Raw genomic sequence first — 115,343 nt, forward strand, 5'->3', positions numbered from 1 at the left:
CCGAGCGTCAGGTCCAGGACGGTCACAGCATCCGGCCCTTCCTCCGCCCCCACGGGCACCAGCGCTTTGGGGAGCGTATCGGTGTAGGGGCGCAGACGCCGTCCGGCGCCGGCCGCAAGTACGAGGCCTATCATCGCGGTTGTCTCCTTACGTTCCCCGGATTCCATGGAGTCGGGGATGGTGCTGTCTCTCGGCGACAGAACTGGTGTGGTCCTGCCCGTTGCGGACAGGACCACAGCGTAGACGGGGACTTTCAGCTGCCTTCGGCCACGGCCGAGTGGAGCTTCTGGGCCGCCGTCACGGTCTTCTTCGCCGTCGCCTTGGCCGCGGCCGTCTTGGCGGTCTTCGCCGCCTTCTTGGCTGTCGCCTTCTTGGCCGTCGCCTTCTTGGCGACCGTCTTCTTGGCCGCGGTCTTCTTGGTGGCGGCCTTCTTCGCCGTCGCCTTCTTGGCCGTCTTACGGGCCGTCTTCTTGGCCGGAGCGGCCTCCTCGACGCCCTCCTGCGCGGCCGGGGCCTGCGCCTCGGCGGCGGGCACGGCAGCGGCCTCACCCGCCGGGACGACCAGGACGGCCGCCTCGTCGGACGCGCTGGGCGCGGTGGCCTTGCGCACGGCACGGCGGCGCGGACGGGCCGGGGCGGCGCTCTCGGCGACCGGCTCGGCGGCAGCTTCCCCGGCCGGGGTCTCCGCGACCGGTTCGGGCGTTGCGGCAACCGTCTCGGCGACCGTCACGACGGTGGCCTCGGCCCCCGCGGGCGACCCGGCGGGCGCGGACACCTTGCGGGTGGCGCGACGCCGTGTACGGCCCTTGGGCGCGGCCTCCTCGGCGGCCGGGGCCTCGGTCTGCACGACCGCGTCCTCGACCGCCGTCGGCTCGGCCTTGGCCGCCGCGGCCGGCTCCGGCCGGACCGGACGTTCGATCTCCTCGGCGACGGTCACGTCCTGAGCGGTGGGCACCGCCTCGGCCTTCTTCGGTGCGCCCGCCGGAGCCGACACCCGACGGCCCCCGCGGCGCCGCGAACGACCACCGCGCGCGGCGGCCTCCGCCTCGGCGACGCTGCTGTACAGCTCCTCGTCGGGCGCGAACGCCGGCTCGGGCAGCGCGGCGGGCTCGGCGGCCTCGGCCGCGACCTCGGCCTCGGTCTCCGCCTCCTCCTCGGCCGTCTCGGCCGGCTCGGTGGCGACGGACGCCTCGTGGACGTGCTCGGGACCGGCACCGGCACGCGCGCGCTTCTTGCGCTTGCCGCCGCCACCGCCGGCGGACGCCGGCTGCTCCATGTGCACGATGACGCCGCGGCCGTTGCAGTGGACGCAGGTCTCGGAGAAGGACTCCAGCAGGCCCTGGCCGACCCGCTTGCGGGTCATCTGCACCAGGCCGAGCGAGGTCACCTCGGCGACCTGGTGCTTGGTCCGGTCCCGGCCCAGGCACTCCAGCAGGCGCCGCAGCACCAGGTCCCGGTTGGACTCCAGCACCATGTCGATGAAGTCGATGACGATGATGCCGCCGAGGTCGCGCAGCCGCAGCTGGCGGACGATCTCCTCGGCCGCCTCCAGGTTGTTCCTGGTGACGGTCTCCTCGAGGTTGCCGCCCTGGCCGGTGAACTTGCCGGTGTTGACGTCGACGACGACCATCGCCTCGGTCCGGTCGATCACCAGCGAACCGCCGCTGGGCAGCCAGACCTTGCGGTCCAGCGCCTTGGCGAGCTGCTCGTCGATCCGGTACGTGGCGAAGACGTCGACCTCGGAGGTCCACTTCGAGAGCCGCTCGGCCAGGTCCGGGGCGACGTGCGAGACGTACCCGTGGATCGTCGACCAGGCGTCGTCACCGCTGACGACGACCTTGGAGAAGTCCTCGTTGAAGATGTCGCGGACGACCCGGACGGTCATGTCCGGCTCGCCGTACAGCAGCGTCGGGGCGTTGCCGTTCTTGGCCTTCTTCTGGATCTCTTCCCACTGCGCCTGGAGGCGCTCGACGTCGCGGCGCAGCTCGTCCTCGCTGGCGCCCTCGGCGGCGGTGCGCACGATGACGCCCGCGTCCTCGGGGACGATCTTCTTGAGGATCGTCTTCAGCCGGGCCCGCTCGGTGTCGGGCAGCTTGCGGCTGATGCCGGTCATCGAGCCCTCGGGGACGTACACGAGGTAGCGGCCCGGCAGGGAGACCTGGCTGGTCAGACGGGCGCCCTTGTGGCCGATCGGGTCCTTCGTCACCTGGACGAGGACCGACTGGCCGGACTTCAGGGCGGACTCGATACGGCGCGGGCCGTTGGCCATGCCCAGCGCCTCGAAGTTGACCTCACCGGCGTAGAGCACGGCGTTGCGGCCCTTGCCGATGTCGATGAAGGCGGCCTCCATCGACGGCAGCACGTTCTGGACCTTGCCCAGGTAGACGTTGCCGACGTACGAGGTCGACTGCTCCTTGTTGACGTAGTGCTCGACGAGCACGTTGTCCTCGAGGACGCCGATCTGCGTGCGGTCGCCGTGCTGGCGGACCACCATGACGCGCTCGACGGCCTCACGACGGGCCAGGAACTCGGCCTCGGTGATGATCGGCACCCGGCGGCGGCCCTGCTCACGGCCTTCGCGGCGGCGCTGCTTCTTGGCCTCCAGGCGGGTGGAGCCCTTGATGGACTGCACCTCGTCGGACGGCTCGGCCTTCGGGCGGGGCTCGCGGACCTTGACGACGGTGCGCTCGGGGTCGCCGTCGCCGGGCTCGCTGTCCACGGAGGAGTCACCGGCGCGACGCCGACGGCGCCGACGGCGACGGCTGGAGGAACTGGACCCGGAGCCGTCGTCGGCGCGGCCGTCCTCGGCGTCCTCTTCCTCCTGCTCGGCGGTGTCCTCGGCGTCCTGCTCGGCCTGCGCCGCGGCGGCCTCGTCGGTGTCGTCGCCCTCGGCGTCCGAGTCAGACGTCTCGCCGCGACGACGGCGCCGGCCGCCACGCCGGCGACGGCGACGGGACCCGGTCTCCTCGGTCTCCTCACCGTCGGCGATGTCCTCGGCGCCCTCTTCGGCTTCCTCGGTCTCGTTCTCGGCGGTGGTCTCGGCGACCTGGGTCTCGGTCTCCTCGGCGACTCCGCCGCTGCGGCGCCGGCGACGGCGCCTGGACGCGCCGGCCTGCTCCTCCGGGGACTCCTCGGCGTCCTCGGTCTCCGCCTCCGCGGCGGCGGCCTGGGCGGCGGCGCGCTCGGGCGTCTGGAACTGGGGCTCGGTGAACACGGGCGCCTGGAACACGGCCACGGAGGGCCGCGCCGGGCGCGGTGCGTCCTCGGTGTCCTGCTCGGACTGCTCGGCCTTCGCCGCGGCGGCCCTTGCGGGCTCGGCGAACCCGGTGGCGGCGCCACGGACGACCCGGCGACGGCGCCGGGGCCCGGTCTGCTCACCGGTCTCGGCGGGAGCCTCCGCGGCAGCGGTCTCGGCGACCTCGGGGGTCTCCGCCGTCACCGGCTTCTCGGTGGACTCGGGCGTCTCGACGGGGGCCTCCTCGGTCACGCGCCGGGTGGCACGGCGACGCGTGCGACGCGGGGCGGCCTCCTCGGCGGCCTCCACGGGCTCGGCGGTCTCGACAGCGGCGGGGGTCTCGGGCACCTCCGTCTCGACGGCGGCCTCGGCAGCGTCCGGAGCACCGGCGGGCGCGGACACCCGACGCGTGGCACGGCGACGCGTGCGACGCGGAGCGGCCTCCTCGGCCACCTCCGCGGGCTCGGCGGTCTCGACGGCGGCGGGCGCCTCGACAGCGGCGGTGGTCTCAGCGGCAGCGGGCTCGGCCGCCTCGACGGGCGCAGGGGCGCCGGCGGGTGCCGACGCGCGGCGCACGGCACGGCGACGCGTACGGGGCGCGGGCGCCTCGGCGCTCTCCGCGGCGGCGGCCGGGGTCGCTTCCTCGGTGACCGGCGCGGCGGGCGTCACGGGAACGACGGTCTCGGCGGCTTCGACGGCCTCGGGCGCCCCGGCGGGCGCGGAGGCACGGCGCACGGCCCGGCGACGCGGACGACCGGTGGATGCGGCCTGCGTCGTCTCCTCGGACTGCTCGGTCTCTTCGTCCTCGGTGGCCTCGGGAGTCACCTCGGCCTCGACGGCCTCGATGTTCTCCTCGGGCTTCTCGGGCTTCTCGGGCTTCTCGGCCTCTTCGGTCACGGCCGCGACATCGGCGGCATCCGCGACCGGTATGGCCGGCTCCACAACCTCCGCGGGCTGCGCCTCGGTGGCGGCCACGGGCGGTCCCGCCGGGCGGGACGCCGCACGACGCCGACGGCGCGGCGGCAGGGTGTCGCTGGGAGTGTTCAGTTCGGAACCCTCGGTGGGTTCGGTCGGTTCGAGCATGCGGGCGTTTCTCCCGTCAGGCTCCCGGGCGCCGCGCCTGGTCCGGCGGCATGCCGGTGACGTCCGCGGCTCGCGCGGTGCGCGACTGCCGCCGTCCGGGGCGCGGGCGCCGCACGGGAGCTCTCTGTGTCCTGTCTCGCCGGTTCCGTACACCTCATGCGTACGGCCTGGCGAAAGTCTTCTGGTCGGTGCGCTGCCCGACCCAGGTGGCTCCCGAGTACGAGGGCTGCGCTTCGACGTACGTCCCTGCGCGGAACCTTCCTTACGCCGGCGCCGTCGCGGCGGCAGCGGGCTCGGCCTTGGCTGGGGCCGTCGCTGCCTCGCGGTCGGGCGCGAGCGGGTCGGTCACCGTGCCGGTCTCTTCATCGAACAGCCCCTGCGCCAGCCTGGTCACCGCTGCGGGGACCGGCGGCGCCAGGTCGGCCACGGCGCGGAGACCGGACAGGACGTCGTCGGGTCGTACGGCAGGCGTCACGTGCCGAACAACCAGCCGCAGTATCGCACAGGGCTGGTCGGTCGGCCTATCAGCCTGGGAACTGTGCGTTTCTGTTGTGTCCGATGCGCCTGACGCGGCTGTCGCGGCTGTCGCGGCTGTCGCGGCTGTCGCGTCGGAGCTTGTCAGTTCGACGACCGCGGGGCGGGCGTCGAAGGTGCGCACGCCGTTCTTGGTCATGCGCTGGACCTCGACGGACTCGGCGGCGTCGAAGGCGGCTACCGCTCGCGCGGCGCCGGCCGGGTCCACACCGTCGAGCCGCAGCTCCCAGACGGACGCCGTGAGGCGGTCGGCGAGCCCGGAGACCCGGGCCTCGACCGCGTCCACGATGTCGAGCCCGGTGGGCAGCGACTCGTCGAGGAGCGCTCTCAGCTGCTCCGGATCACGCGCCTCGGTGAGGGCGATCTCCAGATACTCCGCCTCACTGCCCGTGCCGGTGGGTGCGGCATTGGCGTACGACACCTTCGGATGCGGCGTGAACCCCGCCGAGTACGCCATCGGCACCTCGGCACGGCGCAGCGCACGCTCGAAGGCGCGCTGGAAGTCACGGTGGCTGGTGAACCGGAGGCGGCCGCGCTTGGTGTAGCGCAGTCGGATGCGCTGCACCGCGGGTGCGGGCGGCGGGCCTTCGGGCTGTCGCTTGCCCAGTGTCGTTCAGTCCTTCGTGAGAGCGGTCGTACTCCTACCAAGAGTACGTGTCTCGCGGCCCCGCGGTTCCCGCACGGGCACGGCTTCACGCTCCCGGGACTCCCCGAACAGCATGCGACGGAAGTCGGCGCGCGCCTGTCGTACGGACTCCCGGGCGGAGGCGAGGGCCTGCCGGGTGGCCCGGCCCACGCTGCGCGCCGCCTCGGCGACGGGCCGCAGCACCGCGTCCCGCACGACGTGCCCGACGGGCGTGAGGACCGAGCGGTACACCCAGCGCACCGGCTCGACGAAGGCCCACCGCAGGACGCTCGCGAGGAACCGGCCGACGGCGAGCGAGATGTGGCCGGCGATCCGCCAGGCGTGCCCGAGGGCGTCCCGGATCTCCCTGCCGACGACGGTGAGCACCCGGCCGGCGGGGGTGAGGACCCACCGGTACAGGGCCAGCGCGGGCAGTACGAGCAGCACGCGCGCGATCCAGTACAGCGCGATGCCGATGCCGGTGGCGACGGTGCTCACGAGCCACGCGACGCCCTTCGCGCACCAGGCGAGGGCATGGCCGACCGGTGTGAGGACCCACTCGTACAGCCACAGGGCGGGTACGACGAGGAGGTACCGCGCCAGCCGGGCGACCGCGCCGAACACCCCGAGCCCGATGGCGGCGAGCACCGCGCCGAGCCCCTTGAGGACCCACAGCACGGCGTGCCCGAGGGGCGTGAGCACGCGCGCGTACAGCCATGTCAGCGCCGCGCCGGTCCCGCGCGCGACCCACGCGCACGCGTGCCCGACCGGAGTCAGCACGTACCGGTACAGCCACACCAGGGGTATGACGAGGAGCACGTTCCCGAGCCAGGCGAGGCCCTTGGCGACCGGCACCACGGCGTACCGCCACAGCGCCACGAACGGCCACACGAACACGGCCCGGCCGAGCCACAGCAGCGCCCGGCCCACCGGCCGGAGCACGGTGTCGTTCAGGAAGCGCCCGGCGACGACGAGGGCGTCCCACGCCATCCGCACCGGCACGACCAGCACGAGCACGACGATCCGCACGGGCACCCGGATCGCGACGGCAAGACACCCCTCGGGCGCCTGGTGCTGCTGCCGAGCCGGTGGCTTCTCAAGGTCCATGTCCGTGTAGACGCCGGAGTGGCCCTTCCGGATCCAATTGCACTCCACAACTATTTGGGCCTCCGGCGCCCCCGGCGCAACACCCGGTCCGGGGCCGGGCGTTCGCATTGCGCGATGTGCGCAGGAGGTGAACAGTGGACGGGAGAGGACCGGGGCCGGCCAACAGTTGATGCGGTACCGCGCAGAGCGCATCGGGAACCATCATGGCCAGAACCACTCGGCGACATGCCTTCCACAGGGTTCACGCATCCGTCCTGGCCGCGGCACTCGCGTTGCCCGCGGGTGTGACGACGGCGATGGCGGCGCAACAGACGCCCGGAGCGGCCGGGCCGGACGCGCCCGCCCGGGCGACGTCACCCGCGCCGTCCACCCCTTCACCTCCTTCACCGACGCCTACGCCGCCCGGCCCGACCACGGGCACTCCCACTCCTACGCCGCCGACCGCCACGCCCACCGAGCCCACGACCGGGACAACGAGTTCGGGTGACACGACGCACAGCGAAGAGTCGTCAGGTACCGAAACCGGGGACGAGGAGACGACCGAACCCCCTGCCGAACAGAAGCAAGCGGTCGCCGATGTGACGGCGACTCTCATGGAGAGGCGCGCGGACGTACCCGGGGAACTCACGTCGTCCGTCGACTCGCTGACCGCCACGCTCCAGGAGGTTGTCGACCCGGATACGACACCCCAGGACCGGGAAGCGGTCACCGAAAGCGCGCAGGCGCTGGCCTCGGCCCTGGCGGTCATCACCGATGACAGCACACCGGGCGGGTTGAGGGATCGGCTTACCGGGCTCGTGAAACAGGTGACGGCCACGCTGGAGGTGGGCCTGGAGCCGGACGTGCCGGCCGAGGACCGGTCGAGGGTCTTCCTCGTCGCGGACCGGACGACCGTCGTCCTGAAGGGTTTCGGCGGTCCCAAGGCGCCCGCGACCCTGGGGCCGCAGCAACTGAAGGACATCGTGAACGTGAACTACACGGCGGCGCAGAGTCGCGGCGGGGGAAATACGGGCCGTGGCTCGCAGGGGATGAGTCTGGCCGTGAGCGATTTCCACAACCTGCCCATGTCCAGCGAGCGGCGGGTGGCGTTCGCGGCTGCGATAACGCAGGCCGGCCGCCAGATGAGGGCGGCGAGCGACCCTGAGTCCTCACCTCAGGAGCGGGCCGAGGCCCGGCACGAGATGAGCAAGCAGATCGCCCGCATGGAGGATGAGCAGAAGAAAGTCGCCTCGTCCCAGGAACAGCCGGAGGCCTCTCTCGGAAAGGCCGCCGAAGTATGCACCAACGCCATATTCAACAACGTTCCCGAGGGCGAGATTTCGGACGGACTGAAGGACGTGACTCCGCGGAGCTGGGAGACCGCGGGTGTCAAGGATTTCTGGAAGGCCAGCGATGAGGGAAATGACGTGCTCGATGTCCGCGCCCAGTTGAGCAACGACGAGCACGCCCACGCTCCCTTCCAGGTCGCCAGGCTCATCGTCGGCCTCGCCGACGTCCTGCCGGCGAACGACCTGCCCACGACCGTCGGAGGAGAGCCCGCGGCCCACTGCAAGCGGACGGCCACCTATCTGGACGAGCAGGGCATCTCGGCCGGGGACTGGGTCGCGCCCGACGACTGGTAGGGCGCGAGGGCCGTCGTCACAGACCGGCGGCTCTCAGCAGTTCCGCGACGGAAATCTCCGCGTCGGCCCGAATGCTCGCAGCGCCGTACCGGTCCAGCTCCCTTCTCACTTCCCTCAGCGAACCCGTCCTGTCCCAGCGCGAGAGCGACGACACAGAGGTGACGGGCGCGCTCCCCGGCGCCCAGGTCGCCCACACGAAGCGCGGCTTGCGCGTCACGTTGATGAGGTTGTTGTTGTGACGAACACGCCCGCTGTAGACGAGCTGTTGCCCGCATCTCTCCCATGGACAGTAGAAGCCCTCCTCGCTCTCGTGCCACGTGTAGTGAGGATTCTTGAACTCGTCCACATCCAGCTTCCCGCGGTCCTTCCGCATATAGGAGACCTGCATGGTCACGGCGACGGTCCCGTAGACCGCGTCCTCGGGAATTTGAAACACGTGCTCGACGGAGTACTGCTGCCCGACTTCGAGCCATTTGCCGGGCCCGTAGACATGACTGCTGCTGATGACGGTTCTCCTGAGGTCGCCGGCGTACCGTTCCACGTCCCCGAGCGCACTCCCCTTTCCCGCGCTCTCCCGCCATTCCCGCAACACGTCCTCGCTTCCGGTGAATTCGAAGTACTTGGCACCTCTGCCACGGACCGTGTAGATGTCATTGGTGACGTAGACCGGAATCTTTCCGGTGTTCTGCACGTGGAGCGACAGCGGAACATGGACGAACGGCGCTTCCCGATCCGCCCGCGCCGCCCCGAACCTCGCCTTCAAGGACAGGTGCATGGGGGCCGCCGTCGGCTGGTACATCGTCGAGTACGCCAGGCTCACTCCGGTCAGGAGTGCGGTGACGACCACGCCGGCCGCGAACCTCTTCGGTCGCGGCACTCCCTTCCAGCAGTCCTCCCGCACCAGGACCACGAGCGCCCACACGGCCCAGCACCACAGCGGCAGGAACAGCAGCAGGTACGGCGTGTACTCCGTCTCCTCCAGCCACATGAAGAGCAGCAGGCTGTCCGTGGCCAGCGCGATGAGCACCCCGAGCAGGACGACCGCCCCGGACATCCTGAACTGCCGTCTCCCCCAGTAGTCGAGCGCCAGCGCCGCGGCCACGCCCTGCACCAGGCCCGTCAGCACGAAGAGGCCCCCGGTCATGCGCTGGGCGAAGGTGAGCGCCCCTGCGGCGTCCGGCCAGCCGACCATCGCGCTGAGCACCATGGAGGCCAGCAGTCCGACCGTCATCACGACGAGGGTCGCGCGTCTTCGCCACGGGCGGTCGGGCCACGTACGGCTGTCGCCTCCGCGCCAGCAGATGGAGGCCGGGTCGTCCAGGTCGACGTCGTCCGGGAAGTCGAGCCGCCGCAGTATGCGGCGCAGGGCGCCCGGCGACCAGGCGCTGCCCACCGTCTCGCTGCCCCTGGTCACCCGGCGAAGCCCGCGGCTGTCCGGCGCCTCGACGACGACCCAGGGGCGAATGCTCATGGCACCAGGCTCGAACGCACCCCACCCGTGCGCACCCGGTGCTCCCCCGTTCGGCAGCCCGAGAACGTCACGTCGCTGGGCGTCATGACGCTCTCCGCCCTGAGGGTGAAGCGGGGGAACCCCTTTCCCGGCCGGCTGTGGGGACGGCCGGTGGCATTGCCGCGGGGCGGACGGAGAAGGGCCAGGTGGCGATGGGCGACGACAGGGCCGCACGGACAGCGGACCGCATCGAGCACCTGCGGGTCGAACCCGGCACGAGGGTGCGCCTGGGGCCTGTTGCGAAAGTGGCGCCTGCCGCGCGACGCCGGCACCCCCTCTCGCCGCACCGCCACCGGCAGACCCGCCGAACTGCGGTCGTGCGTGCTCAGGAGCCGCTGCGGCTCTGGGCCTCCGCCTGAGCGATGGCTTCGGCCTCGCTCTCGGCCATCGCCAGCGTCACACCGAACGCCTCGGCGATGTGACCCGCGGCCGACATCACGCGCGCGGTCCCCACGACGGGGGCGATCGCGACGAGCAGGTCCTGCAGGTTCTCGACGGTGAACTCGGCCCTGATCGCGGGGTTGATGTGGGCCATGTAGGAGATCGTGGGTGCGTCCATGGCCACGAGCGCGGCGATGCGGGAGAGGATGAGCGTGCGCTCGTCCATGTTGCAGTGCTCAAGGGAATCGATCGTCATCGCGGCGATCGTGTCGAGCACGGGAGTCTCGGATGCAGTGGCCATGACGGAGCCCGCCTTCCGGTGCTGTAGGGAGTGGAACCGCACCCACCCGCTCCACGTGGGAATCGCCCCTGGGTGTCCGGCGGTTGCCACTCCAGCGTAGGCGTCGTCCCGCTGCCGCGCGCGTCGAGCCGGACGGGCCCTTGGCCGCGTGGAGAAGGGCCGGGTCGTGACCATGTGGAGCGTGGCTACGTAGAGCCTGGCCGGGTCGTGGCTACGTGGAGCCTGGCCCGGTCGTGGCTACGTAGAGCCTGGCCCGGTCGTGGCTACGTAGAGCCTGGCCCGGTCGTGGCTACGGGGAGCGTGGCTGGGTCGTGGCTACGGGGAGCGTGGCTGGGTCGTCGGGATCCGCGACGTGAAGAACATCGCCAGGGCGCAGGCGAACGCGAGGACCGCGAGCGCGGCGCGCAGACCGTCGAGCCGGGCGTCGGCGTTGGCATCCAGAGCGGCCTGAGCCACCTCGTCGTCGACGCCCGCCTCGTCGAGAGCCGACTTCAGCTGAGCGTCCGACAGGAACGTCACACCGTCCTGGATCTCGACGGCCGCCCGGTTCTCGACCTCGGCGGGGATCGCCGGATTCTGTTCGAGGCTGGCCAGGAAGGAGGAGGCGAGCACGGCGATCAGGATCGACCCGGCGAGTGCCGTACCGATCGAGGAACCGAGGTTGGTGACGGCGTTCTGGATGCCGCCGACCTCCGCGCTGCGCTCGTCCGGCACCGCCGAGACGGTCACCGACCCCAGCTGCGACGCCAGCGCGCCCGTGCCCAGCCCGACCAGCAGGAACGGGATCGTCACGATCTCCGCGCCGGCGTCCGCGTCCAGCGCGGCCATCAGGACCACCGCGCCGGCGAGCAACGCGAGGATCCCGAGCCTGACCACCCGCCTCGGCGAGACGTCCGGCAGGAAACGGGGGATCAGGGTCGCGGCCGCCAGCAGGGTCAGGGAGAGCGGCAGCAGGCGGGCACCGGTCTCCAGCGCGGACAGGCCCAGCGCGATCGACAGATACAGGGGTACGACGAAGAACACGCCCATCAGAACCAGGTACTGGAAGAAGAACATGGTCAGACCGCCGGTGAACTGCCTGTTGCGCAGCAGCGCCGGGTCGATGAGCGGATCCCTGTGCCGCTCCATCATCCGGGCCTCCCAGGCGAGGAAGAGCCATACCAGCAGCACGCCCGCCAGCATCAGCCACACGACCGGCGAGATGCCGAGCCAGGCGGGCGCGTCGGGCTTCGGCCGGAACCAGCCCCACTCGTCCGAGCGCAGGACGCCGTAGACGAAGGACCCGAGCCCGAGGGCGCACAGTACGGCGCCGACGAGGTCGATGCGCGGGCGCTCGCCGCCCACGACGTCGGAGATGCGGCGGGCGAGCACCAGAATGCCGAGCACCACCAGGACCTCACCGGCGAAGACCCAGCGCCACGACAGATACGTCGTGGCCAGACCCCCGATGAGCGGCCCGAGCGCGATGGCCACGGCGCCCGCCGCCGCGACGAGTCCGTAGGCGGCCGGACGTCGCTCGGCCGGGAAGTTGCCGGCGACGAGCGCCACGATCGCGGGCAGGATCAGTGCCGCCCCGATACCCTCCAGAAAGGACCAGCCGAGCAGCAGCACCGGCAGGTTCGGCGCGAGCGACGTGGTGAGGGAGCCGCAGCCGTAGATGCAGCAGCCGATCGTGAAGGCGTGTCTGCGGCCGATCAGCGCCCCGACCTTGCCGCCCGGGATCATGAACATCGCCATCACCAGCGTGTACGCCGTGATGGCGCCCTGGATCCCGGTCACCGTCGTGCCCACGTCGTCGGCCACCGCCGCGATGGAGACGTTCATGACGGAGCTGTCGAGCGCCATCAGGAACTGACCGGCCGCGAGCGTCCACAGGACGAGCCGGGTCCCCGCCGATCCCTCGGCCGTGCCTGTCCCGGTGGTCATCGCCCGTCAGCTCGCAACCCGGGTCACGTCCGTCACCTTGCACGTCACCTTCTGCGCGACCCGGTCCGCGCCTCCGACCTCGGTCCGCACGGTCTGCCCCGGCGCCACGGTCGAGGACAGAGTGCCGCCCTCCGACACCCGTGTCCCGTTCGCGGCGACGAACTCGACGCTCACGCCGTACATCGACGCCTTCGAACTGTGGTTGTGGATCTCCACCCTCGCCGTCGCCTGCCGCGTCGCCGAGTCGACCGTGCACGACGTGATCCTGACGTCGTCCGACGGCGGATGGTCGGTGTCGTCATTCGCTGCGACCACGACGAGGACGACCACGATCACGACGATGACGACCACGGCCGCCAGAGCCCCGACGCACCCCCAGATACATCCACGACTCCGCTGCTTCCCCTGCGGCGGACCGGCAGGCGGCCGCGCCCACCCTCCCGGTGGCGGCGGCCCCTCGGGGGGACGCTCCCACCGAGGCCCACTCGGCGGCTCCCCCGCGGGCGGCTCACTCGGCGTCATCCGCGCCTCCTTCGTACGCCTCACCGCCACGCTAGAAAGCCGACGGCCACCCCACCAGCCGGACAAGGCCAGCCGGGCGAGGAGCACCTTGGGGGCGCTCAGCGGGAGGTCAGGGAGGTCTCGGACTCGACGCGGGTGAGTTTTTCGGGGTTGCGGACGTAGTAGAGGCCGGTGACGCGGGCGTTCTCCACGCGGAAGGCCAGCACGCCGTCGATCATGCCGTCCAGGCGCAGGAGGAGGCCGGGGTTGCCGTTGACCGTCGTGGGCTCGCCGGTGAGGACGCCGCCGGCCTTGTCGGCGCTGCCGGCCATGTAGCGCAGCACCTTGTCCGCGCCGACGACCGGTTGCAGGGCGGCCAGCTTGAACCCGCCGCCGTCGCTGACGAAGACGACGTCCGGGGCGAGGACGTCGAGCAGTCCTTGCAGGTCCCCCGTCGCGAGCGCGCGCTGGAACGATTCCAGCGCCGCCCGGGCCTCATCCGGGGAGGCCGGGGTGCGCGGCCGGCGGGCGTCGACGTGCCGGCGGGCACGGTGGGCGATCTGGCGTGCGGCGGCGGCGCTCTTGCCGATCGCGGCCGCGATGTCGTCGTAGCCGAAGTCGAAGACCTCGCGCAGCACGAAGACGGCGCGTTCGGTCGGTGAGAGCGTCTCGAGGATGAACATCAGCGCCAGCGACAGGTTCTCGGACAGCTCGACGTCCTCGGCCACGTCCGGCGCGGTGAGCAACGGCTCGGGCAGCCACGGCCCCACGTAGGCCTCCTTGCGCCGCTTGAGGCTCCGCAGCCGGTTGAGGGCCTGCCGGGTCGTGGTCCGCACCAGGTAGGCGCGCTGGTCCTGCACTTGCGCCAGGTCGACCTTGACCCATCTCAGCCAGGTCTCCTGAAGCACGTCCTCGGCGTCGGCGGCCGATCCGAGCATCTCGTAGGCGACGGTGAACAGCAGGTTGCGGTGGGCGACGAACGCCTCGGTCGCGGGGTCGCCGACGTGGTCGTTCATGTGGTGCGTTTCGCTCTCTCGTGGTGGGCCGCGGGTGCGAGGGACGGGCCGTGGACATGTACCCGGCCGGGTACGGCTCCGGCCGGTCCCTCATTCGGCCGTACCCGTCGTTCGGTCCGGCCGGATGAGGGGCGTCACCAACCTCTCCGGACAGCACACCTAGGCCGCGGGGCGGGTGCCGGACGGTGTCGTGGGGCGGGTGCCGGACGGTGTCGTGGGGCGGGTGCCGGACGGTGTCGTGGGGTGGTCCGGCCGACCCGGCTCCGGGCTGTCGGCGCCGCCCTGCGACGTACGGGCGCCGGCCTTGCGTGCCCCGGACGCCAGCTGCTTGAGAGTGAACCGGCAGGCGAACTCCTTGACGCCTGCGCCGAGCCGCCCGCTGATGTGGAGCGCGTTCACCCTGTCGTCCGGGTAGGAGAACTGGGTGACGCCCGCGTCCCGGCCGAGGCTCAGACACTGCCCGCCGAACAGCAGCCGCACCGGACCGGGTGTCCTGCCCGCGATCCGGCGCAGGATCGTGCCGGCGGCTCCCGCGCCCAGCTGCACGGCGGCCTGGCAGCTCATCCGGAACGGCCGGTCCGTCATCACGGCCGCGTCCCCGGCGGCGACGATGCGCACGTCGTCCACGCTGGTCAGCGTCGCGTCGGTCAGCAGCCGGCCTTCGGTGTCGGTACGCAGCCCGCTGCGGGCGGCCAGGTCCGGGACGCGGAACCCCGCGGTCCAGATCGTCACCGCGCTGGACACCTCACGGCCGTCGTCGAGGCGTACGGCATCGCGCGTCACCTCCGTCACGCGCGCCTGGGAACCTTCGATGACGGTCACACCCAGCTCGGCGAGCCGGCGGGCGACCGGGCGGCGGACCCGGGCATGCAGGGAGGGGCCTAGCACGTCGCCGCAGACCAGACTGACCTTACGGCCGCCTTCCGCCAGCTCGGCAGCGGTCTCCAGGCCGGTCGGACCGGCCCCGACCACGGTCACCGGATCCGTCGCGGGCGCAGCGGCCAGCGCGGACCGCAGCCGCTGCGCCCCCTCCAGGTCCGACACCGAATACGCGAACTCCGCCGCTCCGAGGACACCGGGATCGGCTGCGCCGCTGCCCACCGCGTAGATGAGGTAGTCGTACGTGAGCGTGCCACCGCCCGCCAGCGACACCCGCCGCTCGGCGGCGTCGATCCGGGTCGCGGCATCGACCACCAGCCGGACGTTCCCGCCCAGCACCTCACCGAAGCCCTCGACCGCGTCGTCGGAGCCGGTCACCATCTGGTGCAGCCGGATCCGCTCGACGAAGTCGGCACGCCGATTGACCAGGGTCACCGACACGCCGTCACGCCGCGCCAGACGATTGGCCGCCGTCACGCCCCCGTACCCACCGCCGACCACGACCACCTCGACGTTCTTGCTCATGATGTCTCCCTCGCCGTTTTGAACTCGGCATGGAGACACCGGCCCCGCGCACGGTGTGACAACCCGCGGGTGAGACGTGGAGCACAGCGGCAGCTCAGTAGCCGGTGCCGCGCTTGACCTTGCCCCGCTCGTTGCCGTGGGTCGTCCCCTTGTCGTCCAGGGTGCGGCACGCGTCGACGATGTCCTGGGTCAGGCGGTCGATCTGCTCACGGCTCAGAGTCTCCTTGACCAGCGCCCGCATGATCTTCACCCGCTCCGCGTTGGGCGGGAGCGTGTACGCCGGCACCATCCAGCCGCGCTCGGCCGAGAGCTGCCACGCGACATCGGACTCGTCGTAGGCGTGGTCCCCGGCGAGCCGGAAAGCGACCAGCGGCAGCTGCTCGAGGTCGCTCCCGATCACTTCGAAACGGCTGCTGGCGTGCAGGTTGTCCGCCAGCTTGCGGGCGTTCTCCTGCATCGTCCTCATGACGTACGTGTAGCCCTGGCGACCGAGCCGGACGAAGTTGTAGTACTGCGCGAGCACCATCGACGCGCCGGTGGAGAAGTTCAGCGTGAAGGTCGAGTCGGTCTTCCCCAGATAGTTCTCGTAGAAGACGAGGTCCCCGGCCAGGTCGGATTCCTCGCGGAAGACCAGCCAGCCAATGCCGGGGTAGACCAGGCCGTATTTGTGTCCCGAGACATTGATCGAACGCACCTGCTCCAGCCGGAAGTCCCATTTCGAGTCCGGGTACAGGAACGGCCACACGAATGCCCCGCTGGCACCGTCCACGTGGATCGGAATGTCGAGGTCCCGCTCCTTGCGGATGTCCCGCAGCAGTTTGTCGATCCCGACGACGTCGTCCTTGTGGCCGGTGAACGTGGTGCCGAGGACGGCCACGACACCGATCGTGTTCTCGTCGACGTGGGGCTCCACGTCCTCCGGGCCGATCGTGTACTTGCCCTCGGCGAGCGGCACGATCCGCGGCTCGACGTCGAAGTAGCGGCAGAACTTCTCCCACACGACATGGACGTCCCCGCCGAAGACCAGGTTGGGCCGGTCGGCCGGGAGACTGGCCGCCTGCCGGCGCTGCCGCCACTTCCACTTCAGCGACAGCGCCCCGAGCATGATCGCCTCGGACGAACCCTGGGTCCGACATCCGGCGGTCCTGCCCGGAGCGTTGAAGAGATCGGCGAGCATACGCACGCAACGCTGCTCGATCTCAGCGGAAATGGGGTACTCCGCGTGGTCGATGAAATTCCGATGGAGATTCTCAGCGATGATCCGCTGCGCCTCCGGCTCCATCCAGGTGGTCACGAATGTGGCGAGGTTCCGCTGCGGATCGCCCTCCATGGCGAGATCCACAGCCACCAGCCTCATCGCATCCGTCGCGGACATGCCTTCCTCGGGGAATGCCTCCGAGGGGGCCGGCATGGTCAGAAATCGATTACCGAAAAGATCCGCGTCGCCACGCTTGGTCATATGACAATTCAAACAGCGCTCCCTCGCTCCCACCGAGGGACACGCCGACCCAGAACCTCCTGCTGAGCGTCGCAACACGGCCGTCCCGAGCCGGAGCATTCTCTCCACCTTCCCTCCACCCACCTACGCCCTTCGCATCGCCGCCCGGTCGAGCCCGTGTGGTGATTGCCCGGGGAGTGGTGATTGCCCAGGGAGACGAATCGAACTGCGGACAGCCGGTCAGGTGCCTTCCGCAGGCGCGGAGCCGGGCACCGACAGCAGCGGGTCGGCCGCGCTGCGGACGCTGATGGAGGACAGCGATGGCGAGGCGACCGGCCGCTTCGGCACCGGCTGCGGAAGGGCGGAGCGGCGTCCTGGCGATCGTCGCCGCATTGGCCGTGGCGCTCGCCGCACAGGCATTGCCGGCCCTGCGCCTGGTCAGTGCGCAGCAGCTGCCCGTGCCACGGAACATACCCTTCGGCGTGACCGGTCCGCCCGGTCCGGAGCGTCTGCCGAGGACCGCCGACGTTCATCCGGACCAAGACGGCAGCTGAGGCGATCCTCGGTTCCCTCGCTCAGTCCTGCCGGCGGATCTCCGGCGCGGGACGCTGGGCGCAGACCTGCCGTCGCCCCCGGCCGCGACGTCCTCGGCCGTGGTTCCGAGAGGCAGGATCTCCGTGTGACGACCGTCGGCCCACAGGACACCGGCGGTGTCAGTGCGAGTGCCCACCGGACGCCGGCGCCGCGTTCTTCACCACCAACGGCAGCAGCTTCTTGCCCGTGGGGCCGATCTGGATGTGGGTGTCCATCTGCGGACAGCCAGCACCCCGCACCTGCGCCAGGCACTTTCCGCAGCGCTGGAGAGTTCACTCCGACCTCGCCGGTGATTTCTGCTCGCCAGAGGATCGTGCGCGGCGTCAGGAGTCGATGTCGGCAGCCGAGAACGGGCGGGGGAGGTCGGTGCTCCGCTCGGCAGTAACGGCGGGGAAGAGGCGCTGCACGGCTGTCACGATGGCCGCTCGCCGCGCGGACAAGAAGCGGGTGCGTTCGGCCTCGTCGCCGGGCACCAGGTCGGTCTGCCCCGCCCAGGACATGGCCAGCTGGTTGACGAACATGAGGATGTCGGCGGGGTCCCATTCCGGGTCCAGGTGCCCGGCAGTCTGTGCCTTCCGCAGTTGCTCGGTCTTGTGGCGCACGGTGGTCCGGATCGGGTCGTCCGGCGCCGCCGGCTTTCCGTCGCCCAGTTCGAGGCGTCCCCAGTTCATCAGGCGCAGGCGCTCGGGGTGGGCCGTGAAGTAGTCGTGGACCCGTCCGGCGTACCCGGGGAGGTCTGTGGGGTCCAGGCGGGTGGCCTCGGCGACTGCGGTCAGCTCGTGGGCGGCGACGGTCGCGTACAGGTCTTCCTTGCTGCGGAAGTAGGCGTAGAGGCGTTCCTTGCTGGTCCGTGCCGACTTGGCGATGCGCTCGATCCGGGCTCCGGCGATCCCGTGCCGGGAGAACTCGGCCGTGGCCGCCGTGACGATGCGGTCACGGGCGGAGTCTGCTCCGGTCGAGGGGGTCATGCATTCAATCTACCTGGCCGAACCGTTTGGTTTGCCCGGGGCGCGACCTGGACGTACGGTAAAACCGAACAGTTTGGTTTGGAACGAGGGAGCATCTTGTGGAGACCAGGACACTGGGCACCCAGGGCCTGACCGCGTCGGCGATCGGCTACGGCGCCATGGGCACCGCGGTCGGCTACGGCCCGACGGACGACACCGAGTCGATCGCCGCGATCCGCCGCGCGCACGAACTCGGCGTGACCCACTTCGACACCGCCGAGATGTACGGGTGGGGCGAGGGCGAGAAGCTGCTCGGCAACGCCCTCGCGCCGATCCGCAACGGGGTCACCATCGCGACGAAGTTCGGCCTCACCCCCACCTACGGGCAGGACTCACGGCCCGAGCACATTCGCGAGGTCGTCGACAACAGCCTCCGCAATCTGGGCGTGGACGTCATCGACGTGCTCTACCAGCACTTCCCCGACCCGAACGTCCCGATCGAGGACGTGGTGGGCGTGATGAAGGAGTACGTCGACGCAGGCAAGGTGAAGTACCTCGGCCTGTCCAACGCCGGCGAAGACGTCATTCGCCGCGCACACGCCGTGCACCCGATCTCCGTTCTGCAGAGCGAGTACTCGCTCTTCGCCCGGGAGGTGGGGTCGCTCCTGCCCGTTCTGGAAGAACTCGGCATCGGGTTCGTCGCCTACTCGCCACTCGCCCGCGGTTTCCTCAGCGGAGCCGTCCAGTCCCGCGAGCACTACGCCGCCGACGACTTCCGCCAGCGCATCGCCTGGTGGAACCCGGAGAACTTCGACGCCAACGTCGCCATGACCAGCGAGCTGACCAAGTTCGCCGAGAGCAAGGGGGCCACCCTCTCGCAGTTGGCGCTGGCGTGGCTGCTCACGCAGAAGGACTACATCGTCCCGATCCCGGGCTCTCGTAACCCCGTCCGCGTCGCTCAGAACATCGCCGCAGCGAACCTCACACTCAACGCCGACGACCTCGCCCACATCGCCGACATCGCCCCCCACGGCGGCAAGGGTGGGCGCCTGAGCTGACGCCCGATCGGCGATGTCTCGGCCACACAGTCAACCAGGGCCATGGCCGCAGGCATCAGCGAACGGCGATGAGCCCCCTTCCATTCAAGGAAGGGGGCTCATCCTGTCCGTGCGGCGTCTCGGCGAGGTCTGAGCGCTCAGACCCACTCCACCTCTGAGTGGATACCCGAGGGTTCTGCGGAGCCCGGCAGAGGTGTGGCCACAGAAGGCCCACCCCGGGCCGACGACCGTCGAAGACCTGAAGCCCCGACGGCAGCCAGCACAGCGACCACCTCTTCGTCGCTTGCCTCAGCCAGGACCGCAATCACCCGATCGAGTGTCTCGCCCACCTCAGTGGGAATGACCGCTCGGCGCCGGCGCAGCGTTCTTGACCGCAAGAGGCAGCAGCTTCTTACCGGTCGGGCCGATTTGTATGGCCGTATCCATCTGCGGGCGTATGGACACACGAGTAAAACCAGCTCTACGGTCTTTGACATGGGAACACGTACACGGAAGCGCACGGCAACTGACCAGAAGCACTACTCAGTTGAGGCCGAGTGGACTGATGCAGATCTCGCGCTCCTGGAGGAGCTGAAGGCAGCTGAGGCCCTACTCCCCGAGGACGCTCCTCGGGCTCTCTTATCCATCCGCCTGTCTGTGCTGACAGACGAAACCACGTCGCCAGTGCGGCAGGAGCTTGACCTCCGCATCCTGGCAAGGGAGCGGGGCAGTCGAGTCGTCGGCGTCGCTTCAGACCTGAACGTGTCGGCAACGAAGGTTCCGCCCTGGAAGAGGAAGGAACTCGGGGACTGGCTGAACAACCGCACCCCCGAGTTCGATGAGCTCTTGTTCTGGAAGCTTGACCGTTTCGTACGTCGCCTCTCTGATCTCTCGACGATGATCGAGTGGAGCCTGAAGCGCGGGAAGAACCTGGTCTCGAAGAACGACAGCCTTGACCTCACGACGACCGCCGGGAAGATCATGGTCACGATCATCGGCGGTATCGCCGAGATCGAAGCGGCCAATACCTCAACCCGAGTCACGAGCCTCTGGGACTACGCGAAGACCCAGGAAGAGTGGATCATCGGCAAGCCGACGTACGGCTACGTCACGGCTGAGGACGAGTCGGGCAAGCTCGTTCTCGTCATCGATCCCGAAGCTCACAGGGCCTTGCACTGGGCTCGACGCATGGCACTTCGAGGACGCTCCGCCCGGTTCATGGTGCGCTGCCTGCAGAGGTCCGGGCTCATGAGTCATGGGCTCACCGTGGCAACACTCCACCGCCGACTCCGTAACCCTGCGCTCCTCGGCTACCGAGTAGAGGAGGATAAACAAGGAGGACAACGGCGCTCGAAACCGATCCTCGGCAAGGACGGCAAGCCGATCAAGGTTGCTCCCCCGATCTTCACCGATGAGGAGTTCGAGACTCTCGGCGCTGCTCTCGACAAGCGCAAGAAGAACCAGCCTCCGCGCCGCGTCGGAGGAGCGACTCAGTTCCTCGGCGTCCTCTTGTGCTCCAGCTGCAAGACGAACATGACCGTAAAGATCACGAACAACGAGTTCGGCACCTACCACTACCTACGGTGCCGCAACTGCAAGAGCGGCGGACTCGGCGCACCCAACCCCGAGGTGGTTTACGAGCGCCTGGTGGAAGACGTACTCAAGGTTCTCGGTGACTTCCCGGTCCAAGTTCGCCAGTACGCCGAAGGCGCCGAAGTACGTCGGGAGATCAAGCGCCTCCAAGAGTCCATCGCTCTCTACATGAAGGAGCTCGAACCCGGAGGTCGGTACACGAAGACCCGGTTCACGAAGGAGCAGGCAGAGGCGACGCTCGACAAGCTCATCGGGGAGTTGGAGGCCATCGACCCCGAGACGGCGAAGGACCGATGGGTCAATGTCCACGGTGGTAAGACCTTCCGCGAGCACTGGCAGGAAGGCGGCATGGAAGCCATGGCCGCAGATCTGTACCGAGTCGGCATCCGGTGCGAGGTCACCCGCACGAAGGTCCCGAAGGTGCGAGCCCCGAAGGTACACCTACGTCTCCTGATCCCGAAGGACGTACGCGAACGGCTCGTGATCCGAGAGGACGACTTCGCGGAAGTCCTCTGACACAACCCAACCGACACAGGCGCTGAGCCGCCTTCCCGAGGCACACGGGGAGGCGGCTCTGCGTCTCACTCGAACCACGATGCGGGATCGAACGGTGTTTCCGTACCGTCGTCGTCCACGATCACAATCTCGCTTTCGATCAGGCTCGTGCCTCCCTCGTCCGAGTAGCGAGGCGGGGCCGGCCGCAGAGGTTGCTGAGGTTCAGGGTCAGGAAGAGCGGTTATCGGCCCCACCCCCTTCCTGACGCGCCTCTGCTCGGAGCCGCCGGGACTCTGCAAGGTCCTCCGCGATTCCGGCCGCGATGAGTGCTGCGCCGGGAGTGTGGCCGGAGCCGACGTAGCGCCACTGCCGTTCGGTCACCGCGTTGGGCATGTAGACATGGCGCATGCGATCGGCGCGTTCGGCGCGGAGTGCTGCGTAAGTCGTGGAGTAGGCACGTGACTTGGTGAGGATGTGGCCCCGGTAGCCGAGGGTGTGCGCCCAGGCGCGGAGGCGCAGGGGTGCGTACTCGGGGAGGCCGCCGAGGCGCCAACAGGTGCGCATGAGGTTCCGAACGTGTTCGGTCACGGGTGCCGACCCGATGCCATCCCAGGTGGTGAGCGGGTGGTCGATGCCGGCGCCTGTCTCACTCGCTCCCTTCGTGACGTACTTGGCCACGTACGCGGCCACGGCGTCATCGTCGGGCCCGTCGCCGTCCGCACGCAGGGACCGAGCGTCCACCTGGGTACCCCAACGCAAGGCCAACTCCCCCAGGGCCGAGCTGTAGGGCGTGCGGACCAAGACCCGATGGGCGGAGGCGCGCACGGCGTCGATGAGCAGTTCAGTAGTGCCCCAAGCGGGGGGTTCGTTGTCGGGCCCGTCCGGGCCGTCGAGGCGGACGATGGCGTGCACGTGGACGGCCGCCCGCTTCTGGTACTCGGCGACGCGGGCGAAGGACAGCCGCGCGTGCTGGGCGAAGCGAGACTGTACGAGGCCGACCGAGGAAGCAAGGCGCCGCCGCACGTCGATGACGAACCGGTCCCACAGCTTGGCTGCGTGTGCGTGCCACAGCACGTGGGCGGTGTAGTCGTAACAGTCGGCGCACAGCGGTTGGCCGACGACTGGAGCGTCCGGGGCGTGAACGGCGCCGCAGCCGAGGGGGCGCCCATGCTCACAGGTTCCGCCGTCGCGGCGGGGGCGGCAAAGCTCCCCGGCACGGTGGACCGGGCCGAACGACGGGGCGGTCAGGGTGACGAAGAGCCGGGGGCGATGGCGGACGGCGCCGGGGACGTTCTTGCCGCCGAGCAGGCCCGCGCGGACCAGGTGGAAGGTGTCGCCAGCGTGGAGCCGGGAGCAGGCCGGGCAGACGGTGGCACGCCGGTTGCGGCAGCGGACGAGGAGGCGTTCGCCGGGCTCGTTGCGGGTGTCGTAGTGGTGGAGGATCTCGCCGGTTGTGCCGTCCAGGGTGATGGTTGAGCCGGAGAGGTGGACGGGGTGGGAGCAGCCGCCGGTTGCGGTGATCTGCTCCAGCCAGCGCGGGAATTTGGGGGCCTGGGCGATGCGGATTGCGTCGCGGTCTGCTTCGGGGAGCTGACGCAGGCGCGCCGCGCGGTCGAGGACGGCGCGCCTGTCAGCCGGGGTGTACTCCGGGGTGATGGTGGTGACCTTCCGGGGTGGGCCGCCGAGGCGGCACGGTGGGTGAGTGGTGGCGCGTTGTCGGTCATGGGGATCACCTTCCTTGCGTGCGTCGGGTGGTGGGGTTCAGCGGATGGTTCCGGTGCCCCGGCAGAGGCGGCAGCGCCGCCGCCGTCCGGTCCAGGTCCTACGGGCTCCGTCGCCCTTGCAGTGGGGGCACCTCACGCGGGGCATGGGCATGGCCGTGTGTCCTTTCTGCTCAGGTGTGGGAGAAGCCGTTGATCATCCAGGTGACGAGTTCGTGGGCGGTGAGGCCCACGGGGGTCTGGCCGAGGTAGAGGCCGAAGAGGCCGACGCAGACCGCTTCCCAGGCGCGCACGTCGCGAGAGCGGACGAGAAGAACGGTGATGATCCCGAAGATCACCGCGAACGTGAACGCCGTACCTTCGCTGATCACTTGTCGTCTCCTTCCAGCACCGCGAGGGCGCGGCCTATGGCGGGCAGTTCCGGGGTCATGGCTGCGTGCTTCCGGGCCGTCGACACGGCCTCTTCGGTCGGCGTGAGGTGGGAGCGGGCTCGGCTCCAGCCGCCGTCCGGGCCGGTGTAGACGGCCACGCCGCGTTCCTCCGCCGTGATCGACTGGGCGACTGCCACGGCGTCCTTGTTCAGGTCGCCCAAGGTCATCTCCGCTGTGCCGGGATCGTTTACGCGGTGGCAGATACGGCCGCCGAGCTGCGCCCGCAGGGCGGTGACGCCAGGTCCGAGGTCGGAACCGACCCGCTGTCCGGCAACGACCAAGTGCAGCCCGAGCGCCGCCCCAAGCTGAGCCAGACGGAGGAGGAGCGTGGAGCACTGCTCCGCCTCTGCCTTGCTCTCGCGGGTGCCGTCCGAGAGGTACAGTTCCGCGATCTCGTCGACGATCACGACGACCGGCACCGGCCGGAGCTTGTCGGGCAGTTCCCAGATCGATCGGACGCCGGCCGACCGGCACGCGCTCATCCGGTCCTGCATGTCGACCACCAGGGCGGAGAGCACGGCGACCGCTTCGCGGCGGCAGGTCGCCAGCGCACTCAACCGTCCGGCGAACAGGCCGAGTTCCATGCCGCCCTTGCAGTCGATGCCGACCAGGGCGACGGGCTGCCCGGCGAGTTGGGTGATCAGCCGGGCCAGCAGAGTCGACTTGCCGGACCGGGTGGCCCCGGCAATGAGCCAGTGCGGCACGAGCCGCAGATTCATGACCCAGGCGCCGCCGCTCTCCAGGACGCCGATGAGGGCGCAGAGGAGTTCGGCCGGAGCCGTGACGAGGCCGGGCCGCTCCAGCGGATCCGTGGCCGTCGCCGTCAGGAGCACGAGCCCGCGTTCCGGGGAGGTGACGCGGACCGCGTGGACCTTCCACGCGTGCACTAAGGCGTCAGCCGCCTTCATGTACGTCGCCGGGGTTTGCCCCGCGTGCAAGCGCACGGTCACCGTCAGGCCCATGCGCGTGGCGTGCGGGAACGAGAACCGGGGAGTCACCGGCCGCAGCGGATCGCCCTTGACCACCAGGTCCCCGAGCAGCCCGCGCGGAGGACGCCGGGATACAGCGAGGTCGTTGAGCATGGCGACCTTGCGCCAGGTTGCCAGGACCCGGCACGCGGTGACCGGGTAGCCGACGAGGTACCAGTGCCAGACCGGACGATGCCGGCGCACGAGGTCGCCGACGACGAGAAGCCAGGCCAGTACAGCGAGGCCGAGGGCGAGCAGGATCGGTCCCATCAGGCGTCACCGCCCTTGCTCTGCGCCGGGGTTCCGTGAGCAGGCGTGATCGTGTCGGCACGGAAGCTGACGCCGTTGCGGTCGCCCATCGACCAGACGAACGCCGTCAGTCCGGTGACCTTGACGACCTGGCCGGGTTCGATGCCCTTCGGCTCGCCGCTGACTGCGATCTCGATCACGGAGATACGGCGCCCGTCCGGCCGTACGGTGACAGCCACGGCGTAGACCGGATTGCCGTCCCGGTCCTTCTTCACCTCCTTTGTCTCGGAGTTGCTGAACTTCAGTTCAGGCGCGTTGGCGCACCGCAGTACGCCGAGCCGCGCCGTGTCCACGGGAATGGACTGCATTGCTTTGGCCTCCTTGGCCAGTCGGAGACGCCAGTTCTCATACTGACGTCACTTGTCCTAACGAGTTACGACTATGAAGTCCTGTACGGCGAGAGTGCAACTACTTATGCTGACGAGTGATGTCGCGCGTGCGACGTGACTACGACCTCAACCCGGAGATGCCGAGATGTCAGAGATCCAGCGCCCCGGAGCCCTCTACCAACAGGTGGCCGCCGCGATCCGAGAAGCGATCCTGTCCGGCGAGTTCGCGCCCGACTCCCTGTTGCCGTCCGAAGCCCAGCTCATGGCCCGCTACGGCGTCTCCCGCCCCACCGTCCGCAACGCCATCGCCGCCCTGCGCGCGGAAGGCCTGATCGACGTCCGCCACGGCAAGGGCAGCTTCGTACGCTCCAGCGGACAGCCAGTCCTCACCATCGAGCGCCGCATCAGCCGCACCGCCGAGGGTCAGTTCGTCATGCCCAACGGCGACATCTGGCAGGAGGCCGAAGAGCCGAGCACCTACCGCACCCACACCACAAGGGACACCGGCCGACTCCTCCAACTCGACGAAGAGGAAGCCTTGTTCGGGTGCGACCGATTGCTCACCGACCCAGGCACCGGCACACGCGCGATGCATCGCACGCTGATCCCCTTCGACGTCGCGGACGGCATCCCGATGCTTGCCGAGGAGCCCTGCAAGCGCCCAGCAGCGATCTACCGATGGCTCACAGAGAACGGCCACAAACTGACGTGGACCGAGACGGTACGCGCCCACATGCCCCTGCCCGACGAGCGGACCACGCTCAAGCTCCCGGACGCGACCCCGATCCTGCACGTCGCCCGCGTCACACACGACACCGACGACCGCCCGCTGTTCCTCGAAGAACTTCGCTTCGGCGCGGACCGTGCCGAAATCGCCTACCGGATGACCGCCGACAAGCAGCCCGCGCGACGCGCCCGCGCCTGAGCGCCAACCGGGATCGGTCGAAACAGCCTTCACTTCCTCAAGGGCGCGCCTACGGCGCGCCGGAGCGCCCGGCCGCCCCGGCCGGGCGTGCGGCGTGGCCGCCGATCCCGTCCGGTCGCCAGACGCCCCCACCCGCAGCACGCCCGAGAAGTCGAGGCGTCGACCAGCCGTCGCAGGCCGTGGCCCACAGGGCTGGGGGTCGACGGCCTCCGAGACTTTAGGCAGCCACCATGGGGCGAGCCTCGAAGAACAGGGGGCCGATCGGGCTATTGCGGGCAGGTCCAAAGACTGCCCGATCCGCTGGCGAGCGTAAGGCCCCCTGTTCACTCGCCCCATGGCAGCTCCAGCCCAAAGTCTCTCCAGCCGGCGACGTGCCCACGCGCACCGCTCACCAGCGAAAAGCCGCGTCACGCTGCACCACCGTCGCCATCCGCGTGCGACTCCAAGAGCCGAGCAAGCCGATCCACGGCGCCCGGCCAGCCCGCCAGCCGCACCACACCGCGCCCGTCCTCGTTCGTCGACGCGACGGCCCTTACAGCGGACAGCTCGAAGCCCGCGCCCAGGAGCGCCCGGTTCAAACGATCGGCGGCCTCACGCGCCTCACGCCAACCCGCGATGTAGTCGACGCCAGACACCCAGAGACCGGAGTCCACGCCCGGCACGTCGAGACCGTCACTCAGCCAACCCTCACCCGAGCCAGTCACCTTGCCCACCTCTGCCCTGATCTAGGTAACGGATCATCAACTTCCTGTGACCGGGGGCGAAATGCAGCACGACGGCCCCGGTACCATCAGGCACCGGGAACCGTCGCGTTCCCAGCCGGGCCACCCTTCGCTTTCCAGGGCTGATGGGGTGGCCCGGTCTCGGTATTGGGTTATGAAGCGCGGCCCCTCACTCGGGAGGGGAGACTCCGGATGTCGGAGAGGCCGCGCCCCTTTGGCCGAAGTGGTCAGACTCCGGCCGGTGACCGGGTCGCCGCCCGCTCCCGATCGCGTGGGAGCAGACCGGGGCGGAGACCCGGCGTCTGTCAGGCCGAGTTCTCGGCCCAGAGTCGATCGAGGTCCAAGCGAGCCCAGACCGTTTTGCCGCTGCCCTTGAGCCCCGGCGACCACCAGACCGCATCAGCCAGGCGCTGAACGATCAGCAGACCTCGCCCCCGGTCCGGCAACAGCGCCTCAACGAAGTCACCCGCCAGCCCTGGCGAGATGAACTCCCCCGCCGGAAGGTCGGGCGGAGTCGAGTCCTCGTCCAGGACGCCGATCCCCAGCAGCCCAGGCCAGTTCATGAGCCACACGTCGATACGCCGCCCGGCACCAGGCATCGCCAGGCAGTCATCCGGAATCGCGTGATGGACGACGTTTCCGACCAGCTCTGACACGATCAGCCGCGCGTCATCAACCGCGTACTCCAGCCCCCAGGTTTGGAGGTAGGAGCCGACCATGTCCCGCGCGGCCTTCACACAGTCCCGGTCCTCCGCGTAGAGCGTCAGCGCCCGGAAGTGGCCGGCGGCCGGGTCGTGCACCGAGCGGCGCGGAGCGCCCGTCGTCGAGGCGTTCGCTTTGTGTTTGCTCCGCTGCACTTCCACCGCGTTCCCTCCCGAGCACTGGCGAGCCCTTTAGCCCGCCGATCTGTGACGACCAGTGAACGGCGCAGGCGGCCCAGGCGGGAGCGTTCACTGGGGGGTTCATGTGAACACGGGCAAAAGCAAAGGGGGTTCACCAATGAACCCCCTAGCACGAGACTGCTGTGACACGATGAATACTCGCCGTCATCTCGGGTTGGCAGGGGAGCATGAGCCGAGAGCCAAACGCGCAGTTGATCGCTGTCATGGACGAGGCCAAGGTCTCGAACAAGGGCCTCGCGAAACGCATGACGGACGAGGCCGCCCAGCGCGGCATGGACCTGGGAACAACGCACGTAGCAGTGAAGCGATGGCGCGAAGGCGCCGGCATCCGGCCGCAGACAGCCGCGCTCATGGCAGACGTGCTCTCCGCCAAACTCGGACGCCGCATCACGCCAGGCGATCTCGGCTTCTTCGACCACACCAAGTCGACGGCACCCGAGCCGATCGGCTACCCGAGCACCGTTCCCGACCTCTTGTCCATGCTCGACGGAGTCACCCAAGAACGCGCCGACGCCCCCGCGCCGGACCAACTGATCATCGCGGACGGGGACCTCAACTCCGCCGTCCTCTCATGGATGATCGCCCGCCCCGATGGCATCCAGGCCGACAGGCCCGCTCACCAACGAGTGGGCATGCGTGACGTACGCGCGATCAGGGACGCCGCCGGGATGTTCATGCAGCTCGACTTCAAGTACGGCGGAGGCCACGGCCACAAAGCCCTGCGCCACTACTTCCGGCACGAAGTGCTGCCCCTGCTGGACGCGAGCTACAGCGAGAAGGTCGGGACCGCGTTATTCGGCGCCTCCGCCGAGATCTCCCAGCTACTCGCGTGGACCGCATACGACGTCGGCAACCACCGCCTGGCCCACCGCTACCTGACCTCCACGCTGCGCCTGTCCCAGGTCTTCGATGACCGCATGTTCGGCGCCCGCATCCTCGGCAACCTCAGCCACCAGGCCAACTACCTCGGCAACCACGCCCAAGCCATCCAACTGGCCCGCGCCGCCGTCGAGGGCGCCAAGGGCCGAGCCACCCCGCGTGCGTTGTCGAACTACTCAGCCATGGAGGCCCGCGCCCTGTCCAACGCAGGCGACGGTATCGCGGCGGCCCGCGCGATGAAGGAGGCAGAGCGCCACTTCGAGCGCGCCGACACAGGCGAAGACCCCGCATGGCTGAGCTACTTCGACGAAGCGGAACTCATGGGCGAACTCTGCCACTGCTTCCGCGACCTCAAGATGCGCCGCGAAGCCGTCGCACAGGCCCAACGAGCCGTCGACAGCACCGACCCGAAGTACGCCCGCACCCTCGGCTTCTGCCGCATGGTGCTCGCCCAGAGCCAGCTACTCAACGGCGAGTTGGAAGCCGCCGTCACCACCGCGAGCCTCGCAGTCGACGGCGGCGACTCCCTCCAGTCCACCCGCTTCCAGCGCTACGTGACCGACTTCCAGAGCGAAGTCAGCGTGCACGCGGCGAACCCCACCGTGGCCGCCTTCAACGAGAAGGTGCACGACGCGCTCACTCGCCTGGACGAGGACGACGAGTAGCAGCTACCAGGGCCGCCAGTTCCGAGGCGCATCATCGTCCCGGAGACCGGCGATGCGCCGGCGGTACTCGGCCGCGGTCTCCTGGTCCTCCTGAACGTTCTGCATGAGCCACGTCGTCATGCCGAACTCTTGGATGCCCCGCAGCGTCTCGTAGCCGGGCCAGTCGTACAGGTCGCGCCCGTACGCGGCCACGAAGTCGGCGTACTGTTCGCCGGTCTGCCACCCAAGGCTGTGGTGCTCAACGGCTGTGACCATGAGATCCCACTCAGGATGGTCGTAACAGAAGGCTTCGAAGTCGATCAGGATGACGCGCCCGTGATCGTCCACCATGAGGTTCTGCACGTGAGCGTCCCCGTGCACCGGCCCCTTGGGCGTCTCGAACCGCAGCTCCGTGTACTTGTCTCGCAGCTCATGCCACCGCTTCCGCAGGAAGACCTTGTCATCGTTCGGGATGACCGCGCGGTCGACTCGAAGGTCTTGCTTGTCGAAGGGACTGAACGACGGCAGCGAAAGCCCGTCCGGCACGGTCATCGAGTGCAGATCCCGCAGGACGCCGCCCAGCTCTCCGTACGTCGCCTTACGATCACCCTCGACGATCAGATGCCAGAAGGTCACCGGGTGGCCATCGATCAAGAACGGCTGCTCCAGGTCCTCAACGATTCGAGCAGCCGGAAACCCTTCCTCTCCCAGCCACCGCGACACGTCCACCTCTACGCGGGCTTTGGGCAGCCACTCTTCCCCCCGCGCCACACGCACGATCACGGGCACGGTTGCCAGCCGGAACAGCGCGTTCTCCCCGAGACGGATCAGCTCTGCACCTCTGTCGTCGAGCCCCGCAGCCCGGCAGGCGGCAGCCATCACCCGCGCAGCCCCCGCCGACGTAAACCCCTCTTGCGTTCGAGCAGCGTCAACCGCCATGCCCGTACCAGCTCCCCTAGTCGCGCGCGATCAACCGGCGCACACCCACGGGTGACCAACCCGAGGTGCACCGGACACGACTTCGACCGTATCGGGGGAAGAGCTACGAAACGAGGGCGGGTGCGAGTGCTACGCGCCCGGAGGCTGGTCAAGGACGGCGCGTACTGCCTCGGCGTAGGCAGTGATCACCTCATCAAGCCAGGACTGCCGTTCCGCGAGATCCTGACATAGCTGGGATACATCAGCGCCGTTCCGGCGTCTGTCGAGGATGTCCATCGACACGTTCGCGACCTCACATGAGGTGTCCCGGAGTTCCTCGGCTGCTCTCGCGACTGCTTCCGGTCCCTCCACGATCACCATCGACAGGGTACGGATCACCGTGTCCACCTGCTCGTTCAGTTCGTCTATGCCACGGCTCACCTGTTCGATACGCGATGACTCCACGCCGACCTGGTGGCTGTGCTCCCTGACCTGTTCGACGGCGGTGAGGAAGGCAGCATACGTTTCCCTCTGCCCTTGCTTGCGCCAACGGGCGTGCTCACCCGCCTGTTGCGTCTGGACTTGTCGTCGGCCTGCCCAACCAGTCAGCGCCGACGCTGCGGTTGTGCCGACTACCCCGATGGCCTGCCCCGGTCGGATGGTCGGGGCAGGTTGCTGGGTTTGCTGTATCTGGTTGCTGCAGAACACTTCCCTTCGCATACTCGCGCTACGGCTCGCACCACCCCAGTCGGGGCCGGCGACATGCGCTCGCTGGCACCGTCACTCGCTGCTCGCATCCGCACCATGAGTTACCGGTGTCGGGACGTCCGCGGTCCGCGATCCGTTCTGCAGCTCACGCGTGGGTTCGACCTGGGCCAGGCCATCCGCGGCATCCGGATCTGCTGTTGGGAGGTCTGCGAGCTTTACCCCGTCATTCGGCTCACGCGGCGATTCCATCTGGGAGAGCTGATCCGCCAAGGAAGCCGCCAGGTCGGCCAGGTCGCCTTGGCCATCCGGGGGCGCCACGGCATGGTCGTGTCCGACGGCAACAACCTCGGGCTCCTCCTGAAGCTCTTGGGCAATCTCCTCGACCCGGTTGTAGAGCGGCGAGCGGGACGGTACGTCCACCGCCTTTCCGCCCACGACGATCAGTCCGCCGCTGCCGCCGTCCGTGAGGGGGCTTGCCAGCCGCCGCGTCACGCCGACTCTCGCTGTGCGAGCGACAGGGTCGATGTCGAGCACTCTGACCCGTACCAGCGCGCTCGCGGGATTGTTGGGGTCTCCGCGGAGGAACTCGTCACCCTTCTGCAGATCCCGCCTTCCTCCGGTCGCGGTCGCGGTGAGCAGATACGATCTGTTGAACTTGAACTCGTGCACCAACACCGCAGGCGCGGGAATCAGTGCGTCCCAGCGCTCTTTGAGGCGGAGTTCGATGAAGTATGTGCCCACGCGAGCGCAGAGGTAGCCGGTGAGGTCGCTGCTGTGGAGCGGCCGCAGGGTGACGACGGTGTCGGTCTCGCTGTCCTTCGCCTGCCAGACACGCGACGCCTGGAGCCAGCCGGCTCCCCACATGTTGGCAGCGTTGAGGCCTGGACCGATTCTCCATATCGCTCGCCCTTGGCTGTCGACTTCCGTGAACACGGGATGTGGGGCCATGTAGGGCGTACGCGTGCTCATGGTGTCCCAGTAATCCCCGTACTCGACACTTCCGGCCCAGGAGTGGTCCAAGCCATATACATGGCCCATCTCCTGCCCCATGAGGCTGGGGGACAGCGACGTCATTCCGTTCCCGTCTCTGCCGTCGCCGGTGACGGCGCCGTCCGGGCCGCCAAACAGGTCCGTGGGGGGATGCGTGACGACACAAATTCGATTCCCGTACGGTGTCAGATTCACGCCTGCGTTTGCCGCTGCCTGGCGCGCCCAGGTTATGAGGTCTTTCCGGCCCTGCGGATTCCCTCCTGAACCGGTGTATTCAGTTGACTTCTTCGTCAGGGCGTACCAGCCGAAGACCTTGGAAGTCGAGAGGTCGAGATTTCCGTGGCTCATGTCCCTGAAGAAGTCGACCATGCCGAGCTTGCCCGTGCCCGCGTTCACGAATAGCTCTTCGAAGCGTTTGCGAGGAAAGGCCGGCGGCGCGGTGGCGTCGCTGAATTGACACAGCAGGACTGCCCACGGGGACGGCTTTCCCGACGAACCCACGAAGGTGATGTCCTTCCAGTCCGTCGCGGCGGTCCCTGCCGGGTAGGAGGCGAGATCCTTGAGGCCGTTGCCAGGAGTGATGGCACCGATGGCCACGCGCCCGGAGCTCTTGGCGTAGTACAGAATCCGGTCCCCGCTGACTCCAGTGATCGAGGTCCAGTCGGTCGCTGCAGAGCCCGCGGGATAGGACGCGAGGTCCTTGAGGCCATTGCTGGGGGTGATGGCACCGATGGCCACGCGCCCGGTGCCCCCGGCGTAGTACAGGATGCGGTCCCCGCTCAGCGCGGTGATCTGCGTCCAGTCCGTCGCAGCAGAGCCCGCCGGGTAGGACGCGAGATCCTTGAGGCCGTTGCCAGGAGTGATGGCACCGATGGCCACGCGCCCGGAGCTCTTGGCGTAGTACAGGATGCGGTCCCCGCTGAGCGCGGTGATCTGCGTCCAGTCCGTCGCGGCAGCACCTGCCGGGTACGAGGCCAGGTCCTGGAGACCGTTGTTGGCGTCGACGGTGCCGATAGCCATGCGCCCGGAGCTCTTGGCGTAGTACAGGATGCGGTCCCCGCTGAGCGCGGTGATCTGCGTCCAGTCCGTCGCGGCAGCACCTGCCGGGTACGAGGCCAGGTCCTGGAGACCGTTGTTGGCGGTAATAGCACCGACAGCTATGCGCCCATTGGTGCCGAAGTACAGGATGCGGTCTGACATCACGTCGCCTTTCTGGACCGGGTCCGAAGACGAAGGGATATGAAGCGTTGGAAATGCAGGAGACTCCTGCATTCAGAAGGGGAAGCAAATACCGCCTGCGGGCCGACGGCCGGATGCCTGCCCCCATTGCAGCCCGCTCATGCCAATCCTCGCAGGCAGGGCCCTGGGATGCATCTTTTCCGTTGGGGGAATGGTTCGAGTTACCACATTCTGGCCACTAAGAAGTTGATTAAGGAATCACCGCGCGGAGAGTACATGCTGGTGACGTGACGGAAATGAAAAAACATTCCCTATAACGGAACGCTTCTCATCATGCGGTTCGCGGGTGATGACGGTTGATGGTCGGGGGCGTAACGCAGCAGGGTTCCTGGTAGACCTTCTCCCAGGTGCCGTCGGCGGCCCACTTGCGCAGACGGTTGTGGACGCCTTTCCAGGAGCCGAAGCGCTCGGGCAGATCCATCCACGGGCAGGCGGTCCGGTACTTGAACGCGATCGCATCGATCACCTGCCGGTGATCCCGCCACCGCCCGCCCCGCTTCGGTGCCCGGTCGGGTAACAGACGTGCGATCCGCGCCCACTGGGCATCAGTCAACGACACACCCAGACCAACGATCAGATGATCCGAATGAAACGGCCTAACGACAACCGCCACAGCCCAGTCGCACAGCCGAACCTCGCGAGGAGCTCCGCATGGACCATCAGGACGTGGACACTGCCGTGGCAGAGATGCTGCGGGTGCTCAGCCCCCATACCGCCGAGGACTGGACAGTGCCGGCGGGTCCGCTCGAATGGAGCTGCTGGCGAACGGCAGCACACATCGGCCACGACCTGCTGGCCTACGCAGGGCAGTTGGCTGCACAGCCCGCCGACGCCTATCTTCCCTTCGACCTCAACGTCCGCCCCACCGCCTCACCGGTTGAGGTACTCCAGGCCGTCATCGCCTGCGGCGGGCTTCTCAGCAGCGCGTTGATCACAGCCAGCCCGACCCTGCGGGCCTGGCACTGGGGTCCGTGCGACCCCGAGGGCTTTGCGGCGATGGGTGTCGCCGAAATCCTCCTACACACCCACGACATCACGCAGGGGCTGAGCGTGCACTGGCGACCGCCAGCACCGCTGAGTGCAGGCATACTCAGCCGGCTGTTTCCCGACGCCCCGTCTGGAGACCCCACTCAGGTACTCCTCTGGTGCACCGGCCGCGCGGAACTCGACGGCCTTCCCCACCGAACATCCTGGACATGGAAAGCAGCACGATCGGACTGAGCAAGCTCACCCGGTGAACCTTCCCGGTCAGAGCACAAGGAAGCCAGGGGGTACCTCGCGAACCAAGAGCAGCCACTCAGGCGACAGCCGCCGAGTACGGCGCTCTCCCAGGCTCTCAGCCCCTCAGACCCACTCCACCTCGGAATGGACAGTCGCCGAGCCTCCAGGGGACGGCAGGGGCGTTCTCGGCGTCTCCCGCACGATCACCCGCCGCCCACCACCCTGCGCACCAAGCGCCCGCAGGACGGCAGCCGCCTCTTCCTCGCCGCCGTCCCCCAAGGCCTCCACGATCCACCGCAACGCCTCACTCACGTCAATGAGCGTGACCGCTGGTCGGAGCGTCCTTCTTCACCGTCAACGGCAGCAACTTCTTGCCGCTGTTACTTACTTGTGGCCAAGTATCCATCTGCGGGCACACCCCGCAGTCGAAGCACGGCGTCCAGCGGCAGTCCTCGACCTCGGTCTCGTCGAGGGCGTCCTGCCAGTCCTCCCAGAGCCAGTCCTTGTCGAGGCCGGAGTCGAGGTGGTCCCAGGGGAGGACCTCCTCGTAGGTGCGCTCGCGCGTGGTGTACCAGTCGACGTCCACGCCGTACGGCTCCAGCGCCTTGTCCGCGCAGCTCATCCAGCGGTCGTAGGAGAAGTGCTCGCGCCAGCCGTCGAAGCGGCCGCCGTCGTCGTAGACCGCGCGGATGACGGCGCCGATACGGCGGTCGCCGCGAGACAGCAGGCCCTCGACGATGCCGGGCTTGCCGTCGTGGTAGCGGAAGCCGATCGAGCGGCCGTACTTCTTGTCGCCGCGGATCTTGTCGCGGAGCTTCTCCAGACGGGCGTCCGTCTCCTCGGCGGAGAGCTGGGGCGCCCACTGGAACGGGGTGTGGGGCTTGGGGACGAAACCGCCGATCGAGACGGTGCAGCGGATGTCGTTGGAGCGCGAGACCTCGCGGCCCTTGGCGATGACGTTCATCGCCATGTCGGCGATCTGCAGGACGTCCTCGTCCGTCTCCGTGGGCAGGCCGCACATGAAGTACAGCTTCACCTGGCGCCAGCCGTTGCCGTACGCCGTCGCCACCGTCCGGATGAGGTCCTCCTCGGACACCATCTTGTTGATGACCTTGCGCATGCGCTCGCTGCCGCCCTCCGGGGCGAAGGTCAGACCGGAGCGGCGGCCGTTGCGCGTGAGCTCGTTCGCGAGGTCGACGTTGAAGGCGTCCACTCGGGTGGACGGAAGCGACAGGCCGATCTTGTCTTCCTCGTACCGGTCCGCCAGGCCCTTGGCGATGTCGCCGATCTCGGAGTGGTCCGCCGAGGACAGGGAGAGGAGGCCCACCTCCTCGAAGCCCGTCGCCTTCAGGCCCTTCTCGACCATCTCGCCGATGCCGGTGATCGAGCGCTCGCGCACCGGGCGGGTGATCATGCCGGCCTGGCAGAAGCGGCAGCCTCGCGTGCAGCCGCGGAAGATCTCCACCGACATGCGCTCGTGGACCGTCTCGGCCAGGGGGACGAGGGGCTGCTTGGGGTAGGGCCACTCGTCGAGGTCCATGACCGTGTGCTTCGACACACGCCACGGGACACCGCTCTTGTTCGGTACGACGCGGGCGATACGGCCGTCCGGGAGGTACTCCACGTCGTAGAACGCCGGGATGTACACGGAGCCCGTCTTCGCGAGGCGGAAGAGGACCTCTTCGCGGCCGCCGGGGCAGCCCTCCGTCTTCCACTCACGGATGATCTTCGTCATGTCGAGGACGGCCTGCTCGCCGTCGCCGATGATCGCCGCGTCGATGAAGTCCGCGATCGGCTCGGGGTTGAAGGCCGCGTGGCCGCCCGCGAGGACGATCGGGTCGTCGATGGTGCGGTCCTTGGACTCCAGCGGGATCCCGGCCAGGTCCAGGGCGGTGAGCATGTTCGTGTAGCCCAGCTCGGTGGAGAAGCTGAGCCCGAACACGTCGAAGGCGCGAACCGGCCGGTGGCTGTCCACCGTGAACTGCGGGACGCCGTGCTCGCGCATCAGCGCCTCCAGGTCCGGCCACACGCTGTACGTGCGCTCGGCGAGGACGCCCTCCTGCTCGTTCAGTACCTCGTAGAGGATCATGACGCCCTGGTTGGGCAGCCCGACCTCGTAGGCGTCGGGGTACATGAGGGCCCAGCGGACGTCGCAGGACTCCCACGGCTTGACCGTGGAATTGAGTTCTCCGCCGACGTACTGGATCGGCTTCTGCACATGCGGGAGCAGAGCTTCGAGCTGCGGGAACACGGACTCGGTGACCGCAGCGGCTTCGGCAGGCATCTCGCGAACCTTCGTGGCTGGACTGAACTGACAGGGGTGACCATCTAGCCTAACGCGACCGCGGGCACCCCCCGTACGTCCGAAGGCTCAGAGGACGTCCGTCCCGCCCTTGACCTCGTCCCAGAAGCCCGGCAGCCCGGCCTCCACGGCCGCCGCGCGCTGTTCCTCACGGCCGTACAGCAGTCCGTAGGTGAAGGCGCTCTCCCCGGCGGCGTGCGCGACCGCGGACAGCTCGCGCAGAGTCTGGCGGGCCATGACGCTGTCCTGGTGCTCGCCGAGCAGGTTCTGGAGCGACTTCATCGTCTTGACCAGGTCCTTGGCCGGCTTGCCGAGCGCCGGGACGGACGCCTCCGCCGCGTAGCGGGTGCGCTTGGTCTTCTTGCGGGCCTCGTGGATCGCCACGTCCCGGTCGGTCCCGGGGTCGAGCTCCACGGCCTGCTCGACCAGCGCGGAGACCTTCCCGAAGTTATTCTTCACGGCCTTGGGCAGCACCTTGCCGGGCTTGTCCCCGGCCGCCTTGCGCAGGGGCGGATCAGTAAGCAACGCGTCCAGGGCGTCGAGCAGGGCCAGGTAGCGCCCGGAGTCGAGGATGCCGATCAGCCGGGCGCTCGCTCCGCCGGGCCGGTCACCGGCCCAGTGGCTCAGCCGCTCGGCGACCGGACCGGACACCAGCGCCCCGGGCACCTGCTCCAGTGCCGTGCTCAGGCGTTCGTTGAGCACCTCACGGTCCCGGTCCACGCCCAGCTCACCGGCCAGCCACTTCAGCTCGTCGCCGATCGGGTCGGTGACCGCCCGGTCCAGGACCTTGCCGAAGGACTTGAAGGTGCTGCGCATCCGGCGGGTCGCGACGCGCATGCTGTGGACGGAGTCCTCGGCGTCCTGCCGCACGGCCGGGTCGAGCTCGACGATCGCGTCCCGCTGGGCCCGCACATACGCGAGCACATGGTCACCGGCGGTCACGGGGTCCGTGGCGGGCCCGGGGGCGAGCTTCTTCGGAGCGGTCTCGGCGAGCGCCCGCGCGAGCTTCGACGCCGACTTCGACGGCCGTACCCCCGCCTTGCGCAGCCGCTTTTCCACCTTGTCGAGGAAGACCGGGTCCACGCCGTCGGCCAACTCCACCTCGATCTCGGTCCACTGGGCACCGCCGTCCCCGCCGGCGAGCCGCTGCGCGTGTACGGCGTCCACGCTGACCTCGGCCAGCAACCGCCCGTCGGCGTCCACGAGGTCGCGCACGTCCCGGTCGGAGCGGAGCCGGACCACCGGCACCAGTTCGGTGTGCCGCACCCGGGAGCGGACGAGTCCGGCGAGTTCGTCGGGCAGGTCGTCGGAGAGCGGAGCCTGGATCTCGTCCCGCACTCCCTGGGCGACGGGGAACTTCAGATGCCAGCCGGCGTCGGATCCGCCCGTTCTGCGGCGCAGTGTGATCGACGCCGAGGTGAGGCGTTCGTCCGAGGTGTCGTAGTAGGTGGCGTCCAGATGCGCGACACCCTTGTCGACAACGGAGGCGACCCCGGCGACGCCGGTCAGGTCGGGCAGGCCGCTGTCGTCGGACTCATACTTCCGCTCGATTTCGCGCTTCGTGTCCGCCATGAACCGAATCTAATCGGAGTCACGACCGGATGACAGGGCTTACCAGCCATGAACCGCAGGCGAACGGGCGGTGAAGACAGGGGGAGCCGCCGATTCCGCCCGCGGCCCCGGTGACACGGCCGAGCCGTGCCGCCGGACGCCGCCGGAGTCAGCCGAACACGGAGGTCACGCCGACATCGGGCGCTGGACCCGGATCGACTGGAGCAGCCCTATGGCCACCCAGACCGCGAACATCGACGATCCGCCATAGGAGACGAACGGCAACGGCAGACCCGTCACCGGCATGATCCCCAACGTCATCCCGACGTTCTCGAACGACTGGAACGCGAGCCATGCCACGATCCCGGCCGCGACGATGGTCCCGTACAGCTCGGTCGTCTCACGGGCGATCCGGCAGGCCCGCCACAGGATCACACCGAGAAGCACGATGATCAGCCCGCCGCCGAGGAAGCCCAGCTCCTCCCCCGCCACCGTGAAGACGAAGTCGGTCTGCTGCTCCGGCACGAACTGGCCGGTGGTCTGCGAGCCGTGGAAGAGCCCCGCTCCCGAGAGCCCGCCCGAACCGATCGCGATACGCGCCTGGTTGGTGTTGTAGCCGACGCCGGCCGGGTCGAGCTCGGGGTTGGCGAAGGCCGCGAAACGGGCGATCTGGTAGTCGTCCAGGACGCCCAGCTGCCAGACCGCGATCGCGCCCATGGTCCCCGCCCCGATCAGTCCGAAGACCCAGCGGTTGGAGGCACCGGAGGCAAGCAGCACACCCAGCACGATCACCACCATGACCATGACCGACCCGAGGTCGGGCATGAGCAGCACGATCAGCATCGGCACCGTGGCCAGCCCCAGCGCCTGCATCACCGTGCGGTGGTCCGGGTACGGCTTGTCGCCCGCGTCCACTCTCGCCGCCAGCAGCATCGCCATGCCCAGGATGATCGTGACCTTCACGAACTCCGAGGGCTGGAGCGAGAAACCGCCGGGCAGCTTGATCCAGGAGTGGGCGCCGTTGATCGTCGAGCCGAGGGGCGTGAGCACCAGCAGGATCAGGAAGACCGACAGGCCGTACAGGATCGGCACGGCCGTGCGCAGCGCGCGGTGGCCCAGCCACACCGTCCCTATCATCAGCGCAAGGCCGATACCGGTGTTCAGGACGTGCCGGATCAGGAAGTAGTACTGGTCGCCCTGGTTGAGCTCGGTGCGGTTGCGGGTCGCCGAGTAGACGAGGAGCGCGCCCATCATCGACAGGGCCATCGCCGACAGCAGCATCGGCCAGTCCAGTCGGCGGGCCATCGAGTCGCGGGCGAACAGGCGGGTCCAGCCCGCTCGTTCCGGCCCGTACCCGGAGACCTGGAAACTGTTGGCGCCGGTCATGTCAGCTTCCTCCGGCTTCCCCGCTTGCGGCCCCCGCGTCGCCTGCGCCGGGTGTCCCGGTTCTCGGCCGACGGCGTCGCCACCGTCCCGGCGAGCTGCTGCTGCTCGTCCGTCTTGTCCTCGCCCTGCTGGGTGACCCGCTGCTCCTTGGCCGGGTCCTTGGCGACCTTCGGCGAGGCCATGGTGCCGTCCGTGCGGACCTTCGGCAGGCTCTTCTGGGGCGTCGGCAGCAGCGCGTTCTTCTTGCTGATCGTGCCGTCGTCGGCGACGCCGTACAGGGCGTCGTAGATGTTGCGCACGGCCGGACCCGAGGCGCCGGAGCCCGTACCACCCTGGGAGATCGTCATGACGACCGAGTAGTCCTTGGTGTAGGTGGCGAACCATGAGGTCGTCTGCTTGCCGTAGACCTCCGCGGTACCCGTCTTGGCGTGCATCGGGATCTTGTCCTGCGGCCAGCCGACGTCGGCGAACCGCCAGGCCGCGGTACCGCGGGTGGCGACACCGGCGAGGGCGTCGTCCATCGCGGCCAGCGTCTTGCGGCTTATCGGCAGCTTGCCGTGCGACTTGGGCTCGATCTCGGCGACGGACTTGCCGTCGGCGCTGACGACGGCCTTGCCGACGGTCGGGTCGTAGAGGGTGCCGCCGTTGGAGATGGCCGCGTAGATCGTGGCCATCTGGATCGGGGTGACGAGGGTGTCGCCCTGTCCGATGGAGTAGTTGACGGAGTCACCGGCACGCATGCGGTTGCCTTCGAGGCAGTTCTCGTAGGCGATCTGCTCGGCGTACGAGCCGCCCTTCTTGCCGTACTTGCACCAGGCGTCCTTGTTGGCCTTCCAGTAGTCCTGCTTCCACTGGCGGTCGGGGATGCGGCCGGTGACCTCGTTGGGCAGGTCGATGCCGGTCTCCGCGCCGAGGCCGAACTGGTGCGCCGTCTTGTAGAACCAGTCCTTGGCGTTCTTCTTCGGCTTGGTGCCGCCGTCCCGCTTCCACTCCTCGTGGGAGAGCCGGTAGAAGACGGTGTCGCAGGAGACCTCCAGGGCACGGCCGAGGCTGATCGGGCCGTATCCCCTGGACTCGAAGTTCTTGAAGACCTGGCCGCCGATCGAGTACGAGCTGGAGCACTGGTAGGGGCCGTCGAAGGAGTAGCCGGCGTTGACCGCAGCGGCCGTCGGGACCACCTTGAAGATGGAGCCGGGTGCCGACTGGCCCTGGATGGCCCGGTTGAGCAGCGGGTAGTTGGATGCCTTGCCCGTGAGCGTCTTGTAGTCCTTGGCGGAGATGCCGCCGACCCAGGCGTTCGGGTCGTAGGTGGGGTTGGACGCCATCGCGACGATGCGGCCGGTCTTGGCCTCCATGACCACGACCGCGCCGGAGTCCGCCTTGTAGGGCTCGTTGGTGTTGCGGTCCCACTCCTTGCGGGCGTCCTTCATCGCCTGGTTCAGCTCGTACTCGGCGACCCGCTGGACGCGGGCGTCGATGCTGGTGACGAGGTTGGAGCCGGGCTCTGCGGCGTCGGCCTTGGCCTGGCCGATGACGCGGCCGAGGTTGTCGACCTCGTAGCGGGTGACGCCGGCCTTGCCGCGCAGCTCCTTGTCGTACTGGCGCTCCAGGCCGGAGCGGCCGACCTGGTCGGAGCGCAGGTAGGGCGAGTCGGTGTCCTGGGCCTGCTGCAGCTCCTCGTCGGTGACCGGCGAGAGGTAGCCGAGGACCTGGGCGGTGTTGGACTTGCCGGGGGCCGGGTAACGGCGGACGGCCTGCGGTTCCGCGGTGATGCCGGGGAAGTCCTCGGCGCGCTCACGGATCTGGAGGGCCTGCTTGGCAGTGGCCTCGTCGGTGATGGGGATCGGCTGGTACGGCGAGCCGTTCCAGCACGGCTGCGGCGTTTCGGCGTCGCACAGCCGGACCTTCTCCATGACTTCCTTGGGCGTCATGCCCAGCACGCCGGCGAGCTTGGCCAGGACGGCCTTGCCGTCGTCCGGCATCTTCAGCAGGTCGGTGCGGGAGGCCGAGACGACCAGCCGGGTCTCGTTGTCGGCGAGGGGCACTCCGCGCGCGTCCAGGATCGAGCCGCGCACGGCGGGCTGGACGACCTGCTGGACGTGGTTGCCGGACGCCTCCTTGGCGTAGGCGTCGCCCTCGCGGATCTGGAGGTACCAAAGGCGCCCGCCGAGGGTGCCGAGGAGCGAGAGCACGAGGATCTGGATGACGACGAGCCTGATCTGGACGCGTGGTGTCCGGCCGGTCTCCGGGATGTTGGTCACTGCGCTGCCTCCCCCTCTCAGTGCGAGTACCAGTGCGGATACGACTGTGTTCGTTCGAGTGATGAACGACCGGCCCGCGCGGCCCGGTTCCTGCTGGACTCACCCGTGCGGGTGAACTCCCCTGTCCTCACAGTCGCTTGACCCCCTTGATGCGCGCCGCGCGCGCCGTGCGCGCCCGCACCGCCTTCACCTTCAGACCGCCCAGTCCGCCGCGCTGGCCACCGATGCGCAGGCCGGTGCCCCCGGAGAGCCAGCCCGAGGAGATGTCGGTCTTCTTGGCCTGGGAGCCGGTGTCGGCGAGCGGGTCGTTCTCCGCGCGCCGGGCCAGCGCCATGACCCCCGGGACGACGAACGGCGCGAGCAGCAGGTCGTACAGGGCGGCCGTGAACAGCAGGCTGCCGAGGCCGACATGGCGGGCGGCGGTGTCCCCGACGAGGGCGCCCACCCCCGCGTACAGCAGGGTCGTGCCGATGGCGGCGACGACCACGACGACCATCGGCCCGGTGGCCGACTTGAGCCGGCCGTTGTCGGGCCTGATGAGCCCGGCGAGGTAGCCGATCACGCACAGCACCAGCGCGTAGCGGCCGGCGGCGTGGTCGGCGGGCGGGGCGAGGTCGGCGAGCAGACCGGCGCCGAACCCGACGAGGGCGCCGCCGACATGGCCGTAGACCATGGCGAGGCCCAGCACGGTGAGCAGCAGCAGATCGGGGACGGCGCCCGGCAGATGCAGCCGGGCCAGGACGCTCACCTGCACCACCAGGGCGACGACGACCAGAGCGGAGGAGAGCAGGATTCGGTTGACGCGCATCGGGCTTCAGCTCCTACTGCTCTTGCTCGTACGGGTTCTGTCCGTCGCCCGGAGGCTGATACCGGCCGTCGGCCCGGGGCTGGAGGAGCCCGTCGGCCAGCGGCTGGTTCTGGCCGTCCGTCTGCGGCTGTTCCTGGCCGTCGGCCGAGGGGTCGGCGCCCGGCGTGACCGTGACGGTCACGGTGGGCGTGGGAGTCGGCTTGGGCTTGGCGGGGAGCACCGTGTCGCGCGGGTCCTTGGTGGGCGCCTGGACGACGACACCGACGATGTCGAGCTTGGAGAAGCCGACGTACGGCGTGACGTAGAGGGTGCGGGTCAGGTCGCCGCCGGACGGGTCGACGCGGGAGACGACACCGACGGGGACGCCCGGCACGAAGGGCTTGTCCGCCTGCGAGCCGAAGGTGACGAGCCGGTCGCCCTTCTTCACCTCGGCCTTGCCGTTGAGGAGTTCGACGCGCAGCGGGCGGTCCCCCTGGCCGGAGGCGAAGCCGAGCTCGTCGGTGGACTCCATGCGCGTGCCGACGGTGAAGTCGGGGTCGTTGGCCAGGAGCACGGTGGCGGTGTTCGGGCCGACGGTGGTGACCCGCCCGACCAGCCCGTCGCCGTTCAGCACCGTCATGTCGCGCTGGATGCCGTCGTTGGCGCCGACGTCGACGGTGATGGTCCAGGAGAAGCCCTGGGCCGCTCCTATGGCGATGACCTCGGCGCCCTTGATGCCGTACTGGCCCGCGCCCGCGACCTTCAGCATCTTGTCCAGCTGCTTCAGCCGGCTGCTGTCGCGCTCGTCGCTGCCGAGTTTCGCCTTGAGGGCGGCGTTCTCCTGCTCCAGCTGGGCGAGCCGGTCGTGGCGCTCACCGGAGTCACGGATCGCGGCGACGGCGTTGCCGACCGGGTTCACCGCGGACGACACGCCGTCCTCGATGGGGCCGAAGACCGTGGCAGCGGCCTGGCGGGCACCGTCGACCGGGGAGTCCTCACCACCGCGGATGTCCACCGTGATCAGTGCGAACGCGATGGCGATCAGCAGCACCAGGAGCAGCCGGCTCTCTCGTGTGTCCCTCACGTGCGGCGGCCGTGCCTTCCTCATTGGAATGTGCAGAGGTTTTTCGTCTGCAGGAAAGTGCAGAGGTATCGGTTTTCAGATGTTCCGGATGCGCAGATACGTATGTGTGAGCTTATGCCTCTATATCAACGATCCGCCGTACGAGAGGAGATCATCCCGTACGGCGGAACCGAAGAGTTACGTCATCTGCGCGGCTGGGCGTCGAGCACCTGCTGCAACGCCTCGAACTCCTCGACGCACTTGCCGGAACCGAGCGCCACGCTGTCCAGCGGGTCCTCGGCGATGTGGATCGGCATGCCGGTCTCGCGCCGCAGCCGCTCGTCGAGGCCGCGCAACAGGGCGCCGCCGCCGGTCAGAACGATTCCTCGGTCCATGATGTCGCCGGACAGCTCCGGCGGGCACTTGTCGAGGGTCGTCTTCACGGCGTCCACGATGGCGTTGACGGGTTCCTCGATGGCCTTGCGCACCTCGGCCGCGGAGATGACGACGGTCTTCGGCAGCCCGGACACGAGGTCCCGGCCGCGGATCTCCGTGTGCTCGTCGGAGTCGAGGTCGTACGCCGAACCGATCGTGATCTTGATCTGCTCGGCCGTCCGCTCACCCAGCAGAAGGGAGTACTCCTTCTTGATGTGCTGGATGATCGCGTTGTCCAGCTCGTCACCCGCGACGCGGATGGACTGGGCGGTGACGATGCCGCCGAGGGAGATGACCGCGACCTCCGTGGTGCCGCCGCCGATGTCGACCACCATGTTGCCCGTGGCCTCGTGGACCGGCAGGCCGGAACCGATGGCCGCGGCCATGGGCTCCTCGATGATGTGCACCTGGCGGGCGCCGGCCTGGGACGACGCCTCGATCACGGCGCGGCGCTCGACGCCGGTGATGCCCGAGGGCACGCAGACGACGACCCGCGGGCGAGCCAGGTAACGCCGCTTGTGGATCTTCAGGATGAAGTAGCGGAGCATCCGCTCGGTGATCTCGAAGTCGGCGATCACGCCGTCCTTCAGCGGACGCACGGCAACGATGTTGCCGGGCGTGCGCCCGATCATCTTCTTCGCCTCGGCACCGACCGCGAGGATGCCGCCGGTGTTGGTGTTGATCGCGACGACCGACGGTTCGTTGAGAACGATCCCGCGACCCCTGACGTACACCAGCGTGTTGGCGGTCCCGAGGTCGACAGCCATGTCACGGCCGATGAACGACATTGAGTTCCCCATCAGGATTCGTCTGGCCTTCCCGGGAGCTTTTGATGGCTTGTCAGGTCGGCGAAGTGGGTGCTGTGACGTGAAGGCTTCCATCGTAGACGCGCCTGCACGAACACTGCGGGAGGGTCTTCGCCATTGTCAGCAGATGGCGAGTCGCCTCGCTTGTGGAGACGGGCCATCGGGGGCACTCGTTCCCTCGATCGCCACGCATATGCATTTGGTATGCACTCCGGTGTGGAGATTCAATCTCCACACCCTCTCCGTTCAACTACGAAGGGGTTACGCACGCCCCGGGAAGAAGATCTTCACCTCGCGCTCCGCGGACTCCTCGGAGTCGGAGGCGTGGATGAGGTTCTCGCGGACGATCACACCGTAGTCACCGCGGATCGAGCCCGGCGCGGCGGCGATCGGGTCGGTCGGACCGGCGAGCGCGCGCAGCCCCTCGATGACCCGCTCGCCCTCGACGATCAGGGCGACGACGGGGCCGGAGGCCATGAACTCCACCAGCGGCTCGTAGAAGGGCTTGCCCTTGTGCTCGCCGTAGTGCTGCTCCAGGGTCTCCTGGTCCAGGGTGCGCAGCTCCAGCGCGGTGATCTGCCAGCCGGCCTTGCGCTCGATGCGGCTGATGATCTCGCCGGTCAGGCCGCGGCGGACTGCGTCGGGCTTGAGCAGGACGAGGGTGCGCTGGGTCACGGGATGGCTCCTTCTTACTGCCGGTGTGCGGTGGGATGAGGTTACAGGGCGTGTCCAGGCGCCTGTTACGCAGCGTCAGGTGTGGAGGAGTCCGCCTGCGCGGCGAATCTCGCCTTCGCCTCGTCGACCTTCTTGCCGTAGTGCACCGAAGCCCACCAAAGTGCCGCGAAGATCGCGCCCAGGAAGAACATCGTGGGAACGATGAACCCGGAGGCGATGAGCGCGATCTGGAGGGCCCAGCCGAGGGCGACGCCGCCGGGGCGGGTCACCAGGCCGCACAGCAGGACGCACAGGAACATCGCGATCCCGCTGACCGTCCACACCGTCGACATGGCCAGATCGGGGTCCTTCATCGCGACCAGACCGGCGAAGCCGATGACGAAGAACTCGCCGATCAGGGTCGAGGAACAGAGGGTACGCATCTTTCGGACTCAGCCCTTCCCCAGCAGCAGCCGGGCCTCGCCGACCGTGATGACGGACCCCGTGACCAGCACACCGCCGCCCGTGAACTCGCCCTCCTCCTCGGCCAGCGTGATCGCGGCCTCCAGGGCGTCCGGCAGTCGCGGCTCGACCTGCACGCGCTCGTCGCCGAACACCTCGACGGCGATGGCCGCGAGCTCGTCGGCGTCCATGGCGCGGTGCGAGGAGTTCTGCGTGACGACCACCTCGGCGAAGATCGGCTCGAATGCCTCCAGCAGCTCCCGCACGCTCTTGTCGCTGCTCGCGCCGACCACGCCGATGAGCCGGCTGAAGTCGAAGGCCTCCCCGATCGCCTCGGCGACCGCCCGCGCGCCCGCCGGGTTGTGGGCGGCGTCCAGCACGACGGTCGGAGAGCGCCGTACGACCTCCATCCGGCCCGGCGAGGAGACGGCGGCGAACGCCTTGCGGACCGTGTCGATGTCCAGCGGCTCGGCGCGCGCCGCGCCGACGCCGAAGAACGCCTCCACGGCGGCGAGGGCGACGGCGGCGTTGTGCGCCTGGTGCGCGCCGTGCAGCGGCAGGTACACCTCGGGGTACTCGCCGCCGAGTCCGCGCAGCGTGACCAGTTGTCCGCCGACGGCGACCTGACGTGCGACGACCCCGAACTCCAGGCCCTCGCGGGCGACCGTGGCGTCGACCTCGACGGCCTTCTTCAGCAGCACCTGCGCGGCGTCCACCGGCTGCTGGGCCATGATCACGGTGGCGTCCTGCTTGACGATGCCGGCCTTCTCGACGGCGATCTCGCCCGGGGTGGAGCCCAGCCGGTCGGTGTGGTCGAGGTCTATGGGCGTCACGACGGCGACGTCGCCGTCGATGACGTTGGTGGCGTCCCAGGAGCCGCCCATGCCCACTTCCACGACGGCGACGTCGACGGGCGCGTCCGCGAAGGCCGCGTACGCCATGCCCGTGAGCACCTCGAAGAAGGAGAGGCGGTACTCCTGCGAGGAGTCGACCATCTCGATGTACGGCTTGATGTCGTTGTACGTCTCGATGAAGCGCTCGGCGGAGACCGGGGCGCCGTCGAGGCTGATCCGCTCGGTGATCGACTGGACATGCGGCGAGGTGTAGCGGCCGGTGCGCAGCTCGAAGGCGCCGAGGAGGGCCTCGATCATGCGGGCGGTCGAGGTCTTGCCGTTGGTGCCGGTGATGTGGATCGAGGGGTACGAGCGCTGGGGCTCGCCCAGGAGGTCCATGAGCGCGGCGATACGGCTGACCGAGGGCTCCAGCTTGGTCTCGCCCCAGCGGGTGGCGAGCTCGGCCTCGACCTCGCGCAGGGCCTTGTCGACCTCGGGGTCCTCGGGGCGCGCCGGCACGTGCGCCTGCGGCGCGCCGCCCTGGGTACGCAGGGTTCGGCTGCCGGCCTCGATGACGGCGAGATCGGGGTCGCGGTCGGTCTCCGCCGCGATGATCTCTTCGAAGGGGTCGAGGGGGTCGGGCTCGTTCTGGTCGCTCACGGGGCCAGTCTACGGAGCGCGACTGACAGTGCGCCCAGGGAGTGGGGTGTCGTGGGTCGCCAGGCGGCTGAAGTGAATCGTGGCCGGTCGCGCCCACGCGGCGGAGCCGCATATCGATGCAGCCCCGCGCCCCGAGAGAGGTGCGCGAAGGCCCCCGGAACCAGGAGCGCTCCGAGGGCCTTCGTCGTCGTAACGACAGCTACGCCTGCGGCAGGCGCTCCAGCTGGGCGGCGATCCGGGCGATGTCCTCCTCGGCCTTCGCCAGGCGGCCGCGGATCTTCTCCACGACGTTGTCCGGGGCCTTCGCGAGGAACGCCTCGTTGCCGAGCTTGGCGGTGGCCTGGGCCTTTTCCTTCTCGGCGGCGGCGAGGTCCTTGGCCAGGCGCTTGCGCTCGGCCGCGACGTCGATCACACCGGACAGGTCGAGCGCGACCTCCGCGCCCGCGACCGGCAGGGTCGCCGTCGCCGAGAAGTTCTCGCCCTCCGGCTGCAGGCGCAGCAGCTGGCGGATCGCGGGCTCGTGCGCGGCGAGGGTCGTGCCGTCCAGGGTCAGGCGGGCCGGGACGCGCTGGCCCGGCTGCAGGCCCTGGTCGGCGCGGAAGCGGCGGACCTCGGTGATGACCGACTGGAGCGACTCGATCTCCCGCTCGGCACCCTGGTCACGGAAGCCGCTGTCGGCCGGCCACTCGGCGATCACGATCGACTCGCCGCCGGTCAGCGTGGTCCACAGGGTCTCCGTGACGAACGGGACCACCGGATGCAGCAGCCTCAGCGTGACGTCGAGGACCTCGCCGAGGACGCGCTTGGAGACCTCGGCCGCCTCGCCGCCCGCCTGGAACGTCGTCTTCGACAGCTCGACGTACCAGTCGAAGACCTCGTCCCACGCGAAGTGGAACAGGGCGTCGGACAGCTTGGCGAACTGGAAGTCCTCGTAGAACGCGTCGACTTCGGCGACGACCGAGTTGAGGCGGGAGAGGATCCAGCGGTCCGTGGAGGACATCGCCGACGCGTCCGGCAGCGGGCCCTCGACCGTCGCGCCGTTCATCAGCGCGAAGCGGGTGGCGTTCCAGATCTTGTTGGCGAAGTTGCGGGAGCCCTGGACCCAGTCCTCGCCGATGGGGACGTCGACGCCGGGGTTGGCACCGCGCGCGAGGGTGAAGCGGAGCGCGTCGGAGCCGTACTTGTCCATCCAGTCCAGCGGGTTGACCGCGTTGCCGAAGGACTTCGACATCTTCTTGCCGAACTGGTCGCGGACCATGCCGTGCAGGGCGATGGTGTGGAACGGCGGGGTGCCGTCCATCGCGTACAGGCCGAACATCATCATCCGCGCGACCCAGAAGAAGAGGATGTCGTAGCCGGTGACCAGGACGGAGTTCGGGTAGAACTTCGCGAGCGACTCGGTCCGTTCGGGCCAGCCGAGGGTCGAGAAGGGCCACAGGCCGGAGGAGAACCAGGTGTCGAGGACGTCGGTGTCCTGACGCCAGCCCTCACCGGTCGGCGGCTCCTCGTCCGGGCCGACGCAGACGACTTCACCGTTCGGGCCGTAGAAGACCGGAATGCGGTGGCCCCACCACAACTGCCGCGAGATGCACCAGTCGTGGAGGTTGTCGACCCAGTCGAAGTACCGCTTCTCCATCTCCTGCGGGTGGATCTTGACCCGGCCGTCACGGACCGCGTCACCGGCGGCCCTGGCGAGCGGGCCGACCTTGACCCACCACTGCATCGACAGGCGCGGCTCGATGGTGGTCTTGCAGCGCGAGCAGTGGCCGACGGAGTGGACGTAGGGCCGCTTCTCCGCGACGATCCGGCCCTCGGCGCGCAGCGCGGCGACGATCGCCGAGCGGGCCTCCAGTCGGTCCAGGCCCTGGAAGGGGCCGTGGGCGGTGATGACCGCGTGCTCGTCCATGACCGTGATGGCCGGCAGGTCGTGGCGCTGGCCGATCTCGAAGTCGTTCGGGTCGTGGGCCGGGGTCACCTTGACCGCGCCCGTGCCGAACTCGGGGTCGACGTGGGTGTCGGCGACGACCGGGATCGAGCGGTCGGTCAGCGGCAGCTTGATGAGCTTGCCGACCAGGTGCTTGTAGCGCTCGTCGTCCGGGTGGACGGCGACGGCGGTGTCACCGAGCATCGTCTCGGCACGGGTCGTGGCGACGACGATGGTCTCGTCCCCGTCGCCGTACTTCATGGAGACGAGCTCGCCGTCGTCGTCCTGGTACTCGACCTCGATGTCCGAGATGGCGGTGAGACACCGGGGGCACCAGTTGATGATGCGCTCGGCACGGTAGATCAGCTCGTCGTCGTAGAGCCGCTTGAAGATGGTCTGAACGGCCTGGGACAGGCCCTCGTCCATGGTGAAGCGCTCGCGCGACCAGGCGACACCGTCACCGAGCCGTCGCATCTGCCCGGAGATCTGCCCGCCGGACTCGCCCTTCCACTGCCAGACGCGCTCGACGAACGCCTCGCGGCCGAGGTCGTGGCGGGACTTGCCCTCCTTGCCGAGCTCGCGCTCGACGACGTTCTGCGTGGCGATGCCGGCGTGGTCCATGCCGGGCTGCCACAGCGTCTCGAAGCCCTGCATGCGCTTACGGCGCGTCAGGGCGTCGATGAGGGTGTGCTCGAAGGCGTGCCCGAGGTGCAGGCTGCCGGTGACGTTCGGCGGGGGGATGACGACGGTGTACGGCGGCCTGTCGCTCTTCGCGTCCGCCTCGAAGTAACCGCGCTCTACCCAGCGCTCGTACAGCGGCCCCTCTACATCGGCCGGCGCGTACTGGGTCGGCAGTTCGGTGTCGGGCGCTGGTGGCTGCTGCTGAGCGTTCTCGGTCACGGGCTCAGTTTAGGGGTGTCTCGGGGGTGTCCCGAAACGCGTTTGTTCTGTAACGGTGGGCACCCCGATGCCATGCGTTGCCTGTGTCTGCGCCAGGATGTCAGGAACACATAAGCATCTGGAGGGGAACCCAGGAATGAGTCACAACCAGCCGGGCCCGTACGGCGGGCAGCCCCAGCAGCCCGGTCCGTACGGCGGGCAGCCCCAGCAGCCCGGGCCCTACGGCCAGCCGCAGGCGCCCCAGCCCGGCTACGGCTACCCCCAGCAGGCTCCGCCGGCCCAGCCCGGGTACGGCTACCCGCAGCAGCCCCCGCAGGGCGTCCCGCCCCAGCAGCCCTACGGCCAGCAGCCCCCGTACGGCCAGCAGCCGCCCTATGGCCAGCAGCCGTACGGAATGCCGCAGCCCCCGGCGCCGGGTGGCGGCGGCAAGAAGACCGGCCTGATCATCGGCGCCGTGGCCGTGGTGGTCGCGATCGGCGTCGGCGCGTACTTCGCCCTCGGCGGCAGCCGCGGCGGTGGCGCGGGCAACCTGGAGAACGACGGGGCGCACAAGCTGGCCACGCCGGAGAAGCTGCTCAGCGAGTACACGCGGGCCACCAAGGCAGGCGAGACCATCGGCGAGTCCAGCACCACCGCCGACGACCTGGAGAAGAGCGGCGTCAAGAACGGCGAGAGCGTCGTCGGCGTCTACTCGACGGCCGACCTGAGCGGTTACGACCCGAAGGACCCGAGCACCACGCCGGACCTGTCCGAGCTCGCGACGGCCAAGGGCATCACGTACTTCGGTGCCTACGGCGAGGTCGCCGACCCCGAGGCGGCGCTGGACCGGTTCTTCGCCGACTTCAAGAAGTCGGCCGAGGGAGACACCTCCACCGGCTCCGCCGGGACGAGCAGGACCGAGCTGGTCGGTGAGGCCGAGTCCGTCGACCTCGACGGCGCGGTCATGAAGTGCCAGGCCGCCAAGGGCACCGACCCGGCCACCAAGAAGGAGAAGACGGACTGGTTCTGCGCCTGGGCGGACTACAGCACCATCGCGATGGTGTCGCCGGGCGACGCCACCCAGGGCATCTCCAAGGACGTCGCCGTGGACATCACCACGAAGGTCCGCGCGGAGATCCGCGTCGAGGCCTGACGTCCTCGGCGTCAACTGCGCAGGGGCCCCGGTCGGTTGACCGGGGCCCCTGCGCGTGTTCGTGGTTGCGGCTACGCCGACTTCTGCTCCCCCGGCCCCCGTCGCGCGTCGCGCGGGATCAGGGTCGGGTTCACGTTCGAGTGGACGACGTCGGCCGTGATGACGACGCGGGCCACGTCCTTGCGGGACGGGATCTCGTACATCACGCCCTGGAGGACTTCCTCCATGATGGCGCGCAGGCCGCGGGCTCCGGTCTGGCGGAGGATGGCCTGGTCGGCGATGGCCTCCAGGGCCTCGCGCTCGAAGTCCAGCTCCACACCGTCGAGTTCGAAGAGGCGCTGGTACTGCTTCACCAGAGCGTTGCGCGGCTCGACGAGGATCTGCAGGAGCGCCTCACGGTCCAGGTTGTGGACCGAGGTGATGACGGGGAGGCGGCCGATGAACTCGGGGATCATGCCGAACTTGACCAGGTCCTCGGGCATGACGTCCTCGAACTGGTCCTTGGCCTCCAGCTCCCGCTTGGAGCGGATCGTCGCGCCGAAGCCGATGCCCTTGGCGCCGGCCCGCGACTCGATGATCTTCTCAAGACCGGCGAACGCGCCGCCCACGATGAACAGGACGTTCGTCGTGTCGATCTGGATGAACTCCTGGTGCGGGTGCTTGCGTCCGCCCTGCGGCGGCACCGAGGCAGTGGTGCCCTCGAGGATCTTCAGCAGGGCCTGCTGGACGCCCTCGCCGGACACATCGCGCGTGATCGAGGGGTTTTCGCTCTTCCGGGCGACCTTGTCGATCTCGTCGATGTAGATGATCCCGGTCTCGGCCTTCTTGACGTCGTAGTCGGCCGCCTGGATCAGCTTCAGCAGGATGTTCTCGACGTCCTCGCCGACGTAGCCGGCCTCCGTCAGCGCGGTGGCGTCGGCGATGGCGAACGGAACGTTCAGCATGCGCGCCAGGGTCTGCGCCAGCAGCGTCTTGCCGGAGCCCGTGGGGCCCAGCAGCAGGATGTTGGACTTCGCCAACTCGATGGCGTCGTCACGGCCTTGGGCGCCGCCGTTCTCGCCGGCCTGAACGCGCTTGTAGTGGTTGTAGACGGCGACGGAGAGCGCCTTCTTGGCCGCTTCCTGGCCGACCACGTAGCCCTCGAGGAACTCGTAGATCTCGCGGGGCTTGGGGAGTTCCTCCCAGCGCACCTCGCTGGTCTCCGCGAGCTCTTCCTCGATGATCTCGTTGCAGAGATCGATGCACTCGTCGCAGATGTACACACCAGGGCCTGCGATGAGCTTCTTGACCTGCTTCTGGCTCTTGCCGCAGAACGAGCACTTGAGCAGATCGCCGCCGTCACCGATGCGTGCCACGGTGTGCTTCCCCTTCGCCTGGGAGACGCCTGGACGTTGTCCGATCCAGCGGCTCCTGGTGCTGCCTTATGTCGACGGTACCTTGCCTGGCCCCCCGTTCGGGCCCCCCTTGGCACGGTTCACTTTGACGTGCACCGTCCCAAACCGTGCCAAGGGGCAGCAGACAATACCGGGTCCGCGTCAGCGAACGTCGGCGTTGTTCATCTTCCGGGTGGAGATGATCTGGTCGATCAGCCCGTACGACAGCGCGTCCTCGGCCGTGAGGATCTTGTCGCGCTCGATGTCCTCGCGGATCTTCTCGATCGACGTGGTGGAGTGCTTGGCCAGCATCTCCTCCAGCTGCGAGCGCATCCGGAGGATCTCGTTGGCGGCGATCTCCAGGTCGGAGACCTGACCGCGGCCGGTCTCGCTGTACGGCTGGTGGATCAGCACACGGGCGTTCGGCAGCGCCATGCGCTTGCCGGGCGTGCCGGCGGCCAGCAGCACGGCCGCGGCGGAGGCCGCCTGGCCCATGCAGACCGTCTGGATGTCCGGCTTCACGAACTGCATCGTGTCGTAGATGGCCGTGAGCGCGGTGAAGGAGCCGCCCGGGCTGTTGATGTAGACCGAGATGTCCCGGTCGGGGTCCATCGACTCCAGGCACAGCAGCTGCGCCATGACGTCGTTGGCGGAGGCGTCGTCGATCTGCACGCCGAGGAAGATCACGCGCTCCTCGAACAGCTTCGCGTACGGGTCGTACTCGCGGATGCCCTGCGAGGTGCGCTCGACGAAGCGCGGGATCACGTAGCGGGACTCGGCGGCGGGGCCGGTGTACTCGGCGCGCGTGCGGTCGTACAGGCCGCTGCCGGGGAAGTCGTTCACTGTCTGTCTCCTAGAGGCTGTGGCGGTCGGCTGAGGGCTTGCAGGGGGCCTCAGGCCGCCCCGGTGCCGCCGCCGCCCGGCATCCCGGCGGCCGTCGGGATGACGTCGTCGATGAGGCCGTACTCCTTGGCCTCGAAGGCGTCGAACCAGCGGTCACGGTCCGAGTCGCGGGTGATCTGCTCGACCGACTGACCGGTGTGCTGGGAGGTGAGCTCGGCCATGCGCTTCTTGGTGTGCAGCAGCCGCTCGGCGTGGATCTTGATGTCGGAGGCCGAGCCGGCCAGACCCGCGGAGGGCTGGTGGATCAGGATCTCGGCGTTCGGCAGCGCGAAGCGCTTGCCGGGGGTGCCCGCGCTGAGCAGGAACTGACCCATGGAGGCGGCGAGGCCCATGGCGATGGTCACCACGTCGTTCTTGATGAACTGCATGGTGTCGTAGATCGCCATACCGGCCGTGATCGAACCGCCCGGGCTGTTGATGTAGAGGTAGATGTCCTTGTCCGGGTCGGCGGCAAGGAGCAGCAGCTGTGCGGTGATCTTGTTCGCGATGTCGTCGTCGACCGGCTGGCCGAGGAAGATGATCCGCTCGCCGAGCAGCCGGTTGTAGACCTGGTCGCCGAGGCCACCACCGATAGAGGGCTCGCCGGCGGCGTAGGGCATCAGATTCGTCACGTCTCCACCTGCTCGTCTTACGACGGCGCCGGGCCGTCTCACGTGTTCCCTGCGGGGGGCCTCCGGCGGTTTCGCCGACTTCCCTGCCCCCATACTCATGGACCCTAACGCGCAGGCTGTGCGGTGCCATCCCGGTTCCTCGAGTGTTCGCCGGGGGCGTAGAGCCACGGGACGGACGGCCGACGCCCACTGACCGTGACTGTGCAGGTGCATGGGCGGGTGCGGAACCGTCGCGGGCGTTCGCGCAGTTCCCCGCGCCCCGTGGAGGGCGTCACCGGACCGTACGCCGGAAGGGCCCCGGGGATCTCGCATCCCCGGGGCCCTTCCTACGAGCTGCTCGGCGCCGTGGGCTCAGCCCTCGGACTTCTCCTCGGCGGCCTCGTCGGCGGTGCCCTCGGCGGCCTCGACCGTCTCGGTGGCCTGCTCGACGTCGTCCTCGTCGTCCAGGTCGATGATCTCGCCGTTGGTGTCCTTGACCACGGCCTTCTCGACCACGACGGCCAGGGCCTTGCCGCGGGCGACCTCGCCGACCAGGAGCGGAACCTGGCCACCCTCGACGACGGCCTGGGCGAACTGGTCGGGGGACATGCCGGAGGAGGCCGCACGCCGCATGAGGTGCTCGGTGAGCTCCTCCTGGTTGACGTTCAGCTTCTCCTGCTTGACGAGCTCGTCGAGGACGAACTGCGTCTTGATGCCCTTGACCGCGGCTTCCTTGGTCTCGGCGTCGAACTCTTCCTCGGTCTTGCCCTGGATCTCCAGGTACTTCGCGAGGTCGAGGCCCATCTGGCCGAGCTGGTGGTGCTCGAGGTTGTGCTTACGGGTGTTGATCTCGTCCTCGAGCAGCTTCTCGGGGACGGGCACCTCGACGAGCTCCAGCAGCTTCTCCAGGACGCGCTCCTGGGCCTGCGTGGCCTGGTCGTACTGCTTCATGTTCTCGAGGCGCTTGCGGCTGTCGGCCTTCAGCTCGTCGAGGGTGTCGAACTCGGAGGCGAGCTGCGCGAACTCGTCGTCCAGCTCGGGCAGTTCGCGGGCGGCGACCTGGGTGACCTTGACGGTGACCTCGGCCTCCTTGCCGGCCGCGGAGCCGCCCTTGAGCTCGGAGGTGAAGGTGGCCTCGGCACCGGCCTGAAGGCCCTTCACGGCGTCGTCGATGCCGTCGAGCAGCTCGCCGGAGCCGATGGTGTAGGAGACGCCGCTGGCGACGCCGTCCTCCAGGACCTCGCCGTCGACCTTGGCCTCCAGGTCGATGGTGACGACGTCACTGTCCTCGGCGGCGCGCTCGACCGGGGAGGTCGACGCGAAGCGCTCACGGAGGTCGGAGACGGCCTTGTCGACGTCCTCGTCGCTGACCTCGACGGCGTCGACCTCGACCTCGATGCCGGAGTAGTCCGGGATCTCGATGGCGGGGCGGATGTCGACCTCGGCGGTGAAGTTCAGCGTCTCGCCGTCCTTCAGCTCGGTGATGTCGACCTCGGGCTGGCCCAGGACGTTGAGCTCGGCCTCGTTGACCGCATCGGTGTAGAACTTCGGAAGCGCGTCGTTGACCGCCTCCTCCAGGACCGCACCGCGGCCGAACCGCTGGTCGATGACGCGGGCCGGGATCTTGCCCTTGCGGAAGCCCTTCACCGTGACCTGCTGGTTGATCTTCTTGTACGCCGCGTCGAGGCTGTCCTTGAGCTCCTCGAAGGGCACCTCGACAGTGAGCCGAACCCGGGTCGGGTTCAGGGTCTCCACGGCGCTCTTCACGGTTCGGTCTCCTTGTGGGCTGACTTCTTGGTTTCTGCCGGAGCCAGACTGGTCCGGCGGATTCGCCGCCCGGAGGACCTCGTGACTTCGTACGGAGAGACACACGGGCGTGCAGCTTGCATAGTAACGGCAGCGGGTACACGCCCCCAAAGGCGATCACGGAACGCGATCGCACGAGGTCGTCGCGCATGTGGCCGGTCCTCACCGGACCTGGTCGGGGTGGCGGGATTTGAACCCACGGCCTTCCGCTCCCAAAGCGGACGCGCTACCAAGCTGCGCCACACCCCGTGCTGGTGCGACACGTAGGGTACATGCCCGCAGGCAGCGCGGCTGCCGCATTTTACGGGTGTGCGACAAGGGGCGCCGACCCGCTACGATGCATCCTGTGCCGCGGTCGTCCGACCTGCGGCGCGTCCTGTGCGGGCGTAGCTCAATGGTAGAGCCCTAGTCTTCCAAACTAGCTACGCGGGTTCGATTCCCGTCGCCCGCTCTGTACGGCTCAGGGCCAGGTCAGAGGGTGTGTCCCCGACCTGGCCCTGAGCGTTTTCCCGTCACGTTCCCAGGCTGTGCGTGTCCACCGTGTAGACGGAGCGGATGCCGTAGGGGACGTAGAGGGCGTCGCCGACCAGGGTCGGTGGGGCGCCGGGGGCGCTGGAGTCGGCGGTGCCGCCGTCGTCGCGGCCCTGCAGGGTGGCCTCGACGGCGCCGGTGCGCACGTTCAGGGCGGCCAGGCGGCCGCTGGGGGACGCCAGGTACAGGCGGGTCGCCGAGGCGGTCGGCAGGCCCGGGGACTCCACGGTGGAGTTGCTCTCCCACAGCCGGCGGCCGCTGTCGGGGGCGACGGCGCGGACGCTGCCGCTGGGGAAGGTGACGTAGAGCGTGCCGTTCAGGAGGGTGGGCGTCGCGGTCTCGGGCTGGGGCTCGGACAGCCGGACGGTCGTCACGACGTGTGAGGCAGCGTTGATCAGGGTGATCGTGCGGCGGGTTCCGGTCGTGCCGAGGACGACGAGGCGTCCGCCGGCCCGGCCGACGACGTCCTGGCCCTTGTCCACGGTCACGGTCCAGCGGGGACGCCCGGTGGCCGGGTCGAGCTGTGTGAAGCTCGTACTGGTGACGGCGTCGTCGGTCCACTTCTGACAGACCAGGTAGGCGTCGCGGGCCGCGCTGCGCAGCAGGCATGTCCGGGTGGCCGGTTCCGGCAGCGGGCGCTTCCAGCGGACCTCGCCGGTGTCGGCGTCCAGCAGGGCGTACTGCTGTCCCTTCGCGCCGTACACGGTGACGACGCCCTCCGGTACGGCGACGGAGTAGCCCTGCTCGCTGTTCGGCTCCGTGGCCTCCTCGCCGTCGCCGGTGACCGTCCTCCAGATCACCTCGCCGGTGTCGGCGTCCAGCGCCTGGACCGTGTAGCGGGAGGGGTTGACGTCGCCCTCGGTCCGGTCGTCGGCGCCGTAGACGTACACGCGGCCGCCGCGGGCGGCTATGACGGTGCCCAGGTCGCCGCTGCCGAGTTCGTCGGGGGTGTCGTCGATCGGGCGGGCCCAGGTGTTGCTGCCGTCGGCGAGGGCGAAGCGGGTCGCCATGACGTCGTCGCCGGCGCAGACGAGGGACCGGCCGGTGGCGGCGCAGCGGCTGAACGGGCCGTCGGCGTTGATCGGGTCCTCGTCGACGTTCGGGTCCTTGGACTTCTTGTGCCACTCCTGCCAGCCGGCGGGCAGGTCGCCCGCGGTCGGGGCGGGCTCCGAGTCGACCGCGAGGACGGTGAGGGCGGTCGCGGCGGTCAGCAGGAGGGCGCCCAGGGCGGAGGCGAGAAGGAGGCGCTTGCGCCGTCGGGGGCGCCGGGGCCCGGGGGCGTCCGGCGCGGGGGCGAGGCGCGGGTCGGGGAGCCGGCCCTCGCGCAGGAGGTGGAGCAACTCGTCCGGCGACGGGCGGGACTTGGGATGCTTCTCCAGGCAGAACTGAACGAAGGGGAGCAACTCGGGCGGGACCCCGTCGAGTTCCGCGTCGCCGTCGACGACCCTCACGGCCGTCTCGTAGGGGCTCGGACTGTCGAAGGGACCGTGGCCGGTGGCGGCGTAGGCGACGACCGAGCCGAGGGAGAAGACGTCCGCGGCGGGGCCCACGTCCTGCGGGGACGAGAACTGCTCGGGGGACATGAAGGGCGGGGTGCCCATCACTCGGCCGGTCTGGGTGAGCACGTCGGAGGCGGCGAACTCGGTGGCCCGGGAGATGCCGAAGTCGATGACCCGGGGGCCGTCCTCGGCGAGCATCACATTGGCCGGCTTCAGATCGCGGTGGACCATCCCGGCGCGGTGGATGTCCCGGATCGCCTCGGCGAGACCCGCGGCGAGTTCGCGCAGTTGCTGCGGCGGCAGCGGGCCGTGGCGGCGGACGTGGGTGCCGAGGTCCTCGCCGGGGATGTAGAGCGTGGCCATCCAGGGGCGCGCCGCGTCGGCGTCGGCGTCCACGACGGGGGCCGTGAAGGCACCGCTGACCTGGCGGGCGGCGGCCACCTCGCGGCGGAAGCGGGTGCGGAACTCGTCGTCGTCGGCGTACTGCGCGTGCACGACCTTCACGGCGAGGCGGCGACCCGAGGCGGAGCGGGCCAGGTACACCACGCCCATGCCGCCGGAGCCGAGGCGGTCCTCGATCCGGTAGCCCCCGACCTCAGCCGGGTCCGTTTCGCGCAGCGCCATCCCTTACGTCCCCCGTCCGCACCGTCGCCCGAGGCGTTCGACGATCACGAACGAGGGTATCCGTACCCTTTCGGGCCGCCCCACGGACCCTAGAACTGGATGGAGTTGATGGTCTCGGCTATCGAGTTGAGGAACCGCTGGATGTCGTCGGCCATGCCGGTCGAGGCCAGGAAGAAGCCGAACAGCACGGCGACGACGGCGGGGCCGGCCTTCAGGGATCCGCCACGGATCAGCACCACCAGGACGATCGCCAACAGCAACACCACTGACAGCGAAATGGCCACTACAGATCACACCCTCGGTCGGTCCGCTCTCCCGGCCCGGGGACGCGACCCCGCGCACCCCCGCCAGAACCATCGTGCCACCAACCGGGCCTCGCTATGCGGCACGTGACGTTTCGTTCGCCACACCTGTGCCGGATCTGTGACGGACCCCGGGCGCACCGACCTCTCGCATCGCGCCCGTACGACATTTCGGCGAGAGACCGGCGCAGAGAATTGGAAGGGATCGTTTCCATTGCCACACAACGTGTTCGCCGCTATTTCGAATTCGCGACACGGTGATCATTTCTTCGGCGTCACCTCCTTGCCATATGCACTGCTTAGTCAGGATGAATCCGGACAAGAGGGGTGGCTAACGAGTGTCCACCAGGTGCATGTTCGCCGTACATGCGAAGTCGTTCGCAATAATCGCCAATGACCTCGCGGGTTTTACGAAATCGCACAGGCAACGCTAGGGTGCCTCAGATGTTCCACGCTGCCTCGTCCCCCGTATACGCAGCGAGGTCCTGGATCCGCTACCCGGGCTTCCGACGGGAGGGTCTGTGACGGACTCGCTGCGACCGCACGGCCACAACAGAGCGCCACTCCCCCCGACACAGCAGTCGGCGGACGGAGTGCCGAGTCCGCGCTCACCGCAGGGCAGGAAGGCTCAGGGCGACGCCAGAGCCGCCTCCAGCGGTGCCAAGCAGCGCGACGCGTTCTTCGACAACGCCAAGTACCTGACGATCGTACTCGTCGCCATGGGCCACTCCTGGGAGCCGATCAAGGGCGACAGCCGGATCCTGGAGGCCATGTACACCGTCGTGTACACCTTCCACATGCCGGCGTTCATCATCATCTCCGGCTTCTTCTCGCGCAGTTTCGACGCGAGCCCGAACCGCCTGAAGCGACTGATCACCGGCGTCGCGGTGCCCTACGTCGTCTTCGAGACGGCCTATCCGCTCTTCAAGCGCTGGATCGACGAGGACCCGGGCCAGAACATCAGCCTTCTGGACCCGTGGTACATGACGTGGTTCCTGTGCGCGCTGTTCATCTGGCGGATGACGACGCCGATCTGGAAGATGGTGCGCTGGCCGCTGCCGATCGCGCTCGGCCTCGCCATGGCGGCGGCGGCCAGTCCGGAGATCGGCAACGACCTCGACCTCCAGCGTGTCCTTCAGTTCCTGCCGTACTTCGTGCTGGGCCTGCTCATGAAGCCCGAGCACTTCCACATGGTGCGCACGCGCACGGTGCGGATCCTGTCCGTGCCGGTGTTCACCCTCGCGCTGGCCTTCGGCTGGTGGGCGGTGCCGCGCATGAACACCGCGTGGTTCTACCACCGGGACGCCGCCCAGGAGCTGCACGCCCCGTGGTGGACCGGGCCGGTCATGGTGCTGGCGATGTTCGGCTGCTCGCTGGTGCTGACGGCCTGCTTCTTCGCCTGGGTACCGCGCCGCCACATGTGGTTCACGGCACTCGGCGCGGGCACCCTGTACGGCTACCTGCTGCACGGCTTCTTCGTGAAGGCCGGTGACTACCAGGGCTGGTTCGAGCAGGCCTGGCTGCAGCGCCCGCTCGGCGCGATCTTCGTCACCGTCGTCGCGGCCGCCGGCGTCACGCTGCTGTGCACCGCGCCGGTACGGCGGGTCTTCCGGTTCGCGATCGAGCCCAAGATGGAGTGGGCGTTCAAACGGGACGCCGCCCAGCTGGCCCGGGAGCGGGAGAAGCGCGAGGGCGCGACCGCGCGCGAGAAGGTCAACGCCTGACCCTGCGCCGTTCCTTCACGACGACGTTCCTTCACAACGAGAAGAGTCAGTCTCCCGGCAGACCGAGAAGTGCGCGCATCCGTGCGTACTTCTCGGTCAGTCGTTCACGGGTCGCCTCGTCCAGGACCGCCAGACGCACCGGGTCCGCGTTGTGCGCCAGGTCCGCCTCCTTCACCAGCAGCGCGCCCGGGGTGGCCAGGATCCGCGCCGCGTAGGCCTCGGGCGGCTCTCCGGCCCGCTTGGTGACCGCGCGCACCACGTCCTTCGTACGACGGCTCAGCGCGGCCTCTTCCAGCCACTGCTCGGACAGCGCGTCGTCCTCCACTGCGTCGTGCAGCCAGGCCGCGGCGATCAACTCCTCGTCGCCGCCACGCGCGCGTACGCCCTCGGCGACGGCGCTCAGATGCTCGGTGTACGGCCGCCCGGCCTTGTCGGTCTGGCGCGCGTGGGCGGCGCGGGCGAGGGCCTCCACGTCGGTGAGGGACAGCGTCCCGTGCGGGGTGCTCTGCGGCTGCGGTGTCTCGGTCACCCGCCCAGTGTCGCCCGCCCGGTGTCCCCTGTCCGGCCTCAGCGGGCCGCGGCCGTCGTCGTGGGGCCCTCGCGGGAGATCAGCAGGAGCGCCCGGTCGTCGTTGACGTCCTTCGCCACCGCCTCGATGAGGTGCCAGGCCGCGCCGTGGAAGCCGCCTGCGACATAGCGGTCGGCCTCGCCGGTGAGGCGGTCCATGCCCTCGACGATGTCGCGGTCGGACGTCTCGACCAGACCGTCCGTGAAGAGCATCAGGACGTCGCCGGGGCGCAGCGAGCCCTTCACGGGGTCGAACTGGGCGCCGTCGTACACACCGAGGAGCGGGCCCTCGGCGGCCTTCTCCTCCCAGCGGCCGCTGCCCGCGCTCAGTTGCAGGCCCGGCGGGTGGCCGGCCGAGTAGAGCTCGTAGTCGCCCGAGTCGAGGTCGAGGACGAGGTGGATCGAGGTGGCGAAGCCCTCGTCCCAGTCCTGGCGCAGCAGGTAGCCGTTGGCGGCCGGCAGGAACGCGTGCGGGGGCAGGCTGCCCAGGAGGCCGCCGAAGGCTCCGGAGAGCAGCAGGGCGCGGGAGCCCGCGTCCATGCCCTTGCCGGACACGTCCGTCAGGACGGCCTCCAGGGTGCGGCCGCCGTTCGTGCGGGCCGCCACCACGAAGTCGCCGGAGAAGGACTGGCCGCCCGCCGGGCGCAGGGCCATCTCGCGGTGCCAGCCGTGCGGCAGCTGCGGCAGCTTGCTCTGCACGCGGATCCGCTCGCGCAGGTCGAAGAGCATGGTGCCGCCGCGCCGCCAGGGCACGCCGACGCGGCTGCGGAACTGCGCGATGAGCAGACCGAACAAGCCGCACGCCGCCACGACCAGGACCACGCCCGGGGTGACCCTGGACGGGCCCTCCGTGTACGGGCCGAGTTGCACCGACTCCACGATGAGGGCGGTGGCCGCCGCCGCGTACAGGCCCAGCAGGCTCGCCGGGCGCAGCAGCAGCCCGCCGGCCACGATCGGCAGGACCAGCGCGGCCGGTGAGAACCACACCGAGTTGGCCATCGTGGCGGTGCCGATCAGCGGCACGGTCAGGAACAGTCCGGCGAGCGCGACCCAGTCGGAGCCGTCACCGCGGAAGTAGTCCACGGCGCTTCTGCGCAGGCCGACACGGACCCGGTGCCAGTGCATCCTCAACCGGGCCATGAACGTCTCGGCCGCCGTGCGCCGCTCTCGTCCTGCTGCCATTAGTTCGGGACCCTATCCATCGGACCAGCTGCTTGGCACGGGAGGTCCCACTTGTCCCCCGTCCGAGGTTCAACTTCACAGTGAACTTCACAGAAAGACGTCCCGTCGCCGCAAGGAGAAATTCCCTCGCTCGTCCCGCATTGCGCTGGTAGGCATGGTTCATGGCGAAAGACAGTGTGAGCGAGGCCGACCGCCTGGAGCTGCGGGCGCTGCGTCAGGACGAGTGGGACATCTGGTACGACACTCTCATCCGCGCCTTCGGCGGAGTCCCGGAGGCGGCCGAGGAGCGGGAGTTGTGGAACTCGCTCACCGAGTTCGACCGGTCCCTCGGGGTCTGGGACAAAGACGCGTGCGTGGGGACGGCCGGGGCGTTCAGCTTCCGGCTCACGGTGCCCGGTGGCGCGGCCGTGAACGCCGCCGGCGTCACGATGGTCAGCGTCGCCGCCACGCACCGCAGGCGCGGTGTGCTGACGTCGATGATGCGCCGGCAGCTGGACGACGTGCGCGAGTGGGGCCGGCCGCTGGCGGTGCTGACCGCCTCCGAGCCGGCGATCTACGGCCGGTTCGGCTACGGCATCGGCAGCCACCAGGTCAGCGCCGAGATCGACACCTCGCGCGTGCGGCTGTCCGTGCCGCCCGGCACGGACGACGTACGGCTGCGCTACGCCGTACCGGCCGACGTCCTCGACGCGTGCGAGGCCGTGTACGCGCGCCGGGTGTCCGCGCGGCCGGGGATGATCGCGCGGCTGCCCGGCTGGGAGCGGCTCGGGCTGCTCGACCCGGAGAACGACCGGGAGGGCGCGTCGCCGATCCAGTGCGTGCTGGCGGAGCGGGAGGGCGAGGTCGTCGGGTACGCGCGCTTCCGCGTGAAGCCGGAGTGGGACGGCAACGGCCCGAGCGGTGCCGTGCTGCTGCGGGACGTACAGGCCCTGGACCCGGCGGCGGAGGCCGCGCTGTGGCGGTTCCTTTTCGACATCGACCTGACGTCCACGGTGAAGGCGTGGGCGCGGCCGCTGGACGAGGCGTGGCAGTACCAGGTCTCGGACATCCGGCGGTGCGTGGTGCGGGTGAAGGACGCCCTGCACGTACGTCTGGTGGATGTCGGGGCCGCGCTGGAGGCGCGGACGTATCAGGCGCCGGTGGATGTGGTGTTCGAGGTGCAGGACGACTTCTGCCCCTGGAACACGGGGCGTTGGCGGCTGAGCGGGGACGCCAAGGGCGCGTCGTGCGGGCGTACCACGGACGCTGCCGATCTCGCGCTGTCCGTACGGGAGTTGGGGGCGGCCTATCTCGGCGGGGTGAGCCTCGCGGCGCTGGGCGCGGCCGGGCGGGTGCGGGAGCTGCGGCAGGGGGCGCTGGCGGAGGCGTCGGTGGGCTTCGCGTCCACGGTGGCCCCGTGGCTGCCGCACGGCTTCTGAGGCGCTCCTGACCGCCTTACGGGCGTTGGCAGTTCGGGCACCAGAAGAGGTTGCGGGCGGCGAGGTCGGCGGTGCGGATCTCGCCGTCGCAGATGTGGCAGGGCAGGGTGGCCCGGCGGTAGACGTAGACCTCGCCGCCGTGGTCGTCGACGCGGGGCGGGCGGCCCATCGCCTCGGGGGTGTGCTCGGGGCGGACGGTGTCGATGCGGTTGTTGCGGACGCCCTCGCGCATGAGCTCGACGAGGTCGGTCCAGATCGAGTCCCACTGGGCCGGGGTGATGTCCCTGCCGGCGCGGTAGGGGTCGATGCGGTGCCGGAAGAGGACCTCGGCGCGGTAGACGTTGCCGACGCCCCCGATGACCTTCTGGTCCATGAGCAGGGCGGCGATCGTCGTACGGCTGCGGGAGATCCGGCGGTACGCCTGCTGCGGGTCGGCGTCGTCGCGCAGGGGGTCGGGGCCGAGGCGGTCGTGTATCGCCTGCTTCTCGGCGCCGGTGATCAGGGCGCAGGTGGTGGGGCCCCGGAGGTCGACGTACGCGCTGGTGTTCGCGAGGCGGAGGCGGACGGTGTCCGTGGGCGGCGGCGCGGGGGCGTCGCCGAAGTCGACCTTGCCGAAGAGGCCGAGGTGGATGTGGATCCAGTCGGTGTCGCGGAAGCCGAGGAAGAGGTGCTTGCCGTGGGCCTCGGTGCGGGTGAGTTCGGCGCGGTCGAGGAGGGCCGCGGCGTCGGAGAACTTGCCCTGGGGGCTGGTGACCCGGGGGGCCGTGCCGAGGAACGCGGCGGCGTAGTCCTGGGCCAGCCGGTGGATGGTGTGCCCCTCAGGCACGGTGGCTCCTTCTTCGCGTGAAGGGGCCGGCGCCCCTTCGGCCCCGCCCAGGGGGCTGCTCCGCCCCCTGGGCCCGTCGACCCCGGAGACTACTGACTACTGCTGCGGGTGGTGCGGCGGGATCGGGGGCAGGTCTCCCGTCGTCTCGTAGTCCGCGAGCATGTCGATGCGGCGGATGTGGCGCTCGTCACCCGAGAACGGGGTGCCCAGGAAGGTCTCGACGAACTCGGTCGCCTCTTCCGTGGTGTGCATGCGCGCGCCGACCGCGACGACGTTGGCGTTGTTGTGCTGACGGCCGAGCTGCGCCGTCTCCGCGCTCCAGGCCAGGGCCGCGCGGACACCCTTCACCTTGTTCGCGGCGATCTGCTCGCCGTTGCCCGAGCCGCCGATCACGATGCCGAGGGCGTCGGGGTCCGCGGCCGTCCGCTCCGCCGCACGGAGGCAGAAGGGCGGGTAGTCGTCCTGGGCGTCGTAGATGTGGGGGCCGCAGTCGACGGGGTCGTGGCCGGCCGCCTTCAGCCGGTCGACGAGGTGGTTCTTGAGTTCGTAGCCCGCATGGTCCGAGCCGAGATACACGCGCATGGGACGAGTGTGACACGGCTGTTTCCGGGCGGCAGCGTCGGGTGCCGATCGCGTCAATGGTGACCTGGGCCATGGAAGCTCAAGGAAACCTCAAGCAACGATCACGAATCAAAGGTTCCCGAATCTGTTCTCCTCTGATTCACTGGTCCGACTCGTACACCACACGCAATCCGCCTGTGCGAGGACCGCTCCCCACGGCGCAAAGGAATTCCCTTCCATGACTTCGCAGCCGACAAAGAAGACGGCCCAACCGGCCCCCGGGGGCCACGGCCTGCAGGCCGGGCTCAAGAACCGCCATCTGTCCATGATCGCGATCGGCGGTGTCATCGGCGCCGGCCTCTTCGTCGGATCCAGCTCCGGTATCGCCACCGCCGGACCCGGCATCCTCCTCTCCTACGCACTCGTCGGCACGCTCGTGGTGCTGGTGATGCGGATGCTGGGTGAGATGTCCGCGGCCAACCCGGCGTCTGGCTCCTTCTCCGCCCACGCCGACCGTGCGCTAGGCCGCTGGGCCGGGTTCTCCATCGGCTGGCTGTACTGGTTCTTCTGGGTGGTCGTGCTGGCGGTCGAGGCGACCGCCGGTGCGGTGATCCTGGAGGGCTGGATCCCGTCCGTCCCGCAGTGGGCCTGGGCCCTGATCGTCATGGTGGTGCTGACCGCCACCAACCTGGTCTCCGTCGGCTCGTACGGCGAGTTCGAGTTCTGGTTCGCCGGGATCAAGGTCGTCGCCATCGCCGCGTTCATCATCATCGGCGGGCTGGCCGTCTTCGGGCTGCTGCCGGGCGTCGACAGCGACCAGGCCGGGCTGAGCAACCTCACCGGCCACGGTGGATTCCTCCCCCACGGACCGGGTGCGATCCTCACCGGTGTGCTGCTGGTCGTCTTCTCCTTCATGGGAAGCGAGATCGCCACCCTCGCGGCCGGTGAGTCCGAGAACCCGCAGCAGGCCGTCACCAAGGCCACCAACAGCATCATCTGGCGTGTCGCCGTCTTCTACCTCGGCTCGATCCTCGTCGTGGTCTCCCTGCTGCCCTGGGACAGCAAGGCCATCGCCGACAAGGGCTCCTACGTCGCCGCGCTCGACTCCCTCGGCATCGCACACGCCGGTCAGATCATGAACTTCATCGTGCTGACCTCGGTGCTGTCCTGCCTCAACTCCGGCCTCTACACCGCCTCCCGCATGGCCTTCTCGCTCGGCCAGCGCGGGGACGCGCCGAAGGCGTTCGCCCGTACGACCGGCAACGGCGTGCCGCGGACCGCGATCCTCGCGTCCGTCGCGTTCGGCTTCGTCGCGGTGTTCTTCAACTACAAGTTCCCGGACTCCGTCTTCCTCTTCCTCGTCAACTCCTCCGGTGCGGTCGCGCTGTTCGTCTGGCTGGTGATCTGCTTCTCGCAGCTGCGCATGCGCAAGATCATCCAGCGTGAGTCGCCGGAGAAGCTCGTCGTGAAGATGTGGCTGTACCCGTACCTGACCTGGGCGACGGCCGCGTTGATCGTGTTCGTGCTCGGTTACATGCTGACCGACACCGAGCACGACGGGCGCAAGACCGTACTGCTGTCCCTGCTGGTCGCCGCGGTCGTGCTGGCCGTCGCCTTCGTGAAGGAGAAGGCCGGCGGCGGGCGCCCGGCGGGTGTGGAGGCCGTCGCCTCGGAGACGCCGCGCGACAAGGTCAAGACCGGCTGAGTCGTCGGCGGTGTGCCGCCCGAGGGGCGACGGGGTGCCCCCCGTCGCCCCTCTCGTCGTCCGCTCGTCGTCCGCTCGTCGTCCGCTCCCGCGCCGGTCACAGGACCGTGAAGGTGTCCCTCACCTTCTCGTAGGTCTTGAGGGCCTCAGCCTCCATGTCCGGGCGGTACCAGGTGTTGATCTGGTACGACTTCCCGCCGACGGTGAAGCCGAGCAGCCGGGCGTGCCAGGGCTCGCCCTGAAGGGTGAAGGTGTACTCCCATACGACCGCCGGGTGCCCGCGGAAGGTCGTGCGTTCCAGGCGGATCTTGCTGTAGTCCTTGCCCTGCTGGGCGTTCTGCTCGGACTTCTGCCAGGAGTCCATCAGGTCGTCGCGGGCCACGGACGACTTGGCGGCGAGTTCCTGTCTGGCGTCCGGCGACGTGTAGTGCACCTCCGAGCCGGTCTTGACGTCCCGTTGCCAGCCCTCGGGCGGCACCCACGCGAACCCGCCCGCCTCCCGGCGTGAGCCCGGCGGCAGGCTCTGCGGCCTCGACGTGCCCTCGACCGTGGACGACGGGGAGGACGCGGCCGTCGAGGGCGGCGTCGAGCCGCCCGCCTCGTCGTCCCTCGGCGACCCGAAGTCGGACGCGAGCACCACGGCCACGACCGCGCCGGCCGCCGCGATGCCGACGGCGGCGACGATCCCCGTACGGCGATGCCCGCGCCGCGGTCGGGGGCGAGCCGGAACGGCCGGACCGGGGAACTCGCCGGGCGGCATGGCGCCGGCCGCCCGGCCCCCGTCCGGCAGCACCCCCGCCCCGGGCCCCGGCCGCCGCTCGGTCACCGCCCCGGCACGGTCCAGGGAGACGCCCGCGCGGCGCGAGGTGGGGCCCGTCGAGTTGCCGGCCGGGGTGGCCGAGTGCACTTCCGACCGGGACCCGGGGGCCAGTTCGGTGGAGGCGTTGGGGGCACGGGGGGTCTGTGCGGGTGAGGTCTGTGCGGGTGGGGTCTGCGCGGGTGGGGTCTGCGCGGGTGGGGTCTGCGCGGGCTGGGCCGGGGTGGGTTCCGCCGAGGTGGGTTCGGCCTGGCGGGTGGGCTCGGCGGGTGGAGCCTCGGTGTGCGGAACCCCGGTGTGCGGCACCTCGGTATGCGGCGCCTCGGTGTGCGGAACCCCGGTGTGCGGCACCTCGGTATGCGGCGCCTCGGTGTGCGGAACCCCGGTGTGCGGAACCCCGGTGTGCGGCGCCTCGGTGTGCGGCGCCTCGGTGTGCGGCGCCTCGGTGTGCAGTGCCTCGGCTCGGGCCTGCTTGGTCGGGGCCGGGCGGTGGGTCGGCGGTATCGCGTCACGGACGTCGTCCGGTGGCTGCCGGGGGTCGGGCGGGGGCGGGGGCAGGACGCGGGAGGGGTCCAGGAGGGCGGGGGTGGGGGATTCGCCGGGGGGTGTGGCGGTCGGCGCGGGGGCCGGTGAGGATGCGGACGGTGGATCGGGGTGCGGCGTCAGATCGGCCGCCGGCGGCGATCCCGTCTCCGGGGCGCGCTCCGCGGTGGCCGTGCCGGGTATCAACGCCTCCCCGGGCTCTGGCACCAACTGCGGTTCCGTACCCGGCTCCTGCTCCTCGGCGGGCCTCGCCCGATCGGCTTCGGGCTCGGCGCCCGGCGGCGGACCCACCGCCCCCGTCGCGCGTTCGTCCCCCTCGTCCGCCCCTCCCCTCACGACCGGCACAGTCGGCGTGGGAATGGGACGGGCCACCAGCTGCAAGGCCGTCTCCAGGTCGTCGAGGCCCGGGCGTCGGGTCGGGTCCTTGTCCAGGAGGGTGGTGAGGATCTCTCGCAACGGGCCCGCTGTGGGCGGGAGTTCGGGCTCCTCGTAGAGGACCGCGTGCAGGGTCGCCAGGGTGGTGTCGCGGGAGAACGGGGAGCGGCCGGCGAGGGCCGCGCTGAGCGTGGCGCCCAGGGACCAGATGTCGGACGGCGGGCCCTGGGGGCAGCCGGAGATGCGCTCGGGGGCCATGTAGTCGGGGGAACCGACCAGCATGCCGACCATGGTGAGGGCCTTCGCGTCCTGGATCGCCGCGATGCCGAAGTCCGTCAGGACCACCCGGCCCCGCCCGCGCCGCACGTCCGTCTCCACCAGCACGTTGCCCGGCTTGATGTCCCGGTGCAGCACACCCCGGTCGTGGACCTGCCGCAGCGCCGCCACCAGACCCGTGCCGATCCGGGCCGTCTCGCCGGGGCCGAGCGGGCCCTCCTCCGCCATGATGCGTTCCAGGGAGCGGCCGGCCACCAACTCCATGACGATCCACAGGCGTTCGCCCTCGTCGACCACGTCGTAGACCCGTACGACGTTGGGGTGGTCGATCCGTGCCGTCGCCCGCGCCTCGCGCAGGGTGCGTTCACGGCGCGTGCGGGTGTCCTCCGGGTCCAGGCCGTCTATGCGCATTTCCTTGACGGCGACGAGTCGATCGAGGATTTCGTCGACCGCTCGCCACACGCGCCCCATTCCCCCCTGGCCGATACTCTCGACCAATCGATAGCGCCCCGTCACCAGTACACCTGGAACCCCGCCACTCCTCGTATTCCCCGGCAATCCACTGCACCCCCCTCGATGCCGCATCGGACATCCGCCATTGAAACACAATGGTCACACTTCGTGCCGTACCAGCATAGTGCGGAGAAATCTTGTGGTAGCTCTTCAAGTACTGCGAATTCAGGCGCAGGCAAGGGGGACGAACATGAGTTCTCGTCGCACGACGACCATCGCCGGATCGCTGGTCGCGACATCTTTTTCGGCAGTGATGATCCTTTCCTTCACTGCCAGCGCGGACGACCAGGGACCCGGGAGCAGCAAGGGGGGAAAGGTCATCGACGCGGCGCCGTCGGGGGTGAGGCTCACCACCGAGCTGCCGGAGAAAATCTCGGTGAACAACAGTTCGCAAGAAACCGAGATCACCGCCACGGTGAAGAATGAAGGGACCGAGGAGAGCGGAAAGATCCAGCTTTTGGTCGTCGGGTTCGACGGCCTCACCGTCAAGAATGTCGAAGGCTGTTCGGCGATCGAGAAAGGCAATCTACCGGAAGGCTCGAACAGTGGTTTCGCCTGCCCTCTCGACAATCTCCCCGCCGGTGAGTCGAAGTCGTACGCCGTAGCGGCGACGTTCGACCTCGGCAAGGAGGGCAAGATCTGTCTCCCCGTCCAGACCGGTGACGGCAAGAAGACGTACTGGCAGCAGGGCCCGGTGCCGTTCGGTACGACGAACCCGTCGCCCGACGCCCCGGCCACCCCGCTGCTGCTCGGCACCGACAACAAGCCGGTGGCTCCCGGCCCCGACGAACTGCCCAAGACCGGCCTCGCTCGTGACGCCCTGCCGCTCGGCGCGGCCGGCGCGGCGCTGATCGCGGCGGGTGCGGCCGGGCTGTGGTGGTCGCAGCTGCGGCGGCCGAGGCGGCACGCGGACTGAGCCCACGGGCCCGCCGTCCGGCGCGGGAACGCGAAAGAGGCTCGCCGGGTCGAATTCGTCGACCCGGCGAGCCTCTTGCTCGGGAGCTACCGCGTCAGCGGTCCAGCAGCTTCCAGGCGCTGGGCAGCGCGCCCATCGCCAGGGCGGCCTTCAGGGCGTCGCCGATCAGGAACGGGGTGAGGCCGGCCGCGATCGCGGCGGACGCCGACATGCCGGTGGCCAGGGCCAGGTAGGGCACGCCGACGGCGTAGATGATCGCCTCGCCCAGCAACATGGCGCCGGCGGTGCGCAGTACGGTGCGGTCGGCGCCGCGGCGGGCCAGCGCACCGACGACGGTCGAGGCGAGGATCATGCCGAGGATGTAGCCGAAGGAGGGGGCGGCGGCGCCGGAGGTGCCGCCCGCGAACCACGGCACGCCCGCGATGCCCGCGAGCGCGTACAGCGCGAGCGAGAGGAAACCGCGGCCGGCGCCGAGGGCCGTACCGACGAGCAGCACCGCGAGGGTCTGACCGGTCACCGGCACCGGGGAGCCGGGCACGGGCACGGAGATCTGGGCCGCGAGGCCGGTGAACGCGGCGCCGCCGACGACGAGCGCGATGTCGCGGACGCGGGAGGCCGGGAGCAGGTCGGCGAGGACCTGTCCGACGGGGGTGCCCCCTGATCGAGCGGAGTCGAGATCTCGGGAGGGGACGGGGGCGGCAGCGGTGCTCATGGGGACTCCGCGGGAGCGAGGGCGGTACGGGACGCTGTGACGCTATCCCAGGGTGTTTCGTCACCTCACCGTCAGTGGTCGACAAAGGCCGGATCACAGGGTTCGTCGGCTCCGGACAAAGGGTGGGTGTTACACGGGGTACGGGGTGATGCCGGTCACTGAGGCAGGGACGTACGGCTCACAGCGCGGGGCTTCCAGCCGACTGTAGGAATGCGCCAATCGCGTTGCGCGCGCGTGAAGAGCTCGCCCGGATCCGGAGAACCGTCTCGCCACAGGGGTGGCCTCGCACCACACGCCCGTCGACGCGTGACGGGCTTGTCACTCACCGTGCAGCGAGTGTCCGCATAATGGACAGTCTCTCCTTCTGAGCGGAGACGCTGACCACACTGTGGGCGTTTTTTGCCCTCTCACGCATTGGACGAGCCGCGCCCATGCAGAACAGCACCCCCACGGAGACGCCCGCGAAAGCGGAGGACGTCGCCCTCTCTCACGGTCTCAAGCAGCGTCACCTGTCGATGATCGCCCTCGGTGGTGTCATCGGCGCCGGCCTGTTCGTCGGGTCCGGGGCCGGCATCGCCGCCGCGGGCCCCTCGATCGTCATCGCGTACGTCATCTCGGGCCTCCTCGTGATGCTGGTGATGCGGATGCTCGGCGAGATGTCGGCCGCGTATCCCTCCTCCGGTACCTTCTCCGCGCACGCCGAGCGGGCCATCGGCCCCTGGGCGGGCTTCACGGCCGGCTGGTCGTTCTGGGTGCTGCTCTGCACGGCCGTCGGCCTGGAGGGCATCGGCGCCGCGAAGATCGTGACGGGCTGGCTGCCGGGCACGCCGGAGTGGGCCTGGGTGGCCCTGTTCATGGTCGTCTTCTGCGGCGCGAACCTGGCCGCCGTGAAGAACTTCGGCGAGTTCGAGTTCTGGTTCGCCGCGCTGAAGGTCGGCGCCATCGCCCTGTTCCTGGTGCTGGGCGGGCTGGCCATCGCGGGCGTCCTGCCCGGGACGGACGCGCCGGGCACCGCGAACCTCACCGGTGCGGGCGGATTCCTGCCGAACGGCAGCGAGGGACTGATCATCGGCTTGCTCGCCTCGGTGTTCGCCTACGGCGGCATGGAGACGGTCACCATCGCGGCCGCCGAGTCCGAGAACCCGGTCAGCGGTGTCGCGCGGGCGGTCCGCACGGCCATGTGGCGCATCGCGCTCTTCTACATCGGCTCGATGGCGGTCGTGGTCACCCTGATCCCCTGGGACTCCGAGGAGGTCGTCGAGAAGGGCCCGTACGTCGCCACCCTCGACCACCTGGGCATCCCCGGCGCCGGTCAGCTGATGAACGTGGTGGTCCTGGTCGCCCTGCTGAGCGCCATGAACGCCAACATCTACGGCTCCTCGCGCATCGCGTACTCCCTGGTCCGGCGCGGCCAGGGCCCCGCGGCGCTGGGCCGGGTCTCGGACGGTGTCCCGCGCGTCGCGGTCCTCGCCTCCTCCGTGTTCGGCTTCGTCTGCGTCGTGCTGTCCTACTGGCGGCCCGACGACGTCTTCCCCTGGCTGCTGAACATGATCGGCGCGGTCATCCTGGTCGTCTGGATCCTCATCGCCGCCTCCCAGCTGCGGCTGCGCCGCCGCCTGGAGCGCGAGACCCCGGAGAAGCTGGTCGTCCGCATGTGGGCCTTCCCGGTCCTGACCTGGGTCGCGATGGCCGGCATGGCGGGGATCTTCGTCCTGATGGCCCGCGAGCCGGACACGCGGGTACAGCTGTACTCGACGGGCGTCATGACGCTGCTCCTGGCGGCCGTCGGGTACGCCTGGCAGCGCAGGCGGGCCAGGGCCTGACACGGTCCCGGACAGCGAGAGAGCCCCCGCGTGATCCACACGGGGGCTTTTTGCTGCTAGCTTGTTGTTGCAAGCCCTTTGCAACAAGCCGGAGTCGTCCTGCCTCGTGATCGTCTTCTCACCCTTCACGACCGGCAGGCGGAATGACGGAAGCCCCCGCGAGGACCTGACTCGCGGGGGCTTCCCATGTGCCCGCGGGCGTCAGGGCTTGCGCCCCACTCCGCCGTGCTGGCCGATCGGGCGGGGCTCCTCGTCGGAGGGTTCGGGGCGCCACAGCGGGACGGAGACGATGCCCGGGTCGACCAGTTCGAGGCCCTCGAAGAACGCCTCGATCTTGTCGACGGGGCGCAGGAAGTACGGGACGGCGCCGGTCTCGTTGTAGGAGTCCTGGGCGTTCTCGTAGTCCGGGTCGGTGCCCCGGGAGCCGTCGTTGACGCAGAGGTAGCTGCCGGAGGGCAGGCCGGCGAGCAGGCGGAGGACCAGCTCGCGGGCCCGGTCGTAGTCGGCGACGTGGCCGAGGATGCCGCTGAGGATCAGGGCGGTGGGACGGGAGAGATCGAGGGTCCGGGAGGCCGCCTGAAGGACCTTCTCGGGCTCGTACAGGCTCAGGTCCTCGTACGCCGTCGCGCCCTCGGAGGTGGAGGTGAGCAGCGCGCGGGCGTGCGCCAGGACCAGCGGGTCGTTGTCGACGTAGACGATCCTCGACTCGGGGGCGAGACGTTGGGCGACCTCGTGGGTGTTGTCGACGGTCGGCAGGCCGGTGCCGACGTCGAGGAACTGGCGCACGCCCCCCTCCGTCACCAGATACCGGATGCTGCGGCCCAGGAAGGCGCGGCTGCTGCGCGCGATGGTGACGATGCCGGGGAAGACCGCGGTGTACGCGTCGCCCGCCGCCTCGTCCACGGGGTAGTTGTCCTTGCCGCCCAGCCAGTAGTTCCAGATCCGGGCCGAGTGCGGTACCGAGGTGTCGATCTCCGTCATGTCCCCATGGTGCTACGGCAGGTCGGGGTCGCAGGGCACATTGAGGGAGACAGGTGCGGCGGATCCGTCGGATCTCACGAGGAGTTCGCTGAGCGCGGCGTTGCGCAACCGGGGGAAGACCCTGCGGTACTCCCCCGCCGGGATCGACAGCAGCGTGCACAACACCAGCCGCAGCAGCGTGTCGTGCGCGACCACGAGGACGCGCCGGCCGGGGTGGGCGGCGGCGATCCGGCGCAGGGCCGCGGCACCGCGATCAGCGGCGGCCGTCAGGTCCTCCGCGCCGGGGAACGGGTCGCCGCCGGGTCGGTGCGGAACGCCTCCGCCGCAGCCGGGTCCTGGGCCGCGAACTCCGCGAGCGTACGGCCCTGGCGGTGATGGCGAGGAGGGGTTGATGAGGACCCGCACACCGGACTGCCCGACCTGCGGCACCATGCAGATCTTCCGTTTCCCCGACCGGGAGGAGAGAGCGGCGGTACGGGAGAAGGAGGGGCCGGGCTTCTTCTCGGACAACCTGTGGCGGTGCACGGGCAAGGGCTGTCTGACGTACTACCCGCAGTTCGACAACGCCGGCTACGGCCGCCTCCCGGAGAAGTTCCTCGCGGAGGAGACCGCGGCCGGCGAGTGAGCCCTACAGGTTGCTGAAGTCCGGGCCCTTGGTGCGCGTCCGCTTGATCTCGTAGAAGCCCGGCACGGAGGCCACGGCGAGGGTGCCGTCCCAGAGCTTGGCGGCGTCCTCGCCCTTGGGTGCGGGGGTGACGACGGGGCCGAAGAAGGCGATCTGCTCGCCGTCGTCGCCGGGGACGGCGATGACCGGGGTGCCGACCTCCTGGCCGACCTTGTCTATGCCCTCCTTGTGGGAGGCGCGCAGCTGCGGCTCGTAGGGGGTGCCGTCCCAGTGGTCCATGAGGGACTCGGGCAGGCCGGCCTCCTTCACGGCGGCGGCGACCGCCTCCTTGCCGGGGCCCTCGCCCTGGTTGTGGATGCGGGTGCCGAGCGCGGTGTAGAGGTCGCCGAGCACCTCGGCGCCGTGCTCCTCCTGCGCGGCGATGACGACCCGGACCGGGCCCCACGCCTGGACCTCCAGCATCTCGCGGTACTCCGCGGGCAGGTCGTCCAGCTTGTCCTCGTTGAGGACGGCGAGGCTCATCACGTGCCAGCGGACCTCGATGTCACGGACCTTCTCCACCTCCAGCACCCAGCGCGAGGTCATCCAGGCCCAGGGGCACAGCGGGTCGAACCAGAAGTCGACGGGGGTCTTGTCCGACATGTCTCTCCTCATGAGGCAAGCAGGTCTCGGCTGAACCTCAGGGGCAACACCGCTGCCCGCCCGGCCATTCCCCGGTGCCGCGGGTCAGGGGCACATGGCAGGATCGGGCTGTCCGCATACTGAACACGACCCCAGGGAGTGCCACCCGTGCCCGGTGAGAATCTGTCCCGCGACGAGGCCCGGGAGCGGGCCGCCCTGCTGTCCGTCGACGGGTACGACGTGTCCCTCGACGTCCGTTCCGCGCTCGGCGAGGAGAGCTCCGAGAACGGCGGGCCGCGCACCTTCCGCTCGGTGACCACGATCCGCTTCCGCTGCAACGAGCCCGGCGCGACGAGCTTCGCGGACCTGGTCGCGCCGAGCGTGACGGCCGTCTCCCTCAACGGCAAGGACCTCGACCCGAGCGAGGTCTTCGACGGCTCGCGGATCGTCCTGGAGGACCTGGCCGCCGACAACGAACTCGTCGTCGACGCCCAGTGCGCCTACTCCCGCACGGGCGAGGGCCTGCACCGCTTCGTCGACCCCGAGGACGGCGAGGTCTACCTGTACACGCAGTACGAGCCGGCCGACTCCCGCCGGGTCTTCGCGAACTTCGAGCAGCCCGACCTCAAGGCGCCGTTCCGCTTCGAGGTGCGGGCGCCCGAGGCGTGGACGGTGTGGAGCAACGGCAGCGGTGAACTCGCGGACGGGACCTGGAGGTTCGCGGAGACGAAGCCGATCTCGACGTACATCTCGTGTGTCGTGGCGGGCCCGTACCACTACGTCACGGACTCCTACGAGCGCACCCTCGCCGACGGCTCGACGCTGCGGATCCCGCTCGGCGCGATGTGCCGCAAGGGTCTCGCGCCGTACTTCGACGCCGACGACGTCTTCCTGGTCACCAAGCAGGGCCTGGACTTCTTCCACGAGCACTTCGACTACCCGTACCCCTTCGGGAAGTACGACCAGGCGTTCGTGCCCGAGTACAACCTGGGCGCGATGGAGAACCCGGGTCTGGTGACCTTCCGTGAGGAGTACATCTTCCGCGGGAAGGTGACGCAGGCGTCGTACGAGGGCCGGGCGAACGTCATCCTGCACGAGATGGCGCACATGTGGTTCGGCGACCTGGTCACCATGGTGTGGTGGGACGACCTGTGGCTGAAGGAGTCCTTCGCGGACTTCATGGGCACCTTCGCCAACGTCGGCGCGACCCGGTTCAAGAACGCCTGGATCACCTTCGCCAACCGCCGCAAGGCCTGGGCGTACCGGGCCGACCAGCTGCCGTCCACGCACCCGATCACGGCGGACATCCGCGACCTGCAGGACGCCAAGCTCAACTTCGACGGCATCACGTACGCCAAGGGCGCCTCGGTCCTGAAGCAGCTGGTGGCGTACGTCGGCCAGGACGCGTTCCTGGAGGGCGCGCGGCGGTACTTCAAGCGGCACGCGTACGGCAACACCCGGCTGGAGGACCTGCTGTCGGTGCTGGAGGAGACCAGCGGCCGGGACATGGGCGCGTGGGCGCGTTCCTGGCTGCAGACGGCGGGCGTGAACTCGCTGACCCCGCAGGTGCTCCTTGACGGCGAGGGCCGGGTGAGCGAGCTGGCGGTGGTGCAGGAGGCCGCGGAGTCGCACCCGGAGCTGCGCCCGCACCGGGTGGCCGTGGGTCTGTACCGGCGCACCGCGGACGGGGCGCTGGAGCGGTACGCGCGGGCCGAGACGGACGTGGACGGGCCGCGCTCGATCGTGACGGAGCCGGCGGGCGCCGAGGCGCCGGAGCTGGTGCTGGTCAACGACGACGACCTGACGTTCTGCAAGACCCGCTTCGACGACACCTCGCTGGCCACGCTGCGGGCCGCGCTCGGCGAGATGACGGACCCGCTGGCGCGGGCCCTGTGCTGGTCGGCGCTGTGGAACATGACGCGGGACGCGCTGCTGCCGGCGCGGGAGTTCATCGACCTGGTGCTGCGGTTCGCGCACCGGGAGTCCGACATCGGCGTCCTTCAGATGCTGCACGCGTGGGCGGACTCGGCGCTGACGCACTACGCGGCACCGCAGTGGCGCGAGGAGGGCACCCGGCTGCTGGCCGAGGGCGCCTCGGCGCAGCTGTACGCGGCCGAGCACGGCAGCGAGCACCAGCTGGCGTGGGCGCGGTTCTTCGCCCGGGTGACGGACGAGCCGGGCTTCGGGCTGCTGACGGGCCTGCTCGACGGTTCGGCGACGATCGAGGGGCTCGACGTCGACCAGGAGCTGCGCTGGGCGCTGCTGGACACGCTGGCCACGTACGGCGTCGTCGGCGAGAAGGAGCTGGCGGCGGAACTGGCCCGCGACGACACGGCGTCGGGCAAGAGGCACCAGGTGCGCTGCCTGGCCGCGCGGCCGTCCAAGGCGGTGAAGGCGCAGGCGTGGGCGCAGGTCGTCGAGTCGGACGCGCTGTCCAACGCGCTGGTGGAGGCGACCATCGCGGGCTTCGTGCAGCCGTCCCAGCGGGAGTTGCTGGCGCCGTACGCCGAGAAGTACTTCGCCGTGATCGAGCGGGTGTGGGACGAGCGGTCCATCCAGATCGGCATGGACGTGGTCCGGGGGCTGTTCCCGGGGCTCCAGCAGTCGCCGGCCACCCTGGAGGCGACGGACGCCTGGCTCACGGCGCACCAGGACGCGGCTCCGGCGCTGCGGCGGCTGGTGCTGGAGGCGCGGGACGATCTGGCGCGGGCGCTGCGGGGGCAGGCGTGTGACGCGGCGGCGTCAACCGGCTGAGACCTTTGGCCAACGGTCATGGCCTGCGTGACCGTTACGGAATTCAGGCAATAGCAGCCGTAACCCCTGGTCCCACCCGATTGGACCAGGGGTTTTCGGTGCGTACTCGGCATCCGAACACCCGTCCTTTAGTGCCATGTTGTCCGTTTTTGTCGACGGCCCTGTAACAGCGGTTAGCGGGCCGATCAGGCACGGGAACCTCCGGGTCATGACCCACAACACCCCGCTGTCCCCCCGCCCCCTGCGTCACCTCTCCGAGATCCACCGCCGCCGCGTCATGACGGCCGCTCAGCTGAAGTCGCACGGCGTCGCCACCGCCGAGATGAACGAGCAGTGCCGCCCCGGCGGCCCCTGGCAGCAGCTCCTCCCCGGCGTCCTGCTGCTCCACCCCGGCCCGCCCACCGGCGAGGAGCGTCTGCACGCGGTGCTGATGTACGCCTCGCGCGAGCGCACCCCCGGCGTGCCGGCCCAGCCGAACGCGGGTGAGGAGCACCCCGCCCCCGCCTACCCCGAGGTGATGATCACGGGCCTGGCGGCGCTGACCCTGCACGGCTTCTCCGGAACGCCGCCGCTCACCGCCCTGGACACGGTCGACGTCCTGGTCCCCCGGCTGCGCCGGCTGCGCTCGGCGGGCTGCGCCCGCATCCTGCGCACCGCCGCGCTGCCCACGCCCCGGCAGGTCACCGGCCTCCCGGTGGCGCCGGTCCCGCGCGCCCTGGCCGACGCCGTCGCCGAACTCACCGACGCGAGCGCCGTACGCCGGCTGCTGACCGAGGCCGTACGCGGCCGACACTGCGAACCGGCCTCGGTGGTACGGGAGTTGAACCAGGCGAAGCTGCTCGGCCGCCCGCACGTGGTGGACGCGGTGGACGCCCTGCTCGCCGAGGGCCGCGCCATCGCCGAGGACCGGCTGTACGCGATGGTCCACGAGCACGGCCTGCCCGACCCGGTCTGGAACGTGGACCTGCGCCTGCCGGGCGGCCCCCACCTCGGCGGCCTGGACGCCTACTGGCCGGAGCAGGCGGTGGCGGTGGAACTGGACACCCGGGCGCCCCGCCAGGAGGAGGACGCCCTGTGGTCGGAGTACGCCCGCAAGCGCGAGACGTTGGAGCGCCTCGGCATCACGGTCGTCCACATCACCCCGAAGAAGCTCCGGGACGGCACGGAGCAGCAGGCCGCGGTGGTCCGTACGGCCCTGATGGCGGCGGCCGACCGTGACCCGGCCGCGTACGTCGTGGTGCTGCCGAGGTAGTGACGGACCGCGAAGGCGGCATCAGGAGGGGAGAGGAGGGGCCGCCGGGGCCTTGTGCCGGCGGCCCCTCCTCGTGCGTCAGGTGAGGTCCGGGCCGCGCCGGACGGTGCGCTCGGCCGCCTTCTCCGTGCCGCAGAACTCCGCCTCGATCACCGCCCCCGTGTCCCCCGACCAGTCGCCGTTGAGGTTGAAGGCGAGGGAGTGGCGGCCGTCCCTGGTGGTGACCGCCTCGGACAGGGAGCCGTGGATGCCGCCGCCGTGACCCCAGACGGTGACCCCGCAGGACAGCTCGGACTTCATCAGACCGAGGCCGTAGCCGCCCCGCTCGTCGAGGGGGACGGTCGTGGTCATCTCGGCCAGTTGCTCGCGGGGCAGGAGCTTGCCGCGCAGCAGGGCCGAGTAGAAGCGGCCGAGGTCGGCGGAGTCGGAGATCATCTCGCCGGCCGAGTAGGCGATCGACGGGTTGATCCGCGTGACGTCGTACGTCGGGCCCGTCGCCGTCTCGGCCAGCTTGGAGTAGGCCCGGCTGCTGGGGCCCGGCACCGTCACGCGGGTGCCCGGCACGGAGGTGCCGGTCAGGTGCAGGGGCTTGATGACGCGGTCGCGGACCTCGGCGCCGTAGGGACGTCCGGTCGCCTTCTCGATCACCATGCCGGCGAGGACGTAGTTGGTGTTGGAGTAGTTCCACGACGTGCCCGGCGCGAAGTCCGGCTTGTGCGTCATGGCGAGGGCGACGAGCTGCGCGGGCTTCTTGGTGTCGTAGCGGTGCTCGAAGAAGCCGTCCTTGAGGAAGTAGGTGCGGCCGAAGTCCTCGTCGGCGGTGTAGTTGAAGATGCCGCTGGTGTGGTTCAGGAGCTGGCGCAGGGTGACCTCGCGGCCGTCGTGGCCGTTGCCGCGCACCAGGCCCGGCAGCCATTTGTCCACGCTGTCGTCGAGGGAGAGCCGGCCCTCGGCCTCCAGCTGGAGCAGCACGGTGGCGACGAAGGTCTTGGTGATGCTGCCCACCCGGTAGCGGTCGGCTGCCGAACGCGGCTGCCCTGTCCTGAGGTTGCCGACGCCCGCCGTCGCCGACCAGGTGCCGTGGCCGTCCCTCGCCGTCACCGTCACGCCGGGGACGCCCGCCTCGACCGCGGCCTCGGCGGCCTTGCGGGTCGCCTCGTGGCCGCTGCCGGCCGGCACCGCCGAGAGCGCGGGGGCCGCGAGGGCCGCCGACAGCGCCACCGCCGTCGCCGCCACGAGAACCGCGCGGGTCGTACGTACGCTCATGTCTCTCCCCCTGTCCGCACGCTCGCGTCGAGCGTGATCGCCGGGAGAGACCCGGCGGCGCCTGCGAAGGTTGAGGCGGGGTGGGGCGGTTGAGCGCGATTCAGCCCTTCTTGAGGACCAGCTCCGTGTTGCGGTCCTTGCGGCCGCCGCCCAGCTTGGTGCTCACGCCGGGGGCGTTGAGCGACAGCTCCCGGTAGAGGGCGGCCAGGCCCGTCTGGGAGAGGTCGGTGAAGCTGGTGCGGTGCGGGGCCGAGGACTCGATCAGCGTGGTGAACAGCGAGATCGTGCCGTCCTTGTTGTCCACCACCTCGATGATCCGGGCGAGCTGGGGGAAGTCGACGTGGGAGGCGGTGGAGATCTCCCAGAACGTGTGGCCGCCGGTGCCGGAGTGCGGGGTGATGACGTTCTTGTGGATGTGGCCGTTCACCCAGGCCAGCACGTTGCGGTGCTTGCCGAGCAGTTGGAGCAGCTCGGCCCCGCTCACGCGCCGCTCCGGGCGGGCCGGGTCGCGGCGCAGGTTGTCCATCGACCCGCTGGTGTGATGGCTGAAGACGATCGCGTACGAGTCCTTGTTCTCCCGCAGCGTCCGGTCCAGCCACCTGAACTGGGCCGTCCCGACGGACCCTTCGTAGTGGCCGCCCGGGTCGGTGGTGTCGAGGCTGATGCCGATGACGTCGTCGGCGATGCGGAAGCTGTAGTACTGGGTGCCCGCGTCCAGGTTGGCCGTCGAGTAGCCGTGGCCGGCCGGGCCGTGGCCGCGGTGGGCCGGGTTCAGATGGGCGCGGACGTAGTCCTCGGGCGTGAACGGGGCGCGGCTCTCGTCCGGCGTGACCGGGCGCATGGAGCGGGCGTGGGCCTTGAGGAAGTCCTTGAAGACGGTGCCCCTGGGGTCCTTGTCCTGCTTGAGGGAGTCCTGGAGCTTCTTGGCTTCCGCGGCGGAGGCGTTCATCAGCTTCTTGCCGCCGACGGCGAGTTCGGTGAGGTAGGAGTCGCTGTGCGAGGCGTAGGTGCCCAGCGGCATGGCGTCGTGGTTGCCGACGGTCGAGTACCACGGGATGTTCAGGCCGGGGCTGCGCATCTCGCGGATCGCGGCGGCGAGATAGCCGTCGATGTGCGGGAAGCCGAGCTGCTTGTCGGCGTCGCGGACGGAGTCGTCGGCCTGCCAGTACAGCTTCAGGCCGCTGTTCTGGACGCCCTCGTACTGCCGCGGGTCGCCGGTGTTGGGGGTGACGCGGCCACCGCTCATCACCGTCAGGAACCACTCCAGCTCGGACTTGCAGTTGTTGTCCGTGTTGTCGCCGGTCGTCATGGCGAAGTGGAGCGGGGAGCCGGTGACGGGGGCGCCCGGCAGCGCGTTGATCCGCTCGACGAGCGCGACGGCACCCGGCACGGTCAGCGCCTCCTGCGGGCGCCAGGCGTGCACGTCCGTGGAGCGCAGGTACTCCAGGCGCAGCGGGTGCTGGGCGTCGATCAGGTGCAGGTCGGTGAGCTGCACGAAGGAGGCGAGCGCCGTACGGCGGCTCTCGCGGCCGGACTTGGCGGCGGCCAGGTTCTCGCGGACGACCCGCTTCCAGCCGGGGCCGTCGGCGAGCCGGCGGTAGCCGCCGCTGCCCTGCGGTGTGGCGACGCTCGCGACGGTCGTGCCGCGGGTGTAGGGCGCGAGGGCGACGGGCACCCGGCTGGAGGCGCCGACGGGCGCCTCGGCGGCGGCGTTGTCGGCGGCCGCGCCCGGTGCGTTCGCGGTGCCGTGGGTGGTGGCGGCCTCGCTGTCGGTGGGCCGCAGGGCGTAGCCGGCGCCCGCGGAGAGGGCCACCGCTCCGGTGGCGGCGAGCAGGGTACGGCGGTGGACCCCCAGCGCGGAGCTGGCGACAGAGCGTATGCGCGACATGGCGCGGTCTCCCCGAGTGCGAACGCGTCGGCAGTGGTCGCGGGGCGGTCGCGGATGCGAACATCCCGCTCACTGTGGATGGTTGGCACCGGGAGTGACCTGCGCATGAACGTGACCGCAACGCGCAGCGCCGATCGCCGTACGTGGATCTTGGACCACCTTCCGCGTCCACGGCCGCTCCTCGAACGGCCGGGACGCGGTCACTCCCTGTTCATTTTTCGGGGTACCGGACCGCTTCCGGGTGGGGACGTCAGCCGGCCGGGGCCGATTCCGCAGGCGAGTATCCGGCACTACGAGTGACTCACCCCTTTTGAACTGCCCGTCCGATATGTATCGGGGGTTTTCCCCACCCGTTCATTTCGATTGGGTCAACTCTTCCCAAACATCCTTCCCTTGCGTAAGGCTGTGCGGTCGTCCGGGATCACATACCGGACGCTCTCATGCTCCTTTACCTCCAAGGGATGCCGATGACCCTCACCCCCCAGCGCGACCCGAAGCCGGGCGCGAGACGCGCGGCCCGCATAGCCGTGGCAGCCGGCCTCGTCGCCGCGCTCTCCGCGGCCGGGCCGATACCCATGGCCATGGCCGTGGACCCCGCGCCCGCCGCGACGGACCCGAGCGTCAAGTCCGCCCACGACAAGCTCGGTTCGGACGACGCCGACCTGCTCGCCGAGGCCAAGGCCGGCGACGCCAAGAACGTCACGATGATGATCGCGACGGCGCCCGGGCAGACCGAGCAGGTCGCCGGGCAGCTGGACGCGGTCGGCTCTGTGGGCCGCACCTACGACAAGCTCGGCTACGTCCGGGCCACCGTCCCCACCGGCAAGGCCGACAAGGCCATCGCCGCCGCGGCGAAGCTCTCCTCGGTGCACGGCATCGACCTGCGCCAGGAGATACCCCTGGACGACCCCGCCGTCGACACGTCGAAGTCGACGGCCGCGAAGACCTCTTACTCCGGCCCCTCCAAGAAGACCCCGGCGAAGAACCCGTACAACCCGTCCTTCGAGACGGGCGCCGTCGACTTCGTGAAGAAGAACCCGAGGGCGGACGGCCGCGGCATCACCATCGGCATCCTCGACTCCGGCATCGACCTGGCGCACCCCGCGCTGCAGAAGACCACCACCGGCGAGCGCAAGATCGTCGACTGGGTCACCGCGACCGACCCGATAGTCGACAACGACCGCACCTGGCGCCCGATGGTGACCTCCGTCTCCGGGCCCACCTTCACCTACGGCGGCAAGACCTGGACGGCGCCCGCGGGTTCGTACCAGGTGAGCACCTTCCTGGAGTCGTACACCACGGGGGGCGACGCGGCGGGCGACGCCAACCGCGACGGCGACAGGACCGACTCCTGGGGCGTCCTCTACGACGCCGCGAACGGCACCGTCCGGGTCGACCTCAACAACAACTTCGACTTCGGTGACGACACCCCGATGAAGCCGTACAAGGACGGCTACCAGATCGGGTACTTCGGCACCGACGACCCGGCCACCGAGGTCGCCGAGCGGCAGCCGTTCGTCGTGGAGATCCGCAAGGACGTCCCGATGGACCCGTACGGCGGCGACTGGGTCGGCCAGAAGCGCGACTTCGTCAACATCGGCGTCATCGAGTCCGAGCACGGCACCCACGTCGCCGGCATCACCGCCGCGAACGGCCTGTTCGGCGGCAGGATGAACGGCGCGGCCCCCGGCGCGAAGCTCGTCGCCTCCCGCGCCTGCACCTGGACCGGCGGCTGCACCAACGTCGCGCTCACCGAGGGCATGATCGACCTCGTCGTCAACCGCGGCGTCGACATCGTCAACATGTCCATCGGCGGTCTCCCGGCGCTGAACGACGGCAACAACGCCCGCGCCGAGCTGTACACGCGCCTCATCGACACCTACGGCGTGCAGCTGGTCATCTCGGCCGGCAACTCCGGCCCCGGCGCCAACACCATCGGCGACCCGGGCCTGGCGAGCAAGGTCATCTCGGTCGGCGCGACCGTCTCCAAGGAGACCTGGGCCGCCAACTACGGCTCGGTCGTGGAGAAGAAGTACGCGATGATGCCGTTCTCCTCGCGCGGTCCGCGTGAGGACGGCGGCTTCACCCCGACGCTCTCCGCGCCGGGCGCCGCGATCAACACCACCCAGACCTGGCTGCCGGGCGGTCCGGTCGCCGAGGCGGGCTACACCCTGCCGGCCGGCTACTCGATGCTCCAGGGCACCTCGATGGCGTCCCCGCAGGCGGCGGGCGCGTCCGCGCTGCTGCTGAGCGCCGCCAAGGCCAGGCACATCGACCTCACCCCGGCGAAGCTGCGCACCGCGCTGACCTCGACCGCCGACCACATCAAGGGTGTGCAGGCGTACGAGGAGGGTGCCGGCCTCATCGACATCGAGGACGCCTGGGACTCCATCCGTGACGGCGCCACCGCCCACGAGTACACGGTGAAGGCGCCGGTCGACACCGCGATCGACCAGTTCCTGAAGACCCCCGGCTTCGGCACGGGCGTCTACGACCGCGAGGGCGGCCTGAAGGCCGGGCAGAAGAAGACGTACGACGTCACCATCACGCGTACGTCCGGCCCGGACAGGGCGATCCGGCACGAGCTGGACCTGGAGAACAACGCCGGTCGCACCTTCCGCATCGTCGGCTCCGACGAGATCAAGCTCGGCCTGAACAAGCCGGTCACCGTCAAGGTCGCCGCCAAGCCGGGCTCGGCGGGCATCAAGAGCGCGATCCTGGAGGTCGACGACCCGCGCACCGAGGGCGTCGACAAGCAGATCCTCACCACGGTCGTGGTCTCGCAGCCGCTGAAGTACAGCTACTCGGCGTCCGGTTCGGTGCAGCGCAACAGCACCAAGTCGTACTTCGTGACCGTCCCCGAGGGCGCGAAGTCGCTGGAGGTCGCGATCGGCGGGCTGAAGGGCAAGAGCCAGACCCGGTTCATCGCCATCCACCCGTACGGCGTCCCGGCCGACACCACCTCCACCCCGAACTGCTACAACAACTACCTCGACGGCAACGGCTGCAAGCCGGACGTGCGTTCCTACGCCGACCCGCAGCCCGGCGTCTGGGAGATAGAGGTCGAGGCGCGCCGCACGTCGCCGCTGCTCGACAACCCCTACAAGCTGGGCGTCACCGTCCTCGGCGCGGCCTTCGACCCGGAGACCGTGACCGTGGCCGAGGCCAAGATCGGCACGCCGGCCGAGGCCTCCTGGAAGGTGACCAACAACTACGCGGCCCTCGACGGCAAGGCGGCCGGCGGCCCGCTCGGCTCGTCGAAGACGGCGCGCCCGGACATCACCGAGGGCGTCACGCAGACCACCACGGTCGACGTGCCCGCGGGCGCCACCTCGCTCGACGTCACCATCGGCAACGTCTCCGACGCGGCCGCCGACCTCGACCTGGTCGTCTACGACGCGGCCGGCACCGAGGTCGGCAGCTCCGCCGACGGCGACTCGGAGGAGTCGGTCTCGGTCGCCGACCCGGCAGCCGGGACGTACAGCATCGAGGTCATCGGCTACGCGGTTCCGGCCGGCTCGACGGCGTACGACTACCTGGACGTGTTCTTCTCCCCCGCGCTCGGCACCGTCTCGGTCTCCGACGCGCCGGTGCAGCTCGGCACGGGCCAGTCGGTCACCCTCACCGGCAGCGTCACCGCCCTGGCGGCCGCTCCGGAGGGCCGTGAGTTCTTCGGCCAGGTCCAGCTGCTGAACGCGCGCGGCACCGCCGCGGGCGTCGGCAACGTGAAGATCGAGAAGGTCGTTCCGTAGTCCGGAGTACGGCCATCGGGGGCGGGCGTCCGTGCGGGCGCCCGCCCCTCGGCGTTCAGCAGCCGAGCTCGCGCGCCTCGGGCAGCGAGGCGGTGATCCAGGCCCGCTCGGGGGCGATGTCCCCCTCGCCGACGGCCCAGAAGTCGGGCTCGCGGGCGCCCTCGCGGATGCCGATGAGCACGGGGTCGCCCTTGCGGAGACCGGGCACGAGGTTCTCCTCGACGGTGAACGTCAGCTCCGGCTCGCCCTCGTCCGGCTTGTAGTAGCGGGTCATGTCGAGGGTGACGCGCACCGAGGCCGTCCCGGGAACCTGCTCGACGGCGGTGGCCCGGCCCTCGGCCACCAGCCGCGAGCAGGCGAGGTAGAGCGGGCTGCCGAACTCGGTGCCGGCGGACTGCCGCGAGGGGGCGGCCTTGTCCGCGCTGCTCGCCCCCGCGTCGGAACCCGCGCCGGACCCGGCCTGCGTCAGCAGCCAGCCCATGCCGACCAGCACCGACCCGGCGGCGGCCACGGCGAGCGAGCCGAGGGCGACGGTGAGGATCCGGCGCCGGGCGCGGGCGGGCCGTCGTACGGGAGCCGGCTCGGGCTCCGGTGGCGGTGGCAGTGGCTCGGCGAGCGCGTGCCCGATGATGCCGAGCTGCTCGCGCAGCAGCGCCAGGTCGGCCGCGGCGGCGTCGTGCTCGGCCATGAAGGCGGCGTCCGCCCGGGCCTCGTCGGACAGCGGTTCACCGGTGATCGCGGCCATCAGCGCGTCGGCGCCGCGGCCCTGGTTCTCGGCGGTCACGTCACACCACCTCGTCCTCGTGCAGGCGGGCGCGCAGGGCCCGTACCGCCGTGTGCAGCCTGCTCTTGACCGTGCCCTCGGGGATGCCGAGCTCGGCTGCGATGTCGCGCACCGGAAGGTCGCCGTAGAAGCGCAGCACGAGGACCTGACGCTGGGCGTCGGGCAGCTCGTCCAAACCCTGGGCCACGGCGAGGGAGAGCAGGCTGGTGTCCTCGCCGGAGGGGTGCTCCGTCTGGCGCAGGGAGGCGAGCCGTTCGCCGAGGCGTTCCTGGCGCTTCTTGGCCCGGTGCCAGTCCATGGCGAGATTGGAGGCGACGACCGCCGCCCACGCCGACACGTCCCGCGGCGCCTCGCGTCCGCTCGCGGCCCGCTCCAGCAGCCGCAGCCGGACCTGCTGTACCCCGTCCGGCAGGTCCGCCTGCGGCACCCCGCCGAGCGCGAGCACCGCCCGCACCCGACGCTCCTGGGCCGCGTCCAGGGGATCGGTGTGATCGTCCTCCTGGGCACGGCGGGCCTTTCTGCGCAGCACAAGCCACCCCCTCACCGCGTTTCCTCTACGACGCCGCGGCGCACCGAAACGTTCGACCGGGTCGCCGGAAGTTTTCCGGGAGGTGTACGTCACACCGGCGCGCGAGCGCAGCACAGCTTGCGGCGCGAGCGCCCCGAGGGGCGAATTTATGCAGCTCAGCATGGGTGCGGGCGGAGTTCCGGAACCGTCCGGCCGGTCGGGGTGTCTCTGTCCGGGGGTATGAAGCGCAAAGAATTGGACAGGCGGACCTGGGTCGGCCGCATGATGGAAAGGCCGTAGACATGCAAGAACGCCCAGAAGGAGTCGCCGTGAGGGTCGGAATCGTCGGAGCCACCGGTCAGGTCGGCACGGTCATGCGCAGGATCCTCAAGGAGCGCGACTTCCCGGTCACCGAGCTGCGGCTGTTCGCCTCGGCCCGCTCGGCCGGCTCGGTCCTGGACGGCGTGACGGTGGAGGACGCGGCGACCGCCGACTACTCCGGCCTGGACATCGTGCTGTTCTCCGCGGGCGGCTCGACGTCGAAGGCGCTGGCGCCGAAGGTGGCCGCGCAGGGTGCCGTGGTGATCGACAACTCCTCCGCCTGGCGCCGCGACCCCGAGGTCCCGCTGGTCGTCTCCGAGGTGAACCCGCACGCGATCGCCGACCGCCCCAAGGGCATCATCGCCAACCCGAACTGCACCACGATGGCCGCGATGCCGGTGCTGAAGCCGCTGCACGCCGAGGCCGGCCTCGAAGCGCTCGTGGTCGCCACCTACCAGGCCGTCTCCGGTTCCGGTCTGGCCGGTGTCGACGAGCTGTTCGAGCAGGTCAAGAAGGTCGGCGAGGACGCGCCGAAGCTGACCCACGACGGCTCGGCGGCGGAGTTCCCCGCCCCGAACAAGTACGTGGCGCCGATCGCGTACAACGTCCTGCCGCTGGCCGGTTCCCTCGTCGACGACGGCCTGAACGAGACCGACGAGGAGCAGAAGCTCCGCCACGAGTCCCGCAAGATCCTGGAGATCCCCGGTCTGAAGGTCTCCGGCACCTGCGTCCGGGTCCCGGTCTTCTCCGGCCACTCCCTGCAGGTCAACGCCCGCTTCGCCCGCCCGATCAGCGCGGAGCGCGCCAAGGAGCTGCTGGCCGGCGCCCCCGGCGTGGCCCTCAGCGACGTCCCGACCCCGCTCCAGGCGGCCGGCCAGGACCCGTCCTACGTGGGCCGTATCCGCACCGACGAGACGGTCGAGCACGGCATCGCGCTGTTCGTCTCCAACGACAACCTCCGCAAGGGCGCCGCGCTGAACGCGGTGCAGATCGCGGAGCTGGTCGCGGCGGAGCTGAAGGGCTGACGCCCACCCGTACCGGGCACAGGGGCGCCCACCCTCGCCGGTGGGCGCCCCTGCCGTGTTCAGCGGGGTCTGCGCACCTCGTACAGGAAGCACCCGTACTCCACGGCCCTGACGTGCACCAGCGCCACCTGCGGGTCGGCGAACGCCTCCTCGAACGCCTCCTCGAAGACGCCCGACTCCACGAGCCGGCCGCCGAGGATGCGGCCGTCGGCCGAGTAGCGGCGCACCGTGCGGTGGGCGTGCGCGAAGGGCAGGGCGTCCCCGTCCGGCCCTGCGCACTCCTCGGCGTGGATGAACACCGGGCCCTGCTCGTCGTAGGCCCCCGGGTCGACGCCCGTACCGGCCGCCCAGCGGCGCAGGGGAGCGTACGAGACGAGGGCGACGCGCTCGCCGGGGGCGCTGCGGCGAAGGCAGCAGCGCAGGGGCGCGCCGCCCTCCTCGTCGGTCACGGGAACCGTGCGGCGGCCCGCGTCGTCGGCGGTGCGCAGTTCCTTCAGGGCCGTCCGATCGATGGCGTGTGCACTGTGGATCGTCATGCCCCCAGCCTCACGCGCGAGGGCCGAGCTCACCGGCGGTCAGCGGACATCGCGTTCCGGTCACGTCCCGTGGAAGGATGACGCAACCGACACATATCGAGGAGATGACCGCGTGCCTGGCACAAACCTGACTCGCGAAGAGGCTCAGCAGCGGGCGAAGCTGCTCACCGTTGACTCGTACGAGATCGATCTCGACCTCTCCGGCGCGCAGGAGGGCGGCACCTACCGGTCCGTGACCACGGTGCGCTTCGACGTCGCCGAGAGCGGCGCCGACTCCTTCATCGACCTCGTGGCTCCGACCGTCCACGAGGTGACCCTCAACGGCGACGCGCTGGACGCCGCCGAGGTCTTCAAGGACTCCCGGATCGCCCTGCCCGGCCTGCTGCAGGGCCGCAACGTCCTGCGGGTGGTGGCCGACTGCGCGTACACCAACACCGGCGAGGGCCTGCACCGCTTCGTCGACCCCGTCGACCAGCAGGCGTACCTGTACACCCAGTTCGAGGTGCCCGACGCCCGGCGCGTGTTCGCGTCCTTCGAGCAGCCCGATCTGAAGGCCACCTTCCAGTTCACCGTGCAGGCCCCGGAGGGCTGGACGGTCATCTCCAACTCGCCGACCCCGGAGCCCAAGGACAACGTCTGGTCCTTCGAGCCGACGCCGCGCATCTCGACGTACATCACCGCGCTCATCGTCGGCCCGTACCACTCCGTGCACAGCGTGTACGAGAAGGACGGCCAGAGCGTGCCGCTGGGCATCTACTGCCGTCCGTCGCTCGCCGAGTTCCTGGACTCGGACGCGATCTTCGAGGTGACCCGGCAGGGCTTCGAGTGGTTCCAGGAGAAGTTCGACTACGCGTACCCGTTCAAGAAGTACGACCAGCTGTTCGTGCCGGAGTTCAACGCGGGCGCGATGGAGAACGCGGGCGCGGTGACCATCCGCGACCAGTACGTGTTCCGCTCGAAGGTGACGGACGCGGCGTACCTGGGCCGCGCGGAGACCATCCTGCACGAGCTGGCCCACATGTGGTTCGGCGACCTGGTCACCATGGAGTGGTGGAACGACCTGTGGCTGAACGAGTCGTTCGCCACGTACACCTCCATCGCCTGCCAGGCGCACGCCCCGGGGACGCGCTGGCCGCAGGCGTGGACGACGTTCGCGAACCAGATGAAGACGTGGGCGTACCGGCAGGACCAGCTGCCGTCGACGCACCCGATCATGGCGGAGATCCGCGACCTGGACGACGTGCTCGTCAACTTCGACGGCATCACCTACGCCAAGGGCGCCTCCGTGCTCAAGCAACTCGTGGCGTACGTCGGCATGGACGAGTTCTTCAAGGGCGTGCAGGCGTACTTCAAGCGGCACGCGTTCGGCAACACGCGCCTGAGCGACCTGCTGGGCGCCCTGGAGGAGACCTCCGGCCGTGACCTGAAGACCTGGTCGAAGCTGTGGCTGCAGACCGCGGGCATCAATGTCCTGCGGCCCGAGATCGTCACGGACGCCGACGGTGTGATCACGTCCTTCGCGATCCGCCAGGAGGCCCCGGCCCTGCCGGCGGGCGCCCAGGGCGAGCCTACGCTGCGCCCGCACCGCATCGCGGTGGGCCTGTACAACCTGGACACCGAGTCCGGCAAGCTGCTGCGCGACGAGCGCATCGAGCTGGACGTCGACGGTGAACTGACCGCCGTGCAGCAGCTGGTGGGCACCCGCCGCCCGGACGTCATCCTGCTCAACGACGACGACCTGTCGTACGCGAAGGTCCGTCTCGACGAGCAGTCCCTCGCCTTCGTCACCGAGCACCTGGGCGACTTCGAGGCGTCGCTGCCGCGGGCCCTGTGCTGGGCGTCGTCCTGGGACATGACCCGGGACGCCGAGCTCGCCACCCGCGACTACCTCTCGCTGGTCCTGTCGGGCATCGGCAAGGAGTCCGACATCGGTGTCGTGCAGTCGCTCCAGCGGCAGGTGAAGCTGGCGATCGAGCTGTACGCCGCTCCCGCCACCCGCGAGGCCCTGCTGACCCGCTGGACGGACGCCACGCTGGCGCACCTGCGGGCGGCCGAGCCGGGCAGCGACCACCAGCTGGCGTGGGCGCGGGCGTTCGCCGACGCGGCCCGTACGCCGGAGCAGCTGGACCTGCTGGACGCGCTCCTGGACGGCTCCCAGACGATCGAGGGCCTGGCCGTCGACACGGAGCTGCGCTGGGCGTTCGTGCAGCGGCTCGCGGCGGTGGGCCGCTTCGACGAGACGGAGATCGCCGGCGAGTACGAGCGGGACAAGACCGCGGCCGGTGAGCGGCACGCCGCCACCGCCCGTGCCGGCCGCCCGACCGCCGAGGCGAAGGCGGAGGCCTGGGCGTCGGTCATCGAGTCCGACAAGCTCCCGAACGCCGTGCAGGAGGCGGTGATCGGCGGCTTCGTGCAGACCGACCAGCGTGAGCTGCTCGCCGCCTACACCGACAAGTACTTCGAGGTGGTCAAGGGCGTGTGGGACTCCCGCTCGCACGAGATCGCCCAGCAGATCGCCGTCGGCCTGTACCCGGCGCTGCAGATCTCCGAGGAGACCCTGCGCAAGACGGACGACTGGCTCGCGTCGGCGGAGCCGAACGCGGCCCTGCGCCGCCTGGTCTCGGAGTCCCGCGCGGGCGTCGAGCGCGCACTGCGGGCGCAGGAGGCGGACGCGGCCGCGGAATAGAGGCCGGTATGCCACGGGGCGCCCGGTGCTGCTGCACGGGGCGCCCCTCTCGTCTGGACATGTCGTCAGCGCATTGCCTCAAGCACACGGCTGCGCAGCGCTTCGTTCTCGATGGTGTCGACGTGGCGCCAAGCAGCAGCGGCGACTTCCTCGGTTTGCAGTTCAACGACGTCGGCCGAGGTACGGAAGAGGAACCGGAAGTCGAAGTGCTGGTGATCCGGCTCGCCCTTGGCAGGGTTGGCCGGGATGAGGTGGGCTTCGATGTGGACGGGACGGTTCCCGGCCGGGACGACGACGGCGGCCGGAATACCGGTCTCCTCGGACAATTCCCGCTGTGCGGCGGCGAGGAGGCTGATGTCGTTCGCCTCAAGGTGTCCGCCGGGCAGGAGCCAGCGGTTCAGTGCGACATGCCGGACGTGGAGCACACGGCCGGCGGGGTCGACCAGGATCGCCCCTGCCGTGACGTGCCCCCGGAACTCCTTACGGCTGGTCAGGTCGGCGGAAGCGTCGAGGAGCTCAAGAAGATCGACGAGCTGTCCTGTGTCGTGCGGACGGACGTCGAGGTAGTCGTCGAGGGTCCCGCGGATGTGGTCGGCCGTGACGGTCATGGGGTGTCTCCTCACCGGTTGAAGTAGTCGAGCCAGGTCGCGGCGATGGCAGCGCGCTCCTCCGGGCCGATCTCGTGCAGGCCGGGACCGAGTCCGCCGCGGGCCAGTACAGCGGAAGCGGCGAGTATCTCGGCCTGTACGAGGAAGATGAACGGCCCCACGCTGGCGCCGTGCAGGAAGTTGACGGCGTTTCCTCCATTCAGGAGGTAGAAGTAGTGCCCGGTCGTCAGATATCGCGTGATGTGGCGGCCGACATGGGCGCGCTCGTACACGTCGGGCAGGCTCGCGAGTTCGAGCTCGTCCTCGCTGCTCGTCACGGTGGCGACGTATGCGCCGTTGCGTAACCGTCCGAAGTCCTCGCCGCGCAGCGAGAGCGCGCCCGTGGCGCACAGGACGAGTCCCGCGCCCTCAAGGCCCTCCACGAGTGCACGCGCCACGGCGAAACCCTGGGAGAGCGCCTGTGTGCGGCGTACCGGGTCGGTGTCGTACACCGTGACACGCACCCCTTTGGCATGCAGCAGGCGGGCGATGCTCGACCCCAGCTTGCCGAAACCGATCACCAGCGCCGTACGGCCGTGCAGGATGTCACCCCGGCTGCGCATGAGTGCCTCGGTGGAGAACACCACCGACTGTCCGACGAGGAAGTCTTCGGGCTCCTTGAGGGGCGAGCGTGCCACCGAGACGACCGAACACGGGAGCTTGTCCAGGCCCGCGTAGCGACGGTGGCCGTTCTCGGTGTCCTCGACCAGGCCAAGGATCCGTCCCGAAAAGCGGTCGCACAGCGCTTCGAGCGACGGAGCAAAGTAGCCGCCCACATCGAGCAGTACGACAGGGCGTCCCGCCGCGCGCGCCTCGACGTATCCCACCGCCCGATCAGGATCGGCGAACAACTCACGCGACAGCTTGTCGCACACGTACCCGCTGCCCTCGATCTCGCGCAGTACCTCGGTATGTACAGACTTGGGCTTGGGCAGCACCGTTCGCAGATCCGTCACCGCCGCCACGCCGCGCACGAAGGCGGGTCGCTCGGGTAACAGGTGTGTGATCAGGAGTGCGACCGGAGGCTCTGCCGGTGGCGCGAAACGGGAGGCGATCCGCCCGAAGTACGCGTCGAGCCGGGCGCGTTCAGATGTTTCCATCGCAGGACATCCCCTCGGTCCGCGTGGTGTTCTTGAACGCTGACCAAACTGTTTTTCCAGGGTTGTGTGCGATGACTCCGAAGTCATCCGCGAGAGCGGTCACAAGACGAAGTCCCCGCCCCCTGCAGTCGTCGACTCGCCCCTCTGCCACCTCCGGGAGCTCGTTCCCGCTGTCCCGGACCTCGATGCGGACCAGCGAGCCGTCGTTGACAACCGTCAGGCGGAACTCGCGCCCCGGCGGGACACCGTGCAGTAAGGCGTTCGTCGCAAGCTCCGAGACACAGAGCCGCACATCGTCATGCCGGTCGGTGCAGCCCCACTCGGTCAGCGCCTGGAGAGCGAAGACACGTGCGGCACGCACGGAGCTGCGAGCGCGAGGAAAACGTCGTTGCCGTGACAAGGGCACGGTGAATCACCGCCTGTTCGTGGGGGTGTACGAGCGCCATAACCGTATCACTATTCGCGAAAAGCAGAAAGGTAGAGGATGGGTGCCGGAGGCGGGCAACTGTGCGAGTCGCTTAACGTGTAAAGCAGCAAGGTTGAAATCCCGCCCCGCCGGAGGAAACCGTGAGCGACAGCGCGTGGGTCAGCACCTCGATGCCGTACCTGACACCACGAGAGAAGGGGCAACCCGACGCGTGGGGAGCCGAAGCCACCGGCCGCGGAGGCAAGGGCAGCCAGCGCATTGCCTTCGCAGGAGAAGTGCCGGCTCCGGACGAAGTCGCCACCCTCCTCGGCCTGTCCACGGGAGAGCCGGTTGTCGTACGCCGGCGGATCATCCAACTGAACGGCAAGCCTTGCGAGTTGACGGACACGTACTACCCGACGAGCATCGCTCGCGGCACCCGTCTCGCCGAGAAGGGAAAGATCCCCCGTGGCGCTGTGACCTTCCTCGCCGAGCTCGGGCACGTCGGCACACGCGTGCGTGAGGACGTCACCGCGCGTATGCCCGGCGACGACGAACGTGAGGCTCTTCAAATGGGCGCGGACGAACCGGTCCTCCGGCTGAGCAGGGTCACGCTGGACGGCGACGACAAGCCCATACAGGCTGACCTGATGGTCATGCCGGCTCATCGGCAGCGGCTGCGCTATGAGATCAAGATCGGATGACTGCGTCCACCATGTCCACCATTGACAACGGCCCCGCGGACCCGCGATCCCTCCATGAGCGTATCGCCGCCGATCTTCGGGACGAGATCATGACCGGCGACCTGGCGCCGGGCGTCAAGCTGCCCTCCACCGCTCAGCTCAAAGCAAGATTCGATGCCTCCAACGCCACTATTCAGAAGGCACTCCAGCTCCTCAAGGACGAGCGCCTCGTCATCGGCCGCGCCGGAGCGGCGGTCACCGTCCGCGAGCATCGGCAGCGGACCATGCGCCCCGCCGCGTTCATGGCCCCGGCCGCGGCGGGTGAGCCCTACCGCTGGCTGACCGAGGCCGCGAAGCACGGAACCCAGGCTCACAGCACGCTGATGGATGTCGCGGAGGTCCGTCCCCCCGCCGATGTCTCAGCCGCCTTGGACCTCGCCGAGTGCGAGACAGCTCTGCTGAGGCACCAAGTGCTCTCCGTCGACGGCGAACCGGTCGAGCTGGTCAAGTCCTACTACCCCATGGCCATCGCTCAAAGTACCGTCATCGCGGACAGGCGGAAGATCAGGGGCGGCACTCCGACCCTCCTCGCCGAACTCGGCTATCCTCCGCGCCTCAGCGTGGACCGAGTCTCCGCCAGGGTCCCCACCCAAGAGCAGTACCAGGCCTTGAACCTGCCCAGCGACCTGCCGGTTCTCCGTACACTGCGCGTCGTGTACAGCGACGACCAGCGTCCCATCGAAGTCACCGTCATGGTCAAGGCTGGTCATCTCTACGAGCTTCAGTACGAGTTCACGCCTGAGTGAGCCTCCGTCGCGCGCGATCAGAGAGGTCCGGCGTCCGGGCATGCGCGGTGACCACGGTTCACGGAACGTTGAGCACCTTTCCGGCTGCCGACCACCGTCGCAGCGCTTCATCTGTCGCGTCCTTTCGAGAGTCTTCGAGCATCCCTGTCAGGAGAACCGCAGGGTGAGACCCTTCTCGATCGCCCCGGCGTCCGCGTCGTCCGCCGCCCAGGCCACGTATCCGTCGGGCCGCACCAGCACCGTCGTACGGCTCTCGCCCGCCCAGCGCTCCACGGTCAGCCGGTCCTGGTGGTCATGCTCGTACCGCGTCTCCGGCGTGATCAGTACGAACCGTCCGCCGCGCAGCGCCTCGTACAGCCGCCCGCTCTCCAGTGCCACGTCCGGGATGCGGGTGCCGACCAGGCGGTGGGCGCCGCGCGGGGCCGGGTAGCGGTAGCCGATGCCCGAGATCTGGGCGAGGGCCTTGGTGCGGACGGGCCGGGCGGCGTTCGCGAAGGCGGAGACCAGGCCGCGTACGACGCGCAGGGCCGGGTTCTGGGCCCTGGCCAGCCGGACCAGCCCGCCGCTGCTGCGCAGCACCGCCTTGCCGACGGGGTGCCGTTCGGCCTCGTAGGTGTCCAGGAAGCCGTCGGACGCCGTGCCCTGGACGACCGCGGCGAGCTTCCAGCCGAGGTTGGCCGCGTCCTGGAGGCCGGTGTTCATGCCCTGGCCGCCGGCCGGTGAGTGGATGTGCGCGGCGTCGCCGGCCAGCAGGACCCGGCCCACCCGGTACCGCGGCACCTGGCGCTCGTCGCTGTGGAACCGGGACAGCCAGCGGGCGTCGTGCATGCCGTAGTCGGTGCCCAGGGCCCGCCGGGCGATCTCCTTGACCTCGTCGAGGTCGAGCGGGGCGTCGTCGGGGACCTCGTGGTCACGGTTCCAGCCCATGACGCGGTACCAGCCGTCGCCGAAGGAGGCGATCATCGCGAAGGCGTTGCCCGCGCCGTTGACGGTGAGCACGCTGTCGGGCCGCTCGGCGAGCCGGACGTCCGCCAGGATCAGCGACTTGATGACCGAGGTGCCGGGGAAGGGCAGGCCGAGCGCCTCGCGTACGGCACTGCGGTGGCCGTCCGTGCCGACGACGTAGGCGGCGCGGTGGGTGACGACCGTCCCGTCGGCGCCGCGCACGTCGAGGTCGACCCCGTCGGCGTCCTGCCGCAGCCCGACGACCTCGCTCTCGTACCGGAACTCCACGCCGAGCTCGCGCGCCCGCCGCTCCAGCAGCCGCTCGACCTCGTACTGCGGGGTGATGAGCAGGAACGGGAAGCGGGACGGCAGCGTGCCCAGGTCGAGGGAGAGCCGGCGGAAGAGGCGGAGCCCGGTGATGGTGCTGCCGGTGGCGATCAGCTCGTCGGCGAGGTTGCGGGCGTCGAGCTGCTCCAGGGTGCGGGCGTGCACGCCGAAGGCCCGGGAGAGGTTGCTGATCTTGCGGGCACGTCGTTCGAGGAGGGTGACGGGGACTCCTGCGGCGGCGAGGTCGCCGGCCAGGAGGAGGCCGGTGGGACCCGAGCCGACGACGATCACGGGGTGCGGGGAGACGGTGCCGGTCATGGTGGCCTCCTGAGTGCCAACGGTTGTTCGCCAACGCTTGTTGGTCAACGCTTGTTGGCAACACTAGGAGGGCATGACGGGGCTGTCAACACTTGTTGGCCTACATCTGTTGACCTACGGTTGTGGGCATGAACGAGAACAGCCCCACGCCCCACGCCCCACCCCGCCGTTCCGACGCCACGCGCACAGCGATCCTCGACGCGGCCCGCGAGCGCTTCGCGGCCGACGGGTACGAGCGCGCCACCATCCGCGCCATCGCCAGGCACGCGAACATCGACCCGTCGATGGTGATGCGCTACTACGGCAACAAGGAGGGCCTCTTCGCGGCGGCCATGGCCATCGATCTGAAGCTGCCGGAGCCGGGGTCACTGAGCCGCGACGACGTCGGCCGGGCGCTCGTGACGCACTTCCTGGGCATGTGGGAGGAGAACGAGGTGCTCACGGCGCTGCTCCGGGTGGGCGCGACCAACCAGGCCGGCGCCGAGCGCATGCAGGGCATCTTCGCGGACCAGCTGCTGCCGCTCGCCCACCGGGTGTGCCCCGACCCCGAGCAGGCGCCGGCGCGGGCGGCGCTGGCGTCGTCACAGCTGCTCGGGCTGGCCCTCACACGTTACGTGCTGCGCTTCCCGCCGGCCGTGGCGCTGGCCCCCGAGGAACTCGTGGCCTGGCTGGCACCCACGGTGCAGCGGTATCTGACGGCACCGCATCCGGCGTGAGGGCGGCCTCGCGGGGGAGGGCCGGAACGCGTCGAGGGCGCCGGCCTCGTCGTGCATACGGCGGATGCGCGTACGCACGGCGGGGCGGGCGCCCTCGACGGAAGCAGGGATCGGGCGGGAGACGCCCTGATCGGGGTCGGGCCTTGGCCCGGCCTTGTCAGGCCTTCGCCTTGGCCTTGTTCTTCGGCTGGCGGTCCGAGGAGCGGTCCAGGACCATCACGAGGCCCGCGATGACCAAGAAGATCACGGTCGGGGCAATGACGAACTGGGCCACCGTCTCCATGACGGACAGGCCCTGACCGGGGTCGTCGCCGTCGTCACGCGTGAGCGCGAGCGCGGGGGACGACATCAGGAGCATCATCAGCGTCGTACCGGCAGCCAGGGCGCCGGCGCGCAGGGCGTTCTTCTTGTCCACGGGGCCAAAAGTATCGAACGACGCGAAGGCCCGCGCGCCCGGGGTGCCGTATGAGGCCCGCCCCGGCCGGACGCGGGCCACCGGAGGCCGGTCGCCGCGTCACTCCTGCCGGCCGATCCCGCCCCGCAGCACCTCGACCAGCCCCCACATCCGTGCCGACCCCGCGAGTTCCTCCAGCGTCACCGGCTTGCCGTCGGCGCCGGCGATCGGCAGGCGCCAGTTCGGGTACTGGTCCCATGTGCCCGGCAGGTTCTGCGGGCGGCGGTCGCCGACGCCGTCGGGGAGCCAGACGCCGATCATCCGGGCCGGGGTGCGCAGCAGGAAGCGGTGGACGGCCTGGATCTCGGCCTCCTCCTCCGAGGCGCAGTGCCCGCCGTGCGCTCCCCGCAGCATCCCCAGCCGGGACAGCAGCTCCAGCCACTCCCCCGTGTCCGCCGCGGCCTCCGCCCGCTCCTGCTCCAGCGGCCGGGTCAACAGGCCCAGGCTGTCGCGGAGTTCGACGTGTTCGCCGGTGAGGCGGGCCGCGGTGGACGGCAGGTCGTGGGTGGTGGCGGTGGCGAGGCAGTCGGCGCGCCAGGACTCCGGCGGCAGCGGGCGTCCGTCGCCGTCCCAGTCCCGCTCGAACCAGAGCACGGAGGTCCCGAGCACGCCCCGTGAGCGCAGTGCCTCCCGCACCCCCGGCTCGACCGTGCCGAGGTCCTCCCCTATGACCACCGCGCCGGCCCGCCCGGCCTCCAGCACCAGGATCGCGAGCATGGCCTCGGCGTCGTAGCGGACGTATGTCCCCTCGGTCGGCGCCTGTCCCTGCGGCACCCACCACAGCCGGAACAGCCCCATGACGTGGTCGATGCGCAGGGCGCCGGCGTACCGGCACAGGGCCCGCAGCAGGCGGCGGTACGGCTCGTACCCGGAGTCGGCGAGCCGGTCGGGGCGCCACGGCGGCAGCCCCCAGTCCTGGCCGCGCGCGTTGAAGGCGTCCGGTGGCGCGCCGACCGACATGCCGGCCGCGAAGTACTCCTGCTGCGCCCAGGCGTCCGCGCCCCCCGGATGCACCCCGACCGCCAGGTCGTGCACGACCCCGACCGGCATCCCGGCCTCCCGGGCGGCCCGCTGGGCGGCGGTGAGCTGGCCGTCGGTGAGCCAGGCGAGCCGGCAGTGGAAGTCGATCCGGTCCATCAACTCGGTGCGCGCGCGGGCGGTTTCGGGCGACCGGGGGTCCCGCAGCCCCGCCGGCCAGTGCTGCCAGTCCGAGCCGTGCACCTCGGCCAGCGCGCACCACGTGGCGTGGTCCTCCAGTGCGTCGCCCTCCCGGGCGAGGAAGTCGACGTACGCGGCGCGCCGCCCGGGCCCGAGCGGTACCTCGCGCACGAGTTCCAGTGCTTCGCGCTTGGTCTCCCAGACGGCGTCCCGGTCGATCAGCGCGCCCTTCTCCAGCACCGCCTCGCGCAGCCGCCCGGCCCGCTCCAGCAGCGCCCGCACCCGCGCGCGGTCCTCGACGTACGCGAACTCGGGCACGTCCTCGACCCGCAGGTGCACCGGGTCGGGGAAGCGGCGGGAGGACGGACGGTAGGGCGAGGGGTCCGTCGGGGTTCCGGGTACGGCCGCGTGCAACGGGTTGACCTGGACGAATCCGGCGCCGAGCGCCCGGCCCGCCCAGGTGGCGAGTTCGGTGAGGTCGCCGAGGTCGCCCATGCCCCAGGAGCGGCGCGAGAGGAGGGAGTAGAGCTGGACGAGGAGGCCGTAGGAGCGTCCGGTGGGAGTGGGCAGGCGGGGCGGGGCGACGACGAGATGGCTGGTCGTCGTACGGCCGTCCGGTGTGGTGGCCGTCAGCCGGTGGACGCCGGGCGGGAGCCGGTCGGCGGCGGTCCGCATCTCGCCCTGCTCGGTCTCGATGCGCAGCCGGGTGCCGGACGGCAGCGCGGTCAGTGCCTCGGGCTCGGCCCCGCTCCAGCTCACCACCGTCGGCGGCAGCAGCCGCTCCCGCAGTTCGCGGTCCCGGGCGGCGAGCGCCGCCGCCACGGCGGCGGGCGTGCTCGCGTCCACGTCGAGGGCGGTCAGGGCTCGGGTGAGCGCGGTCACGGAGGCCGTGACGGTGCGGTCGGCGGACGGCCGGTAGGAGGTGGCCACGCCGTGCAGCTCGGCGAGGCGCGTCAAAGCGTCGGAAGGGAGATCCTCAGAGCCTTCGGGCCCTTCAGCACAGGCTTCGGCCGACCGCTGCGCTGTCATCTACGGCCTCGTGCAGTCCATGTCCATACCGGTGTCCATACCCAGGTCCCAGGTGGCCGCCTCACTCGTCAGCGGCGCGGCGTCGGCGAGCGGCGGCTCGCTGGTCAGCGGCTCGAAGTCGGGAAGGGGTGGTTCGCTGGTCAGGGGGGTCTCGGCGCAGGCGCCCTCGGCGCTGAAGACGCAGTCGTGCATCTCGGGCTCGATGGGCGCCTCAGGTTTGGACTGGGCCGGGAGCAGAAGGTGTGCCGATGCTGCCACGGGGGCCTCCTCTTCGTTGTGCGGCGTACGGGTTACCGCAGCCCTACCCAGCAGGCGCTGCGGCAGACGTACAGAGTCCAACAACGTGCCCCTCCTCACATTCTGTGTCACGGCCGAGGATTCCTCGGCCCTTTCGACGCCGACTATTCACTCAGTACATGTACTCAGTACATAATGATCGCCATGAGCACCCGTCACATCCTGCTGGGCCTGCTCGCCACGGGGCCGAGCCATGGCTACGACCTCAAGCGACGCCACGACGAACGCTTCCCGCAGGCCCGCCCGCTGGCCTACGGGCAGGTCTACACGACCCTGCAGCGGCTGGTCCGCGACGGACTCGCCGAGGTCGGCGGCACCGACTCCGACGGCGGGCCGGAGCGGACCATGTACCGCGCGACGGACGACGGAGCGCGCGAACTGGCCCAGTGGGCGGGCGAGATCGCGCCGCCGGCGCCGTTCGTGACGAACGAGATCTTCGCCAAGGTCGTCGTGTCGATCCTGTCCGGCGGCGACCCGGAGGCCTATCTGCGGGCCCAACGCGCCGCCCACATGACACGCATGCGGGAGCTCACGGCCCTCAAGACCGCGCCCGGCGCCGATCTCGCGTCGGTGCTCTCGGCGGACTACGCCCTCAACCACCTCGACGCCGACCTCCGTTGGATGACGACCACGGCGGCCCGGCTCACCACCCTGACCGCGGAGGTCGACCCGGCATGAGCAACCAAGAGGACGGCGCGGTACCGATTCTGGCGGCCCGTGACCTCGTCAAGGCGCACGGCAGGACCGAGGCCCTGCGCGGCGCCACGGTCGAGCTGCGGCCGGGCGAGATCCTCGCCGTCACCGGCGCGAGCGGGAGCGGGAAGTCCACCCTGCTGCACTGCCTGGCCGGCATCGTCCGCCCGGACTCCGGCGCGGTGACGTACGACGGCGAGCGGCTCGACCGGCTGCCCGAGCGGCGGCTGAGCGAGCTGCGGCGTACGGAGTTCGGGGTGGTCTTCCAGTTCGGGCAGCTGATCCCGGAGCTGACGGCCCTGGACAACGTGGCGCTGCCGCTGCTGCTCGGCGGTGCCCGGCGGCAGGAGGCGCAGGCGAGTGCCGGTGAGTGGCTGGAGCGGTTCGGGGTGCGCGGGCAGGGGGAGCTGCGGCCCGGCGAGATGAGCGGCGGCCAGGCTCAGCGGGCGGCCCTGGCCCGGGCCCTGGTCACCGGCCCGAAGGTCGTCTTCGCGGACGAGCCGACCGGGGCGCTGGACTCCCTGGCGAGCGAGCAGGTGATGTCGGCCCTCACGCACACGGCCCGCGAGTCGGGCACGGCCGTATTGCTGATCACCCACGACGCCCAGGTCGCGGCGTACGCGGACCGCGAGCTCCGGCTGGCGGACGGCGCCGTACCGGCGCTGGAGGTGGGGGTATGAGCGCCGATCTCCGGCTGGCCTGGCTGCTCACCCGCGGATCGGACCGGCGCGAGTGGTGGCGGGTCGCGCTCACCGCGGTCGGCGCGGCCCTCGCGACCGGCATCGGGCTCGCGTTCGCGACGATCGCCTCGATCAGGGGCCGTTACTCGGTGTCGGTCGGCTCGGGGCTGCTCGACGACGCCAGTGACCGCCAGGGCGTGATGATCACGCTGCTGATGCTGCTGGTGCCGGTGCTCGGGTTCCTCGCGCAGTGCGCCCGCGTGGGTGCCGTGCACCGCGACCGGCGCCTTGCCGCACTGCGGCTCGCGGGTGCCGCACCCGCTCAGGTGCGCCGGATCGCGGCGCTGGAGGCGGGCCTGGCCTGCCTGGCCGGCTCCGCCCTGGCCACGGCGGTCTCCGTCCCCCTCCTGCTGGGCCTGTGGCAGCACCCCGAGCCCCTGGCCTGGGTCGGTGTCGCCCTCGTCGCCGTGGCCGTCCCCGTGCTGGGCGCGGCCGTGAGCGCGCTGGCGCTGCGCCGCGTGGTGGCCTCGCCCCTGGGCTGGGTACGGCGGGTAGGCCCGACTCGGGGGCCCGGGCGGGCGTTCGGCGCCCTGACCGTGCTCCTGGTGGCGTCGGCCGCCTACGTGGGTCTGAACACGTACCGCGGCAACCGGCTCGGCGTCGCCCTCGGCCCGCTGACGGTGTTCGCCACGAGTCTGCTGCTCGGCGCTGCGGCCGTCTGGCTGGCGGGCTGGTCCTCGCGACGGCTCGGCACCGCTCTCGCCGCCCGCGCCCAGCGCTCCGCGCTGCTGATCGCGGCGGAGCGCCTGCGGGACGACCCGTGGGCGACGGCCCGCACCCATGCCGCGGTGCTGCTCGTGACGGTCGTCGGTACGGCCTTCGCCGGCATCCGCTCGGTGCTGCTGCACATCGTCAACGGCACCACCCAGCTGTCCGAGAGCAACGCGTACTACACCACCGGCCTCGACCTCACCGGCGCCGCGATCCTGGTCGCGCTGGCGCTGACGCTGTCGGCGCTGGCCGTCGGCACGGCCGAGTCGCTGGCCTCCCGTCGCCGGGGACTGGCCGCGCAGGCCGCGGCCGGGGTGCCGCAGAGCGTGCTGGGACGGGCGCTGCTGCTGGAGACGGCGCTGCCGCTCGCCCCGGCGGTGCTGCTCGCGGGCGCCGGCGGCACGGCGATCTACGTGGGATGGGCCGAGCTGATCGACGACGCGGCCGGGCCCGTACCGCTGCTGCCCGTCCTGGTCCCGGTGGCCGTGTACGCCGCCTGTCTGCTGGCCGCGGCCATGTCACTGCCGCTGCTGCGACGCTCGGTACGGCCCGCGGAACTGCGGTACGCCTAGGCCGCCGTACAGCGGAGTCGCCGCACACCCGACCCGGCGCACAGCGGAGTCGCCGCACACCCGACCCGCCGTACAACGGAATCGCCGCACACCCGACCCGGCCGCACAACGGAATCCCCGCACACCCGACCCGGCCGCACAACGGAATCCCCGCACACCCGACCCGGCCGCACAACGGAATCCCCGCACACCCGACCCGGCCGCACAACGGAGTCCCCACACACCCGACCCGGCCGCACAACGGAATCGCCGCACGCCTGAGCCGGCCGTACAACGGAATCGCCGCACGCCTGACCCGGTGTCCGAACCGCCGCCGCCGCGCACCCGGGCAGCCGTCCGGCCCCGAGGGCACAGGGACCCCCGGGGCCGGTGGCACACGCGCCGTCCTCCAGGTGTGCGAAAGCCCGGATCGTCAGGCGGAAATGCCGTCGATCCGGGCCAAGGCGTCGTCCGCGCCGAATGGCTGCAAGTACGGCAACCAGCGCGGGTCCCTATGCCCGGTGCCGATGATGCGCCAGGCAAGTCCGGTGGGTGGAGCGGGTTTGTGGCGCAGCCGCCAGCCGATCTCGAAGAGGTGTCGGTCGGCCTTCACGTGGTTGCAGCGGCGGCACGACGCCACCACGTTGTCCCAGACGTGCTTGCCCCCGCGGCTGCGCGGAATGACATGGTCGACGCTGGTTGCGACGCCACCGCAGTACATGCACCGGCCCCCGTCGCGCGCGAAGAGCGCCCTGCGGGTAAGAGGAACGGGCCCCCGATAGGGAACCCGGACGAATCGCTTGAGCCGGACCACGCTGGGTGCGGGGACTGTGACGGTTGCGCTGTGCATGAAGGCGCCGGACTCCTCGAGGCATACGGCCTTGTTCTCGAGGACGAGGACGAGCGCGCGGCGGAGCGGTACGACGCCGAGTGGCTCGTACGACGCGTTGAGGACCAGGACATGCGGCACGGATGCCTCCTTGGGCGTCGGCGGCGCGTGGCTCGCGCCGGGACGATCTGTAGTCAGTCTCCCCTCTTGCCTGGTGAAAGCGCCACCATGTGCCGGTAACGGGCTGGGAGTGTTTTCGACCACATCTCATTCATCCCCCGGACGATGAACGGTTCATCCCACCAGTTCATCCCCCGGTGGGCACGTCTCCTCCCTCGAACATGGCGACGATCCACACACGATGCCCCGATAGTGTGGTGGACCTGCCCCGCCGGTGACCTTTTCGTGACCTTGACCGCCGACCGGAGGGGCGGGTCGCCGCACTGGAGGTACCTGCCGTGTCCCTGCCCGCCGTCCTACCGGCCGCCGACCCGTCGCCGTCCCCGACGCCCTCGGAGCCGACCTCTCCGGCGGTCCCGTCGATCCAGGACGCCCACGAGAGCGCCGCCGAGGCCGCGAGCTGGGTCGAGCAGAACTGGAGCACCTGGCTCGCGATCAGCCTCCGGGTCCTGCTGATCCTGGTGATCGCGGCGGTGCTGAGAGTGTTCGTGCGGCGGGCGATCACCAAGCTCATAGACCGGATGAACCGCACCGCGCAGGCGGTGGACGGCACGGCGCTGGGCGGTCTGCTGGTCAATGTGGAGCGCCGCCGTCAGCGCTCGCAGGCGATCGGCTCGGTGCTGCGCTCGGTGGCCAGTTTCCTGATCATGGGCACCGCCGCCCTGATGATCCTGTCCACCTTCGAGATCAACCTGGCCCCGCTGCTGGCGTCCGCGGGTGTCGCGGGTGTCGCGATCGGCTTCGGCGCCCGCAACCTGGTCACCGACTTCCTCTCCGGCGTCTTCATGATTCTCGAGGACCAGTACGGCGTCGGCGACTCGATCGACGCGGGCGTGGCCTCCGGCGAGGTCATCGAGGTCGGCCTGCGGGTGACCAAACTGCGCGGTGACAACGGCGCGATCTGGTACGTCCGCAACGGCGAGGTCAAGCGCATCGGCAACCTCTCGCAGGGCTGGTCGACGGCCGGGGTGGACGTCACCGTCTCCTCCTCGGAGGACCTGGACAAGGTCAAGGCCACCATCGGCGAGGTCGCCGAGCGGATGAGCAAGGAAGAGCCCTGGAACGAGCTCCTGTGGGGCCCGATCGAGGTGCTCGGCCTGGACAGCGTGCTGCTCGACTCCATGGTCGTACGCGTCTCGGCGAAGACGATGCCGGGCAAGTCCCTGACCGTCGAACGCGAGCTGCGCTGGCGCATCAAGCGCGCCTTCGACGCCGCCGACATCCCGATCGTCGGCCGCGCCGCCGTCCTCGTCGAGGACGAGACCTCGGCCGACCCGACGGCGGGCATGGCCGCACCCTCGGCCTACGCGAGCACCACCTCACCCCAGTCCGTGGCGGCCACTCCGTTGACGCCGCCGAGCGTGACGAAGTAGGCGTAGCGCGGCAGAGGGGCTCCCGGCATCGCCGGGAGCCCCTCTTTTCTGCGCGCGCCGAGCCCGCGGCCCCGTCTCCACGGTGGTGTACATCCGCCGGTTGTACGGCCAGGTCCCTCGGTTGTTTGATCCCTGCTCATCCCACTGGCTTGGATGGCCCGGACCGGGGGGCGGACGTGTGAGCGGGGTGGTGTGCGGTGGCCGGCGGGCGGTCGTGTGAGCGGGGTGGTGTGCGGTGGCCGGCGGGCGGTCGTCGGGGCGGCGGTTCGGGTGGCTGTGGGCGGCCTACGCGGTCAGTTCTCTCGGCACGTGGCTGGCGTTCGACGCGTTCTCGTTGATCGCGGTCGTCGTGCTGAACGCCGGGGCGACCGAGGTGTCACTCCTCGCGGCCTCGGGGCTCGCGGCGGGGGCGGCGCTGGCGGTGCCGCTCGGGGCGTGGGTGGAGTTCCGGCCGAAGCGGCCCGTGATGGTCGCGGCGGATCTGATCCGATGCGCGGCGCTGCTGAGCCTGCCCGTCGCGTTCGCGCTGGACGCGCTCGATCTCGGGCAGCTGCTGTTGGTGTCGGTGGTGATGGCCGCGGCGGACATCACCTTCAACGCGGCGAGCGGGGCGTATCTGAAGTCCCTGGTGCCGCCGCAGGACCTGCTCGTGGCGAACGGCCGCTTCGAGGCCACGATGTGGACGGCCACGGCACTCGGCCCGCCGCTGGGCGGCGCGGCGTTCGGGACGTTCGGCCCGATGGCGACGGTGCTGGCGAACGCGACCAGCTTCCTTCTCTCCGCGCTCGGCATCCGGGCGATCGGCGGGGAGGAGGGGCAACGATCCCGCGGCTGGAGCACCGCACCTCGTAAGCAAAGGCAACGACTCTGCGGCTGGGGCGTCGCGTCCCGTAAGGAAAGGCAACGACTCTGCGGCTGGGGCGTCGCGCACCGTAAGGAAAGGCAACAACCCTGCGACTGCGGCTCCGCATCCCGCAAAGAAAGGCAACAACCCTGCGACTGCGGCATCGCGCCCCGCAAAGAAAGGCAACAACCCTGCGGAGAAGGGCACGTGCCCCGCGAGGAAGGGCAACAATCCCACCCTGACTCCCCCTCAGGGCGGCCCCGGGCGCGCGACCTGCGGGCCGGCTGGCGGCATCTCCTCACCGAGCCCACCCTGCGCCCGCTGTTTCTCAACACCGTCCTGGTCAACTCCCTGATCATGGCGCAGGCTCCGCTGCTCGCCGTCCTCATGCTCGGCCGGCTCGGCTTCGCCCCCTGGCAGTACGGCCTCGCCTTCGCCGTGCCCTGCCTGGGCGGCCTGCTGGGCTCACGGCTGTCCCGGCGCCTGACCGCCCGGCACGGCAGCCACCGGATCCTGCTCGCCACCGGCACCCTGCGCGCCTGCTGGCCCGTCGGCCTGGCCTTCGTCGGCCCGGGCGCCCCCGGCCTCCTGCTGGTCATGTCCGTCGAGTTCGGCCTGATCACCTGCGCGGGCGTCTTCAACCCGGTGCTCGCCACGTCCCGCCTGGAGCTGACCCCGCCGGACCGCGTCACCCGCACCCTCGCGGCGTGGTCGATCAGCGCCAGGACGGCGACCGCGGCGACGACAGCGGTGTGGGGATGGCTGGCGGCCCTGACCGGCCCGCGCACGGCGATCGCTCTCGCCGGCGCCCTGTTGCTCGCGACGCCCCTCCTGCTCCCATGGCGTGAGCACGCCCGGCGGGTCGGCGCCCTCAAGTAACGACTCGGTTGCCTGCCGGACCACCTCTCTTGACGCCGACTTCCCGCCGGGCTTACGTTCCTCCGCAGCGAATAGGAAACTTTCCTAACAGTGACCTTGGATGGACTTCCGTCATAGATCACTGAGAAGCTGGTCAGCCGAGAGGCAGGTGTCGACACCATGGCAGGAACCGCCGGTACGCCGGGCACCCCGCGCGTCCTGCGCGCCATGAACGACCGTGCCGCCCTGGACCTCCTCCTGGAGCACGGGCAGCTGTCCCGCACGCGGATCGGCAAGCTCACCGGCCTGTCCAAGCCGACCGCCTCGCAGTTGCTGGCCCGCCTGGAGGCCGCCGGCCTCGTCCTGGCGACCGGCACGACGGAGGGCCGCCCCGGCCCCAACGCCCAGCTGTACGAGGTCAACCCGACCGCCGCGTACGCCGCCGGGCTCGACGTCACCCCCGAACGCATCCTCGCCGCCGTCTCCGACATCACGGGCCGCACGGTCGGGTCGTACGAACTGCCCACCCCCGGCAGGCGTCCCTCCCAGCCGGTGGTCCGCCAGGTCACCGACGCGCTCGACGGCGCGGTGAAGGCGGCGGGACTGGCCCGCGACGACGTCCACCGGCTCGTCATCGGCACCCCCGGCGCCTTCGACCCCAACACGGGCCGGCTGCGCTACGCCTCCCACCTCCCCGGCTGGCACACGCCCGCACTCCTGGACGAACTCGCGGCGGCCCTGCCGATGCCGGTCGAGTACGAGAACGACGTCAACCTCGTGGCGGTGGCCGAGCAGCGGCTCGGCGCGGCCCGCGGCCACGAGGACTTCGTGCTGCTGTGGAACGAGGGCGGTCTCGGTGCCGCCCTGGTCCTCGGCGGCCGGCTGCACCGCGGCTGGACCGGCGGTGCGGGCGAGGTGGGTTTCCTGCCGGTTCCGGGCACTCCCCTGGTCCGGCAGGTGACCAAGGCCAACAGTGGTGGCTACCAGGAACTGGCCGGTTCCCAGGCCATCCCCCGGCTCGCTCGCGAGATCGGCATGTCGTCCGTCCCGTCGACACCGTACGCCGAGGCCGCCGCCACCCTCGTCGAGCGGGCCGCCGGCGAGGACACCGTCCTCAACCGGCTGCTCCTGCAGACCTACGCGACCCGGCTGGCCACCGGTCTCGCCTCCCTGGTCTCCGTCCTCGACCCCGAACTGGTCGTCCTCAGCGGCGCCTCCCTGACCGCCGGCGGCGAGGTGCTGCGCGCCCTCGTCCAGTCCGAGCTGGAGGAACTGGCCGCGTCCAGGCCCCGGCTCGTCGTCGGCGACGTACGTGAACACCCAGTGCTGCGGGGCGCGTTGGAGAGCGCGCTGGCGACCACGCGCGACGAGGTCTTCAACACCTCGCGCTGACCGCCCGCCCCGTTCGGCTCACCTCCGCAACCCACCTCTCGCCTCACCCCCCGCCTTCCCTTCACCCATCCCGTCCCTGGGAGACCTCGCCATGCCCGGAAAGTCCTGGAAAGCCATACCCTCCGTGTCCCGGAAGACCACCGCGGCGCTTGCCGCCTCCGCCTCTCTGGCCCTGCTCGCCACGGCCTGTACCGGCTCGTCGGAGTCCGGTGCGAACGACGACCCCGACGCCAGGACGACGATCACCTTCTGGCACGGCTGGAGCGCGCCGGCTGAGGTCGAGGCGATCCAGGAGAACGTCGACGCGTTCGAGAAGGCGCACCCGAACATCACGGTGAAGGTCGTCGGCAACATCAACGACGACAAGCTCAACCAGGCGCTGCGCGCGGGCGGTTCGAACGGGCCGGACGTGGTGTCGTCGTTCACCACCTCCAACGTCGGCAAGTTCTGCTCCTCCGGCGCCTTCCTCGATCTGAAGCCCTTCATCGAGAAGTCGCAGCTGGACCTCGACAAGCTCATCCCTGAGCCGATGCTGGACTACACCCAGTTCGAGGGCACCCGCTGCGCCCTGCCGCTGCTGGGCGACGCCTACGGCCTCTACTACAACAAGGACGCCTTCGAGAAGGCCGGCATCAAGTCGCCGCCGAAGACCTGGTCGGAGTTCGCGCAGGTCGCCGAGAAGCTGACCGTCAACAAGGGTGACAGTTACCGGCAGCTCGGGTTCATGCCGACGTACCACGGCTACGAGACGGTCGTGGACCACTACATGTCCCAGTGGGACCACGCCTACTTCGACCAGGACGGCAGGTCCAACATCGCCAAGGACCCGGCGTTCGCCGAGATGTTCACGTACCAGAAGAAGCTCATCGACGACCTCGGCGGCTTCGCGAAGCTGGAGAAGTACCGCAACACCTTCGGTGACGAGTGGGGCGCCAAGCACCCGTTCCAGACCGGTCAGGTGGCGATGCAGCTCGACGGTGAGTGGCGGCTCGGGATGGCCGAGGACGCCGGCGTCGACTTCGAGATCGGCACCGCCCCGATGCCCGTCGCCGACGACGAGGTGGACGAGTACGGCAAGGGTTTCCTCTCCGGCACGATCATCGGCATCGCCCCGCAGAGCGAGAAGCAGAACGCGGCGTGGGAACTGGTGAAGTACCTGACCACCGACACGCAGGCGGTCGTCTCCTTCGCCAACGCCATCCACAACGTGCCCTCCACCTTCGAGGCGCTGAAGTCGCCGGACCTGAAGGTGGACCCCGGTTTCAAGACGTTCCTGGACATCGCCCAGAACCCGCACTCGAACACGCCGCCGGCCTCCGTCAACGGCTCCACGTACCAGACGACGCTCCAGGACTTCGGCTACCAGTACGAGTCCGGCAAGGTGAAGGACCTCAAGGCCGGTCTGGAGAAGACCGCGAAGCAGATCGACACCGACATCGAGCAGGCGAAGTAGCCTCCCGATGTCCACGCACACTCTCCGCGCGAAGCGCCGCAGGTCGGCGCTTCGGACGGTGGCCTTCCTGTCACCGTGGCTCATCGGGTTCGGCGTGTTCTTCGCCTATCCGCTGGTGTCCACCGTGTACTTCTCCTTCATGAAGTACGACGGCTTCGGCACGCCGGTCTTCCGCGGCCTGGGCAACTGGGCCTACGCCTTCAACGACTACCCGCTGTTCTGGCCCGCCCTGCGCAACACGCTCTGGCTCGTCCTGGTGATGGTGACCTGCCGGGTGGTCTTCGGCCTGGGCGTCGGCCTCCTGATCACCAAGATCAAGACGGGCACGGGCGTCTTCCGGACCCTCTTCTACCTGCCCTACCTGGCCCCGCCGGTCGCCGCGACCCTCGCTTTCGTCTTCCTCCTCAACCCCGGTACCGGACCGGTGAACTCGGTCCTCAACAGCCTCGGCCTGCCGACCCCCGGCTGGTTCACGGACCCCGCCTGGTCCAAGCCGGCCCTCACCGCGCTCGCGCTGTGGGGCGTGGGCGACCTCATGGTCATCTTCATGGCCGCGCTGCTCGACGTACCGAAGGAGCAGTACGAGGCCGCCGAGCTGGACGGCACGTCGGCCTGGCAGCGGTTCCGCTACGTCACCCTGCCGAACATCTCGCCGATCGTGATGTTCGCCGTGGTCACGGGCGTGATCCAGACGATGCAGTACTACACCCAGCCCTTGGTGGCCGGGAAGGTCGCCTCCGGCATCATCGGCGGCTCCGGCCAGCAGTTCGAGCCCGGCTACCCCGACAAGTCCACGCTCACCCTCCCCCAGCTCGTCTACAACCTCGGCTTCCAGCGCTTCGACTACGGCTCGGCCTGTGTGGTCGCACTCGTACTGTTCGCCCTCGCCATGGCGTTCACCGCGCTGCTGATGCGGCGCCGGGGCGGACTGATCCAGGCAGGTGACTGACCATGACCCAAGTGCTCGACAAGCCGGTGCAGTTGGATCCCCCGTCCGTCGCCGAGCGCACCGCCCGCCGCAAGGCGCTCCTGGAGTGGATAGCGGTCCATTCCCTCGGCGTCGCGGCCGCGCTCTTCTTCACGCTGCCCTTCGTCTTCGTCGTCCTGACCTCGCTGATGAGCGACCAGCAGGCACTCACCCGCGATCTCGTCCCGGACACCTGGGAGTGGGGCAACTACACCAAGGTCTTCGACACCCCAGGCTTTCTGACCTGGTGGAAGAACACGCTGATCTACGCCGGCCTGGGCACCGTCCTCACGGTCGTCTCGTCGATCCCGGTGGCCTACGCGCTCGCCAAGTTCCGCTTCCGAGGCCGCAACACAGCCCTGATGCTGGTCATCTCGATGATGATGCTGCCGCCTCAGGTGGTGATCATCCCTATGTACCTGTTCTGGGCGAAGCAGCTGGACCTGTCGGGCACCCTGTGGCCCCTGATCATCCCGATGGCGTTCGGGGACGCGTTCTCGATCTTCCTGCTCCGCCAGTTCCTGATGACGATCCCGAACGAGTACCTGGACGCGGCGAAGGTGGACGGCTGCGGCGAACTGCGCACCCTCCTTCGGGTCGTCCTCCCCATGGCGAAGCCGGGCATAGCCGCGGTGGCCCTCTTCCAGTTCTTCTACGCGTGGAACGACTACTTCGGGCCCCAGATCTACGCCTCCGAGAACCCCGGCGCCTGGACGCTGTCCTACGGCCTGGAGTCGTTCAAGGGCGCCCACCACACCGACTGGAACCTGACCATGGCCGCGACCGTGCTGGTCATGGCCCCCGTGATCCTCGTGTTCTTCTTCGCCCAGAAGGCGTTCGTAGAGGGCGTCACGCTCACCGGAGTAAAGGGTTGATGCACGCATGAAACTCACCGTGGTCGGCGGAGGTTCGACCTACACCCCCGAACTCATCGACGGCTTCGCCCGCCTCCGGGACACCCTCCCCATCGCGGAACTGGTCCTGATGGACCCGGCGCAGGACCGCCTGGAACTGGTCGGCGGCCTGGCCCGCCGCATCTTCGCCCGGCAGGCGCACGACGGCACGATCACCACCACCACGGACCTGGACAAGGCCGTCGACGGCGCCGACGCGGTCCTCCTCCAGCTCCGCGTGGGCGGTCAGGCGGCCCGCGAACAGGACGAGACCTGGCCCCTGGAATGCGGCTGTGTGGGCCAGGAGACGACAGGAGCCGGCGGCCTGGCGAAGGCGCTGCGCACGGTCCCGATCGTCCTCGACATCGCCGAGCGCGTGCGCCGCGCCAACCCCACCGCCTGGATCATCGACTTCACCAACCCGGTCGGCATCGTGACCCGGGCCCTGCTCCAGAAGGGCCACAAGGCGGTCGGCCTGTGCAACGTGGCCATCGGCTTCCAGCGCAAGTTCGCGACGATGCTGGGCGTGTCCGCCTCCGACGTCCACCTCGACCACGTGGGCCTCAACCACCTCACCTGGGAGACCGGGGTGCGCCTGGGCGGCCCCGAGGGCGAGAACGTCCTGCCGAAACTGCTCACCGACCACACCGAGACGATCGCCGCGGACCTGCGCCTCCCCCGAGCCGTACTGGACCGCCTGGGCGTCGTCCCCTCCTACTACCTGCGTTACTTCTACGCGCACGACGAGGTGGTCCGCGAGCTGCGCACCAAACCGTCCCGTGCCGCAGAAGTGGCGGAAATGGAAAGAAAGTTGCTGGCTCTCTACGCCGACCCGGCCCTCGACGAGAAGCCGGAGCTGCTCGCCAAGCGGGGCGGGGCGTACTACTCCGAGGCGGCGGTCGACCTGGCGGCGGCGCTGCTGAACGGTGCGGGCAGCCCGTACCAGGTGGTCAACGCCCACAACAACGGGACGCTGCCCTTCCTCCCCGACGATGCGGTGATCGAGGTGCAGGCGGCGGTCGGCAGGCAGGGCCCGACCCCGCTCCCCGTCTCCCACGTCGACCCCCTGTACGCGGGCCTGATGGCCCAGGTGACGGCGTACGAGGACCTGGCCCTCGACGCGGCCCTGCACGGCGGCCGCACCCGCGTCTTCAAGGCGCTGCTGTCGCACCCCCTCATCGGCCAGTACGAGTATGCGGAACGACTCACCGACGAACTCATCGCACACAACCGGGAGCACCTCGCGTGGGCATGACCGCACGTGTCCTCGCCGTCGACGCGGGCAACAGCAAGACCGACGTGGCAGTGGTGGCGGCCGACGGAAGCGTCCTCGCCACCGCCCGCGCGGGCGGCTTCCGGCCACCGGCCGTGGGTGTGGAGCAGGCGATGGACACGCTCGCCGAGGCGGTGGACGAGGCCTTCACCGCCGCCGGCGTGACCGCCGTCGACCACGTCTCGGCGTGCCTGGCGAACGCCGACTTCCCGGTCGAGGAGGAAACCCTGGCGACGGCGCTGCACGCACGCGGGTGGGGCACAACGGTGGAGGTACGCAACGACACCTTCGCGATCCTTCGCGCCGGAGTGACCGAACCCCGCGGTGTGGCCGTCGTGTGCGGCGCCGGCATCAACTGCGTAGGCATGCGCCCCGACGGCCGCACGGCCCGCTTCCCCGCGCTGGGCCGTATCTCCGGTGACTGGGGCGGCGGCTGGGGCCTGGCGGAGGAGGCCATGTGGCACGCGGCACGGGCGGAGGACGGCCGAGGCGCACCCACGGACCTCAAGCACACCCTCCCCGCCCACTTCGGCCTGCCCACGATGTACGCCCTGATCGAGTCCCTGCACCTGGAGCGCATCGAGGACATCCGCCGCCACGAGCTGACCCCGGTCCTCTTCGCCACGGCGGCATCCGGCGACCCGATCGCCCGCTCCGTCATCGACCGCCTGGCCGACGAGGTGGTCGCGATGGCCACGGTCGCCCTGACCCGCCTGGACCTGCTGGAGGAGGAGACACCGGTCCTGCTGGGCGGCGGAGTCCTGGCCGCCCGCCACCCCCAACTGATCGACACCATCCGGGACTTGCTGGCATCCCGTGCCCCCAAGGCAGTCCCGAACGTGGTCACGGCAAACCCGGTACTGGGAGCGGCCCTGCTGGGCCTGGACGCCGTAGAAGCACCCCCGGAGGTCCACACCCGCCTCCGCGGCCACTTCGAACGGTAGGAACGGCGGACCCGCGGTGACTGTTCGCGCAGTTCCCCGCGCCCCCAGAAACAAGGCGCTGCAGCGGGCCCGCGCCAAGCCGTGACCGCACCCGTCACAACCGTTCGCGCAGTCCCCCGCGCCCCTGGGGAGTCGCAGTCGCCCACGGCGGCAAGGGGCCGTGCCGGGGGTGTCCGCCCGCAGCGGCGGGCGTCAACGAACAGCACCCTCCTGATGCCGGGCAACCGCCCGACCGAGGACGGACACCCCCCGGCACGGCCCCGACCCACAACGAACCCGCACGCGCTACCCGCACCCCCCACCCGGCGCGACGGGCCCCCGCAGGCAAAGACGCGCACCCCCCGAACCCCGATCCTGGAACCGAACAGATTCCCACGGCGTTTTCATGGGCAGGGGGTGGTGCGGGGCACCCACGCTGCGATCCGATCAAGATCCAGCGAAGGCCGGTGCGGATGTCAGTCCCGGCAGCGATACTTGCCGCGACGGATGACCACGGGGGAGGTCAGCAGTGACACAGACGCCGAACAGCAGCGCACCACCGGAAAACGCCCCGGCACACGGCGCACCCACCATGCCGTCCGTCCCCCCGCAACAGCACAACAACACCTCACACGCCCCCACACCCACGGCACCCACACCACCCACAGCACCCCCCACACAACCCCGCCGCACAGCCTTCGCCGAGGGCTTCGACCAACTCCGCACCGCCGCCACCACCGAACCCGGTCGCCTCCGCATCATCGGCGCCCTCCTCGCCCTC

At 69.9% G+C, this 115,343-nt stretch carries 96 protein-coding genes, 2 tRNA genes and 1 pseudogene (1 of these 99 running past the window's edge); 35 read left to right on the top strand and 64 right to left on the bottom strand.

Features of this window, described 5'->3' with window-relative positions; all coding sequences use genetic code 11:
• The 5 genes from AC3ETA_RS02035 to AC3ETA_RS02055 all read right to left on the bottom strand — a co-directional run.
• Positions 1-134: sugar phosphate nucleotidyltransferase (locus AC3ETA_RS02035; protein ID WP_432191352.1), on the bottom strand; the 134-nt coding region annotated here is incomplete at its 3' end.
• Positions 135-253: 119 nt separating this feature from the next.
• Positions 254-4,318, bottom strand: a complete 4,065-nt coding sequence (locus AC3ETA_RS02040; protein WP_432191065.1) for an Rne/Rng family ribonuclease — start codon at positions 4,316-4,318, stop codon at positions 254-256.
• Between the two features lie 262 nt (positions 4,319-4,580).
• The gene (locus AC3ETA_RS02045) at positions 4,581-5,417 is read right to left on the bottom strand and encodes a TIGR03936 family radical SAM-associated protein (RefSeq protein WP_432191066.1); all 837 of its coding nucleotides are present in this window, start codon (positions 5,415-5,417) and stop codon (positions 4,581-4,583) included.
• A gap of 48 nt (positions 5,418-5,465) precedes the next feature.
• The gene (locus AC3ETA_RS02050) at positions 5,466-6,584 is read right to left on the bottom strand and encodes a hypothetical protein (RefSeq protein ID WP_432191067.1); all 1,119 of its coding nucleotides are present in this window, start codon (positions 6,582-6,584) and stop codon (positions 5,466-5,468) included.
• A gap of 241 nt (positions 6,585-6,825) precedes the next feature.
• On the bottom strand, positions 6,826-7,074 hold the full coding sequence (locus tag AC3ETA_RS02055) for a hypothetical protein (RefSeq protein ID WP_432191068.1): 249 nt from the start codon (positions 7,072-7,074) through the stop codon (positions 6,826-6,828).
• A gap of 103 nt (positions 7,075-7,177) precedes the next feature.
• On the opposite strand from AC3ETA_RS02055, the gene AC3ETA_RS02060 reads away from it, so the two are divergent.
• Complete coding sequence (locus AC3ETA_RS02060) at positions 7,178-8,206, top strand: hypothetical protein (protein WP_432191069.1); 1,029 nt, start codon at positions 7,178-7,180, stop codon at positions 8,204-8,206.
• 16 nt (positions 8,207-8,222) lie between these two features.
• Here AC3ETA_RS02060 and AC3ETA_RS02065 read toward each other — a convergent pair whose 3' ends face one another.
• The 7 genes from AC3ETA_RS02065 to gad all read right to left on the bottom strand — a co-directional run bounded on the left by AC3ETA_RS02065 (position 8,223) and on the right by gad (position 16,704).
• Positions 8,223-9,677 carry a Yip1 family protein gene (locus tag AC3ETA_RS02065; RefSeq protein WP_432191070.1) on the bottom strand — a complete coding sequence of 485 codons (1,455 nt, stop codon included), beginning with the start codon at positions 9,675-9,677 and terminating at the stop codon, positions 8,223-8,225.
• A gap of 364 nt (positions 9,678-10,041) precedes the next feature.
• Positions 10,042-10,398 (bottom strand): carboxymuconolactone decarboxylase, encoded by a 357-nt coding sequence (locus tag AC3ETA_RS02070; RefSeq protein ID WP_432191071.1) that lies wholly within the window; start codon positions 10,396-10,398, stop codon positions 10,042-10,044.
• A gap of 315 nt (positions 10,399-10,713) precedes the next feature.
• The gene (locus AC3ETA_RS02075; protein WP_432191072.1) at positions 10,714-12,324 is read right to left on the bottom strand and encodes an MFS transporter; all 1,611 of its coding nucleotides are present in this window, start codon (positions 12,322-12,324) and stop codon (positions 10,714-10,716) included.
• A 6-nt stretch (positions 12,325-12,330) separates the two neighbouring features.
• A complete protein-coding gene (locus AC3ETA_RS02080) occupies positions 12,331-12,675 on the bottom strand; it encodes a hypothetical protein (RefSeq protein WP_432191073.1) in 345 nt (114 codons plus the stop codon).
• A 269-nt stretch (positions 12,676-12,944) separates the two neighbouring features.
• Positions 12,945-13,841, bottom strand: coding sequence for an RNA polymerase sigma-70 factor (locus AC3ETA_RS02085; RefSeq protein ID WP_432191074.1), 897 nt, complete (start codon positions 13,839-13,841; stop codon positions 12,945-12,947).
• A 159-nt stretch (positions 13,842-14,000) separates the two neighbouring features.
• The gene (locus AC3ETA_RS02090; RefSeq protein ID WP_432191075.1) at positions 14,001-15,245 is read right to left on the bottom strand and encodes an NAD(P)/FAD-dependent oxidoreductase; all 1,245 of its coding nucleotides are present in this window, start codon (positions 15,243-15,245) and stop codon (positions 14,001-14,003) included.
• A 94-nt stretch (positions 15,246-15,339) separates the two neighbouring features.
• Positions 15,340-16,704 carry a glutamate decarboxylase gene (gene gad / locus AC3ETA_RS02095; RefSeq protein WP_432191076.1) on the bottom strand — a complete coding sequence of 455 codons (1,365 nt, stop codon included), beginning with the start codon at positions 16,702-16,704 and terminating at the stop codon, positions 15,340-15,342.
• Positions 16,705-17,003: 299 nt separating this feature from the next.
• Between gad and AC3ETA_RS02100 the strand changes: the two genes are divergently transcribed.
• Positions 17,004-17,237, top strand: a complete 234-nt coding sequence (locus AC3ETA_RS02100) for a hypothetical protein (protein WP_432191077.1) — start codon at positions 17,004-17,006, stop codon at positions 17,235-17,237.
• A 363-nt stretch (positions 17,238-17,600) separates the two neighbouring features.
• Here the strand turns inward: AC3ETA_RS02100 and AC3ETA_RS02105 are convergent, their stop codons facing one another.
• On the bottom strand, positions 17,601-18,245 hold the full coding sequence (locus AC3ETA_RS02105; protein ID WP_432191078.1) for a TetR/AcrR family transcriptional regulator: 645 nt from the start codon (positions 18,243-18,245) through the stop codon (positions 17,601-17,603).
• 98 nt (positions 18,246-18,343) lie between these two features.
• Between AC3ETA_RS02105 and AC3ETA_RS02110 the strand changes: the two genes are divergently transcribed.
• Positions 18,344-19,282 (top strand): aldo/keto reductase, encoded by a 939-nt coding sequence (locus tag AC3ETA_RS02110; protein WP_432191079.1) that lies wholly within the window; start codon positions 18,344-18,346, stop codon positions 19,280-19,282.
• 474 nt (positions 19,283-19,756) lie between these two features.
• Positions 19,757-21,370: a recombinase family protein gene (locus AC3ETA_RS02115; protein ID WP_432191080.1), complete on the top strand. Its 1,614-nt coding sequence runs from the start codon at positions 19,757-19,759 to the stop codon at positions 21,368-21,370.
• 207 nt (positions 21,371-21,577) lie between these two features.
• Here the strand turns inward: AC3ETA_RS02115 and AC3ETA_RS02120 are convergent, their stop codons facing one another.
• From AC3ETA_RS02120 to AC3ETA_RS02135, 4 genes are all read right to left on the bottom strand, one after another.
• Entirely contained in the window at positions 21,578-22,948 is a 1,371-nt protein-coding gene (locus AC3ETA_RS02120) for a replication initiator (RefSeq protein ID WP_432191353.1), read from the bottom strand.
• 295 nt (positions 22,949-23,243) lie between these two features.
• Positions 23,244-23,441: a hypothetical protein gene (locus tag AC3ETA_RS02125; RefSeq protein WP_031486518.1), complete on the bottom strand. Its 198-nt coding sequence runs from the start codon at positions 23,439-23,441 to the stop codon at positions 23,244-23,246.
• Positions 23,438-24,739, bottom strand: a complete 1,302-nt coding sequence (locus AC3ETA_RS02130; protein ID WP_432191081.1) for an FtsK/SpoIIIE domain-containing protein — start codon at positions 24,737-24,739, stop codon at positions 23,438-23,440. The genes AC3ETA_RS02125 and AC3ETA_RS02130 overlap by 4 nt, the downstream gene beginning before the upstream one ends.
• Entirely contained in the window at positions 24,739-25,086 is a 348-nt protein-coding gene (locus tag AC3ETA_RS02135; RefSeq protein WP_432191082.1) for an SCO3933 family regulatory protein, read from the bottom strand. Before AC3ETA_RS02135 ends, AC3ETA_RS02130 begins: the two co-directional genes overlap by 1 nt.
• Before the next feature lie 166 nt (positions 25,087-25,252).
• Between AC3ETA_RS02135 and AC3ETA_RS02140 the strand changes: the two genes are divergently transcribed.
• Positions 25,253-26,032, top strand: coding sequence for a GntR family transcriptional regulator (locus AC3ETA_RS02140; protein ID WP_432191083.1), 780 nt, complete (start codon positions 25,253-25,255; stop codon positions 26,030-26,032).
• Between the two features lie 407 nt (positions 26,033-26,439).
• Here AC3ETA_RS02140 and AC3ETA_RS02145 read toward each other — a convergent pair whose 3' ends face one another.
• Positions 26,440-26,736, bottom strand: coding sequence for a hypothetical protein (locus tag AC3ETA_RS02145; protein ID WP_432191354.1), 297 nt, complete (start codon positions 26,734-26,736; stop codon positions 26,440-26,442).
• A gap of 323 nt (positions 26,737-27,059) precedes the next feature.
• Positions 27,060-27,617 (bottom strand): ATP-binding protein, encoded by a 558-nt coding sequence (locus tag AC3ETA_RS02150; protein ID WP_432191084.1) that lies wholly within the window; start codon positions 27,615-27,617, stop codon positions 27,060-27,062.
• Positions 27,618-27,823: 206 nt separating this feature from the next.
• Here AC3ETA_RS02150 and AC3ETA_RS02155 point away from each other — a divergent pair, with 206 nt between their 5' ends.
• Positions 27,824-29,200: an NsdA family TPR-like regulatory protein gene (locus AC3ETA_RS02155; RefSeq protein WP_432191085.1), complete on the top strand. Its 1,377-nt coding sequence runs from the start codon at positions 27,824-27,826 to the stop codon at positions 29,198-29,200.
• Positions 29,201-29,203: 3 nt separating this feature from the next.
• On the opposite strand, the gene AC3ETA_RS02160 is transcribed toward AC3ETA_RS02155, so the two are convergent.
• From AC3ETA_RS02160 to AC3ETA_RS02175, 4 genes are all read right to left on the bottom strand, one after another.
• Positions 29,204-30,118, bottom strand: coding sequence for a phosphotransferase enzyme family protein (locus AC3ETA_RS02160; protein ID WP_432191086.1), 915 nt, complete (start codon positions 30,116-30,118; stop codon positions 29,204-29,206).
• Between the two features lie 129 nt (positions 30,119-30,247).
• Complete coding sequence (locus tag AC3ETA_RS02165) at positions 30,248-30,805, bottom strand: hypothetical protein (RefSeq protein ID WP_432191087.1); 558 nt, start codon at positions 30,803-30,805, stop codon at positions 30,248-30,250.
• Between the two features lie 72 nt (positions 30,806-30,877).
• Positions 30,878-32,995: a hypothetical protein gene (locus AC3ETA_RS02170; protein ID WP_432191088.1), complete on the bottom strand. Its 2,118-nt coding sequence runs from the start codon at positions 32,993-32,995 to the stop codon at positions 30,878-30,880.
• A gap of 310 nt (positions 32,996-33,305) precedes the next feature.
• Positions 33,306-33,647: a transposase gene (locus AC3ETA_RS02175; RefSeq protein ID WP_432191089.1), complete on the bottom strand. Its 342-nt coding sequence runs from the start codon at positions 33,645-33,647 to the stop codon at positions 33,306-33,308.
• A gap of 38 nt (positions 33,648-33,685) precedes the next feature.
• On the opposite strand from AC3ETA_RS02175, the gene AC3ETA_RS02180 reads away from it, so the two are divergent.
• Entirely contained in the window at positions 33,686-34,255 is a 570-nt protein-coding gene (locus AC3ETA_RS02180; RefSeq protein WP_432191090.1) for a hypothetical protein, read from the top strand.
• A 123-nt stretch (positions 34,256-34,378) separates the two neighbouring features.
• Here the strand turns inward: AC3ETA_RS02180 and AC3ETA_RS02185 are convergent, their stop codons facing one another.
• The 12 genes from AC3ETA_RS02185 to AC3ETA_RS02240 all read right to left on the bottom strand — a co-directional run bounded on the left by AC3ETA_RS02185 (position 34,379) and on the right by AC3ETA_RS02240 (position 50,279).
• The gene (locus AC3ETA_RS02185; protein ID WP_432191091.1) at positions 34,379-34,567 is read right to left on the bottom strand and encodes a hypothetical protein; all 189 of its coding nucleotides are present in this window, start codon (positions 34,565-34,567) and stop codon (positions 34,379-34,381) included.
• 1 nt (position 34,568) lies between these two features.
• Positions 34,569-36,539, bottom strand: coding sequence for a TIGR03960 family B12-binding radical SAM protein (locus tag AC3ETA_RS02190; RefSeq protein ID WP_432191092.1), 1,971 nt, complete (start codon positions 36,537-36,539; stop codon positions 34,569-34,571).
• A gap of 87 nt (positions 36,540-36,626) precedes the next feature.
• On the bottom strand, positions 36,627-38,129 hold the full coding sequence (locus tag AC3ETA_RS02195) for a CYTH and CHAD domain-containing protein (protein ID WP_432191093.1): 1,503 nt from the start codon (positions 38,127-38,129) through the stop codon (positions 36,627-36,629).
• Positions 38,130-38,294: 165 nt separating this feature from the next.
• Positions 38,295-39,494, bottom strand: a complete 1,200-nt coding sequence (gene rodA / locus AC3ETA_RS02200) for a rod shape-determining protein RodA (protein WP_432191094.1) — start codon at positions 39,492-39,494, stop codon at positions 38,295-38,297.
• Entirely contained in the window at positions 39,491-41,755 is a 2,265-nt protein-coding gene (mrdA, locus tag AC3ETA_RS02205) for a penicillin-binding protein 2 (RefSeq protein WP_432191095.1), read from the bottom strand. Before mrdA ends, rodA begins: the two co-directional genes overlap by 4 nt.
• 127 nt (positions 41,756-41,882) lie before the next feature.
• On the bottom strand, positions 41,883-42,563 hold the full coding sequence (gene mreD / locus AC3ETA_RS02210; RefSeq protein ID WP_432191096.1) for a rod shape-determining protein MreD: 681 nt from the start codon (positions 42,561-42,563) through the stop codon (positions 41,883-41,885).
• Positions 42,564-42,576: 13 nt separating this feature from the next.
• A complete protein-coding gene (mreC, locus tag AC3ETA_RS02215) occupies positions 42,577-43,626 on the bottom strand; it encodes a rod shape-determining protein MreC (RefSeq protein WP_432191097.1) in 1,050 nt (349 codons plus the stop codon).
• A gap of 182 nt (positions 43,627-43,808) precedes the next feature.
• The gene (locus AC3ETA_RS02220) at positions 43,809-44,828 is read right to left on the bottom strand and encodes a rod shape-determining protein (RefSeq protein WP_004001297.1); all 1,020 of its coding nucleotides are present in this window, start codon (positions 44,826-44,828) and stop codon (positions 43,809-43,811) included.
• 279 nt (positions 44,829-45,107) lie between these two features.
• Positions 45,108-45,521 (bottom strand): nucleoside-diphosphate kinase, encoded by a 414-nt coding sequence (ndk, locus tag AC3ETA_RS02225; RefSeq protein WP_030943193.1) that lies wholly within the window; start codon positions 45,519-45,521, stop codon positions 45,108-45,110.
• A 65-nt stretch (positions 45,522-45,586) separates the two neighbouring features.
• A complete protein-coding gene (locus AC3ETA_RS02230) occupies positions 45,587-45,943 on the bottom strand; it encodes a DUF4233 domain-containing protein (RefSeq protein ID WP_030943190.1) in 357 nt (118 codons plus the stop codon).
• 9 nt (positions 45,944-45,952) lie between these two features.
• Positions 45,953-47,455 (bottom strand): bifunctional tetrahydrofolate synthase/dihydrofolate synthase, encoded by a 1,503-nt coding sequence (folC, locus tag AC3ETA_RS02235; RefSeq protein ID WP_432191098.1) that lies wholly within the window; start codon positions 47,453-47,455, stop codon positions 45,953-45,955.
• Positions 47,456-47,654: 199 nt separating this feature from the next.
• The gene (locus AC3ETA_RS02240; RefSeq protein ID WP_432191099.1) at positions 47,655-50,279 is read right to left on the bottom strand and encodes a valine--tRNA ligase; all 2,625 of its coding nucleotides are present in this window, start codon (positions 50,277-50,279) and stop codon (positions 47,655-47,657) included.
• Between the two features lie 136 nt (positions 50,280-50,415).
• Between AC3ETA_RS02240 and AC3ETA_RS02245 the strand changes: the two genes are divergently transcribed.
• Positions 50,416-51,411 (top strand): hypothetical protein, encoded by a 996-nt coding sequence (locus tag AC3ETA_RS02245; RefSeq protein ID WP_432191100.1) that lies wholly within the window; start codon positions 50,416-50,418, stop codon positions 51,409-51,411.
• Positions 51,412-51,482: 71 nt separating this feature from the next.
• Here the strand turns inward: AC3ETA_RS02245 and clpX are convergent, their stop codons facing one another.
• The 5 genes from clpX to AC3ETA_RS02270 all read right to left on the bottom strand — a co-directional run bounded on the left by clpX (position 51,483) and on the right by AC3ETA_RS02270 (position 56,332).
• On the bottom strand, positions 51,483-52,766 hold the full coding sequence (clpX, locus tag AC3ETA_RS02250) for an ATP-dependent Clp protease ATP-binding subunit ClpX (protein ID WP_030967070.1): 1,284 nt from the start codon (positions 52,764-52,766) through the stop codon (positions 51,483-51,485).
• 180 nt (positions 52,767-52,946) lie between these two features.
• Entirely contained in the window at positions 52,947-53,627 is a 681-nt protein-coding gene (locus tag AC3ETA_RS02255; RefSeq protein ID WP_126900000.1) for an ATP-dependent Clp protease proteolytic subunit, read from the bottom strand.
• 50 nt (positions 53,628-53,677) lie between these two features.
• The gene (locus tag AC3ETA_RS02260) at positions 53,678-54,286 is read right to left on the bottom strand and encodes an ATP-dependent Clp protease proteolytic subunit (protein ID WP_030967072.1); all 609 of its coding nucleotides are present in this window, start codon (positions 54,284-54,286) and stop codon (positions 53,678-53,680) included.
• 363 nt (positions 54,287-54,649) lie between these two features.
• Entirely contained in the window at positions 54,650-56,044 is a 1,395-nt protein-coding gene (tig, locus tag AC3ETA_RS02265; RefSeq protein WP_432191101.1) for a trigger factor, read from the bottom strand.
• Between the two features lie 211 nt (positions 56,045-56,255).
• Positions 56,256-56,332: transfer RNA gene (locus AC3ETA_RS02270), tRNA-Pro, on the bottom strand.
• A 131-nt stretch (positions 56,333-56,463) separates the two neighbouring features.
• Here AC3ETA_RS02270 and AC3ETA_RS02275 point away from each other — a divergent pair.
• A tRNA-Gly gene (locus AC3ETA_RS02275) sits at positions 56,464-56,534 on the top strand.
• 61 nt (positions 56,535-56,595) lie between these two features.
• Here the strand turns inward: AC3ETA_RS02275 and AC3ETA_RS02280 are convergent.
• Together AC3ETA_RS02280 and AC3ETA_RS02285 are read right to left on the bottom strand one after the other, a co-directional pair.
• A complete protein-coding gene (locus AC3ETA_RS02280; RefSeq protein WP_432191102.1) occupies positions 56,596-58,737 on the bottom strand; it encodes a protein kinase domain-containing protein in 2,142 nt (713 codons plus the stop codon).
• 89 nt (positions 58,738-58,826) lie between these two features.
• A complete protein-coding gene (locus AC3ETA_RS02285) occupies positions 58,827-59,021 on the bottom strand; it encodes a hypothetical protein (protein WP_004001285.1) in 195 nt (64 codons plus the stop codon).
• A 539-nt stretch (positions 59,022-59,560) separates the two neighbouring features.
• On the opposite strand from AC3ETA_RS02285, the gene AC3ETA_RS02290 reads away from it, so the two are divergent.
• Positions 59,561-60,763 (top strand): acyltransferase family protein, encoded by a 1,203-nt coding sequence (locus AC3ETA_RS02290; RefSeq protein WP_432191103.1) that lies wholly within the window; start codon positions 59,561-59,563, stop codon positions 60,761-60,763.
• A gap of 46 nt (positions 60,764-60,809) precedes the next feature.
• Here AC3ETA_RS02290 and AC3ETA_RS02295 read toward each other — a convergent pair whose 3' ends face one another.
• Both AC3ETA_RS02295 and AC3ETA_RS02300 read right to left on the bottom strand, forming a co-directional pair.
• Complete coding sequence (locus AC3ETA_RS02295) at positions 60,810-61,292, bottom strand: HD domain-containing protein (RefSeq protein ID WP_432191104.1); 483 nt, start codon at positions 61,290-61,292, stop codon at positions 60,810-60,812.
• A 38-nt stretch (positions 61,293-61,330) separates the two neighbouring features.
• Positions 61,331-62,512 (bottom strand): SpoIIE family protein phosphatase, encoded by a 1,182-nt coding sequence (locus AC3ETA_RS02300; RefSeq protein ID WP_432191105.1) that lies wholly within the window; start codon positions 62,510-62,512, stop codon positions 61,331-61,333.
• A 161-nt stretch (positions 62,513-62,673) separates the two neighbouring features.
• Here AC3ETA_RS02300 and AC3ETA_RS02305 point away from each other — a divergent pair, with 161 nt between their 5' ends.
• On the top strand, positions 62,674-63,930 hold the full coding sequence (locus tag AC3ETA_RS02305) for a GNAT family N-acetyltransferase (RefSeq protein ID WP_432191106.1): 1,257 nt from the start codon (positions 62,674-62,676) through the stop codon (positions 63,928-63,930).
• A gap of 16 nt (positions 63,931-63,946) precedes the next feature.
• On the opposite strand, the gene AC3ETA_RS02310 is transcribed toward AC3ETA_RS02305, so the two are convergent.
• Positions 63,947-64,756, bottom strand: a complete 810-nt coding sequence (locus AC3ETA_RS02310; RefSeq protein ID WP_432191107.1) for an Fpg/Nei family DNA glycosylase — start codon at positions 64,754-64,756, stop codon at positions 63,947-63,949.
• 96 nt (positions 64,757-64,852) lie between these two features.
• The gene (locus AC3ETA_RS02315; protein WP_432191108.1) at positions 64,853-65,338 is read right to left on the bottom strand and encodes a ribose-5-phosphate isomerase; all 486 of its coding nucleotides are present in this window, start codon (positions 65,336-65,338) and stop codon (positions 64,853-64,855) included.
• Positions 65,339-65,555: 217 nt separating this feature from the next.
• On the opposite strand from AC3ETA_RS02315, the gene AC3ETA_RS02320 reads away from it, so the two are divergent.
• Positions 65,556-67,022, top strand: a complete 1,467-nt coding sequence (locus tag AC3ETA_RS02320) for an amino acid permease (RefSeq protein ID WP_432191109.1) — start codon at positions 65,556-65,558, stop codon at positions 67,020-67,022.
• 97 nt (positions 67,023-67,119) lie between these two features.
• Here the strand turns inward: AC3ETA_RS02320 and AC3ETA_RS02325 are convergent, their stop codons facing one another.
• A complete protein-coding gene (locus tag AC3ETA_RS02325) occupies positions 67,120-69,504 on the bottom strand; it encodes a serine/threonine-protein kinase (RefSeq protein WP_432191110.1) in 2,385 nt (794 codons plus the stop codon).
• 232 nt (positions 69,505-69,736) lie between these two features.
• Between AC3ETA_RS02325 and AC3ETA_RS02330 the strand changes: the two genes are divergently transcribed.
• Positions 69,737-70,462: a hypothetical protein gene (locus tag AC3ETA_RS02330; RefSeq protein ID WP_432191355.1), complete on the top strand. Its 726-nt coding sequence runs from the start codon at positions 69,737-69,739 to the stop codon at positions 70,460-70,462.
• 94 nt (positions 70,463-70,556) lie between these two features.
• Here AC3ETA_RS02330 and AC3ETA_RS02335 read toward each other — a convergent pair whose 3' ends face one another.
• Positions 70,557-71,174 carry a biotin transporter BioY gene (locus AC3ETA_RS02335; RefSeq protein WP_432191111.1) on the bottom strand — a complete coding sequence of 206 codons (618 nt, stop codon included), beginning with the start codon at positions 71,172-71,174 and terminating at the stop codon, positions 70,557-70,559.
• Between the two features lie 431 nt (positions 71,175-71,605).
• On the opposite strand from AC3ETA_RS02335, the gene AC3ETA_RS02340 reads away from it, so the two are divergent.
• Positions 71,606-72,997, top strand: coding sequence for an amino acid permease (locus tag AC3ETA_RS02340; protein ID WP_432191112.1), 1,392 nt, complete (start codon positions 71,606-71,608; stop codon positions 72,995-72,997).
• Between the two features lie 201 nt (positions 72,998-73,198).
• Here AC3ETA_RS02340 and AC3ETA_RS02345 read toward each other — a convergent pair whose 3' ends face one another.
• On the bottom strand, positions 73,199-73,978 hold the full coding sequence (locus AC3ETA_RS02345) for an SAM-dependent methyltransferase (RefSeq protein WP_432191113.1): 780 nt from the start codon (positions 73,976-73,978) through the stop codon (positions 73,199-73,201).
• A gap of 12 nt (positions 73,979-73,990) precedes the next feature.
• Positions 73,991-74,346: pseudogene (locus AC3ETA_RS02350) on the bottom strand (histidine phosphatase family protein); the annotation flags it as partial.
• 23 nt (positions 74,347-74,369) lie between these two features.
• Between AC3ETA_RS02350 and AC3ETA_RS02355 the strand changes: the two are divergent.
• Complete coding sequence (locus AC3ETA_RS02355) at positions 74,370-74,603, top strand: hypothetical protein (RefSeq protein WP_432191114.1); 234 nt, start codon at positions 74,370-74,372, stop codon at positions 74,601-74,603.
• Between the two features lie 3 nt (positions 74,604-74,606).
• Here the strand turns inward: AC3ETA_RS02355 and AC3ETA_RS02360 are convergent, their stop codons facing one another.
• Positions 74,607-75,245 carry a DsbA family protein gene (locus AC3ETA_RS02360; protein WP_432191115.1) on the bottom strand — a complete coding sequence of 213 codons (639 nt, stop codon included), beginning with the start codon at positions 75,243-75,245 and terminating at the stop codon, positions 74,607-74,609.
• A 147-nt stretch (positions 75,246-75,392) separates the two neighbouring features.
• Here AC3ETA_RS02360 and pepN (AC3ETA_RS02365) point away from each other — a divergent pair, with 147 nt between their 5' ends.
• Positions 75,393-77,978, top strand: coding sequence for an aminopeptidase N (gene pepN / locus AC3ETA_RS02365; RefSeq protein WP_432191116.1), 2,586 nt, complete (start codon positions 75,393-75,395; stop codon positions 77,976-77,978).
• 208 nt (positions 77,979-78,186) lie between these two features.
• The gene (locus AC3ETA_RS02370) at positions 78,187-79,230 is read left to right on the top strand and encodes a hypothetical protein (protein ID WP_432191117.1); all 1,044 of its coding nucleotides are present in this window, start codon (positions 78,187-78,189) and stop codon (positions 79,228-79,230) included.
• A 78-nt stretch (positions 79,231-79,308) separates the two neighbouring features.
• Here AC3ETA_RS02370 and AC3ETA_RS02375 read toward each other — a convergent pair whose 3' ends face one another.
• Together AC3ETA_RS02375 and AC3ETA_RS02380 are read right to left on the bottom strand one after the other, a co-directional pair.
• The gene (locus AC3ETA_RS02375; RefSeq protein WP_432191118.1) at positions 79,309-80,496 is read right to left on the bottom strand and encodes a serine hydrolase domain-containing protein; all 1,188 of its coding nucleotides are present in this window, start codon (positions 80,494-80,496) and stop codon (positions 79,309-79,311) included.
• A gap of 100 nt (positions 80,497-80,596) precedes the next feature.
• On the bottom strand, positions 80,597-82,384 hold the full coding sequence (locus AC3ETA_RS02380; RefSeq protein ID WP_432191119.1) for a TIGR03767 family metallophosphoesterase: 1,788 nt from the start codon (positions 82,382-82,384) through the stop codon (positions 80,597-80,599).
• A 467-nt stretch (positions 82,385-82,851) separates the two neighbouring features.
• Here AC3ETA_RS02380 and AC3ETA_RS02385 point away from each other — a divergent pair, with 467 nt between their 5' ends.
• Complete coding sequence (locus AC3ETA_RS02385; protein ID WP_432191120.1) at positions 82,852-86,136, top strand: S8 family serine peptidase; 3,285 nt, start codon at positions 82,852-82,854, stop codon at positions 86,134-86,136.
• Positions 86,137-86,191: 55 nt separating this feature from the next.
• Here AC3ETA_RS02385 and AC3ETA_RS02390 read toward each other — a convergent pair whose 3' ends face one another.
• The gene (locus tag AC3ETA_RS02390) at positions 86,192-86,920 is read right to left on the bottom strand and encodes a hypothetical protein (RefSeq protein WP_432191121.1); all 729 of its coding nucleotides are present in this window, start codon (positions 86,918-86,920) and stop codon (positions 86,192-86,194) included.
• A gap of 1 nt (position 86,921) precedes the next feature.
• The gene (locus AC3ETA_RS02395) at positions 86,922-87,449 is read right to left on the bottom strand and encodes an RNA polymerase sigma factor (protein WP_432191356.1); all 528 of its coding nucleotides are present in this window, start codon (positions 87,447-87,449) and stop codon (positions 86,922-86,924) included.
• Between the two features lie 308 nt (positions 87,450-87,757).
• On the opposite strand from AC3ETA_RS02395, the gene AC3ETA_RS02400 reads away from it, so the two are divergent.
• Complete coding sequence (locus tag AC3ETA_RS02400) at positions 87,758-88,774, top strand: aspartate-semialdehyde dehydrogenase (protein WP_432191122.1); 1,017 nt, start codon at positions 87,758-87,760, stop codon at positions 88,772-88,774.
• A gap of 59 nt (positions 88,775-88,833) precedes the next feature.
• Here the strand turns inward: AC3ETA_RS02400 and AC3ETA_RS02405 are convergent, their stop codons facing one another.
• Positions 88,834-89,310 carry a DUF1203 domain-containing protein gene (locus tag AC3ETA_RS02405; RefSeq protein WP_432191123.1) on the bottom strand — a complete coding sequence of 159 codons (477 nt, stop codon included), beginning with the start codon at positions 89,308-89,310 and terminating at the stop codon, positions 88,834-88,836.
• Between the two features lie 112 nt (positions 89,311-89,422).
• Between AC3ETA_RS02405 and pepN (AC3ETA_RS02410) the strand changes: the two genes are divergently transcribed.
• The gene (gene pepN / locus AC3ETA_RS02410) at positions 89,423-91,996 is read left to right on the top strand and encodes an aminopeptidase N (protein ID WP_432191124.1); all 2,574 of its coding nucleotides are present in this window, start codon (positions 89,423-89,425) and stop codon (positions 91,994-91,996) included.
• A gap of 65 nt (positions 91,997-92,061) precedes the next feature.
• On the opposite strand, the gene AC3ETA_RS02415 is transcribed toward pepN (AC3ETA_RS02410), so the two are convergent.
• Genes AC3ETA_RS02415 through AC3ETA_RS02425 form a run of 3 tightly spaced genes read right to left on the bottom strand, consistent with a single transcriptional unit; the run spans position 92,062 to position 94,104 of the window.
• A complete protein-coding gene (locus tag AC3ETA_RS02415; protein WP_432191125.1) occupies positions 92,062-92,604 on the bottom strand; it encodes an NUDIX hydrolase in 543 nt (180 codons plus the stop codon).
• An 11-nt stretch (positions 92,605-92,615) separates the two neighbouring features.
• Complete coding sequence (locus tag AC3ETA_RS02420) at positions 92,616-93,743, bottom strand: adenosylhomocysteinase (RefSeq protein WP_432191126.1); 1,128 nt, start codon at positions 93,741-93,743, stop codon at positions 92,616-92,618.
• A complete protein-coding gene (locus AC3ETA_RS02425; protein WP_432191127.1) occupies positions 93,730-94,104 on the bottom strand; it encodes an ATP-binding protein in 375 nt (124 codons plus the stop codon). Before AC3ETA_RS02425 ends, AC3ETA_RS02420 begins: the two co-directional genes overlap by 14 nt.
• A 206-nt stretch (positions 94,105-94,310) precedes the next feature.
• On the opposite strand from AC3ETA_RS02425, the gene AC3ETA_RS02430 reads away from it, so the two are divergent.
• Together AC3ETA_RS02430 and AC3ETA_RS02435 are read left to right on the top strand one after the other, a co-directional pair.
• Positions 94,311-94,853: a GntR family transcriptional regulator gene (locus AC3ETA_RS02430; protein ID WP_432191128.1), complete on the top strand. Its 543-nt coding sequence runs from the start codon at positions 94,311-94,313 to the stop codon at positions 94,851-94,853.
• A gap of 11 nt (positions 94,854-94,864) precedes the next feature.
• A complete protein-coding gene (locus AC3ETA_RS02435; RefSeq protein WP_432191129.1) occupies positions 94,865-95,638 on the top strand; it encodes a GntR family transcriptional regulator in 774 nt (257 codons plus the stop codon).
• 147 nt (positions 95,639-95,785) lie between these two features.
• Here AC3ETA_RS02435 and AC3ETA_RS02440 read toward each other — a convergent pair whose 3' ends face one another.
• On the bottom strand, positions 95,786-97,228 hold the full coding sequence (locus AC3ETA_RS02440; protein WP_432191130.1) for an FAD-dependent monooxygenase: 1,443 nt from the start codon (positions 97,226-97,228) through the stop codon (positions 95,786-95,788).
• Between the two features lie 128 nt (positions 97,229-97,356).
• Between AC3ETA_RS02440 and AC3ETA_RS02445 the strand changes: the two genes are divergently transcribed.
• Positions 97,357-97,944, top strand: coding sequence for a TetR/AcrR family transcriptional regulator (locus AC3ETA_RS02445; protein ID WP_432191131.1), 588 nt, complete (start codon positions 97,357-97,359; stop codon positions 97,942-97,944).
• A 157-nt stretch (positions 97,945-98,101) separates the two neighbouring features.
• Here AC3ETA_RS02445 and AC3ETA_RS02450 read toward each other — a convergent pair whose 3' ends face one another.
• From AC3ETA_RS02450 to AC3ETA_RS02460, 3 genes are all read right to left on the bottom strand, one after another.
• A complete protein-coding gene (locus AC3ETA_RS02450; RefSeq protein WP_432191132.1) occupies positions 98,102-98,359 on the bottom strand; it encodes a hypothetical protein in 258 nt (85 codons plus the stop codon).
• A gap of 99 nt (positions 98,360-98,458) precedes the next feature.
• On the bottom strand, positions 98,459-100,585 hold the full coding sequence (malQ, locus tag AC3ETA_RS02455) for a 4-alpha-glucanotransferase (RefSeq protein ID WP_432191133.1): 2,127 nt from the start codon (positions 100,583-100,585) through the stop codon (positions 98,459-98,461).
• On the bottom strand, positions 100,586-100,843 hold the full coding sequence (locus AC3ETA_RS02460; RefSeq protein ID WP_030962126.1) for a hypothetical protein: 258 nt from the start codon (positions 100,841-100,843) through the stop codon (positions 100,586-100,588).
• 183 nt (positions 100,844-101,026) lie between these two features.
• Between AC3ETA_RS02460 and AC3ETA_RS02465 the strand changes: the two genes are divergently transcribed.
• From AC3ETA_RS02465 to AC3ETA_RS02475, 3 genes are read left to right on the top strand one after another with little or no spacing between them, the layout of a single operon-like run.
• Complete coding sequence (locus AC3ETA_RS02465; RefSeq protein WP_432191134.1) at positions 101,027-101,560, top strand: PadR family transcriptional regulator; 534 nt, start codon at positions 101,027-101,029, stop codon at positions 101,558-101,560.
• Positions 101,557-102,255 (top strand): ABC transporter ATP-binding protein, encoded by a 699-nt coding sequence (locus AC3ETA_RS02470; protein WP_432191135.1) that lies wholly within the window; start codon positions 101,557-101,559, stop codon positions 102,253-102,255. Before AC3ETA_RS02465 ends, AC3ETA_RS02470 begins: the two co-directional genes overlap by 4 nt.
• Positions 102,252-103,598 (top strand): FtsX-like permease family protein, encoded by a 1,347-nt coding sequence (locus tag AC3ETA_RS02475; RefSeq protein ID WP_432191136.1) that lies wholly within the window; start codon positions 102,252-102,254, stop codon positions 103,596-103,598. Before AC3ETA_RS02470 ends, AC3ETA_RS02475 begins: the two co-directional genes overlap by 4 nt.
• Before the next feature lie 412 nt (positions 103,599-104,010).
• Here the strand turns inward: AC3ETA_RS02475 and AC3ETA_RS02480 are convergent, their stop codons facing one another.
• On the bottom strand, positions 104,011-104,547 hold the full coding sequence (locus AC3ETA_RS02480) for an HNH endonuclease (RefSeq protein ID WP_109498769.1): 537 nt from the start codon (positions 104,545-104,547) through the stop codon (positions 104,011-104,013).
• A gap of 317 nt (positions 104,548-104,864) precedes the next feature.
• On the opposite strand from AC3ETA_RS02480, the gene AC3ETA_RS02485 reads away from it, so the two are divergent.
• From AC3ETA_RS02485 to AC3ETA_RS02525, 9 genes are all read left to right on the top strand, one after another.
• A complete protein-coding gene (locus tag AC3ETA_RS02485; RefSeq protein WP_432191137.1) occupies positions 104,865-105,959 on the top strand; it encodes a mechanosensitive ion channel family protein in 1,095 nt (364 codons plus the stop codon).
• 235 nt (positions 105,960-106,194) lie between these two features.
• A complete protein-coding gene (locus tag AC3ETA_RS02490; RefSeq protein WP_432191138.1) occupies positions 106,195-107,682 on the top strand; it encodes an MFS transporter in 1,488 nt (495 codons plus the stop codon).
• A gap of 159 nt (positions 107,683-107,841) precedes the next feature.
• On the top strand, positions 107,842-109,053 hold the full coding sequence (locus tag AC3ETA_RS02495; RefSeq protein ID WP_432191139.1) for an ROK family transcriptional regulator: 1,212 nt from the start codon (positions 107,842-107,844) through the stop codon (positions 109,051-109,053).
• Between the two features lie 91 nt (positions 109,054-109,144).
• Complete coding sequence (locus AC3ETA_RS02500) at positions 109,145-110,506, top strand: ABC transporter substrate-binding protein (RefSeq protein ID WP_432191140.1); 1,362 nt, start codon at positions 109,145-109,147, stop codon at positions 110,504-110,506.
• Positions 110,507-110,513: 7 nt separating this feature from the next.
• A complete protein-coding gene (locus AC3ETA_RS02505; RefSeq protein ID WP_432191141.1) occupies positions 110,514-111,455 on the top strand; it encodes a carbohydrate ABC transporter permease in 942 nt (313 codons plus the stop codon).
• Positions 111,456-111,457: 2 nt separating this feature from the next.
• Entirely contained in the window at positions 111,458-112,348 is an 891-nt protein-coding gene (locus tag AC3ETA_RS02510; RefSeq protein WP_346180115.1) for a carbohydrate ABC transporter permease, read from the top strand.
• Positions 112,349-112,355: 7 nt separating this feature from the next.
• Positions 112,356-113,621, top strand: coding sequence for a 6-phospho-beta-glucosidase (locus tag AC3ETA_RS02515; RefSeq protein ID WP_432191142.1), 1,266 nt, complete (start codon positions 112,356-112,358; stop codon positions 113,619-113,621).
• Entirely contained in the window at positions 113,612-114,583 is a 972-nt protein-coding gene (locus AC3ETA_RS02520; protein WP_432191143.1) for an N-acetylglucosamine kinase, read from the top strand. The genes AC3ETA_RS02515 and AC3ETA_RS02520 overlap by 10 nt, the downstream gene beginning before the upstream one ends.
• A 508-nt stretch (positions 114,584-115,091) precedes the next feature.
• Positions 115,092-115,343 carry the start of a hypothetical protein gene (locus tag AC3ETA_RS02525; RefSeq protein WP_432191144.1) on the top strand. It continues 1,224 nt past the right edge of the window, so only the first 252 of its 1,476 coding nucleotides appear in the window; it begins with the start codon at positions 115,092-115,094; the stop codon falls past the right edge of the window.

The sequence above is a fragment of the Streptomyces sp. bgisy027 genome (assembly GCF_057710365.1).

Bases quoted from the DNA above. Each gene is read 5' to 3' on its own strand.
- AC3ETA_RS02040 (WP_432191065.1), bottom strand. From the start codon at position 4,318: ATGCTCGAACCGACCGAACCCACCGAGGGTTCCGAACTGAACACTCCC.
- AC3ETA_RS02050 (WP_432191067.1), bottom strand. From the start codon at position 6,584: ATGGACCTTGAGAAGCCACCGGCTCGGCAGCAGCACCAGGCGCCCGAG.
- AC3ETA_RS02060 (WP_432191069.1), top strand. From the start codon at position 7,178: ATGGAGAGGCGCGCGGACGTACCCGGGGAACTCACGTCGTCCGTCGAC.
- AC3ETA_RS02065 (WP_432191070.1), bottom strand. From the start codon at position 9,677: ATGAGCATTCGCCCCTGGGTCGTCGTCGAGGCGCCGGACAGCCGCGGG.
- AC3ETA_RS02070 (WP_432191071.1), bottom strand. From the start codon at position 10,398: ATGGCCACTGCATCCGAGACTCCCGTGCTCGACACGATCGCCGCGATG.
- AC3ETA_RS02075 (WP_432191072.1), bottom strand. From the start codon at position 12,324: ATGACCACCGGGACAGGCACGGCCGAGGGATCGGCGGGGACCCGGCTC.
- AC3ETA_RS02085 (WP_432191074.1), bottom strand. From the start codon at position 13,841: ATGAACGACCACGTCGGCGACCCCGCGACCGAGGCGTTCGTCGCCCAC.
- AC3ETA_RS02090 (WP_432191075.1), bottom strand. From the start codon at position 15,245: ATGAGCAAGAACGTCGAGGTGGTCGTGGTCGGCGGTGGGTACGGGGGC.
- gad (WP_432191076.1), bottom strand. From the start codon at position 16,704: ATGACCAAGCGTGGCGACGCGGATCTTTTCGGTAATCGATTTCTGACC.
- AC3ETA_RS02100 (WP_432191077.1), top strand. From the start codon at position 17,004: ATGGCGAGGCGACCGGCCGCTTCGGCACCGGCTGCGGAAGGGCGGAGC.
- AC3ETA_RS02105 (WP_432191078.1), bottom strand. From the start codon at position 18,245: ATGACCCCCTCGACCGGAGCAGACTCCGCCCGTGACCGCATCGTCACG.
- AC3ETA_RS02115 (WP_432191080.1), top strand. From the start codon at position 19,757: ATGGGAACACGTACACGGAAGCGCACGGCAACTGACCAGAAGCACTAC.
- AC3ETA_RS02130 (WP_432191081.1), bottom strand. From the start codon at position 24,739: ATGGGACCGATCCTGCTCGCCCTCGGCCTCGCTGTACTGGCCTGGCTT.
- AC3ETA_RS02135 (WP_432191082.1), bottom strand. From the start codon at position 25,086: ATGCAGTCCATTCCCGTGGACACGGCGCGGCTCGGCGTACTGCGGTGC.
- AC3ETA_RS02140 (WP_432191083.1), top strand. From the start codon at position 25,253: ATGTCAGAGATCCAGCGCCCCGGAGCCCTCTACCAACAGGTGGCCGCC.
- AC3ETA_RS02155 (WP_432191085.1), top strand. From the start codon at position 27,824: ATGAGCCGAGAGCCAAACGCGCAGTTGATCGCTGTCATGGACGAGGCC.
- AC3ETA_RS02160 (WP_432191086.1), bottom strand. From the start codon at position 30,118: ATGGCGGTTGACGCTGCTCGAACGCAAGAGGGGTTTACGTCGGCGGGG.
- AC3ETA_RS02170 (WP_432191088.1), bottom strand. From the start codon at position 32,995: ATGTCAGACCGCATCCTGTACTTCGGCACCAATGGGCGCATAGCTGTC.
- AC3ETA_RS02180 (WP_432191090.1), top strand. From the start codon at position 33,686: ATGGACCATCAGGACGTGGACACTGCCGTGGCAGAGATGCTGCGGGTG.
- AC3ETA_RS02190 (WP_432191092.1), bottom strand. From the start codon at position 36,539: ATGCCTGCCGAAGCCGCTGCGGTCACCGAGTCCGTGTTCCCGCAGCTC.
- AC3ETA_RS02195 (WP_432191093.1), bottom strand. From the start codon at position 38,129: ATGGCGGACACGAAGCGCGAAATCGAGCGGAAGTATGAGTCCGACGAC.
- rodA (WP_432191094.1), bottom strand. From the start codon at position 39,494: ATGACCGGCGCCAACAGTTTCCAGGTCTCCGGGTACGGGCCGGAACGA.
- mreD (WP_432191096.1), bottom strand. From the start codon at position 42,563: ATGCGCGTCAACCGAATCCTGCTCTCCTCCGCTCTGGTCGTCGTCGCC.
- AC3ETA_RS02220 (WP_004001297.1), bottom strand. From the start codon at position 44,828: ATGTCGTTCATCGGCCGTGACATGGCTGTCGACCTCGGGACCGCCAAC.
- AC3ETA_RS02230 (WP_030943190.1), bottom strand. From the start codon at position 45,943: ATGCGTACCCTCTGTTCCTCGACCCTGATCGGCGAGTTCTTCGTCATC.
- AC3ETA_RS02245 (WP_432191100.1), top strand. From the start codon at position 50,416: ATGAGTCACAACCAGCCGGGCCCGTACGGCGGGCAGCCCCAGCAGCCC.
- AC3ETA_RS02260 (WP_030967072.1), bottom strand. From the start codon at position 54,286: ATGCCCTACGCCGCCGGCGAGCCCTCTATCGGTGGTGGCCTCGGCGAC.
- AC3ETA_RS02280 (WP_432191102.1), bottom strand. From the start codon at position 58,737: ATGGCGCTGCGCGAAACGGACCCGGCTGAGGTCGGGGGCTACCGGATC.
- AC3ETA_RS02300 (WP_432191105.1), bottom strand. From the start codon at position 62,512: ATGGCAGCAGGACGAGAGCGGCGCACGGCGGCCGAGACGTTCATGGCC.
- AC3ETA_RS02305 (WP_432191106.1), top strand. From the start codon at position 62,674: ATGGCGAAAGACAGTGTGAGCGAGGCCGACCGCCTGGAGCTGCGGGCG.
- AC3ETA_RS02315 (WP_432191108.1), bottom strand. From the start codon at position 65,338: ATGCGCGTGTATCTCGGCTCGGACCATGCGGGCTACGAACTCAAGAAC.
- AC3ETA_RS02320 (WP_432191109.1), top strand. From the start codon at position 65,556: ATGACTTCGCAGCCGACAAAGAAGACGGCCCAACCGGCCCCCGGGGGC.
- AC3ETA_RS02325 (WP_432191110.1), bottom strand. From the start codon at position 69,504: ATGGGGCGCGTGTGGCGAGCGGTCGACGAAATCCTCGATCGACTCGTC.
- AC3ETA_RS02330 (WP_432191355.1), top strand. From the start codon at position 69,737: ATGAGTTCTCGTCGCACGACGACCATCGCCGGATCGCTGGTCGCGACA.
- AC3ETA_RS02335 (WP_432191111.1), bottom strand. From the start codon at position 71,174: ATGAGCACCGCTGCCGCCCCCGTCCCCTCCCGAGATCTCGACTCCGCT.
- AC3ETA_RS02340 (WP_432191112.1), top strand. From the start codon at position 71,606: ATGCAGAACAGCACCCCCACGGAGACGCCCGCGAAAGCGGAGGACGTC.
- AC3ETA_RS02345 (WP_432191113.1), bottom strand. From the start codon at position 73,978: ATGACGGAGATCGACACCTCGGTACCGCACTCGGCCCGGATCTGGAAC.
- AC3ETA_RS02355 (WP_432191114.1), top strand. From the start codon at position 74,370: ATGAGGACCCGCACACCGGACTGCCCGACCTGCGGCACCATGCAGATC.
- AC3ETA_RS02360 (WP_432191115.1), bottom strand. From the start codon at position 75,245: ATGTCGGACAAGACCCCCGTCGACTTCTGGTTCGACCCGCTGTGCCCC.
- AC3ETA_RS02370 (WP_432191117.1), top strand. From the start codon at position 78,187: ATGACCCACAACACCCCGCTGTCCCCCCGCCCCCTGCGTCACCTCTCC.
- AC3ETA_RS02375 (WP_432191118.1), bottom strand. From the start codon at position 80,496: ATGAGCGTACGTACGACCCGCGCGGTTCTCGTGGCGGCGACGGCGGTG.
- AC3ETA_RS02380 (WP_432191119.1), bottom strand. From the start codon at position 82,384: ATGTCGCGCATACGCTCTGTCGCCAGCTCCGCGCTGGGGGTCCACCGC.
- AC3ETA_RS02385 (WP_432191120.1), top strand. From the start codon at position 82,852: ATGACCCTCACCCCCCAGCGCGACCCGAAGCCGGGCGCGAGACGCGCG.
- AC3ETA_RS02405 (WP_432191123.1), bottom strand. From the start codon at position 89,310: ATGACGATCCACAGTGCACACGCCATCGATCGGACGGCCCTGAAGGAA.
- AC3ETA_RS02415 (WP_432191125.1), bottom strand. From the start codon at position 92,604: ATGACCGTCACGGCCGACCACATCCGCGGGACCCTCGACGACTACCTC.
- AC3ETA_RS02420 (WP_432191126.1), bottom strand. From the start codon at position 93,743: ATGGAAACATCTGAACGCGCCCGGCTCGACGCGTACTTCGGGCGGATC.
- AC3ETA_RS02435 (WP_432191129.1), top strand. From the start codon at position 94,865: ATGTCCACCATTGACAACGGCCCCGCGGACCCGCGATCCCTCCATGAG.
- AC3ETA_RS02440 (WP_432191130.1), bottom strand. From the start codon at position 97,228: ATGACCGGCACCGTCTCCCCGCACCCCGTGATCGTCGTCGGCTCGGGT.
- AC3ETA_RS02445 (WP_432191131.1), top strand. From the start codon at position 97,357: ATGAACGAGAACAGCCCCACGCCCCACGCCCCACCCCGCCGTTCCGAC.
- malQ (WP_432191133.1), bottom strand. From the start codon at position 100,585: ATGACAGCGCAGCGGTCGGCCGAAGCCTGTGCTGAAGGGCCCGAAGGC.
- AC3ETA_RS02465 (WP_432191134.1), top strand. From the start codon at position 101,027: ATGAGCACCCGTCACATCCTGCTGGGCCTGCTCGCCACGGGGCCGAGC.
- AC3ETA_RS02470 (WP_432191135.1), top strand. From the start codon at position 101,557: ATGAGCAACCAAGAGGACGGCGCGGTACCGATTCTGGCGGCCCGTGAC.
- AC3ETA_RS02475 (WP_432191136.1), top strand. From the start codon at position 102,252: ATGAGCGCCGATCTCCGGCTGGCCTGGCTGCTCACCCGCGGATCGGAC.
- AC3ETA_RS02495 (WP_432191139.1), top strand. From the start codon at position 107,842: ATGGCAGGAACCGCCGGTACGCCGGGCACCCCGCGCGTCCTGCGCGCC.
- AC3ETA_RS02500 (WP_432191140.1), top strand. From the start codon at position 109,145: ATGCCCGGAAAGTCCTGGAAAGCCATACCCTCCGTGTCCCGGAAGACC.
- AC3ETA_RS02505 (WP_432191141.1), top strand. From the start codon at position 110,514: ATGTCCACGCACACTCTCCGCGCGAAGCGCCGCAGGTCGGCGCTTCGG.
- AC3ETA_RS02510 (WP_346180115.1), top strand. From the start codon at position 111,458: ATGACCCAAGTGCTCGACAAGCCGGTGCAGTTGGATCCCCCGTCCGTC.
- AC3ETA_RS02515 (WP_432191142.1), top strand. From the start codon at position 112,356: ATGAAACTCACCGTGGTCGGCGGAGGTTCGACCTACACCCCCGAACTC.